77 protein-coding genes and 5 pseudogenes (1 of these 82 running past the window's edge) are annotated in these 93,629 nt (G+C 75.1%); 44 read left to right on the forward strand and 38 right to left on the reverse strand.

From position 1 onward, the window contains the following. Positions 1 to 247, forward strand: the 3' end of a protein-coding gene (locus ACIQKA_RS05690; RefSeq protein ID WP_383429958.1) for a serine/threonine-protein kinase. It extends 875 nt beyond the left edge of the window; only the last 247 of its 1,122 coding nucleotides appear in the window; its start codon lies beyond the left edge, outside the window; the stop codon is at positions 245 to 247. A gap of 94 nt (positions 248 to 341) precedes the next feature. Then, positions 342 to 692: a PRC-barrel domain containing protein gene (locus ACIQKA_RS05695; RefSeq protein ID WP_383153510.1), complete on the forward strand. Its 351-nt coding sequence runs from the start codon at positions 342 to 344 to the stop codon at positions 690 to 692. On the opposite strand, the gene ACIQKA_RS05700 is transcribed toward ACIQKA_RS05695, so the two are convergent. Together ACIQKA_RS05700 and ACIQKA_RS05705 are read right to left on the reverse strand one after the other, a co-directional pair. Beyond that, positions 661 to 1,632: an oxygenase MpaB family protein gene (locus ACIQKA_RS05700; protein WP_391095106.1), complete on the reverse strand. Its 972-nt coding sequence runs from the start codon at positions 1,630 to 1,632 to the stop codon at positions 661 to 663. The two genes, ACIQKA_RS05695 and ACIQKA_RS05700, sit on opposite strands and share 32 nt — an antisense overlap. Before the next feature lie 109 nt (positions 1,633 to 1,741). After that, the gene (locus ACIQKA_RS05705) at positions 1,742 to 2,164 is read right to left on the reverse strand and encodes an SsgA family sporulation/cell division regulator (RefSeq protein ID WP_383448217.1); all 423 of its coding nucleotides are present in this window, start codon (positions 2,162 to 2,164) and stop codon (positions 1,742 to 1,744) included. Positions 2,165 to 2,933: 769 nt separating this feature from the next. Between ACIQKA_RS05705 and ACIQKA_RS05710 the strand changes: the two genes are divergently transcribed. The 3 genes from ACIQKA_RS05710 (at position 2,934) to ACIQKA_RS05720 (ending at position 25,872) form a co-directional block, all read left to right on the forward strand. Beyond that, positions 2,934 to 3,152, forward strand: coding sequence for an MbtH family protein (locus ACIQKA_RS05710; RefSeq protein ID WP_383153517.1), 219 nt, complete (start codon positions 2,934 to 2,936; stop codon positions 3,150 to 3,152). Between the two features lie 401 nt (positions 3,153 to 3,553). Further along, a complete protein-coding gene (locus ACIQKA_RS05715) occupies positions 3,554 to 18,316 on the forward strand; it encodes an amino acid adenylation domain-containing protein (protein WP_402540087.1) in 14,763 nt (4,920 codons plus the stop codon). Continuing rightward, positions 18,313 to 25,872, forward strand: a complete 7,560-nt coding sequence (locus ACIQKA_RS05720) for an amino acid adenylation domain-containing protein (protein ID WP_402540088.1) — start codon at positions 18,313 to 18,315, stop codon at positions 25,870 to 25,872. The genes ACIQKA_RS05715 and ACIQKA_RS05720 overlap by 4 nt, the downstream gene beginning before the upstream one ends. Before the next feature lie 52 nt (positions 25,873 to 25,924). Here the strand turns inward: ACIQKA_RS05720 and ACIQKA_RS05725 are convergent, their stop codons facing one another. After that, positions 25,925 to 26,467: a 2'-5' RNA ligase family protein gene (locus tag ACIQKA_RS05725; RefSeq protein WP_390106410.1), complete on the reverse strand. Its 543-nt coding sequence runs from the start codon at positions 26,465 to 26,467 to the stop codon at positions 25,925 to 25,927. A gap of 137 nt (positions 26,468 to 26,604) precedes the next feature. Between ACIQKA_RS05725 and ACIQKA_RS05730 the strand changes: the two genes are divergently transcribed. The 3 genes from ACIQKA_RS05730 to ACIQKA_RS05740 are packed head-to-tail and all read left to right on the forward strand — an operon-like array spanning position 26,605 to position 28,578. Next, a complete protein-coding gene (locus ACIQKA_RS05730) occupies positions 26,605 to 26,859 on the forward strand; it encodes an HU family DNA-binding protein (protein WP_383429968.1) in 255 nt (84 codons plus the stop codon). A 15-nt stretch (positions 26,860 to 26,874) separates the two neighbouring features. After that, positions 26,875 to 27,288, forward strand: coding sequence for an SRPBCC family protein (locus ACIQKA_RS05735; protein ID WP_391095111.1), 414 nt, complete (start codon positions 26,875 to 26,877; stop codon positions 27,286 to 27,288). 21 nt (positions 27,289 to 27,309) lie between these two features. After that, positions 27,310 to 28,578, forward strand: coding sequence for an ABC transporter permease (locus ACIQKA_RS05740; RefSeq protein ID WP_402540090.1), 1,269 nt, complete (start codon positions 27,310 to 27,312; stop codon positions 28,576 to 28,578). A 45-nt stretch (positions 28,579 to 28,623) separates the two neighbouring features. Here the strand turns inward: ACIQKA_RS05740 and ACIQKA_RS05745 are convergent, their stop codons facing one another. The 3 genes from ACIQKA_RS05745 to ACIQKA_RS05755 form a co-directional block, all read right to left on the reverse strand. Continuing rightward, a complete protein-coding gene (locus tag ACIQKA_RS05745; RefSeq protein ID WP_402540091.1) occupies positions 28,624 to 29,310 on the reverse strand; it encodes a hypothetical protein in 687 nt (228 codons plus the stop codon). Between the two features lie 18 nt (positions 29,311 to 29,328). Further along, positions 29,329 to 29,886 (reverse strand): hypothetical protein, encoded by a 558-nt coding sequence (locus tag ACIQKA_RS05750; protein WP_383153536.1) that lies wholly within the window; start codon positions 29,884 to 29,886, stop codon positions 29,329 to 29,331. Between the two features lie 76 nt (positions 29,887 to 29,962). After that, positions 29,963 to 31,012, reverse strand: coding sequence for a GlxA family transcriptional regulator (locus ACIQKA_RS05755; protein ID WP_383153538.1), 1,050 nt, complete (start codon positions 31,010 to 31,012; stop codon positions 29,963 to 29,965). 124 nt (positions 31,013 to 31,136) lie between these two features. Here ACIQKA_RS05755 and ACIQKA_RS05760 point away from each other — a divergent pair, with 124 nt between their 5' ends. The 3 genes from ACIQKA_RS05760 (at position 31,137) to ACIQKA_RS05770 (ending at position 34,037) form a co-directional block, all read left to right on the forward strand. Further along, positions 31,137 to 32,060, forward strand: coding sequence for an NADP-dependent oxidoreductase (locus tag ACIQKA_RS05760; RefSeq protein WP_383153541.1), 924 nt, complete (start codon positions 31,137 to 31,139; stop codon positions 32,058 to 32,060). A 146-nt stretch (positions 32,061 to 32,206) separates the two neighbouring features. Next, entirely contained in the window at positions 32,207 to 32,974 is a 768-nt protein-coding gene (locus ACIQKA_RS05765; RefSeq protein WP_402540093.1) for an SDR family NAD(P)-dependent oxidoreductase, read from the forward strand. 166 nt (positions 32,975 to 33,140) lie between these two features. Next, positions 33,141 to 34,037 (forward strand): DMT family transporter, encoded by an 897-nt coding sequence (locus ACIQKA_RS05770; RefSeq protein ID WP_383153546.1) that lies wholly within the window; start codon positions 33,141 to 33,143, stop codon positions 34,035 to 34,037. A 15-nt stretch (positions 34,038 to 34,052) separates the two neighbouring features. On the opposite strand, the gene ACIQKA_RS05775 is transcribed toward ACIQKA_RS05770, so the two are convergent. Then, positions 34,053 to 35,447, reverse strand: coding sequence for an STM4012 family radical SAM protein (locus ACIQKA_RS05775; RefSeq protein WP_402540255.1), 1,395 nt, complete (start codon positions 35,445 to 35,447; stop codon positions 34,053 to 34,055). Between the two features lie 264 nt (positions 35,448 to 35,711). Here ACIQKA_RS05775 and ACIQKA_RS05780 point away from each other — a divergent pair, with 264 nt between their 5' ends. From ACIQKA_RS05780 to ACIQKA_RS05790, 3 genes are all read left to right on the forward strand, one after another. Then, positions 35,712 to 36,818 (forward strand): DUF1152 domain-containing protein, encoded by a 1,107-nt coding sequence (locus tag ACIQKA_RS05780; protein WP_402540094.1) that lies wholly within the window; start codon positions 35,712 to 35,714, stop codon positions 36,816 to 36,818. 189 nt (positions 36,819 to 37,007) lie between these two features. Beyond that, positions 37,008 to 37,517, forward strand: coding sequence for a hypothetical protein (locus ACIQKA_RS05785; RefSeq protein ID WP_383153552.1), 510 nt, complete (start codon positions 37,008 to 37,010; stop codon positions 37,515 to 37,517). A 414-nt stretch (positions 37,518 to 37,931) separates the two neighbouring features. Next, a complete protein-coding gene (locus tag ACIQKA_RS05790) occupies positions 37,932 to 38,162 on the forward strand; it encodes a hypothetical protein (protein WP_383153554.1) in 231 nt (76 codons plus the stop codon). 48 nt (positions 38,163 to 38,210) lie between these two features. On the opposite strand, the gene ACIQKA_RS05795 is transcribed toward ACIQKA_RS05790, so the two are convergent. From ACIQKA_RS05795 to ACIQKA_RS05815, 5 genes and pseudogenes are all read right to left on the reverse strand, one after another. Further along, positions 38,211 to 39,017, reverse strand: a complete 807-nt coding sequence (locus tag ACIQKA_RS05795; protein ID WP_402540096.1) for a phosphatase PAP2 family protein — start codon at positions 39,015 to 39,017, stop codon at positions 38,211 to 38,213. A gap of 43 nt (positions 39,018 to 39,060) precedes the next feature. Continuing rightward, positions 39,061 to 40,038 carry a YihY/virulence factor BrkB family protein gene (locus ACIQKA_RS05800; RefSeq protein WP_383429983.1) on the reverse strand — a complete coding sequence of 326 codons (978 nt, stop codon included), beginning with the start codon at positions 40,036 to 40,038 and terminating at the stop codon, positions 39,061 to 39,063. Then, the gene (locus ACIQKA_RS05805) at positions 40,004 to 41,908 is read right to left on the reverse strand and encodes a phosphatase PAP2 family protein (RefSeq protein WP_402540098.1); all 1,905 of its coding nucleotides are present in this window, start codon (positions 41,906 to 41,908) and stop codon (positions 40,004 to 40,006) included. The genes ACIQKA_RS05800 and ACIQKA_RS05805 overlap by 35 nt, the downstream gene beginning before the upstream one ends. 117 nt (positions 41,909 to 42,025) lie before the next feature. Beyond that, the gene (locus ACIQKA_RS05810) at positions 42,026 to 42,778 is read right to left on the reverse strand and encodes a D-Ala-D-Ala carboxypeptidase family metallohydrolase (RefSeq protein WP_383153564.1); all 753 of its coding nucleotides are present in this window, start codon (positions 42,776 to 42,778) and stop codon (positions 42,026 to 42,028) included. A gap of 429 nt (positions 42,779 to 43,207) precedes the next feature. Continuing rightward, positions 43,208 to 44,254: pseudogene (locus tag ACIQKA_RS05815) on the reverse strand (AI-2E family transporter); the annotation flags it as partial. 166 nt (positions 44,255 to 44,420) lie between these two features. Between ACIQKA_RS05815 and ACIQKA_RS05820 the strand changes: the two are divergent. From ACIQKA_RS05820 to ACIQKA_RS05830, 3 genes are all read left to right on the forward strand, one after another. Further along, complete coding sequence (locus tag ACIQKA_RS05820; RefSeq protein WP_383153565.1) at positions 44,421 to 45,275, forward strand: DMT family transporter; 855 nt, start codon at positions 44,421 to 44,423, stop codon at positions 45,273 to 45,275. 164 nt (positions 45,276 to 45,439) lie between these two features. Continuing rightward, the gene (ppk2, locus tag ACIQKA_RS05825; protein WP_383153566.1) at positions 45,440 to 46,435 is read left to right on the forward strand and encodes a polyphosphate kinase 2; all 996 of its coding nucleotides are present in this window, start codon (positions 45,440 to 45,442) and stop codon (positions 46,433 to 46,435) included. 204 nt (positions 46,436 to 46,639) lie between these two features. Continuing rightward, positions 46,640 to 47,197: an ATP-binding protein gene (locus ACIQKA_RS05830; RefSeq protein ID WP_391095123.1), complete on the forward strand. Its 558-nt coding sequence runs from the start codon at positions 46,640 to 46,642 to the stop codon at positions 47,195 to 47,197. Positions 47,198 to 47,311: 114 nt separating this feature from the next. On the opposite strand, the gene ACIQKA_RS05835 is transcribed toward ACIQKA_RS05830, so the two are convergent. From ACIQKA_RS05835 to ACIQKA_RS05845, 3 genes are all read right to left on the reverse strand, one after another. Then, positions 47,312 to 48,499 carry a phosphatidylserine/phosphatidylglycerophosphate/cardiolipin synthase family protein gene (locus ACIQKA_RS05835; protein ID WP_383153571.1) on the reverse strand — a complete coding sequence of 396 codons (1,188 nt, stop codon included), beginning with the start codon at positions 48,497 to 48,499 and terminating at the stop codon, positions 47,312 to 47,314. A 260-nt stretch (positions 48,500 to 48,759) separates the two neighbouring features. Continuing rightward, entirely contained in the window at positions 48,760 to 49,800 is a 1,041-nt protein-coding gene (locus tag ACIQKA_RS05840) for a vWA domain-containing protein (protein WP_402540102.1), read from the reverse strand. A gap of 112 nt (positions 49,801 to 49,912) precedes the next feature. Further along, on the reverse strand, positions 49,913 to 50,224 hold the full coding sequence (locus ACIQKA_RS05845) for a hypothetical protein (protein WP_391095125.1): 312 nt from the start codon (positions 50,222 to 50,224) through the stop codon (positions 49,913 to 49,915). Positions 50,225 to 50,431: 207 nt separating this feature from the next. On the opposite strand from ACIQKA_RS05845, the gene ACIQKA_RS05850 reads away from it, so the two are divergent. Beyond that, positions 50,432 to 50,725 carry a hypothetical protein gene (locus ACIQKA_RS05850; RefSeq protein WP_391095127.1) on the forward strand — a complete coding sequence of 98 codons (294 nt, stop codon included), beginning with the start codon at positions 50,432 to 50,434 and terminating at the stop codon, positions 50,723 to 50,725. Positions 50,726 to 50,849: 124 nt separating this feature from the next. Continuing rightward, on the forward strand, positions 50,850 to 51,158 hold the full coding sequence (locus ACIQKA_RS05855; protein WP_383153580.1) for a hypothetical protein: 309 nt from the start codon (positions 50,850 to 50,852) through the stop codon (positions 51,156 to 51,158). A gap of 73 nt (positions 51,159 to 51,231) precedes the next feature. Here the strand turns inward: ACIQKA_RS05855 and ACIQKA_RS05860 are convergent, their stop codons facing one another. Continuing rightward, a complete protein-coding gene (locus ACIQKA_RS05860) occupies positions 51,232 to 51,456 on the reverse strand; it encodes an EF-hand domain-containing protein (protein WP_383153582.1) in 225 nt (74 codons plus the stop codon). Positions 51,457 to 51,706: 250 nt separating this feature from the next. Between ACIQKA_RS05860 and ACIQKA_RS05865 the strand changes: the two genes are divergently transcribed. Further along, the gene (locus tag ACIQKA_RS05865; RefSeq protein ID WP_402540104.1) at positions 51,707 to 52,531 is read left to right on the forward strand and encodes a class I SAM-dependent methyltransferase; all 825 of its coding nucleotides are present in this window, start codon (positions 51,707 to 51,709) and stop codon (positions 52,529 to 52,531) included. A 38-nt stretch (positions 52,532 to 52,569) separates the two neighbouring features. On the opposite strand, the pseudogene ACIQKA_RS05870 reads toward ACIQKA_RS05865, so the two are convergent. Together ACIQKA_RS05870 and ACIQKA_RS05875 are read right to left on the reverse strand one after the other, a co-directional pair. After that, positions 52,570 to 52,914: pseudogene (locus ACIQKA_RS05870) on the reverse strand (TspO/MBR family protein); the annotation flags it as partial. A 12-nt stretch (positions 52,915 to 52,926) separates the two neighbouring features. Beyond that, a complete protein-coding gene (locus tag ACIQKA_RS05875) occupies positions 52,927 to 53,079 on the reverse strand; it encodes a hypothetical protein (protein ID WP_402540106.1) in 153 nt (50 codons plus the stop codon). 256 nt (positions 53,080 to 53,335) lie between these two features. Here ACIQKA_RS05875 and ACIQKA_RS05880 point away from each other — a divergent pair, with 256 nt between their 5' ends. From ACIQKA_RS05880 to ACIQKA_RS05895, 4 genes are all read left to right on the forward strand, one after another. Then, positions 53,336 to 53,923 (forward strand): lytic transglycosylase domain-containing protein, encoded by a 588-nt coding sequence (locus ACIQKA_RS05880; RefSeq protein WP_383153588.1) that lies wholly within the window; start codon positions 53,336 to 53,338, stop codon positions 53,921 to 53,923. 95 nt (positions 53,924 to 54,018) lie between these two features. After that, a complete protein-coding gene (locus tag ACIQKA_RS05885; RefSeq protein WP_383153591.1) occupies positions 54,019 to 54,471 on the forward strand; it encodes an SRPBCC family protein in 453 nt (150 codons plus the stop codon). A 555-nt stretch (positions 54,472 to 55,026) separates the two neighbouring features. Next, positions 55,027 to 55,860, forward strand: coding sequence for a response regulator transcription factor (locus tag ACIQKA_RS05890; protein ID WP_383444247.1), 834 nt, complete (start codon positions 55,027 to 55,029; stop codon positions 55,858 to 55,860). A 196-nt stretch (positions 55,861 to 56,056) separates the two neighbouring features. After that, positions 56,057 to 57,916, forward strand: coding sequence for a glycosyl hydrolase family 18 protein (locus ACIQKA_RS05895; RefSeq protein WP_383152008.1), 1,860 nt, complete (start codon positions 56,057 to 56,059; stop codon positions 57,914 to 57,916). A 171-nt stretch (positions 57,917 to 58,087) separates the two neighbouring features. Here the strand turns inward: ACIQKA_RS05895 and ACIQKA_RS05900 are convergent, their stop codons facing one another. After that, positions 58,088 to 59,296, reverse strand: coding sequence for a glycosyltransferase (locus ACIQKA_RS05900; protein WP_383152017.1), 1,209 nt, complete (start codon positions 59,294 to 59,296; stop codon positions 58,088 to 58,090). 445 nt (positions 59,297 to 59,741) lie between these two features. Between ACIQKA_RS05900 and ACIQKA_RS05905 the strand changes: the two genes are divergently transcribed. The 7 genes from ACIQKA_RS05905 to ACIQKA_RS05935 all read left to right on the forward strand — a co-directional run bounded on the left by ACIQKA_RS05905 (position 59,742) and on the right by ACIQKA_RS05935 (position 66,761). Beyond that, on the forward strand, positions 59,742 to 60,173 hold the full coding sequence (locus ACIQKA_RS05905) for a subtilase-type protease inhibitor (protein ID WP_383152007.1): 432 nt from the start codon (positions 59,742 to 59,744) through the stop codon (positions 60,171 to 60,173). 197 nt (positions 60,174 to 60,370) lie between these two features. Beyond that, a complete protein-coding gene (locus ACIQKA_RS05910) occupies positions 60,371 to 61,567 on the forward strand; it encodes a serine hydrolase domain-containing protein (protein WP_402540107.1) in 1,197 nt (398 codons plus the stop codon). A gap of 158 nt (positions 61,568 to 61,725) precedes the next feature. Beyond that, entirely contained in the window at positions 61,726 to 63,513 is a 1,788-nt protein-coding gene (abc-f, locus tag ACIQKA_RS05915) for a ribosomal protection-like ABC-F family protein (protein ID WP_402540109.1), read from the forward strand. Beyond that, positions 63,510 to 64,322, forward strand: a complete 813-nt coding sequence (locus tag ACIQKA_RS05920; RefSeq protein WP_402540111.1) for a universal stress protein — start codon at positions 63,510 to 63,512, stop codon at positions 64,320 to 64,322. The genes abc-f and ACIQKA_RS05920 overlap by 4 nt, the downstream gene beginning before the upstream one ends. 644 nt (positions 64,323 to 64,966) lie before the next feature. After that, positions 64,967 to 65,251 (forward strand): hypothetical protein, encoded by a 285-nt coding sequence (locus ACIQKA_RS05925; RefSeq protein WP_391095136.1) that lies wholly within the window; start codon positions 64,967 to 64,969, stop codon positions 65,249 to 65,251. 64 nt (positions 65,252 to 65,315) lie between these two features. Beyond that, positions 65,316 to 66,077 carry a hypothetical protein gene (locus ACIQKA_RS05930; RefSeq protein WP_383152001.1) on the forward strand — a complete coding sequence of 254 codons (762 nt, stop codon included), beginning with the start codon at positions 65,316 to 65,318 and terminating at the stop codon, positions 66,075 to 66,077. A 75-nt stretch (positions 66,078 to 66,152) separates the two neighbouring features. Then, a complete protein-coding gene (locus tag ACIQKA_RS05935; protein WP_383152000.1) occupies positions 66,153 to 66,761 on the forward strand; it encodes a hypothetical protein in 609 nt (202 codons plus the stop codon). 36 nt (positions 66,762 to 66,797) lie between these two features. On the opposite strand, the gene ACIQKA_RS05940 is transcribed toward ACIQKA_RS05935, so the two are convergent. The 4 genes from ACIQKA_RS05940 to ACIQKA_RS05955 all read right to left on the reverse strand — a co-directional run bounded on the left by ACIQKA_RS05940 (position 66,798) and on the right by ACIQKA_RS05955 (position 71,716). Continuing rightward, complete coding sequence (locus ACIQKA_RS05940; protein ID WP_383151999.1) at positions 66,798 to 67,169, reverse strand: ClpX C4-type zinc finger protein; 372 nt, start codon at positions 67,167 to 67,169, stop codon at positions 66,798 to 66,800. Positions 67,170 to 67,288: 119 nt separating this feature from the next. Next, positions 67,289 to 68,491, reverse strand: coding sequence for a DUF2201 family putative metallopeptidase (locus ACIQKA_RS05945; protein WP_391095137.1), 1,203 nt, complete (start codon positions 68,489 to 68,491; stop codon positions 67,289 to 67,291). Positions 68,492 to 68,805: 314 nt separating this feature from the next. Further along, positions 68,806 to 70,080 (reverse strand): AAA family ATPase, encoded by a 1,275-nt coding sequence (locus ACIQKA_RS05950; protein WP_391095139.1) that lies wholly within the window; start codon positions 70,078 to 70,080, stop codon positions 68,806 to 68,808. Positions 70,081 to 70,249: 169 nt separating this feature from the next. Next, positions 70,250 to 71,716 (reverse strand): hypothetical protein, encoded by a 1,467-nt coding sequence (locus tag ACIQKA_RS05955; RefSeq protein WP_391095141.1) that lies wholly within the window; start codon positions 71,714 to 71,716, stop codon positions 70,250 to 70,252. A 311-nt stretch (positions 71,717 to 72,027) separates the two neighbouring features. Here ACIQKA_RS05955 and ACIQKA_RS05960 point away from each other — a divergent pair, with 311 nt between their 5' ends. The 3 genes from ACIQKA_RS05960 (at position 72,028) to ACIQKA_RS05970 (ending at position 73,687) form a co-directional block, all read left to right on the forward strand. Continuing rightward, a complete protein-coding gene (locus tag ACIQKA_RS05960) occupies positions 72,028 to 72,573 on the forward strand; it encodes an EF-hand domain-containing protein (RefSeq protein WP_390106370.1) in 546 nt (181 codons plus the stop codon). A 274-nt stretch (positions 72,574 to 72,847) separates the two neighbouring features. Continuing rightward, a complete protein-coding gene (locus ACIQKA_RS05965; RefSeq protein ID WP_383152016.1) occupies positions 72,848 to 73,183 on the forward strand; it encodes an ArsR/SmtB family transcription factor in 336 nt (111 codons plus the stop codon). A gap of 129 nt (positions 73,184 to 73,312) precedes the next feature. Beyond that, the gene (locus ACIQKA_RS05970; protein ID WP_383151993.1) at positions 73,313 to 73,687 is read left to right on the forward strand and encodes a hypothetical protein; all 375 of its coding nucleotides are present in this window, start codon (positions 73,313 to 73,315) and stop codon (positions 73,685 to 73,687) included. A 249-nt stretch (positions 73,688 to 73,936) separates the two neighbouring features. Here the strand turns inward: ACIQKA_RS05970 and ACIQKA_RS05975 are convergent, their stop codons facing one another. Both ACIQKA_RS05975 and ACIQKA_RS05980 read right to left on the reverse strand, forming a co-directional pair. After that, on the reverse strand, positions 73,937 to 74,161 hold the full coding sequence (locus tag ACIQKA_RS05975) for a ferredoxin (protein WP_383151992.1): 225 nt from the start codon (positions 74,159 to 74,161) through the stop codon (positions 73,937 to 73,939). Beyond that, positions 74,158 to 75,351 carry a cytochrome P450 gene (locus tag ACIQKA_RS05980; RefSeq protein ID WP_402540114.1) on the reverse strand — a complete coding sequence of 398 codons (1,194 nt, stop codon included), beginning with the start codon at positions 75,349 to 75,351 and terminating at the stop codon, positions 74,158 to 74,160. The genes ACIQKA_RS05975 and ACIQKA_RS05980 overlap by 4 nt, the downstream gene beginning before the upstream one ends. A gap of 118 nt (positions 75,352 to 75,469) precedes the next feature. On the opposite strand from ACIQKA_RS05980, the gene ACIQKA_RS05985 reads away from it, so the two are divergent. Further along, the gene (locus tag ACIQKA_RS05985) at positions 75,470 to 76,156 is read left to right on the forward strand and encodes a TetR family transcriptional regulator (protein ID WP_391095143.1); all 687 of its coding nucleotides are present in this window, start codon (positions 75,470 to 75,472) and stop codon (positions 76,154 to 76,156) included. Between the two features lie 26 nt (positions 76,157 to 76,182). Here ACIQKA_RS05985 and ACIQKA_RS05990 read toward each other — a convergent pair whose 3' ends face one another. Beyond that, positions 76,183 to 76,584: an NTP pyrophosphohydrolase gene (locus ACIQKA_RS05990; RefSeq protein ID WP_391095144.1), complete on the reverse strand. Its 402-nt coding sequence runs from the start codon at positions 76,582 to 76,584 to the stop codon at positions 76,183 to 76,185. Positions 76,585 to 76,621: 37 nt separating this feature from the next. Next, the gene (locus tag ACIQKA_RS05995; RefSeq protein ID WP_390106365.1) at positions 76,622 to 77,878 is read right to left on the reverse strand and encodes an extracellular solute-binding protein; all 1,257 of its coding nucleotides are present in this window, start codon (positions 77,876 to 77,878) and stop codon (positions 76,622 to 76,624) included. A 185-nt stretch (positions 77,879 to 78,063) separates the two neighbouring features. Between ACIQKA_RS05995 and ACIQKA_RS06000 the strand changes: the two are divergent. Beyond that, positions 78,064 to 78,423: pseudogene (locus ACIQKA_RS06000) on the forward strand (aldo/keto reductase); the annotation flags it as partial. Positions 78,424 to 78,664: 241 nt separating this feature from the next. Here ACIQKA_RS06000 and ACIQKA_RS06005 read toward each other — a convergent pair. From ACIQKA_RS06005 to ACIQKA_RS06015, 3 genes are all read right to left on the reverse strand, one after another. Then, positions 78,665 to 79,198, reverse strand: coding sequence for a DoxX family membrane protein (locus tag ACIQKA_RS06005; protein ID WP_383430048.1), 534 nt, complete (start codon positions 79,196 to 79,198; stop codon positions 78,665 to 78,667). Positions 79,199 to 79,582: 384 nt separating this feature from the next. Further along, positions 79,583 to 80,152 carry an EF-hand domain-containing protein gene (locus ACIQKA_RS06010; RefSeq protein ID WP_383151986.1) on the reverse strand — a complete coding sequence of 190 codons (570 nt, stop codon included), beginning with the start codon at positions 80,150 to 80,152 and terminating at the stop codon, positions 79,583 to 79,585. 147 nt (positions 80,153 to 80,299) lie between these two features. Continuing rightward, complete coding sequence (locus tag ACIQKA_RS06015; protein WP_383430053.1) at positions 80,300 to 80,989, reverse strand: NAD(P)H oxidoreductase; 690 nt, start codon at positions 80,987 to 80,989, stop codon at positions 80,300 to 80,302. A gap of 103 nt (positions 80,990 to 81,092) precedes the next feature. Between ACIQKA_RS06015 and ACIQKA_RS06020 the strand changes: the two genes are divergently transcribed. Continuing rightward, positions 81,093 to 82,034: an AraC family transcriptional regulator gene (locus tag ACIQKA_RS06020; protein ID WP_402540257.1), complete on the forward strand. Its 942-nt coding sequence runs from the start codon at positions 81,093 to 81,095 to the stop codon at positions 82,032 to 82,034. Between the two features lie 101 nt (positions 82,035 to 82,135). Here the strand turns inward: ACIQKA_RS06020 and ACIQKA_RS06025 are convergent, their stop codons facing one another. Continuing rightward, positions 82,136 to 82,546, reverse strand: coding sequence for a hypothetical protein (locus tag ACIQKA_RS06025; RefSeq protein WP_383151984.1), 411 nt, complete (start codon positions 82,544 to 82,546; stop codon positions 82,136 to 82,138). A 365-nt stretch (positions 82,547 to 82,911) separates the two neighbouring features. After that, positions 82,912 to 83,346 carry a DUF6892 domain-containing protein gene (locus ACIQKA_RS06030; RefSeq protein WP_383430055.1) on the reverse strand — a complete coding sequence of 145 codons (435 nt, stop codon included), beginning with the start codon at positions 83,344 to 83,346 and terminating at the stop codon, positions 82,912 to 82,914. Between the two features lie 169 nt (positions 83,347 to 83,515). Here ACIQKA_RS06030 and ACIQKA_RS06035 point away from each other — a divergent pair, with 169 nt between their 5' ends. Beyond that, positions 83,516 to 84,160, forward strand: coding sequence for a hypothetical protein (locus ACIQKA_RS06035; protein WP_402540117.1), 645 nt, complete (start codon positions 83,516 to 83,518; stop codon positions 84,158 to 84,160). 35 nt (positions 84,161 to 84,195) lie between these two features. Here the strand turns inward: ACIQKA_RS06035 and ACIQKA_RS06040 are convergent, their stop codons facing one another. After that, positions 84,196 to 84,591 (reverse strand): winged helix-turn-helix transcriptional regulator, encoded by a 396-nt coding sequence (locus ACIQKA_RS06040; RefSeq protein WP_383151981.1) that lies wholly within the window; start codon positions 84,589 to 84,591, stop codon positions 84,196 to 84,198. A gap of 96 nt (positions 84,592 to 84,687) precedes the next feature. On the opposite strand from ACIQKA_RS06040, the pseudogene ACIQKA_RS06045 reads away from it, so the two are divergent. Beyond that, positions 84,688 to 85,056, forward strand: a pseudogene (locus ACIQKA_RS06045) (VOC family protein); the annotation flags it as partial. A gap of 162 nt (positions 85,057 to 85,218) precedes the next feature. Here ACIQKA_RS06045 and bla read toward each other — a convergent pair. Then, positions 85,219 to 86,187 carry a class A beta-lactamase gene (gene bla / locus ACIQKA_RS06050; protein WP_402540258.1) on the reverse strand — a complete coding sequence of 323 codons (969 nt, stop codon included), beginning with the start codon at positions 86,185 to 86,187 and terminating at the stop codon, positions 85,219 to 85,221. 197 nt (positions 86,188 to 86,384) lie between these two features. Between bla and ACIQKA_RS06055 the strand changes: the two genes are divergently transcribed. From ACIQKA_RS06055 to ACIQKA_RS06075, 5 genes are all read left to right on the forward strand, one after another. Then, a complete protein-coding gene (locus tag ACIQKA_RS06055) occupies positions 86,385 to 87,404 on the forward strand; it encodes a LysR family transcriptional regulator (RefSeq protein WP_390106354.1) in 1,020 nt (339 codons plus the stop codon). After that, a complete protein-coding gene (locus ACIQKA_RS06060) occupies positions 87,386 to 88,288 on the forward strand; it encodes a serine hydrolase (protein ID WP_383151979.1) in 903 nt (300 codons plus the stop codon). Before ACIQKA_RS06055 ends, ACIQKA_RS06060 begins: the two co-directional genes overlap by 19 nt. A 162-nt stretch (positions 88,289 to 88,450) precedes the next feature. Further along, complete coding sequence (locus ACIQKA_RS06065) at positions 88,451 to 89,023, forward strand: antibiotic biosynthesis monooxygenase (RefSeq protein WP_383151978.1); 573 nt, start codon at positions 88,451 to 88,453, stop codon at positions 89,021 to 89,023. Between the two features lie 244 nt (positions 89,024 to 89,267). Further along, positions 89,268 to 89,900 (forward strand): sigma-70 family RNA polymerase sigma factor, encoded by a 633-nt coding sequence (locus ACIQKA_RS06070; protein ID WP_391095149.1) that lies wholly within the window; start codon positions 89,268 to 89,270, stop codon positions 89,898 to 89,900. Next, positions 89,897 to 90,214: a hypothetical protein gene (locus ACIQKA_RS06075; RefSeq protein WP_390106350.1), complete on the forward strand. Its 318-nt coding sequence runs from the start codon at positions 89,897 to 89,899 to the stop codon at positions 90,212 to 90,214. The genes ACIQKA_RS06070 and ACIQKA_RS06075 overlap by 4 nt, the downstream gene beginning before the upstream one ends. Before the next feature lie 180 nt (positions 90,215 to 90,394). Here ACIQKA_RS06075 and ACIQKA_RS06080 read toward each other — a convergent pair whose 3' ends face one another. The 4 genes and pseudogenes from ACIQKA_RS06080 to ACIQKA_RS06095 form a co-directional block, all read right to left on the reverse strand. Further along, positions 90,395 to 91,129, reverse strand: a complete 735-nt coding sequence (locus tag ACIQKA_RS06080) for a dienelactone hydrolase family protein (protein WP_383430070.1) — start codon at positions 91,127 to 91,129, stop codon at positions 90,395 to 90,397. 195 nt (positions 91,130 to 91,324) lie between these two features. After that, positions 91,325 to 92,221 carry a sucrase ferredoxin gene (locus ACIQKA_RS06085; RefSeq protein WP_383151974.1) on the reverse strand — a complete coding sequence of 299 codons (897 nt, stop codon included), beginning with the start codon at positions 92,219 to 92,221 and terminating at the stop codon, positions 91,325 to 91,327. Positions 92,222 to 92,231: 10 nt separating this feature from the next. Then, entirely contained in the window at positions 92,232 to 93,437 is a 1,206-nt protein-coding gene (locus ACIQKA_RS06090) for a cupin domain-containing protein (protein ID WP_402540119.1), read from the reverse strand. Next, positions 93,434 to 93,629, reverse strand: a pseudogene (locus ACIQKA_RS06095) (BatC protein); the annotation flags it as partial. The gene ACIQKA_RS06090 and the pseudogene ACIQKA_RS06095, both read right to left, overlap by 4 nt.

The raw sequence follows: 93,629 nt of genomic DNA on the forward strand, positions 1-93,629 counted from the left end.
GCCGGAGGGGGTCCGCGTTCCGCGCGAGGACCGGGGGGCGACGGACACTGCGTCGCGCCCGGCCCCCGCTGCCCACCGCTCCGGCCGGGCCCTCGCCGCCTGTGCGGCGCTGGCCGTGCTCGGCGCGACGCTGACCGGGTCGATCGGGGTTCCGTCCGCGGCGGGGGAGGCACCTCCCGGACCGTCGCACCGGACCACGGCCGAGACCCGGACGCCGGAGACCCCGGAGAGTCCGGCGAACCGGTAGCGGGCCCCGTCGACCGGCGCCGACCGCGCGCCCCGTCGACCCCGCACACCCCGCACGACCTCCACCCCGTACATCTCAGAGAGAGGAAGCAGCCGTGCAGCACGACATATGGACCTTTCCCGGTACCGCGCTCCACGCGATCGACACGGATCTGACCGGTTACGCGGTCGAAGCGACGGACGGCGGGATCGGGAAGATCGACAAGCACTCCGCCGAGGCGGGCCGGTACCACCTGGTCGTGGACACCGGCCCCTGGATCCTGGGCCGGCAGGTCGTGATCCCCGCCGGCGTCGTCACCGCCGTGGACCGGGAGACGGAGACCGTCTTCGTCGGGTGCACCAAGGAGCAGATCGAGAACGCGCCGGAGTTCGTCCCGTCGGCCGCCGACGAGGACGGGCGCAACCGCATGACCTTCACGGACTACTACCTGGCGTTCTTCCGGTAGAACCGGGCCGTGCGCACAGGTCCGGGCCCTGCGCGGGACCGGGTCTTCCGGCGGGGCGGGGTCTTCCGGCGGGGCCGGGCGGCGGCGGGGCCATCGCCCAGCGGATCCCGCCGACCGCCAGCCGCCCGCCCGCCCGCGCTGCCGTCCTCGCGGCCCGGGGGAGCCGCGGAAGCCCCAGCTCCTCCAGGGCCCACGGCGGCAGCAGCTCCACCGCCCCCGCCGCGAGCAGCGCGTACGGCGCGCGGGCCTGCCAGGGGATCGGCGGGTCCACCAGCAGGAAACGGGCGGCCTCCCGGGCCTCGCGGGTGCCGTCGAGCTCGTTCCGGTACGACTCCATCCGCCGCACCAGCTCGGTCAGGTTCCGGGGCGGCCCCTCCACGCCCAGCTCCTCGGCGATCCGCGCCGCGTCGGCCACGTAGCCGTCGCAGCCCGAGCGGGTGAGCGGCGCGGCCCCGTAGCGCAGGTGCGCCCGCAGGAAGCTGTGCACCTCCGCCACGTGCACCCAGCCCAGGAGGTGCGGGTCGGAGGCCCGGTACGCCCGGCCCCCGGGCGTCGTGCCCCGCACCCGCTCGTGGACGGCGCGCACGCGTTCCACCGCGTGCCGGGCGTCGTCGGCCGTGCCGAAGGTCGTGACCGCGAGGAAGGTGCTGGTCCGCTGGAGCCTTCCCCACGGATCGCCCCGGAAGCCCGAATGGGCCGCCACGGCGGCCATGGCCGACGGGTGCAGCGACTGGAGCAGCAGCGCCGTCAGGCCCCCGGCGAACATCGCCGCGTCCCCGTGGACCGTCCGGATCGGCCGGTCGGGACCGAACCACCGGGGTCCGGGCGTTCCGTGGATGCGGGCGCGCGTCTCCTCCCCCGAGGGGCCGGCGACGCGCCGGAAGAGCTCGCTCCCGAGCCGTTCCCTCAGGCCGTCCGCGGAAGGGGGCGACCATCGCACAGGACCAGTATGCGCTTGTCGCGGCGAAGGGCTCCGGGCCCCGAACCGGCCGGGCCCGGAGCGGCTGCGGACCGGGCCGCCGTGCGCGGAGGTCCGGCCGGCGGGGACGTCAGTCGGCGAGGACGTCGAGGAGCGGCCGCCAGTCGATGTGGGAGCTCTCGGTCCCGGCCGGCACGACGGTGTACGTCGTGTTCAGCCAGCGCAGCGCGGGCCCGCGCCCGAGGCCGATCAGGGCGGTGTGGGACGGGGCGCCCAGGCGCAGGACGACCTGGTCGTAGGGGGCGGGGCGGATGTGCACCTCGCCGATGCCGACGGGCCCCTCGGTGCCCGCGAGGAACATGTCGCGGTCCAGACGCCACACGGTGTCGCCCGTCGGGGTGTGCAGGGTGAGTTCGACGGTGAAGGGGGAGCTCGACCGGTAGCGGACGGTGGCTTCGAGGGGGACGCGGCAGGAGTCGGAGAGCAGGAAGGCGGTGGTCCTCCACTTGATCTCGCGGCAGACGGGCGGGACGGGGGAACTGGCTCGGGACACGAAGGCTCCAGCGTCGGACGCCGCCCCGGGACGGCGGCGCTTCCCACCTCGGTTACCCCGTGAGCCGTGATCACTCCCCGGAAGTGTGGGATGACGGAGTGGGATGTGTCGAGAAGTCGTGGTGATCGTCAACCGTCGTTGACCGATGCCCCCTTCCGGGTCGGCGCGGGGGAGGCGCGCCCCTCCGGGCGCGGGGCGGAGGAGCGTCGTCAACCGGCCGTCCGGCACGTGCACCGGTGGCCGGTAGACCGCTTTTTCCGGCTGGAGGTTGCCTGTAGGCCGGGGCGCATGCCCGGCGCACGGGAGCGCGGCACGCCCGTGGGGGGCGTAACGGGGAACCGGTGGGTGGTTCGGGCGGTCAGCCGGAATCGGATGGGTGATAGGGGAACAACTGAGCGCAAAACGGGCTTTCGGTGGCCGGATATCCAGTCGGGAGCGGCGATTGGCATATGACCGTCGCCCTTTCCGGGCTTTCGTTCCGATGAATTACCGAGAAGTAACATCAAGGTCCACATCCTTGGCCGAGGTGGATCCTTTAATGTGATTGGAGTGAGTTCCGCTTTAGGGGGAAGTCTTGGCCGGGGGCGCTCGTCGTCCCGATCGGGAGCGGGATGGGCCGCCTGCCTCCGCGGTCGTGGCGGAGTCCCCCTCGGAGGGGGCGGCGCGCGCGCCGCGCGGTGACGGGGAAATCCCGATTCGGTCGCCCGGTGGAACCGGGTGGGCCGCGCGTGGAAAAGACTGGAACGAGATACCGAGAACGGGTGGGAACGTGAGCAATCCCTTCGATGACGAAGCGGGACGCTTCGTCGTGCTGGTGAACCGCGAGGGCCAGTACTCCCTCTGGCCCGCGCATCTCGACGTACCCGGCGGCTGGGACCGCGAGGGCGTCGAGGGGTCGCGCCAGGAGTGTCTGGAGCGGATCGAGAGCGTCTGGACCGACATGCGCCCCGCCGGCCTGGTGGCGGCGATGGAGTCCGAAGCGGGTTGACGGCTCGTCGGGTCCCCGGGGTCGCCGTGCAGGTCAGGGCGTACTTCCGGTGACCCGGCTGTCAGCTTCGTGCGTGTAGTGAGCAGTTTCGCTCAAGAGTGATCCCCGGTCGGTCATTTGTGGTGATCGACTGTTCGTGACGTCTCGGGGCCCCCTTCGCGAACCGTCGACGGGGCATTCCGTGGCCTTCCTCCCCCCTGTGCGGGGCCGCCCGGTCCGCGCGGTTCCGCACGGGGCGGGCACCTCCCCGCACGAGATCCCCGCGACGCCCGCGGTGACGACCGGGCGGCGTTTTCCCGCGCGTGCCGTCGCGCGGAAGAAAGCCCTCGTGATCTCGTCGTGCCGAATGCCCGAACTCCGCTCAACCGTCCCCTGAAAACCTCACCGAAGGTGTCGTCGGCATGCCTGAAGACCACTCCTTTCCGTCGGACGAGTCCACCCCCGAATTCCTCGAACTGACTACGGCCCAGCAGGGCGTGTGGTACGGCCAACTGGTCGACCCGGACAGCCCCAAATACAACATCGGGGAATGCCTGGAGATTCGCGGAGGGCTCGACGAGAGATTATTCTCCGCCGCTCTCAACCGGGCGGCCCACCTCTGCGACAGCCTGAACCTCGTGTTCGTCGCCGAGGACGGCGCCGTCCGCCAGCGCGTCCTCCGCCCGGCGGCCGAAACCGACCGGCTGCACAGGGTGGACCTCACCGGAGCCGACGACCCCGCCGCGGCCGCGGAACGGTACATGGCCGACGACATGGCCACCGTCGACCGCCTCGAAGCGCCGCACCACCACTTCGCCCTGCTCCGCCTCGGCCCACGGCTCCACTACTGGTACGTCCGCTACCACCACATCGCCGTGGACGGCCTCGGCGGCTCGCTCTTCGCCCGGACCGTGGCCGACTTCTACGCGCGTGCGGCGCGCGGCGAGGACCTCGCGGCACTGGAGCCGCCCACCGGCCCCCTGCGCGCCCTGGTGGCCGACGAGGCCGCCCACCGCGCCTCCGGCCGGCTGGAGGCGGACCGCGCCCACTGGACCGGAAGGTTCTCCGGCCGGGCCGCGGACGGAGCGGGCGGCACGGACGGCACCCCCCTCCTCAGGAGACGCACCGACCGGCCGGAGGACGGCGGGCGCCCCGGGAACGACGACCCGTCCGGCCCCGGCGCCGTCGCCCTCCACACGGGCGAGACCCTCCCCCCTCCCGTGTTCGACGGGTTGCGACGGCTCGGCGCCGGCAACCGCACCACCTGGAGCGCCGTCCTCGTCGCGGCGGTCGCCGCCTACGCGGCACGGGTCACCGGACGCCGCGAGGTCTGCGTGGGCCTCGCCTCCCACGGCCGCCACGGCGCGCTCCTGCACGTGGTCGGGATGACCGCCACCGTCCTGCCCCTCGGACTGACCGTCGACCCCGGCACGACGGTCGGAGAACTCGTCCGGAGCGTCGCCGCCGAGATGCGCGCAGCCCTGCGCCACCGCCGCTTCCCGCGCGAACAGCTGGCCCGCGAACTGAACCTGGCCGACGGAGCGGCACGGCTCACGGACCTCGTCGTGAACATCATGGGCTACGGCTACGACCTGGACTTCGCCGGCAGCCCCGCCACCTCCCGCCTGCTCTCCCTCGGCCCCGTCGACGACGTGTCCCTGTTCGTCTCCGAACGGGCCGAGGCGACCGGCCCGCTGATCGGCTTCGACACCAACCCGGCGCTCTACCACCCCGACGACGTCCGGCTCCACCAGCAGGCCGTGGTCGGCTTCCTCACCGCGCTCGCCGGCGCGGACCCCGACACGCCCGTGCGCGACCTCCCGCTGCTCGACGCGGAGGCCGCCGGAGCGCTCCTCGACCACGGGCGCGGCGCGGCGCTCCCGGCCGGGACCACGGCCACGAGCCTGCCGGAGGCGTTCGCCGCGCGCGTCCGTGCCACCCCCGGCGCCCCCGCCGTCGTGGACGGCGCCACCACCCTCCCGTACGGCGAACTGGCGGAGCGGGCCACGGCCCTGGCACGCGCCCTCACCGGCTGGAGCCTCGGCGCCGAGGACGGGGTCGGCGTCCTCGTGGGCCGTTCGGCCGCCGTCGTGACCGCCTCGCTCGGCGCCGTGGAGGCGGGGACCGCCTACGTGCCGATGGACGCCGACTGGCCGGCCGAACGCCTCGACCGCGTCGCCGGGACCGCCCGCGTCCGCGCCCTGGTCGTCGACGAGGACGCCGCCGGACGCGACTGGGTGAAGGAGGCCGCCACCCGGCTGCCCGTCCTCGTGGTCGACCGCACGGGCACCGTCCTCCGGGGCGCCCCCGAACGCCCCGGCCCGCTGCCGGGCCCCCTCCGCGGCGACCGCCTCGCGTACGTCATGTTCACCTCGGGCTCCACCGGCCTGCCCAAGGGCGTCGGGGTCGGCCACGCCGACGTCCTCGCCCTCGCCGCCGACTCCGCCTGGACCGACGGCGCCGGCGACGCGGTCCTCATGCACTCGGCGTACGTCTTCGACGCCTCCACGTTCGAGATCTGGGTGCCGCTCCTCAACGGGGGCCGGGTCGTCGTCGCCCCCGAGGGCCTCCTGGACGCGCGCGGGCTCAAGGACGCGACCGCCCGCGACGGCGTGACCGCCGTCTTCCTCACCACCGCGCTCTGCAACGTCGTCGCCGAGACCGACCCGACGGCCTTCGCGGGACTGCGCCTGGTCGCCGCCGGCGGCGAGGCCGCCGCCCCCGACCTGATGGGACGAATGGCCGCCGCGGCCCCCGGGACCCACGTCCTGCACGTGTACGGACCCACCGAGACCACCACGTTCGCCTCCCGCCACCGGGTCGGACCCGGCGCCCCCGGCGTCCCGCCCATCGGCCGGGCCCTCGACGGAACGCGCCTGTACGTGCTCGACGACTCCCTCCGCCCCGTGCCGCCCGGCGTCGTGGGCGAGCTGTACGTCAGCGGCGCCGGAGTCGCCCGCGGCTACCTGGGCCGGCCCGGCCTCACGGCCGTCCGCTTCGTCCCCGACCCGTACGACGGGAACGGCGGCCGGATGTACCGCACCGGCGACCTGGCGCGCTGGACGGCGCACGGGGACGTCGAGTACGCGGGACGGACCGACGGACAGATCAAGCTCCGCGGATTCCGCATCGAACCCGCCGAGGTCGAGAACGCCCTCCTCGCCCGCCCCGACGTCCGCGACGCCCGCGTCCTGGTCCGCGAGGACGCGCCGGGCGACCGCCGGCTGGTCGCCTACGTCGTGCCGGCCCCCGGCACGCGTCCGGACGGCCCGGGACTCGCCCAGGCCCTCGGCCGCGTCCTGCCCGCGTACACGGTCCCCTCCGCGTTCGTCCTCCTCGACGCGCTGCCCCTGAACGCCAACGGCAAGGTCGACCGGCGGGCCCTGCCCGCGCCCCAGGCCCCCGCCACCCGGGGATCCGCCCCGCGCACCCCGCAGGAGGAGGTGCTCGCGGGCCTGTTCGCCGACGTCCTCGGCGTGCCCGCCGTGGGCGTCGACGACAACTTCTTCTCCCTGGGCGGGCACTCCCTGCTCGCCACCCGGCTCGTCTCGCGGGTGCGGGCCGCGACGGGCGCCGGCACCGAACTGCGCGACCTCTTCGCCCACCCCACGGTGGCCTCCCTCGCCGCCGCCCTCGGAACGGCCGGGGAGGCCCGGCCCGCCGTCGTCCCCAGGGACCGGCCCGATCCGCTCCCGCCGTCCTTCGCCCAGCAGCGGCTGTGGTTCCTCAACCGCGCCGAGGACGCGGGGGACACCTACAACGTGCCGCTCGTCCTCGACCTCGAAGGCCCCCTCGACACCGGGGCGCTGCGCGACGCCCTCGCCGACCTGGTCGCCCGGCACGAGACCCTGCGGACCGTGCTCGCCGAGCACGACGGCGCGGCCCGTCAGGTCGTCGCCGACGCCCGGACCGCCGCGTCGCTCGTCCCCCTCGCCGTCGAGGCGCCCCCGGCGGGCGAACCGGCCGGCGACTGGGCCGAACGGACGGTGTGCCGGCTGACCTCGGAGCCCTTCGACCTCACCACCGACCTCCCCGTGCGCGCCCGGCTGCTCGCCACCGGCCCCGACCGGCACGTCCTGGTCCTCGTGCTCCACCACGTCGCCGCCGACGGCTGGTCGCTGGCCCCGCTCTGCCGCGACCTCGGATCCGCCTACCGCGCCCGGACCACGGGCACCGCGCCCGACTGGCCCGAACTGCGCGTCCAGTACGCCGACTACGCCCTCTGGCAGCGGGAACTGCTCGGCGACGACGCCGATCCGGAGAGCCCGGTGGCCCGCCGGCTCGACTTCTGGCGCGGCGCCCTGCGCGGCGCCCCCGACCTCCTCGAACTGCCCCTGGACCGGCCCCGCCCGGCGGTCCCGGACCACCGCGGCGACGCAGTGCCGTTCGACCTGCCCGCCGACGCGTACGCACGGCTCGTCGCCCTCGCCCGCGACACGGGCTGCACGCCCTTCATGGTCCTCCAGGCCGCGCTCGCGGTGACGCTCCGCGCCCACGGCGCGGGCACCGACATCCCGCTGGGCACCGCGGTGGCGGGCCGGGCCGACGAGGCCCTGGACGAACTCGTGGGCTTCTTCGTCAACACCGTCGTGCTCCGCACGGACCTGTCCGGCAACCCGGCCTTCCGCGAACTGCTGCGCCGGGTCACCGAGTTCGACCTCGCGGCCTTCGACCGGGCCGACCTGCCGTTCGAGCGGCTGGTCGAGGAGCTCAACCCGGACCGGTCCGGCGGCCACCACCCGCTCTTCCAGACCATGCTGGTGCTCCAGAACCAGCGGGCGGCCGTGCTCGACCTGCCCGGCGTCACCGTGCGGGACCGGTCCCGGCACACCGGCATCAGCAAGTTCGACCTGACGTTCTCGCTCGTGGAGGTCCCCGAGACCACGGAGACCACAGAGACCACGGAGGCCGCGGAGGCTTCGGAAGCCCCGGGCACCCCGGGCTCCGGCGGCACGGGAGAACGTCCGGCCGTCCGGCTCGGCGGGCACCTCGAATACGCCACGGAGCTCTTCGACCGGTCCACCGCCCGCGCGCTCGCCGACCGCTTCGCCCGCGTCCTCGCCCTCGCCGTGGCCGAACCCGACCGCGCCGTCGACGACTTCGACCCGCTCACCCCGGACGAGCGCGCTGACCTCCTGGAACGGGGACGCGGCGAACGGCGCCCGCTGCCGTCCCTCACCGTGCCCGAGGCCGTGGAGGAGTGGGCCGCCCGCACCCCGGACGCACCCGCCGTGCGCGACCCCCGCACCACCCTCACGTACGCCGAACTGCACGCGCGGGCCGACGCCCTCGCCCGCGTGCTGCGCGAGCGCGGCGCGGGCCGCGGCGCCCTGGTGGCGCTCGCGGTCCCCGCGTCGGTGGACACCGCGGTCGCCATGCTGGCCGTGCTGCGGGCCGGGGCCGCGTACGTGCCTATCGACCCCGAGTACCCCCACGCCCGCATCCGCCAGATGCTGGACGACGCGCGCCCCGCACTGCTCCTCACCGGGACGGACGTCCCCGCCGGCATACCGACGGGCGGCATACCCCGGCTCTCCCTCGACGACCCGGCCGTACGGGCCGCGGATCCCGGCGCACGCACCACGGACCCGGGCGTGAGCGCCCCCGGCCCGGCCGGGCACGCCTCCGGTGCCGGGGGCCCGATCGCGTCCCACCCGGCCGACGCCGCCTACGTCATCTACACCTCCGGGTCGACCGGCCGCCCCAAGGGCGTCGTCGTCCCCCACGGGGCCCTCGCCAACCACATGGCCTGGATGGCGCGCCACCTGGACCTCACCCGGGACGACCGGGTCCTCGCCCGCACCTCCACCAGCTTCGACGCCTCCGTCTGGGAGCTGTGGCTGCCGCTCACCCAGGGCGCCGAGGTCTGCGTGGCGCCCCCCGGCGCCAACCGCGAACCGCGCGAACTCCTCTCCTGGATGCGCCGGTTCGACGTCACCGTGGCCCAGTTCGTCCCCTCCCACCTCGCGCTCGTCCTCGCCGAGGAGACCGAGGCCGGACCGCCGCCCGCCCTGCGGGCCGTCCTCTGCGGCGGCGAACCCCTGCCGCGCACCCTCGCCGACGCCGTCGCCGCCCGGTGGCACGCCGAGCCGCACAACCTGTACGGGCCGACCGAGGCCACCATCGACGCCACCGCGCACCGGGTGGACCCGGCGGAGGCCGCACCGGCACCCGGCGGGTCCGTGCCCATCGGGCGGCCCGTCGACGCGACGCGCGCCTACGTCCTCGACGAGCGGCTGCGCCCCGTGCCGCCCGGCGTCACCGGAGAGCTGTACCTGTCGGGCCCCCACCTCGCCCGCGGCTACCTCGACCGCCCGGGACTCACCGCCTCCCGCTTCGTCGCCGACCCCTTCGACGCCCCCGGCACCCGCATGTACCGGACCGGCGACCTCGTCCGGTGGGACCGCGACGGGCGGCTCGTCCACGTCGGCCGCGCCGACGACCAGGTCAAGCTCCGCGGCTTCCGGATCGAACCGGGCGAGGTGGCCGCCGCCCTCCTCGGCCTGCCCGGCGTCACGGCCGCCTGCGCGGTGGTCCGCGAGGACGCCCCGGGACGCCCCCGGCTCGTCGCGTACGCCGTCGCGACCGAACCGGCGCCGGGAGCCACCGCCCTGCGGGACGCGCTCGCCGGCACCCTGCCGCACCACCTGGTGCCCGAGGCGGTCGTCGTCCTCGACGCGCTGCCGCTGCTGCCCAACGGAAAGGTGGACCGCGGCGCCCTGCCCGTCCCCGACGAGGACCCGGACCGGACGGGACCCGGCCCCCGGACCCTCCGCGAGGACCTGGTCGCCGGGATCTTCGCCGACGTCCTGGAACGCCCGGCGGTCGGACCGCACGACAGCTTCTTCGACATCGGCGGACACTCCCTCCTCGCGATGCGCGTCGTCAGCCGGATCCGCTCCGTCCTCGGCGCCGACCTGGCCGTGCGCACCCTCTTCGAGCACCCGACGGCCGCCGCCCTCGCCCGGGTCCTGGACCCGGCGGCACCGGCCCGGCCCGCGGTGACGCCCGTCCGGCGGCGCCCCGACCCCCTGCCGCTGTCCTTCGCGCAGAGCAGGCTGTGGTTCCTCGGCCGCCTCGAAGGGCCCGGCTCCACCTACAACGTCCCCCTCGTCCTGGAACTGCGCGGCACGCTGGACGCGGACGCCCTGCGCGCCGCCCTGCTCGACGTCGTGGAGCGCCACGAGTCGCTGCGCACCGTCTTCCCCGAACGGGACGGAGTGCCCCACCAGGTGGTGCTGCCCGCCGCCACCGCCGTACCCCGGCCGCCCGTCGAGAGCACGGCGCCGACGGACCTGGAGGCGGCCGTCCTGGCCGCCGTGCGCGAACCGTTCGACGTGCTCACCGATCCGCCGCTGCGCGCCCGGCTGCTGCGCGCCGCCCCCGAACACCACGTCCTCGTCCTGGTCCTCCACCACATCGCGGGCGACGGCTGGTCCCTGGGACCGCTGACCCGGGACCTGGGCGACGCCTACCGGGCCCGGCTCGACGGCCGGGCGCCCGAACCCGCGGCCGGCACCCCGCTCCAGTACGCCGACTACGCCCTCTGGCAGCACGACCTCCTCCGGGAGGACGGCGACGTCCTCGACCGGCAGCTCGACCACTGGCGCGGCGCGCTCGCGGGCCTGCCCGAACTGCTCGAACTGCCCCTTGACCGGCCCCGCCCCGCCGTCGCGGACCCCCGGGGGGCGGTGGTCGCCTTCGACGTGCCGCCCGCCCTGCACACGGCCCTCCTCGACCTGGCCCGGGCCTCCGGCAGCACCCTCTTCATGGTGCTCCGGGCGGCCGTGGCCGCGCTGCTGCGGCAGCACGGCGCGGGCGACGACGTCCCGCTCGGCTCGCCGGTCGCCGGCCGCACCGACGAGGCCCTGGAGGACCTGGTCGGCTTCTTCGTCAACACGCTCGTGCTGCGCACCGACCTGTCCGGCGATCCGACCTTCCGCGAACTCCTGCACCGCGTGAGGGAGTTCGACCTGACGGCCCACGCCCACCAGGACGTGCCGTTCGAGCGGCTCGTCGAGAGCCTCAATCCCGCCCGCGCCCGGGACCACCACCCGCTCTTCCAGACCATGCTGGTCCTGCAGAACCAGCGGTCCCTCCGCCCCGACCTGCCCGGCCTCGCCGTCGAGCACCGGCTCGTCCACAACGGGCTGAGCAAGTTCGACCTCACCTTCGCGTTCGACGAGAGCGGGGACGGGTCCGGAGGCGGTGGAGGGGGCGGCCTGAGCGCGGGCATCGAGTACGCCACGGCGCTCTTCGACCGCGCCACCGTCGAGGCGCTCGCGGCCCGGCTCGTCCGGCTGCTCGAACAGGTGGCCGCCGACCCGGACCGGCGCCTGTCCGGACACGACCCGCTCACCCCGGACGAGCGCCTCCGCCTCACCCGCTGGGGCACCGGCCGCGCCCTCCCCGCCGGAACCGAAGCCGACACCGGAACCGGGACCGACGCCGGGAGCGCCACCCTGCCCGCCCTCTTCGCCCGGTGGGCGCGCCGCACCCCCGCCGCGGTGGCCGTGGCGGACGGCGCCACCACCCTCTCCTACGCCGAACTCGACCGGATCTCCGCCGACCTCGCCGCCGACCTCGCCGGTCTCGGCGTCGGACCCGAGGACTCCGTCGGCGTGCTCCTGGGCCGGTCGCCCGCCGTGGTCGCCGTCTCCCTCGGCACGGTCCGCGCGGCCGCCGCCTACGTGCCGCTGGACGCGCGCTGGCCCGGCGAACGGCTCGACCGGGTCGCCGCCGTGGCGGAGCCCCGCGTCCTGGTCGTCGACGAGGAGAACGCCGCCTCCCCCTGGGTGGCCGCACGGGCCGACGGCCTGCCGGTCGTCGTCGTGGACCGGCTCGGACGCGTGCTGCGCGGCGCCCCGGACCGGCCCGGCACCCCGGCGCCCGTGCCCGGCCCGGACGCCCTCGCCTACACCATGTTCACCTCCGGCTCCACCGGCCTGCCCAAGGGCGTCGGCGTCGGCCACGCGGACGTCGCCGCCCTCGCGCACGACACGGCCTGGGCGGACGGCGCCGCCGACGCCGTCCTGATGCACTCGGCGTACGTCTTCGACGCCTCCACCTTCGAGATCTGGACCCCGCTCCTCAACGGCGGCCGGGTCGTCGTGGCGCCGGACGGACTCCTGGAGGCCCGGACCCTCGACTACGCCGTCCACGAGCACGGGGCGACGGCCGTCTTCCTGACGACCGCCCTGTTCAACGTCATCGCCGAGACCGACCCCGGGGTCTTCGCCGGGCTCCGGACGGTCTGCGCGGGCGGCGAACTCGCCTCCCCCGACGCGATGCAGAGGGTCGCCTCGCTCGCCCCGGACACCCGCGTCCTGCACGTCTACGGACCCACCGAGACCACCACCTTCGCCACCCGGTACGCCGTCGCGGGCGACCTCCCGGCCGGACCGCCGCCCATCGGCCGCCCCCTGGACGGCATGCGGCTCCACGTCCTGGACGACGCCCTCCGCCCGGTCCCGCCGGGCGTGGTGGGCGAGCTGTACCTCGCCGGGCGCGGCGTGGCGCGCGGCTACACCGGGCGCCCCGGCGCCACCGCCACCCGCTTCGTCGCCGACCCCTTCGCGGCCGACGGCGGCCGCATGTACCGCACCGGCGACCTCGTGCGCTGGACCCCGGACGGACACATCGCCTACGTCGCCCGCGCCGACGGCCAGGTCAAGCTGCGCGGCCACCGCGTCGAACCCGGCGAGATCGAGGCCGTCCTCGCGGGCCGCCCCGAGGTGGCCGACGCGTTCGTCCTGGTCCGCGAGGACGTGCCGGGCGACCGCCGGCTCGTCGCCTACGTCGTCCCCGCCGCCGGCGCCCGGCCCGACCCCGCCGAACTCGCCCGCGAGGTCGGCCGCGCGCTGCCCGCCTACATGGTGCCCGGCGCGATCGTCCCGCTGGACGCGTTCCCGCTCACCCCCAACGGAAAGGTGGACCGGGCCGCCCTCCCGGCGCCCGAGCACGACGCCCCGGCCCGCGGCCGGGCCCCGCGCACCGCCCGCGAGGAGATCGTCTGCGGCCTCTTCGCCGACCTGCTCGGCCTGCGGACGGTGGGCGCCGACGACGACTTCTTCGCCCTCGGCGGCCACTCCCTGCTCGCCACCCGCCTCGCCGCCCGGCTGCGCACCGTGCTCGACGTGGAGACCGAGGTCAGAACGGTCTTCGAGCACCCGACGCCCGCGGCCCTCGCCGCCGCCCTCGACGGCGCGGACGCGGCCAGGGCACGGCTCGGCCGGGTCGCCCGCCGACCCGACCCGATGCCGCTGTCCCACGCCCAGCAGCGCCTGTGGTTCCTCCACCGCTTCGAGGGCCCGAGCCCCACGTACAACGTGCCGCTCGTCCTGCGCCTGGACGGCCCGCTGGACACGGACGCCCTGACCCGCGCCCTCACGGACGTGGTCGAACGGCACGAGAGCCTGCGCACGGTCTTCCCCGACACCGCGGGCGTGCCGGAGCAGCGGGTCCTCGACGCCGCCGGCGCCGACATCGACCTGACGCCCCGCGACGTCGCACCGGACCTGCTCGACGCGGTCCTCGGCGCCGAGACCGCGTACGCCTTCGACGTGGGCGCCGAACGGCCGGTGCGGGCCCGGATGCTCCGCCCCGGGCACGACTCCCACGTCCTGGTGCTCCTCGTCCACCACATCGCGGGCGACGGCTGGTCCCTCGCCCCGCTCGCCCGCGACCTCGGCACCGCCTACCGCGCCCGCCTCGCGGGGGAGGACCCCGCCTGGGCCGCGCTCCCCGTCCAGTACGCGGACTACACCCTGTGGCAGCGCGAGCTCCTCGGCGACGAGGAGGACCCGTCCGGCACGGCCGCCCGGCAGCTGGAGTTCTGGCGGACCGCGCTCGCCGGACTGCCCGACCTCCTCGACCTGCCGCTCGACCGGCCGCGCCCGGCCGTCGCCACGCACCGGGGCGACGCGTTCACCTTCCCGGTCGACGCCGCGACGCACCGCGCCCTCGCCGAGCTCGCCCGGTCCCGGGGATGCAGCCTCTTCATGGTGCTCCAGGCCGCGCTCGCGGTGCTGCTGCGCGCGCACGGCGCCGGCGAGGACGTCCCGCTGGGCACGCCCGTCGCGGGGCGCACCGACGAGGCGCTCGACGACCTGGTCGGCTTCTTCGTCAACACCCTGGTCCTGCGCACCGACCTGAGCGGCGACCCCACGTTCGCCGAGGTCCTCGACCGGGTGCGGGAGTTCGACCTCGCGGCCTACGCCCACCAGGACGTGCCCTTCGAACGCCTGGTGGACGCGCTCGACCCCGAGCGGGCCCAGAACCGCCACCCGCTGTTCCAGACCATGCTGGTGCTCCAGAACCACGGCGGGGCGACCGTGGACCTGCCGGGCCTCACGGTGGCGGAGCAGCCGGTCCGCACCGGCATCAGCAAGTTCGACCTCACGTTCACGTTCACCGAGCGCCGGGACGGGGAGGGCCGTCCGGCCGGCCTCGACGGGAACCTGGAGTTCGCCACCGACCTCTTCGCGCACTCCACCGCGCACGCCCTCGCCGCCCGTCTGACCCGGCTCCTCGGCTCGCTCGCCGCCGCCCCGGACCGGCGGATCCGCACGGCGGACGTCCTGACGGCGGACGAGCGGAGCGCGCTCCTGCGGAGCGGACACGGCCCCGCCCGGCAGGTGCGGGCGCGGACCGTGCCCGAGGCGTTCCGCGCCCAGCGCGACCGCACCCCCGGCGCGGTCGCCGTGCGGGACGGCGAGCGGAACACCACCTTCGCCGAACTCGACGCGCTCTCCGACGCCGTGGCGCGCCTCCTGCGCGGGCGCGGGGTCGGCCGCGGCGACGTGGTGGCGCTCGCTCTGCCCGGCACCACCCACCAGGTGGTGGCCATGCTCGCGGTCGCCAAGACCGGCGCCGCGTGGCTGCCGGTCGACCCGGAGTACCCCGCCGCCCGGATCGGCTTCGTGGTCGAGGACGCCCGGCCCGTCCTCCTGGTGACCTCGACGGCGACCCTGCGGACGCTGCCGGACCTGCCGGTGCCCGTCCTCGCGGTCGACGGCCCGGAGGCGGCGGCGGAGCCCGGTGCGGAGCCCGTGCCGGACGCCGCACCGGACCCCCGGGACGCCGCCTACGTCCTCCACACCTCGGGATCGACCGGCCGCCCCAAGGGCGTCGTCGTCACCCACGCCGCGCTCACCAACCACATGGCGTGGATGGCCGACCACCTGTCCCTCACCGACGCCGACCGCGTCCTCGCCCGGACCTCGCCGAGCTTCGACGCCTCGGTCTGGGAGACCTGGCTGCCGCTGCTGCACGGCGGCGCCACCTGCCCCGTGCCGCCGGCCCTCAACCACGACCCGGTCGGACTCCTCGCCCGGATGCGCCGGGAAGGAGTGACGATCGCCCAGTTCGTGCCCTCGCTCCTCTCCCTCGTCCTCGGCGAGACCGGGCGCGAGGAACCGCCGGCCGCCCTCCGGGCCGTCCTGTGCGGCGGCGAGCCGCTGACCGCGTCCCTGGCCGAACGCGCCGGACGCGCCTGGGGCGCCGAGGTGCACAACCTGTACGGGCCGACCGAGGCGACCATCGACGCCACCGCCCACCTCCACCGGCCCGCCGGCACGGCGGCGTCCGCCACGACGACGTCCGCCACGGCGTCCGCGCCCGACACCGGCACGTCCGCCCCGACCGCGTCCGGCACCCGGGACACGGCCACGGTGCCGCTCGGCCGGCCGGTCGACAACACCCGCGCGTACGTCCTCGACGACGGGCTCGCCCCGGTCCCGCCGGGCGTCGTGGGCGAGCTGTACCTCGCCGGCGAGGGCCTGGCGCGCGGCTACCTCGGACGCCCCGGACTGACCGCCGAACGGTTCGTCGCCGACCCGTTCGGTCCGCCCGGCACCCGGATGTACCGCACGGGCGACCTCGTCCGCCGCGCCGCCGACGGCCTCCTGGTCTACGTGGCCCGCGCCGACGACCAGGTCAAACTGCACGGCCTGCGCATCGAGCCGGGCGAGATCGAGGCCGCCCTCACCGCGCTCGACGGCGTGGGCACCGCCTCCGTGCTCGTCCGGGAGGACCGGCCCGGCGAGCAGCGCCTCGTCGCCTACACCGTCCCCGAACCGGGCGGCCCCGGCGTCCCCGACGCCCCCGCCCTGCGGGAACGCCTCGCCGCGTCCCTCCCGCCGTACATGATCCCCGCCGTCTTCGTCCCGCTGGACGCGCTGCCCCTGCTGCCCAACGGCAAGACGGACCGGCGCGCGCTCCCGGCCCCCGCCCGCCCCTCCGCGGAGGCCGGCCGGGGGGACGGCGGGAAGCCGCGCACCGAGCGGGAGCGGATCCTGTGCGAGGTGTTCGCCACGGTGCTGCGCCTGCCCGGCGTCCGCACCGACGACGACTTCTTCGCCCTGGGCGGCGACAGCATCCTCTCCATCCAACTGGTCAGCCGGGTCCGCGAGAACCGGCTCGGCATCACCCCCCGGGACGTCTTCCTGCACCGCACGCCCGAGGCGATCGCGGCGGCCGCCGAGGAGCTCGACGGACGGACCCCGGCCCCGGCCGACGACGGCGTGGGCACCATGCCGCCCACCCCCATCGTGGCCTGGTTCCTGGACCGGCCGGGCCCCACGGACGGCTACAACCAGTCCGCGGTGCTGCGGACCCCCGAGGACGCCGACGAGGAGCGCCTGGCCGCCGCGCTCCAGATCCTCGTCGACCACCACGACATGCTGCGGGTGCGGGTCACCCGCACCGCCGGGGGAGAACCGGCCCTGGAGACCCTGCCCCGGGGGACCGTGCCGGTCCGCCCCCGCCTCACCCGGATCGATGTCGCGGGACGGGACGCGGACGGGGTCCGCGCCGCCCTCGCCGAGGCCGGCGAGCGGGCCAGGGAACGGCTGCGGCCCGCGCACGGCGAGGTGTTCGAGGCGGTCTGGTGCGACGCCGGCCCCCGGACGCGCGGACGCCTGCTGCTCGTCGTGCACCACCTGGCGGTCGACGCGGTGTCCTGGCGCGTCCTCGTCGAGGACCTGGCCACGGCCTGGCGCGCGGTCTCCACCACCGCCGACCCGGCACAGGCCCCCGCGTCCGCCGCCGTCACCGACCCGGCCCACACCCCCGCGTCCGCGTCCGCTCCCGTCACCGACCCGGCACACGCCTCCGCGCCCGCCGCCACCGGCCCCGCGCCGGAAGCCACCGTCGGGCCGACCGCCCCCGTCCTGCCCCCCGTCACCACCTCCTACCGTTCCTGGGCCCGGCTCCTCGCCGCCCAGGCGCGGGAAGGCACCCGGGCGGCCGAACTCCCGCTGTGGGAGACGGTGGCGCGGGCGTCCGACCCGCCGCTCGCCGACCGGCCCCTCGATCCCGCGCGGGACACGGCGGGCCGGACCCGGACGCTGACCACCCACCCGGCGACCGCCCGCACCGGGGCCCTGCTCACCACCGCCCCGAGCGCCTTCCACGCCGGCGTCGACGACGTCCTGCTCACCGCCCTCGTCCTCGCCGTCCGCTCCTGGCGGGCGGAACGCGCCGACCGGACCGGCGCACCGCGCCCGGAGGGCACCGGCGTGCTGCTCGACCTGGAGAGCCACGGCCGCGAACAGATCGCCGGACACCTCGACCTGTCCCGCACGGTCGGCTGGTTCACCAGCCTCTACCCGGTCCTGCTCGACCCCGGCCCCCTCGACCCGCGCGACCCCGCCCGCTTCGGCGCCGACCTCGTGGACCGGGCCGTCAAACGCGTCAAGGAACAGCTGCGGGCCGTGCCGGACCACGGCATCGGCCACGGCGTGCTGCGCCGCCTCGACCCCGGCGCGCGGGCCCGCCTCGAAGGGGCCGCCGAACCCCAGATCGGCTTCAACTACCTCGGCCGGTACGCGGCGGAGGACCCGTCGGGCGACGGGGAAGCCGACTGGCAGGTGGTGCTCGACGGCGGCGGTCCGGCCGCCCAGGACCGGGACATGCCGGTCCACCACGTCCTCGACATCAACGCCCACACCGAGGACCGGCCCGGCGGGCCGCGCCTCGTGACGCGCTGGACCTGGCCCGCCGACCTCCTCGCCGAGGAGGACGTGGCGGCCCTCGCCGACGCCTTCGACCGGGCCCTGAACGCGATCGCCGAACACGCCGAACGGCCCGACGCGGGCGGCTTGACGCCGTCCGACCTTCCCCTGGTCTCCCTCGACCAGAACCAGCTCGACCGACTGAAGAACAAGTGGGGTGGCCGCAAGTGACCGGGTTCCAGCTCGAAGACGTCCTGCCGCTGACGCCGTTGCAGGCGGGCATGCTCTTCCACGCGCTGTACGACGCCGACGCCGTCGACGTCTACACCGCGCAGTTCGTCTTCACCCTCGAAGGCACCGTCGACACGGCCGCGCTGCACGCCGCCGTCGGCACGCTGCTGCGCCGGCACGCCAACCTGCGCGTGGGCTTCCTCCACGAGGACCTCGACGAACCGGTGCAGGCCGTGGCCGCCGAGGTCCCGGTGCCGCTCACCCACCACGACCTCACGGCCCCGGACGACGGACGGACGGTCGAGGAGCGGGTCCGCGCCTTCCTCGCCGCCGACCGCACCCGGCGCTTCGACCTCGCCACCCCGCCGCTGATGCGGTTCTCCCTGCTGCGCACCGGGCCCGACCGCCACCGCCTGGTGATGACGAGCCACCACATCCTGCTCGACGGCTGGTCGATGCCGATCCTCGTGCGCGAACTGTTCGAGCTGTACGCCCACCGGGGCGACGACCTCACCCTGCCCCGCGTCACCCCGTACCGCACCTACCTCGCCTGGCTGGCCGGGCAGGACGGGCCCGCCGCCCTCGACGCCTGGCGCACCGCCCTCGCGGGCGTCGAGGCGCCGACGCTCCTCGCCGGGCGCGGCGCGGCGGACGCGGCCCGCGCGGACGAACTGCCCGAGACCCTGGTCCTCGACCTCGACACGGCGACCAGCGAGCGGTTACGGGCGGCCGCCCGCACCCACCGGCTCACCCTCAACACCCTCGTCCAGGGCGCCTGGGGCCTGCTGCTCTCCCGGCTCACCGGCCGCCGGGACGTCCTCTTCGGCACGACCGTGTCCGGCCGCCCGCCGGAGCTGCCCGGCGTCGAGTCGATGATCGGCCTCTTCATCAACACCGTGCCGGTGCGCCTGGCCCTCCGCCCCGGCGAGACCCTCGCCGCCCTCCTCACCCGGCTCCAGGACGAACAGGGCCGGCTGCTCGGCAGCCAGCACGTGGGACTGACCGAGATACGCGGGACGACCGGCCTCGACACGCTCTTCGACACCCTGGCCGTCTTCGAGAACTACCCGCTGGACGAGGAGACCCTGCGCACCGCCCGGCAGGGCCTGCCCGGTCTGGCCGTCACCGGGTTCGAGGGCACGGACGCCGCCCACTACCCCCTCACCCTCACCATCGCCCCCGGCGACGCGCTGCGCATCACCTTCGGCTTCCGCCCGAGCGCCTTGGACCGGGAGGAGACGGCCCGCACGGTCGCCCGGATGCGCGTCCTCCTGACGACGCTGGCCGACGGCCTCGACCGCCCGGCCGACTCCGTGTCCGTCCTGCTCGACGGCGAGCGCGAGACGCTGCTCGCCCGGGGCGGGGGCGCCGCCCTCCCGGCCGCCGTGCTCACCACGGGCCTCCCGGACGCCGTCGCCCGGCACGCCGCCGCCCGCCCGGACGCGGTCGCGGTCACCGGGGCCGGCGAACGGCTCACGTACGGGGAGCTGTGCGCCCTCGCCGACGACCTGGCCGGGGCCCTGACCGGCCTCGGCGCGACCGCCGAGGAGGGCGTCGGCCTCCTCCTCGGCCGCTCGGCCGCCCAGGTCACCGCCCCGCTCGGAGTCCTGCGCGCGGGCGCCTCCTACGTGCCCCTCGACCCCCGCTGGCCCGGGGACCGGCTCACCCGGGTGACCGGGGCCGCCGCCCCGCGCCTCCTGGTCGTCGACGAGGCGAACCGCGCGCACCCCTGGGTGCGGACGCTCGGCCCCGAGGCGCGGATCGTGACCGTGGACGCCGCCGGCCGCGTCCGGGACGGCCGCCCCGCCGCCCCCGGCCCGCTGCCCGACGGCGTCGGCGGCGCCCGGCTCGCCTACACCATGTTCACCTCCGGCTCCACCGGCCTGCCCAAGGCCGTCGGCGTCACCCACGCCGACGTCGCCGCGCTCGCGGCCGACCGCACCTGGGACGACGGCGCGACCGGCGCGGTCCTGATGCACTCGGCCTACGTCTTCGACGCCGCCACCTTCGAGATCTGGGTGCCGCTGCTGCGCGGCGGCCGGATCGTGGTGGCGCCGGACGGCGTGCTCCAGCCCGAGCGGCTCAGGGAGCTCGTCGCCCGGGACGGCGTCACCGCGGCGTTCCTCACCACCGCCCTGTTCAACGTCTTCGCCGAGACCGACCCGGGCGCCCTCGGCCTGCTCCGCCTCGCCGCTGCCGGAGGGGAGGCCGCCGCCCCCGGAGTGCTCCAGCGGCTCGCCGCCGCCCACCCCGGCACGCGCGTCCTCAACGCCTACGGACCCACCGAGGCCACCACCTTCGCCCTCCTGCACCGGGTCGCCGCCGACGAGGACCCGGACGGCTCGCCGCCCGTCGGACGGCCGCTCGACGGCGTGCGCGCCCTCGTCCTGGACGCCTCGCTGCACCCCGTGCCGGACGGCGCCGAGGGCGAGCTGTACCTCGCGGGACCGGGGGTCGCGCGCGGCTACCTCGGACAGCCGGGCACGACCGCCACCCGGTTCGTCGCCGACCCCTCGGACCCGGCCGGCGGCCGCATGTACCGCACCGGGGACCTCGTCCGCCGCACCCCCGGCGGAGACGTCGTCTACGTGGGCCGCGCCGACCAGCAGGTCAAGCTGCGCGGCCACCGCATCGAGCCCGGCGAGATCGAGGCCGCCCTGCGCGCCCACCCGTCGGTGCGCGCCGCGTGCGTCGTCGTCCGCGAGGACCTGCCCGGCGACCGCGCCCTGACCGCCTACGTCGTCCCCGCCCCCGGCCGCACGCCCGACCCGGCCGCCCTCACCGCCCACCTGGGCAGCCGCCTGCCCGCGTACATGGTGCCCTCGGTCGTGCAGACCCTGGACGCGCTGCCGCTGACGCCCAACGGCAAGCTCGACCGGGCGGCCCTCCCGGCGCCCGCCACCGCGCCGGACACGACCGGGCGGGCCCCGCGCGGCGCCCGCGAGGAGATCCTCGCGGGACTGTTCGCCGACGTCCTCGGCCTGCCGGGGGTCGCCGCCGACGACAACTTCTTCGCGCTCGGCGGCCACTCGCTGCTCGCCACCCTGCTCGTGGGCCGGATCCGCACGGCGCTCGACGCCGAGACCGGGATCCGCACGCTCTTCGAGCACCCCACCGTCGCCTCGCTCGCCGCCGCCCTGGAGGACGCCGCCCGTCCGACCCGCCCGCCCCTGGTCCGGCGGCAGCGGCCCGACGCGCTCCCCCTGTCGTACGCCCAGCGGCGGCTGTGGTTCCTCCACCGGCTCGACGGCCCCTCGGCCGCGTACAACATCCCCTTCGCCGCGCGCCTGGAGGGCGCGCTCGACGTGGACGCCCTGCGCCGGGCCCTCCACGACGTCGTCGCCCGCCACACCCCCCTGCGCACCGTCTTCCCCGAGCGGGCGGGCGACCCGGTGCAGCACGTCCTCGCGCCCGAGGACGCCCGGCCGGTGCTCCTCCTCGACTCCGTCGACGAGGACAAGCGCGCCGACCGGATCGCCGCGGCCGTGGCCGAACCGATCGACGTCGAACGCGAACTGCCCCTGCGGGCCACCCTGCTGCGGCTCGCCGACGACTCCCACGTCCTCGTCCTCGTCGTCCACCACATCGCCGCGGACGGCTCGTCCCTGGCCCCCCTCCTCCGCGACCTCGGCACCGCCTACCGCGCCCGCCTCGGCGGAACGGCCCCGGAGTGGACCCCGCCGCCCGTCGACTACGCCGACTACACGCTGTGGCAGCGGGAACTCCTCGGCGACGACACGGACCCCGACAGCCCGCTCTCGCGCCAGCTCGCCTTCTGGCGGGACGCCCTGGCCGGACTGCCCGAATGCGTCGAACTGCCCCGGGACCGCCCGCGTCCCCCCGCCCCCCGGCACCGGGGCGCCACCCACCACTTCGTCGTCGACGACGCCACGGCCCGGCGGATCGCCGCGCTCGCCCGCGCGAACGGGTGCAGCGTCTTCATGGTGCTCCGGGCGGCCCTGGCGCTCCTGCTCTCCCGGCACGGCGCCGGCGAGGACGTCCCCCTGGGCACGGCCGTCGCCGGACGCACGGACGAGGCCACCGCCGACCTCGTCGGCTTCTTCGTGAACACGCTCGTGCTGCGCACCGACCTGAGCGGCGACCCGACCTTCCGCGAACTCCTCGACCGCGTCAAGGAGTTCGACCTGTCCGCCCACGCCCACCAGGACGTCCCCTTCGAACGCCTCGTGGAACTCCTCAACCCGGCGCGCGCACCCCACCACCCGCTGTTCCAGACGATGCTGGTGCTCCAGAACCACACCCCCGCCGCCCCCGTCGACCTCCCCGGCCTCACCGTCCACGGCCTGCCGGTCGACCTCGGCGCCAGCAAGTTCGACCTGGCGTTCACCTTCGTGGAGACGCCCGGCGACGGGGACGCGGCCGGCGGCATGCGGGCCTCCGTCGACTACGCCACCGAACTCTTCGACGCGGACACGGTGCGCGGCCTGGCCGACCGGCTCGTCCGCCTGCTCGGCGCCGTCACCGAGGACCCCGGACTGCCCCTGCAGGCCTACGACGTCCTCGGCGACGCCGAACACGCGCGCCTCGTCCGGTGGGGGACCGGTCCGCGCCGGGAGCTGCCGGAGGAGACCTTCCCCGCGCTCCTCGGCCGGTGGGTGCGGCGCACCCCGGACGCCCCGGCCGTCCGCGACGCGCACACCACCCTGACCTACCGCGAACTCGACGCGCGCGCCGACGCCCTCGCCCGGCGGCTCGCCGCGCGGGGCATCGGCCCGGAGGACCGGGTCGCCGTGGCGCTGCCCCGCGGCAACGACCTGGTGGTCGCCCTGCTCGGCGTGCTCAAGGCGGGCGCGGCCTATCTGCCCCTCGACACCGGCTACCCGGCCGCCCGCCTCGCGCACATGCTCGACGACGCGGCTCCCCGCCTGCTGCTCACCACCCCCGAACTCCGTCCCCGCCTCCCGCGCACGACGGTCCCGCACCTCTACCCGGGAGACGCCGAACCGGCCCCCGACCCGTCCGTCCCCCTGCCCGTCCCGCACGCGGCCCACCCGGCGTACGTCATCTACACCTCCGGCTCCACCGGCCGCCCCAAGGGCGTGGTGGTCACCCACCGGGGCGTCGGGGCGATGGCCGCGACCCAGCGGGAACGGCTGCGGCTCACCCCGGACAGCCGCGTCCTGCACCTCGCGTCGGTGAGCTTCGACGCCGCCTTCTGGGAGCTGTGCATGGCCCTGCTCTCCGGGGCCTGCCTGGAGATCGACGAGCGCGACGCCCTGCTGCCCGGACCGGCCCTCGCCGCCCGGGTCCGCGACCACGGCATCACCCATCTGACGCTCCCGCCGGCCGCCCTCGCGGTGATGCCGCCGGACTCGCTCCCCGCCGGGACCACGATCGTCCTCGCGGGCGAGGCCTGCCCGCCCGCCCTCGCCCGGACCTGGGCGCGCGGACGGCACCTCGTCAACGCGTACGGCCCCACGGAGACCACCGTCTGCGCCACCATGAGCGGCTTCCAGCAGGCGGACGGCCCGCTCGCCCCGGACCGCACGGTGCCGATCGGCGCGCCCGTCGACGGCACCCGGGTCCGGGTCCTCGACGACCGCCTCGCCCCCGTGCCGCCCGGCGTGGTGGGGGAGCTGTACGTCTCCGGCGAGGGCCTGGCCCGCGGGTACCACGACCGGCCGGGGCTCACCGCCGCCCGGTTCGTGGCCGACCCGTTCGACCGGGCGGGGGGCCGGATGTACCGCACCGGCGACCTCGCCCGGTGGAACCACCGCGGACAGCTCGAATACGTCGGCCGCGTCGACGACCAGGTCAAGCTGCGGGGCTTCCGCATCGAGCTCGGCGAGGTGGAGGCGGCGCTCACCGCGCTGCCCGGCGTCGCCGCCGCCTGCGCCGTCGTCCGGGAGGACCGCCCCGGCGACCGCCGCCTCGTCGCCTACACCGTGCCCGCCGGGGGGACGGCGGGGCCCGGCGCGGCCGAGGTGCGGGCCCGCCTGGCGGACGTCCTGCCGGACCACATGGTGCCCTCCGCCCACGTGCGCCTCGACGCGCTCCCGCTCACCCCCAACGGCAAGACGGACCGCAAGGCCCTGCCGGCGCCCGAGGAGCCGCGCCCCGGCGGACGCGAGCCGCGCACGGACCGCGAACGGGCCCTGTGCGAGGTGTTCGCGAGCACGCTCGGAGTGCCCCGGATCGGTGTCACGGACGACTTCTTCGCCCACGGCGGGCACTCCCTGCTCGCCGTGACGCTGGCCCGGCGGATCGAGGAGGAGTGCGGCCGGCGCCTGTCGCTGCGCGCCCTGTTCGCCGCCCCGACGGTCGAGGGCGTCGCCCGCCTCCTGGCGGACCCGGAGGACGGCGCCGCCCCGCCGGACGGGCCCCGACCGGTGGACTGGGCGGCGGAGGTCCGCCTCCCCGAGGACGTCACCGGCGCCGGACGGACGCCCGCACCGGCGGACCCGGCGCGGCGGCGCCCCTCCCGCCCCTCGCCCCGGCCCTTCCTGACGGGCGCCTCCGGCTTCCTCGGCGCGTTCCTGCTGCGCGACCTGATCGAGACGACCGGCGAACCGGTCGACTGCCTGGTCCGGGCGTCGGACGAGCGGGACGGCGCGCACCGCCTGCGGGAGAACCTGCGGCGGTACGGCCTGTGGCGCGACCGCTACCAGGACCTGATCCGCGCCGTGCCCGGCGACCTCGCCGCCCCGGGCCTCGGCCTCGCTCCGGAGGCCCGCGCCGCGCTCGTGCGCGGCCTCGGCCCCGTGCTGCACAACGGCGCCCGGGTCAACTTCGCGGCCGGCTACGGCGACCTGCGCGCCCCGAACGTCGCCGGGACCGTGGAACTGCTGCGGTTGCTCGCCGCGTCCGACTCGCCCGGCATGCACTACGTGTCCACGACGAGCGTCCACGCCCCGTCGGCCGAGCTCGTGACCGTCACGGAGGCGACGCCGACCGGCCCGGCCGACGACCTGCCCGACGGCTACGCGCAGAGCAAGTGGGTCGCGGAGGGACTGGTCGGCCTGGCGCGCGAACGCGGCCTCCCGGTCACCGTCCACCGGCCGGGCCGCATCAGCGGCGACACCACCACCGGCGCCTGCCAGGACCGCGACCTGCTGTGGCAGCTCATCAAGGGCTGCCTCCAGGCGAAGGCGGTCCCGGACCTGCCGCACGGGTCGACGGGCTGGGTGCCCGTGGACTACGTCAGCGCGGCGGTGGTGGCGCTCGTGGCCGCCGGACGCGACGGCACGGAGACCTTCCAGTTCACCCACCCGGACGCACCGGACCTGGAGCGGGTGTTCGCCGTCGCCGAGACGCTCGGCCACGAGCTGCGCAGGGTGCCCGCCGAGGAGTGGCGCGCGCTCGTCGCGGCCCGCCCCGACAACGCCGCCCAGCTGTTCCTCGGCGAGGACGGCGGCGGGGGCGGGGGCGCCGGGGGAGCGGTGGACGTGGACGGACGCCGCTTCGACTCCCGCCGCACGGCCGCCGCGGCGGCGGAACTCGGCGTGCTGCCACCGGCCCTGACGGAGGAGGTCCTCGTGCGCTACCTGGCCTACTTCCGGGGGACGGGCTTCCTGCCGGCCCCGGACGCCCCCTAGGGCGTGTGCCGATCGGGCCGGGCTCGCGGTGTCCGGCCCGATCGGGCCCTCCCTAGGGCGCCAGGCCCTCCACCGTGCGCGTGACCGAGTCGTAGCTGCGGGCGGCCGTCCACGCCCCGGTCACGACACCCGCCGGCGTGCCGGCCGACGAGGAGAACACCTCGTCGGCCGGCACGTCCCAGGAGGCGTCCCGTCCCCGGCCGAGGGTGACGTGGGGGACCCAGCGGGCCGGATCGAGGAGGGGGTTCGGCCTGCCGCTCTCCGGCGCCTCGCGCAGGATCCGCCACACCGCTCCGTGCAGCCGGAGCAGCGCGTCGTCGGGCCGTACGGCCCACGCCAGGACCCGGACCCGGCCGGAGAACCGCACGAACCCGTCGAGGCGCAGGGGCACCGGCAGCGCCTCCGCGAGCGCCCCGAGCAGCCGGGCCCGCACCTCGGCGGGCAGCGCGTCGGCCGAGGCGAGGGTGAGGTGGGGCCGGTTCGTCGGGTGGCGGTGCCCGGCCAGGCTCGGCAGACCGGCGTCCGCCAGCCGCCGCCACGCCTCCCGGACGGCCCGCTCGGTCACCGGGTCGGGCAGCAGTTCCACACTGTGCACACGGACAGCCTACGGCGGCGCGCGCCGCGTGCGGGGTCGCCGTGACGGTGTGACGATGAGGATCCCGGGCGGCGGCGACCGGCAGGTGGTGAGGTCGCCGTTCCGCCGGTCTTCCTATCGAGGAGTGGGTGCGTCGCATGGACAGGTCCGGACTGATCGAGGCGGTCACGCGCAGGGCGGCGGACGGGGAGGGTCCGTCGTCCGAGCAGGTCGGCCGGATCGTCGACGCCGTGTTCGGCACGGTCGAGGAGGCGGGCGCGATCGCCGAGGCGCTCAAGGAGGGAGCGACGGTCACCCTCCTCGGGTTCGGCAGCTTCCACGACGAGGACGGCGAGGTGGGCCTGCGGCCGGGCAAGGCCCTCGAGGAGTTCGTCCACGGCCGGGTCGGCTGAGGACCGGACGCACCGGTGGCGGCCGTGACGCTGCGGGCCGAGGGCCCGGCACCCGTCGAGGACGTCTGGGCCCGCTACGCCGTGCCCGCCCTCTGGCCGACGTGGTCGCCGCAGATCAGGACGGTCCGCGCGGACGGCTTCCGGATCGCGCCCGGCATGCGCGGCGAGGTCGTCTCGTTCCTCGGCGTCCCCGTGGGGTTCGTCGTGGAGAGCGTCGACGAGGAGCGGCGGCGGTGGACCTGGCGGGTCGCGCTCGGCCCGGTGCGCCTGCGACTGCGCCACGCCGTCCTCGCCCGGCCGGCCGGATCGGCCACGACCCTGCGGATCGAGGGACCGGCCGTCGCCCTCGCGGCGTACGCGGGACCGGCCCGATGGGCTTTGGGGCGTTTGGTCCATGGAAAGGGCAGAGATCCCTTTCGGTCGCATTAGTGTCGGATTAGTGTGGAGATCATGCCCGACACGCACGACGACGGCCCCCCTCCTTCCCGCGACGACTCCACGGACGGCTCCTCCCGCGGAGGTTCCCCGGAAGGCCCTTCCCGCGACGGCTCCCCGGGCGGTTCTCCCCGTGGCGGCTCCCCGGACGCCCCTCTCCGCGACGGCCTCCCGGACGGCTCTTCCCGCGAGGTCCTTCCGGACGGTGGTACGGAAGGGGAGGACGGGCGAGCCGCGCCGCCGCACGGCGCCCACGGACGGCCGCCGAGCCGGTCCGAGCGCTGGGCGGCGTTCGCCCGTTCGCCCTTCCTCCCGGCGACCGTGCTGGTCCTGATCCTGGCCGCGGCGGCCGCCCTGTTCGCCGGCTCGTACACGTACACGATGGCGAACCCGACCCCCCGTCACATCCCGACGGCCGTCGTCGGGGCGGCGGACTCGCCCACCGGCAGGACGTTCACCGAGGGGATGGAGCGGGCGCTCGACTCCTCGCTCGAACTGCGGCCCTACCGGACGCGTGCCGGGGCGCTGGACGCGGTGAACGAGCAGGAGGTCTTCGCCGTCATGACCCTGCGGGACGGCCGCGTCTCCTTCGACGTCGCCGGCGCCTCGGGGGCCTCGGTGGCCCAGCTCCTCGTGGAGTCGGCCGTGGAGGTGGGCCGGGCGACGGGAGTGCCGGTCGCGGTGGCGGACGTCAAACCGCTCCAGAAGGGCGACCCGCGCGGCCTCGCCCTGTTCTACGTCTCGCTCGCCGCGGTGATCATCGGGTTCGTGGGAGCCATCCAGCTCAGCGTGCACGCGAAGCCGCTGAACCCGGCCGAACGGATCGCCTTCACCGCGCTCTACGCCCTGCTGGGCGGGTTCGCCATCGCCGCGACCGTGGACTGGCTGCTCGGCGCGCTCGACCTGCCGTTCGTCGAGTCGTGGCTGATCCTCGCGCTGACCATGTTCGCCTCCGGCATGGTCTTCTCCATGTTCAACACCCTGATCGGGCGCTGGGCCATGCTGCCGACCTGGGGACTGATGGTGCTCCTCGGCAACCCCTCCTCGGGCGGAGCGGTGTCCTGGCCGCTGCTGCCGTCGCCGCTCGGGCACATCGGCCAGTGGCTGCCGCCGGGCGCCTCGGTGAACGCGCAGCACACGGCGGTGTACTTCGGAGGGCACCAGCACCTCTTCCCCTTCGTGGTGCTCGCGGGGTGGGCGCTGGTGTCCTCCGCGGTGTTCTGGGTGTGGCGGCACCGCCACCCGGGCGGACGGGAGCGGGGCGGGGCGCACGCGGCGCTGTGACGCCCCGTGCCGCCCCGCCCCGCTCCCGTCGGCGCCGGCCCCTCTCTACCGCTGCGGCGTCGAGGTGGTCAGGAGCCGGTTGAAGAAGGACCGGTACTCGCGCAGTGCCACGCGAAGCGCCTCCGTGTCGGCCTCCCGGCCCTCGCTCCACTGCCCTTCGAGGGTCTGCTTGTGCTCCGCGAAGGCGGCGGCCAGCGTCTTCATCACGTCGGCGACGAGTTCGTCGGCCGAGTGGACCGCCTCGCGCGGGTCGTCGACGAACCGGCCCTGGACCTCGCGCCAGCGTTCGCGGTACGCCTCGCCGTCCGCCGCGTTCAGCAGGTCCGGTACGTGCTCGTCGTCCCCGTGCCCGACGGCGCCCGACAGCGGTCCGGGACGGACGCCCGCCTCCTCGGGCTTCGGGGGCTGGACGGGACGGCGGGCGTCCTGCCCGGGAAGGGCGGGCTCCGCCGCCGACGACGCGGTGCCCCGCCCGGCGGGGACGGGCGACCGCCCGGCCGTCACGTCCCGGCCCGGCGCCTCGTGCCGCTCCGCCTTCTCGGACGGGCCGGTCTTCTCGAACGGGCCGGTCTTCTCGGACCGGTCGGCCGACCCGGACCGTTCCGCCGCTTCGGACCGCTCCGTCACACCGGGGCGGTCGGCCGCCTGGTGCCGGTCCTCGCGTCCGTGCCGGTCCGTCGTTCCGTGGGTTTCGGCCGCCGCCTCGCGTTCCGCCGTGTCGTGATCGCGCATGTGTTCCACCTCCGTGGGTCAGGACCGGCGGGAGCCGGCCGGCTCGTCGTCGGTGAGCAGGTCGTCGAAGAGGGCCCGGTAGTGCACCATCGCCTCCCGCAGCTGTTCGGTGGTGGCCGAACGCGAGGAGCTCAGGGCGTGCACCTCCTGGGCGGCCCGGTAGTGCTCCAGCGTGCGGCCGTGCCGCACGGACAGGTCGCGCATCCGCTGTTCGTGCCCCTCGGTGGGGTAGCCGCGCTCGTGCATCAGGGCGGTCACCAGCCGGTCGGCCTCGTGGACCGCGCCCTCGGGCGCGTCGACGAACTCCTCCTGGAGCTCCCTCCACCGCTGTGCGTACTGTTCCCTCGTGCCGCTGGGCAGCGGCTTGATGTCCAGTTCCTGGTAGCGCCGCTCCCGGGCGTCGAGGTCCTGTTCGGCGGCCCGCCTGCTGCCCGTCTCCTCGACGGCCCGGTCGTACTCGGGTCCGAACCGGTCGCGCAGACGCGCCCGTCGCCGGTGGTTCACCGCGGCGACGGTGACGAGCGCGACCACCACGACGGCGGCAACGACGATGGCCAGGACGATTCCGGTCGACATCGACTCGCACCTCTCGCTGTGTCTTGTCCGTAGCACCTCGGCTGCCCTGAGCCCCGTGCCCCAAACGGACGCGACGTCACATCCCGTCCGGGCCGACCGGGACCGTGTCCGCGCCGGCGCCGAAGGCGCGGCGGTAGGCGGCGGGGGAGACGCCGAACGCCGTCCGCATGTGCGCGCGCAGGGAGTTGCCCGAGCCCAGGCCGGCGCGGTGGGCGACGAGGTCGATCGGGAGGTCGGTCGTCTCCAGGAGCTGCTTGGCGAGTTCGAGGCGCTGGGCCGTGAGCCACTGCACGGGGGTCAGGCCGACCTCGTCGCGGAACCGGCGGGTGAAGGTCCGCAGGCTCATCCGGGCGTGCTCGGCGAGCCGGGCGAGGGTGAGCGGTTCCGCGAGGTGCTCCAGGGCCCAGGCGCGGGTGGCGGTCGTGTCGGCCAGGGTGGGCTCCGGGACGGGTCGGGCGATGAACTGGGCCTGTCCGCCGTCCCGCCAGGGAGGCACGACGCAGAAGCGGGCGGTGCGGTTGGCGGTCGCGGCGCCGTGGTCGCGGCGGATCATGTGCAGGCACAGGTCGACGCCCGCCGCCGCCCCCGCGGAGGTCAGGACGTCGCCGTCGTCCACGAAGAGCACGTCCTCGTCGACCCTGACCTTCGGATAGGCCCGGCGGAACTCCGGCGCCAGGTTCCAGTGGGTGGTGGCCGGCCGGCCGTCGAGGAGCCCGGCGGCGGCGAGCACGTACGATCCGGTGCAGATGGACACCAGGCGGGTGCCGGGCCGGATCGCGGCGACGGCCGCGGCGACCCCGGGCGGCAGCGGGCCGCCGAGGACCAGCTCGGGCATGGCGTGCGTGGGCGGGACGATCACGGTGTCGGCGCTCGCGAGGGCCTCCGCGCCGGCCGCGGGCTGCACGGTGAAACCGGCGTCGCTGGGCACCGGGGCGCCGTCGACCGTGCAGACCGTGACCTCGTAGAGGGAGCGGCCCTCGGAGTCCACGGCGCTGCCGAAGACCCGGGAGGGGATGCCGAGCTCGAACGGGGGCACGCCGGGGAGCGCGAGCACGGCGATCCGGTGCGGCGCCGCCCGGGCCCCGTCCCGCTCGTTCCGCACCGGCCGGTCGTGTGTCGTTCCCATGGCCGGATCCTGTCACATAGTGGCCGGACGGCCAACACCACGGGCGGGCGCCGCACCGGATCGTGGACCCGTCGCCGCGGAAGGGTTCCGGGGCGCACGATCGAGACGGAAAGAGGCGGACGGCATGCGCGCGGTGGTCGTGGAGCGGTGGGGCGGTCCCGAGAACCTGGTCGAGCGGGACGTGGAGCGTCCCGGGCCCGGCCTGAACGAGGTCCTGGTGCGGGTCCACGCGGCCGGGGTGAACCCGGTGGACTGGAAGACCCGCGCGAGCGGGGCCCTGATCGGCTGGGGCGCCGTCCCGGCCGTCGGCTGGGACGTGTCGGGCACGGTGGAGGCCGTCGGACCCGGCGTGGGGCACCTCCGCCCCGGGGACGAGGTCTTCGGCATGCCGCTCTTCCCCCGCCAGGCGGGCGCCTACGCCGAGTACGTGGTGGCCCCGGCCCGGCACCTCGCCCCCAAGCCCGCCTCCCTGACCCACGTGGAGGCCGCGGCGCTGCCGCTGGCCGGGCTCACCGCCTGGCAGGCCCTCGTGGACGCGGCCGACGTCCGCCCGGGGGAGCGCGTCCTCGTGCACGCGGCGGCCGGCGGGGTGGGACACCTCGCCGTGCAGATCGCCAAGGCCCGCGGGGCGCACGTCATCGGCACCGCGAGCGCGGCCAAGCACGCCCTGGTGCGGGAGCTGGGCGCGGACGAGGTGGTCGACTACCGCGAGGTCCGCTTCGAGGACGTCCTCCGGGACGTGGACGTCGTCCTCGACGGCATCGGCGGGGAGACGGCCGAGCGCTCCCTGAAGGTGCTCCGCCCCGGGGGAAGGCTGATCACCCTGCCGGGCCCGGACGACGTCCCCGCCGCCCCGGAGGGCGTGCGGGCGGTCTGGGTCCTGGTCGAGCCCGACCACCTCGGCCTGCGCGAGCTCGCGGCCCTGGTGGAGCGCGGGGAGCTGCGGCCGGTGGCCGACACCGTGCTTCCGCTCGCCGAGGCGGCGAAGGCCCATGCGATCGGCGAAGAGGGCCGCACCACGGGGAAGATCGTCCTGACGGTCTCCTGACCGACCGGAGAGCGGGGGCGGGGGCGGCCGGGGCGGGGACGGCCGGAACGAGCGGCGGTCGGGACGCAGGGCGGCCGGTGCGGGAGGCGGTCGGGGGCGGCGTGCAGAATGCCGGACGGCACGTCCCCGACCGGAAGGCATCCCCCATGAACCTGCCCGCAACAGGCCGCCGCGTCCTCGTCAGCGGCGCCTCCCGGGGCCTCGGCAGGGAGGTCGCCCGGGCGTTCGCGGCCAACGGCGACCGGGTCGCCGTCCACTTCGCCTCGCGCGCCGAGGAGGCCCGGGCGACCCTCGACTCCCTCGAAGGGACGGGGCACGTCCCCGTCGGGGGAGACCTCGCGGATCCGGCGACGGCCGCGACCGTGGTCGACGCGGCGGCCGGGGCGCTCGGCGGGATCGACGTGCTGGTCAACAACGCGGCGGTGAACCTCCGCCACCCCCTCGCCGAGACCCCGTACGAGGAGTGGGTGGAGGTCTGGCGGCGGCACGTCTCCGTGAACCTGCTCGCGACCGCGAACCTGAGCCACCTCGCGGCCCGCCGCATGATCGACCAGGGCTCGGGCGGACGGATCGTCAACATCGGCTCCCGGGGCGCCTTCCGCGGCGAACCCGACCACCCGGCCTACGGCGCGACCAAGGCGGCCGTCCACGCCCTCGGCCAGTCCCTCGCGGTCTCCCTCGCCCCGCACGGGATCGCCGTCGCCTCGGTCGCGCCCGGCTTCTTCGCCACCGAGCGGGTCTCACCGCGCCTGGCGGGCCCCGAGGGGGCCGCGATCCGCGCCCAGAGCCCCTTCGACCGGGTGGCGACCCCCGCCGAGATCGCCGGGGCGGTCCTGTGGCTCGCCTCTCCCGCCGCGGAATGGGCGTCCGGCTCGATCCTCGACCTCAACGGAGCGTCCCACCTGCGGAGTTGACCACCCGGTGTGGCCGCCGGAGCACCGCTCCGCCGGGAGGGACGTGGTGCGAAGGCACGGGATCGGCGGCGCACGGGGCGCGGATCTCATGGTTTTCACCAGGGGCCACCGCCGTGCGGGTCCGGATACGTTCGCGCCGTCCGTACGTGCTGGGAGGGGAGTCGGCGTGAAGGCCGTGGCATTCGTACTGGTGGCGGCGGTCCTGTGGGGCACCGTGGGACCGGCGCAGATCTGGGCCGACACCGGGGCGCACCCGGTGTCGCTCGGTGCCGCCCGGATGCTCCTGGGCGGGTTCGTGCTCACGGCCCTCATGGCGCGGCCGGCCGGACTGCGCACCCTGCGGCTGCCCGGGACGCGCCGGTGGCTGGTGGTGAGCGTGCTCGTCACGGCCGCCTTCCAGGTCTGCTTCCTCCAGGCGGTCGAGCGCTCCGGGGCGGCGCTGGCGACGGCGGTCGCCTTCGGGACCGTGCCCGTGGTCGGCGGGGTGTGCGGGCGCCTGCTCTCCGGCGAGCGGCCGTCGCCGCGCTGGGCGGCGGGCACGGTCTGCGCCGTCGCGGGCATCGGCCTGCTGCTCCTCCCGAGCGGCGGAGGCCGCGCGGACGCGCTCGGCGTCGTGTACGGGGCGGCGGCCGGAGCGAGCTTCGGCGTCTACATCGCCGCCACCAAGGAGCTGGGCGCGCGCGGGGCCGACCTGGACGCGGCTGCCCCGGTCAGCGTCCTGTGCGCCGGGCTGCTCGTCTCCCCGTACCTCCTGATCGCCCCCGAGGGCCTGGCCACGGCGCACGGCGCCGCCCTGGTGGGCTGGCTGGGGCTCGGCACCACCGCGCTCGGCTATCTGCTCTTCACCCGGGGGGTCGGCGGGCTCGCCGCCGCCACGGTGGGGACGCTGAGCCTGACGGAGCCCCTGGTCGCCACGGTGCTCGGCGTGGCGCTGCTCGGCGAACGGCCGGGGCCCCTCGCCGCCGCCGGCGCCGCGCTGCTCCTCGGCGGACTGGTCACCGTCTCGGTGCCGGAGCGCCGCCGGACTCCGGAGGAACACCTGCCGGAGTCCGTCGGGCGCTGACCGCGGTGGGCGGCGTCACCGGTCCCGGTAGGCCCTCATGTTCTCCCGTACGGTCGCGGAGAAGAACATCGGTCCGATCCCGTCGGCCCTGGCCATCCCCTCCGGGGTCGGCCGGAGGACGCCGCCGCCGTCCCGCAGCCAGTGGCGTCCCAGGAGGGTGTCGAGCTGCGGGGCGAAGTCGTCCTCGAAGCGGGTGCCGAACCGGCGTTCGTAACCCGCGGTGTCCAGGCCCGACGATTCCAGCAGGTGCTGGAGCACGTACATCCGGCGCCGTTCGTCCTCGTCCATGCGGAACGCCCACTGCGCCCGCCGGAACCGGTCGCTCGGGGTCGCGACGTACGCGTCGATGATCCGGCGCACCTCGGGCACGGCGACGGCGTAGTCGGTCGTGTAGTGCAGGTCGGTGGTGAAGGAGCGGGCGCCGACGCCGAGGCCCACCATCCCGGCCTGCTGGTTGTACTCGCCGATGCTGCTGCCGGCGGTGTCCTCGACGGCGGCGGTGCCGATCCGGCGGAAGACCCGCATCGAGGTCTGCTCGTAGCCGGCCGAGAGGAGGCGGTCGCGGCCGTAGCGGTACAGGCGCAGCCGCTGGTCGTCCCAGGCGGCGGGGGTGGTGGCGTGACGGGTGCTCAGCCCGGTCAGCGGGCGCACGTACAGGGGGTAGAGGTAGATCTCCTCCGGCTCCCAGCCGAGGGCGGCGTCGAGAGAGATCTTGAAGGTGCGTTCGGTCTGGCCGTCGATGCCGTAGATGAGGTCGATGTTGAGCACGGGGAACCGCGCGTCCTTGAGACGGGCGAGTGAGGCCTCGACCTCCTCCCGCTTCTGCGGACGGACGGCCGCGCGCGCCTCCTCGTCGACGAAGCTCTGCACGCCGATGCTCAGCCGGGTGGCGCCCCGCTCCGCCAGCACGGCGAGGCGGTCGGCGGTCGCGGTGGCCGGCGAGGTCTCCACCGACCAGGAGGCCGTTCGCAGATCGACGCCCATGACGTGCTCGGAGATGTCGCAGAGCCGGATGAGTTCGTCGGCCGTCAGATAGGTCGGCGTGCCCCCGCCGAAGGCCGCGAGGGTGAACCGTAAGGGCCTGCCCTGCGCGTCCAGGGCCTCTCTGGTGACCCTCGCCTGTCGCTCCAGGGTGTCGAGGAAGGCCCCGGTCACCTCCTCGGGGGCGCCGGTGCGGGTGAAGAGGTTGCAGAAGCCGCACCGCATCTCGCAGAACGGTATGTGCGCGTAGAAGGAGAGGGCGTCGAGGCGCTCGCCGGCCCACAGGTCGCTCAGGAGCGGACCCTCGTCGAGGAGGCGGTAGGCCTTCTGGTGGGGGTAGGCGTACACGTACTGCTGGTAGGGACCGTCGGTCTCGGTCTCGGTCCCGGTGTCGGGGAGGGAGGGCCGGGTCGACGGCGGCGGAAGCATGACTGGCTTGCCCATGACGGGATGTGACTCGCTCTCGGAAGACGCTGTCACGGTGCGTGACAGATCGGGACCCTAGGGCGACCTGCGTGCCGACATCTGTAGTGCGAAGGCCAGAAAATCGGTTCCGGCGTGTGGAGTTTCGTCTGCACTTTTCGCGAAGAGGGGCCTTTCCTTCCGAATGCCCCTGTTCGTACGGCGGTCGAGGGGGCGGAACCGTCCGGTCCGGGTGGCGGGGGAGACGGGCCGTGGAGTTGGGTGTCCGCCATGAAGCGACTTCTCATCGCCGCGGGCGGTGGCGGCGACGCCATCACGGCGGCCATGGTGCACGCGGCGCTGTACGGTCCCGACGCCCCCGCGCTGGTGCTCACCTACGCCTGGGAGAGGCTGGTCGTCGACCCCGTTCCCGGGCCGCGCGGTGCCGCGGACTTCACCGGCCTCCTCACCCCCGTGCCGGGGCTGCACCTCGTCACCCCGCGGACCGCGCCGAAGGCCCCGGCCGGCTCGCTGCTTCCCCGCCTGGCCGCGCACCTGCGGCCCGCCCTCGGACTGCTCGACCCCTACGGGGGCACGCTCGGCCTCGCCCGCCAGATCGACGCGGCGGCCCGCTGGTGCGGAGCCGACCGGATCGACCTCGTGGACGTGGGCGGGGACATCGTGGCGCGGGGGGACGAGCCGACCCTGCGCAGTCCCCTCGGCGACGCGCTGGCCCTGGCGGCCTGCGCCGCGACGGGCATCCCCACGACCGTGTACGTCGCGGGGCCCGGCCTGGACAACGAAGTGCCCCTGCCCGCTCTGATGCCCCGCCTGGGCGAACCGGCCTTCACCCTCGCGCCCGAGGACACCGACGGCGTGCTGGCCGTCTTCGACTGGCACCCCTCGGAGGCCGGCGCCGTGCTCGTCGCGGCGGCCCGGGGCGTACGCGGCGTCTGCGGCACCCGCGACGCCCCCCGCCCCCTGGTCCTCGACGACTCGGCGCGCCAGGTGCACCGGCTCACCTGCGCGGAGGCGCTCCGGCTCAACCCGCTGGCGGGGGCGCTCGGCCTCTGCTCCGGTCTGGAGGCCGCCGAGGAGGCGTCGTACGAGGTGTGCGGCTTCTCCGAGATCGCACGCGAACGGCGCCGTGCCGCGACCGCGCCGGCCGTGCCGCGCCCGCGCCCGCCCGCGGACCCCGGGACCCTCCTCGTCCGGTTCGGACGGTGGGAACGGTCCCGGCTCGCCGAGGGCCTCGACTACGTCACCACCCGCAGGATCACCGAAGAACTCGCCCTCGCGCCGCTGGAGGCCGACGACCTCTACCGAAACCTGAGGGCGGGGGCGCCACCGCGCCGCGTCCCCCCTCTGTGGCGCCTGGCGGACGTCCGGGGAACGTGAGCCTCCGGCGGCGGCGCCCCTGTGCGCCGGCCACGAGCGCCGGGGCCGCCACGGGGCCGGATCGGTCCTCGGCGGACACACGATCGGCGGAAGCGGAAGAGCGGTAGGAGCGGGACAAGCGGTAGAAGCGGAAGGAACAGCGGAGGAAAGAGCAGCAGGGGGAAGAGCAGCAGAGGCAGGAGAGAACGCGTGACGCCCTCGCACACCCCGCGCCCGTCCGGCCGGTCGCCGTCCACGCGCACGCCCCGCCGGTCCCCGTGGCTGCGCCTCCTGCCCGGCATCTCGTCCGAGCGCCGCGGCTTCGTCCTGGCGTGGTGGGGCTTCGCCCTCACCTTCGGCGGAATGCGCCTGCTCACCTGGCTGATCCACATCGACGTGGCCGGGATCGGTGACGTGCGGGCCGGTGGCGTGCACATCCACCACTACGTGTGGGGGATCCTGCTGCTCGCCGTGGTGGGGGCGGCGGGCCTCGTGGAACGCTCGGCGCGCGCGCGTGCCTGGATGGGGCTCGCCTACGGCGTCGGCATGGCCCTGGTCGTCGACGAGGCGGCGCTGCTGATCAGCCTGGAAGACGTCTACTGGGACACCGACGGCTGGGTGAGCATCGCCCTGGCCCTCGCGGTGATCGCCGTCGTGGGAGGAGTGCTCGCCGTGACGCGGGGGAGGCGGACGCCGAAGCGGGACCGGGGCGACGGCTGAACGGTCCGGCGGCGCGGTGTGCGGCCGGACCGCGGGAGAACGTCCCACGGGGAAACGGCGTACGGCCCGCGCCCTGCCCGGTGCGGGCCGTACTACCTGAGCGGCGGGTCCGCGGAACGGGGGATGCCGCGGGCCCGCCGACGAGAGCGGTCCCATGCGCTCTCCGCCCCGTCTGCCCCCGAACGGCCCGCCCATGCGCACCTCCTGTCGGGTCGTCCGGCAGAACGGCCCGGCGACCGGGCCACGGGCCTGCCGCCCGCCCGTGGAGCGCACACCGCCGGCCGGTCCTGCTCGCCCTCGCGATCCTCCTGCCGGCCCGACCGGCCGGACGGCGGGCTTGAAGCACACGACACCGGGTACCGGAAAGCGTACAAAACGCCCCTGGGGCGACAGGACACGAGGAAGAAGGAACGCATGTCGCAGCAGCACCGCGCCACCGAGGGGAACGCCGGGCACCCGAGGACCGCCGCCGAGGAGGTCCTGGAGGAGTTCGAGGAGGCCGAGACGGACGTACGGGAGGACGCGCACCCCGACGGGGACGGCGAGGCCGCCGACGCCCTCACGCCCAGCCGGAGCGCGCAGGAGGACGCCCGGCGCCGCGCGGGCGGGAACGACCGGGCGGGCGGGCCTCGGGGCGACGGGTGACCCGTCGCCGACGACGCCCCTGACCGGCCGGTCCCTGACCGGCCGGTCTCACCGGGACCCGGGCCGGCCCGCCGGTTCCGGGTCCTCCGTCGTGATCTCGGGCTCCAGGCCCTCGGCCGGCGTGGTGCGGGGGCGGCCTACGTCGCCCCGCCACGCCTCGAAGGCGAGCGTGGTCGCCGTGACCACCGCGACGCCGAGCAGCCAGCCCCCGACCACGTCGCTCACCCAGTGCACGCCGAGCGCGACGCGGGTGTAGCCCACGCCGAGCACCGCCACCGCGGCCAGGACCCACGGCACCGGCCGCCACGCGCGCGGGACCAGCGGCAGCAGGACGAGCAGCAGGACGGCGCAGGAGGTCACGGCCGTCATGGAGTGCCCGGAGGGGAAGGAGAAGCCGGGCGCGTGGGAGACGGGATCCGGCAGGTGCGGCCGGGCGCGCTCGACCACGTTCTTCACCAGCAGGCCCACGAGGCCGCCGCCGATCGCCGTGACGGCCGCCCAGGCGGCCAGCCGGAAGGCCCGCCGCCACAGGAGCCACACCACCACTCCGGCCACCAGGATCCGCATGGTCGCCGGCCCCCACGCGACGTGCGTGAGGAAGTCGAGCACCCGCACCCAGCCGGGATGGTCGAGCGCGGAACGGTGCAGCCGCTCGGCCACGCCCTGGTCGAGCCGGTGCAGCGGACTCCAGTGCGACTCCACCAGGACCAGCGCGAGGGAGAACGGGACGGCCGCCAGGGCGGTGAGGGCCGTGCCCACCACCAGCCGCGTGCCGAACCGCGCGTCGGGCCCGCCGTGTTTCGTCACGAACCGCCCGAGGCGACGCCTCCGGGGCCGGGGGGAACGCTCTGTCATGGTCGGTACGGTTCCTTTCGTGGTACGCGGGCGGGGGAGCCGTTCAGACTCCGGGGTCCTCGCTGACCGGGGCGTCGACCCCCGCCCGTACGGCCTCCAGCTGGGCCGCGAAGGACAGGCCCAGGAAGAGGGACAGCGACGTGAGGTACGACCACAGGAGCAGTGCGACGAACGCGCTCAGCGGGCCGTACACGGTGGTGAAGGAGCCGCCGGAGCCGACGTACAGGCTCAGGCCCCAGGTCGCGCCCAGCCACAGCAGCAGGTGGACGGTGGCGCCGAAGGCCAGCCAGGTGTGGCCCGGCTGGGGGCGCCGGGGCGAGCGGCGGAAGACGACGCTGGTCGCGAGGACGGCCAGCAGGATGCCGATGGGCCAGCGCAGCAGGTCCCACGCCAGGCGCGTCCCCGGCGCCAGGTCGTACACCTGGATCAGGGCGTGGCTCAGGTCGGAGCCCAGGACGGTGACGCAGAAGCTCAGTCCGAGGGGCAGTCCGGCCAGCACCGACATCACGAGGCCGCGGACGTACTTGTGGAGGAACGGCCGGTCGCGCTCGACGCCGTAGATGCGGTTGGCGCCGCGCTCCACCTGGCACATGCCGGTGGTGACGTTGGAGATCGAGAACAGCAGGCCGAACCAGAGGGCCAGCGCGCCGCCGTCCCCGGCGTGCCGCCGGCTCGCCCGCAGGGCGTCGTCCACGACGTCCTGGCTGGGGCCGCTGATCCGGCGTATCAGCAGCTCGGCGATCCGCCCGACGTCCTCGGTGTGCAGCACGCCCGACAGTCCTATGACCGCGATGGCGAAGGGGAGGATCGCCAGGACGGTCTGCAGGGCCAGGGCCCGGGAGTGGCTGAACCCGTCGGCGTAGCGGAACCGCACGAAGGAGTCCCGGACGAGCGCCCAGCCCCCGTAGCGGCGGAGCGTGGCCCAGGCGTCCTCCCCGGACAGGGTCTCGCCCTGCAGGCGCAGCTCGGCCTCCACGGCCCTGACCTCACCGAGCTGCGGTACGCGCGTCGCGGTGCCCATGCTGCTCCGCCTCCTTCCCGTCCTTCGTCTCCCGCTCGCTCTTCCCGCTCGCGGCCGGCGCGCCGATCCGCGCCGGCGCGGGCAGGTACACCCGCAGCGCCCCGGGCTCGACCTCCGCCGTCAGCCGGGTGCCCGCCGGGAGGACGTCGCCGTCGAGCTCGCGCGGCTGGGGACGGGCGAAGCGGAGGTCGACGCGTTCCGCGCCGAAGTACTCCAGCGCGCCGTGCGCGGCGGTCCGCTCCCGCGTGCCGGAGGCCTGCGGGGCCCGTCCGCCCGGCACGCGGGAGGCGAGGTACCCGGCGGCGGCGAGCCAGCCGGTCACTCCGCGCGGGTCGAGCAGGACGACCTCCAGGCGGCCGCTGTCGGGCCGGGCCTCCGGCAGCAGCGGCAGCCCGCCCTGGAGGGCGCCGACGTTGCCGATGACGACCATGCGGGCCCGCCGCTCCAGCGGGGCGCCCCCGTCGAGCCGGATCGACAGCCGCATCCGGGGGTCCCGCAGGTGCCGCGCGGCCGAGAGCACGTACGCGGCCCAGCCCAGGCGTTCCTTGAGCCGCGGCGAGGCGTCCCGGACCATGGCGGCGTCGAACCCGGCGCCCGCCATGACCGCGAACCGGGTCGGGGCGAGTCCGTCGCCCCGTATCCGGCCCACGTCGAGCCCGACGGCCCGCCCGGACAGGGACTCCCGCAGGGCGGCCACCGGTTCGGTCGGCAGGTCCAGGTTGCGGGCGAGGAGGTTCCCGGTGCCGCAGGGCACGATCGCGAGCGGGATCCCGGTCCCGGCCACCACGTCGGCGCAGGCGCGCACCGTCCCGTCCCCGCCGCAGACGACGACGAGGTCGAGCGGCTCGACGGGCCCTGTCGGAACGACGGAATCCGACGGCTCGACCGGACCGGCCGTACCGACCGGGCTGGCCTTACCGACCGGATCGACCGGGCTGGCCGTACTGACCGGACCGACGGGATTCGTAGACCCGGCCGATCCGGCCGATCCGACCGATCCGGCCGGTCCCGTCTCCCTCCCGGTCACATGGGCGGCCAAGGCGCCCGAGGGATCCTCGGGCGTCGTGTCGGTCCAGCGCTGCTCCGTGTACCCGTGGCGGCGCAGTACGGCCCGCACCCGGGCGGCGGTCTCGTCGCCGCACGCGTGCGGGTGGCGCACGACGACGGCCCGCCGCGCGCCGAGGACGGCCGGCTCCGGGGCCGTCTCGTCCTTCCGGGCGTTCGACAGCAGCGCGGACCCCACGAGCAGCAGCGTGCAGGCGCCGTTCAGGATCCCCGCCACCACGTCGGAGGGGTGGTGCATGCCCCGGTACAGCCGGGAGAACGCCACGGCCAGCGGGACCAGGAGCAGGAGCCCCACCACGAGGTTCCGCCACAGGCCCCTCAGGTGCCGGGCCGCGAGCACGGCGAGGCCGCCGTAGAGCGCCACGGAGGCCCCGACGTGGCCGGAGGGGAAGCTGGACGTCGGCGGCGCCCCGTCCAGGTGGGGCACGTCGGGACGGGCGCGTTCCACGACGATGGTGACGAGCAGGAAGACCGCGGACTGCGCGGCCACGGACACGGCCAGGAACCCCGCCTCCCACCACAGGGGGACCCGGGGCACGAGGAGCAGGCCCAGCACGCAGAGCAGCGTCAGGCCGATCACGGTCTGCGTGTCGGCCACCAGGGACAGCCAGTCGGTGAGCCAGGTCGCGGAAGGGGTGCGGTGGACGGCCAGGGCGCGGTTGACGCCGTCCTCCGCGGACAGCGGCGGGTGTGCGGCCAGGGGCCCGGTGACCAGCAGTCCCAGGACGGCGACCAGGGCCGCCTGCACGGGCAGCAGCAGGAGCGCGCGGCCCGGTCTGCCCCCCACGTCGTGTGCGTTCGTCATTGCCGCCGTGTTACCCGCCGGGGGCGGGACATGCGCCGGATCCGTCCGGGCCGCTCCGGCGTGGCGTCCGCGGTCGCCGTGGCCCGCGCTCCGGGGGGAACGCGGGCCGCCGGCGGATCAGATGCCGCAGCTGGAGGCGGACCAGAAGCGGCTGGGCCGGTGGTCGACGTGGGCGTGGTCGCCGTGGCCCGGGTAGCCCGGTCCGAGGATGCCGTTGAAGCCGTGGTTGCGGGCCTGCTGGGCGAGTCGGCACAGCGAGTGGGGCCCGGCGCCGAGGTCGGCCGCGTCACCGTACAGGTGGCGGCTGGAGGAGGCCCCGCCGACGGCGCTGTTGCAGGCCTGGCTCCGGAAGCCGCTGGTGACGCGGATGGACTGGTCGCCGAGGGCGTGTCGCAGGGCCTCCAGCTTCCACATGGTGCGCAGGGCGTTGGACTTGGCCGTGGCCGCGCTCACCGCGCCCCCGGCCCAGGTGCTGTTGCAGTTGTTCAGCTCCGCGTAGGAGAAGTGGACGGGGGTGCAGTCGTCGTCCTGGAGCGCGTAGATCTTGCCGAACGTCGCGGGGCCCGCGACGCCGTCGGCGGCCAGTCCGTAGGCGGCCTGGAAGCGCTTGACGGCGGCGGCGGTCGCCGGCCCGTAGGAGCCGTCGATGCCGAGCACCGCGCCGTAGCCGGGGTAGCCGGCCACGCGGATCTGGAGCGCCGTGACGTCGGCGCCGGACGCCCCCTGGGAGAGGGTGCGCGACCAGGTGTAGCAGCCGTCGGCCTGCGCGGTGCCCGCGGTGGCCACCACCCCGGCCAGCGATGCGGACATGAGCATGACAATAGAGAGAAGAAAGCGCAGGGGCAGGGAGCGTGCGGTGCGGTCGGCCATCGGGCCTCCAATGCCTCACGGAACGGATGCGGACGGGGTCCGGGGGTGCGGGCGCGCCGGGGACGTGATCCACGGCGCGGGCACTCAGAGAGTGGCGGTCCGGTCGACGCGCGTCAACCCGCCGCGACCACCGTCATTTGTCGGACCGGTGACGGCAGCGGAACGACACCTCCGCTTCACGCGGCCATTCCTCCGGCTTCACCCGGCGCCGGTTCCGGTGCCGGCCGCGCCCCCGGCACCCGCTCCGAGCCCGGCCCCGCTCCCGGAAGAGGGTCCTGGCGCCGGCTTTGGACCCGTCCCGCCTCCGGACTCGGGGCCCGGCTCGCGGCCACCCCCGCTTCCGGATCCCGGGCCCGGCTCACGGCCGCCCTCGCTCCCGGACCCGGGGCCCGGCTCGGGACCGCCCCCGCCCGCGAGCCGTTCCGCCGCCCGGGCCTCCCGCAGCGCCGTGATCACCGACCACACCACCGACACCAGCGGCACCGCCACCACCGCGCCCACGATGCCGGCCGCGATCGAACCCGCGATCACCGAGATCGCCACCACCAGCGGATGCAGCCGCACGGCCCAGCTCATCACCAGCGGATGCAGCAGGTGCCCCTCGATCTGGCCGATCACCACGATCAGGGCGATCACGACCGCCGCGACGAACGGGCCCTTGGCCGCCAGGGCGACGACCGCGGCGATCGCGAGGGCGACCGGCGAACCGATCAGCGGGACGAACGCGGCCACGAACTCCAGGAGCGCCAGCGGGACCGCGAGCGGCACCCCGAGCAGCCACAGCGCGATGCCCACGAGCACCGCGTTCGTCGCGGCCACGAGCACGATCCCGTGCGTGTAGCCGGTGAACGTGCGCCACGCCGCCCGCCCGCCGATCTCCGCCCGCCCCCGCAGGGACACCGGCAACTGCTCCCGGAACCACGCCCACTGGCGGTCGCCCGAGTGGAGGAAGAACACCGAGGAGAACAGCGCGAGCGCCAGCGTCGTCAGCACCGCCACCAGATGGTGCGCCCCGCTCACCGCGTCGCTGACCAGCGCCGAACGGTGGCTGGAGAGGAACTGCCCGATCCTCTCCTGCACGTCCGACAGCGCCTCGGGATCCAGCCGGAACGGCGGCCGCTCCAGCCAGCGCTCGATCCGTCCGACGCCGTCCCGGAACTCCCGCACCAGCGTCGTCCGCCGGTCCGCCACCGCCTCGCCGACCAGTGTGAGCACCCCCAGGACCAGCGCGACGCCGCCCAGCAGGGTGAGGGCGACCGCCGCCGACCGGGGCAGCCCCCGGGCGACGACGTCCGCGACCGGCCGCAGCAGCGCGGTGACGACCAGCCCCAGGAACACCGCCACCCCGATCTCGTGGAACCGCCCGAGCAGGGCGAACAGGGCGTAGACGAGGGCGCCGACGACGAGCAGCCGCCACGCGTACGCGGCGGCCGTGCGGAGGAACGGGGCCACCTGGGGCGGCGGGCCTGGCTGCATGACCGACGACGTACCACCGCGGCGGCGCCGGGCACCCCGGAGCGCCCCACATTCGCCCGACCAGGATCCGGCATTGGCCCGACCGGGTCCCCGGCCCGTTCCCCCGTACGGGCGCCCGGCCGGTGTCGCCGCGCCCGTACGGCCGCCGCCCGGTCAGGATCGGTGCATGGGCGTCGTCCTGCCGGTCCTCTTCTCCCTCTTCGCCGCGTTCAGCAACGCGCTGGCCACGGTGCTCCAGCGGCGTGCCGCGCTCACCGTCCCGCGGTCCGACTCCTTCCGGCCCGGACTGATCCTCGACCTGCTGCGCCGCCCGCTCTGGCTGGCGGGCATCCTCGCCGTCATCGCCGCCGGCGTCGGACAGGCGGCGGCCCTCGCGACCGGACCGCTGGCCCTCGTCCAGCCCCTCTTCGTCCTCGAACTGCCCCTCGCCCTCCTCATCGCCTCCCTGGTGGCGCGCGAACGGCTGCCCGCCCGCCTCTGGGCGGCCGTCGCGGCGGTCGTGGCCGGACTCGGGACGGCCCTCGCCGCCGCCTCGCCCACCGGCAACCGCACCCGCGTCCCGCTGGAGCACTGGGTGCCGGTCCTGGTGGCCTGCGCCGTCGCCGTGGTGGCGCTCACCGCCACCGGGCTGCGCCGACCGCCCGGCCGGGCCAGGGCGGGCTGCCTCGGCGCCGCCACCGCGATCTGCTACGCGCTCACCGCCGCCCTCATGAAGACGTCCGTGCACGTCCTCGACGAGGGCGGGCTCGGCGCCTTCCTGACGGCCTGGCAGACCTACGCCTTCTGCGGGGCGGGGATCGCGGCCCTCCTGCTGCTCGAACACGCCATGCAGGGCGGCCCGCTCGTGGCCTCCCAGCCCGCCCTCACCCTCGGCGACGCCACGGTGAGCCTGGCCCTGGGCGTCCTCCTGTACGAGGAGCACATCCGTACGGGCTGGTGGCTGCTGCCCCAGCTGGCCGGCGTCGCGCTGATCGTCGCCGGGGTGTTCGCCCTGGCCCGCAGCGGGGTCAGCACCTCCTGATCCCGGCCGCGGGACGACGACGACCGCCCGCAGGACGACGGCGACCGATCGCGGCGACCGGCCGGGTGACACCGGCGACCGCGGGACCGGTGAGATCGGAACCACCGGGTACACACCGGTTCCGGAAGGACTTGTCAGGATTCACCGAAGGAGCGGAGTACGCGATGACCGGCGTGGACGGTACGGGCGGCGGAGGCGACCGGCAGGACCGGGACGCCGGACCGGACCTGCTCGAAGGACTCAGCGTGGACACCAGCCGGCCCGAGCAGCCGCTCCTGCTCGGCCCCGGGGGCGAGCCCATCCGCACGTGGCGGGAGAACTACCCGTACACCCGCAAGGTGCGCCGCGCCGAGTACGAACGGCAGAAGCGGATCCTCCAGATCGAGATGCTCAAGCTGCAGCGCTGGGCCAAGGAGACCGGCGCCCGGATCACGGTGCTGTGCGAGGGACGGGACGCCGCGGGCAAGGGCGGCACCATCCAGCGGTTCACCGAACGGCTCAACCCGCGCGGCGCCCGGATCGTCGCCCTCGACAAGCCGACCGAGCGCGAGGCCGGACAGTGGTACTTCCAGCGCTACGTGGCCCACCTCCCGGGCCCCGGCGAGATCGTCTTCTTCGACCGCTCCTGGTACAACCGGGCCGGCGTCGAGCGGGTGATGCACTTCTGCACCGACGAGGAGTACGCGCTGTTCCTCCACCAGTGCCCGCTCTTCGAACGCATGCTGGTCGAGGACGGGACCCACCTCGTGAAGTTCTGGTTCTCCGTCTCCCGGGCCGAGCAGCGCACCCGCTTCGCCATCCGCCAGGTCGACCCGGTGCGGCAGTGGAAGCTCTCGCCCACGGACCTCGCCTCCCTCGACCGCTGGGACGACTACACCACCGCGAAGGTCGCCATGTTCCGGGCGACGGACACCGAGCACGCGCCCTGGACCGTGGTCAAGAACAACGACAAGCGGCGGGGCCGCCTCGAAGCCATGCGCAGCCTCCTGTCCCGCATCGACTACGCGAACAAGGACGAGGAGGCGGTCGGCACGCCCGACCCCCTCATCGTCGGAGCGGCGGACACCCTCCTGGAACCGGGGGAGGAGACGACCGTCCTCTCTCCCACCCCCCTGGCTCCCGCCCGGCAGGGCCCGGGGGAGCACCCCCCGGCCCACTGACCACGGGACGTACGCCGGAGGAGGCCGCCGACCGGATCCCACCCGGCCGGCGGCCGTCCGGCAGCGCGCCTGCGCGGTACGGAGGCGACCGCGTACCCTGTTCGGCGGCACCCGGAGCGGACCACGGTGTGTGCGGTCGGCACCGGGGTAGGCGCGGGAGTACGCAAGTACCGAAGAGCGACAGACGCGACGAAAGATCCTCATATGGTCATCCCGCCCGGGAAGCAGAAGGCAGGTGAGCCGGAAACGGACGAGCGCACCGTGCTGCGTCACGAAGCCGCCTGGGAGGACGGGGCGGTCCACGCGGCCGAAGCCCGTCACGCCCTGCGCGCCCTCCTGGCCCGGGCCGCGCGGTCCGGGCGCGCGGCGGTGCCCGCCTCCCTCGCCCTGGACGCGGAACTCGCCGTCAGCGAACTCGTCACCAACGCCGCCCTGCACGCCCCGGGCCCCTGCGGCCTGGTCCTGCGGCTGTCCGGCGACGAACTCACGATCACGGTGTGGGACACCTCCGGGGACGTGCCGACGCCGAAGGAGCCCGATCCGACCCGGATCGGCGGCCACGGGCTGCGCATGGTCCACACGGTCAGCGACAGGGTCGTGGTCGCCCCGCACGGCGAGGGGAAGCGGATCGTCGCCCACTTCCCCTTCGCGCCGGACCGCGACGCCGGCCACCGGGGCGGGACCGTCCTCCCGGCTTCGGCCCGCGCGGAGCACGCCGCGTTCCCCACCCGTTCCACGGGCCTGGACGACGCACGGCGCTGATCCGGGCCCCGCCCCCGCCACGGCGGTTCCGGCGGGCGGCGCTCCGTCCGCGAGGCGCCACGGACCGGCGGGCGGTTCCGTCTTCCCGGCCGGACCGGCCGAGAAGACGACGCGTCAGAGGAACCGGCGGATGGGCAGCACGGCCGCCTCCCGCATCCGCTGGGGGACGGCGCGCCGACGCCAGCGGGTGGGATCGACCGGGGAACTGCGCCGCATGTCGTCCTCGAAGTCCCGGTCGAGACCGGCGGTGAAGTCCTCGTCGAGGACGGCCAGCATCACCTCCTCGTCGTGGCTCATGGAACGCCGGTTGAAATTGGTCGAGCCGATCAGCGCGGCCACCCCGTCGACCGTCATGATCTTGGCGTGCATCATCGTCGGCTGGAACTGGTGGATGGTCACCCCCGCCTCCAGCAGGCGTTCGTAGTGGTACTGCCCCGCCAGCCGGCAGGCCCGCTGATCGGTGTGCGGTCCGGGCAGCAGGATCTCCACGGTGACGCCGCGGCGCGCGGTCGCGCACAGCAGGTCCACGAAGTAGGTGTCCGGGGCGAAGTAGGCGGTGGCCAGCCGGAAGCGCTCCTCGGCGCTCGTGAGCATCACCCTGATCAGGGTCTGCATGTCCTGCCAGCCGATGCTCGCCGAGCCGCGGATCACCTGCACGACGCAGTCCCCGGACTGTTCGTGCCCAGTGAACCGGTCCCGGTCGTCGTACAGCTCGTCGTGGCACTCGGCCCAGTTCTGCGAGAAGGCCGCGGCGATGCCGTCCACCGCCGGACCGCGCACCCGGACGTGCGTGTCGCGCCACTCGCGGGCGTTCCGGGCGTCGCCGCACCACTCCTCGGCGATGCCCACGCCGCCCGTGAACGCCGTGTGCTCGTCGACGATCAGCGCCTTGCGGTGGCAGCGGTGGTTCTGCTTGAGCGGCGACAGCCACAGCGGCTTGCGGAACCAGGCGACCCGCACGCCCGCCTCGCCCATCCGGTCGAGGAGGTCCTGCTCGATCCGCATCGCGCCGAAGCCGTCCAGGAGCAGGCGCACCCGCACGCCGGCGGCGGCGCGCTCGGCGAGCGCGACGGCGAAGTCACGGGCGATCTGCCCGCGCCAGTAGACGAAGGTCATCATGTCGATGGTGTGCTCGGCCGACCTGATGGCGTCGAGCATGGCGGGGAAGATCTGGTCGCCGTTGCGCAGCGCCAGGAGCTCGTTCCCCTCCGTGGCGGCGACGCCGATCAGCCGCTCCAGCCGCCGGCGCAGCCGCTGGACGCGGGCCGCGGCGGGTCTGTGGTGCTGTTCCATGAGAGTCATGCGAGTCCTCTTCGGATGGTTCGGGAAGCCAGGGGTGACCGTGCCGGGCCCGGCGGAGAGTGCGGGCGGGACGTGCCGCCGACAGCGGTGGACGGGCTCCGCGACCGGCCCGCGCCACCCCGCCCTCCGGCCTTTCCGTTCGAACCGACTTTCGTCTCCATGCTGTCCGCATGCCCGGCCGCCGGGACCGTAGACAGCGGTGCGACCGGGATCTCACCGGTCGGTCCGGCGTCGCCGCCGTCCCTCCCGCGCCTACGGCGTCAGACCATCACCAGGAGTCGCGTGTTCGCCACGAGCTTGCGGTTCACGCTGGTGCTCTGCACGAAGATGGTGAAGTCGTTGTTGTGGTCCGGCCTGACCCGCACCTCCACGTCCGGCAGGCCGAGCAGCGCCCGGGCCTCGGGCCCCGTGTACACCCGGTCCGTCTTCTTCTCCAGCACCGCGATCCGCTTCCGCGCCTGCACCTTCTCCGACTTGCTCAGCTGGTAGAAGGCGCAGCCGGTGCGGTAGGCGTGGCCGGACTCGACGACCCGGTCCCGGATGGCCGCGTCGTGCTCCACGGGCACGAGGTGGTACGTCGACGGGTCCGCGGGGGTGAGGCCGGCCGCCTCGACGGTGTCCTTGTTGACCGCCTCCGCGCCCGTGGAGAACACTGCCCGCGATCCCCGGATGCCCTTGGTGCGGCCCACCATGAACTTCTCGGTGGCCTCCTGGATGACCTGCCCGGCCTCCTCCAGGCCCTGGGTGCTGGTGGCGTCCCAGACGGCGACGTTCTCCTTCGGGAAGCCGCACTGCATCGCCTCCCGCCTGCCCATCTGGTCCGGCACGAGGACGGCCAGCGTCCAGTTGTCCGGCTGCGTCCCGATCATCCCGGCCACGGCCCCCACCAGCTCGCGCGGGTCTTTGGACGGGGCGTCCGGGCAGCGGTGGCTGGCGTTCTCCTGACCGTCGGTCAGCACGAACGTCAGGAAGCTGTGGTCGCCGTACAGCTGGGCCGTCTGCGCCAGCTCCCCCTGCGACTTCAGCGCGGCGGCCAGCAGGGACGTCATCCCGCCGACCCGGTACAGCTGCTTCAGGGACGGCATCCGCAGCACGTCCTTGTCGTAGACGACGCACTCCACCTTGTCCGCGAAGACGTACACCGTGACCCGGGTCTCCTGGTCCAGTTCCTTCGACCGGCGGGCCAGGTAGGCGATCTGACGGTCGGCGACCTCGACGACCTTGCGGCTCAGGTGCGACATGGACGAACTGGCGTCCAGGACGAGGGCGACGTGATTGATGTAGTTCTGGTTTCCGGACATGACGGTTCCCCCGCGTTCGTTCCCGACTGGATGCTCCAACCCTCCCACCCGCCACTGACAGTCGATCCCGGCCCGGCACCCGTCCCCCTCCCGCCGCCGGACGGGCCCCGCGTCATCCGCCGGGGGCCGCCAACCCCCTGCTCCAGCGGGCCTTCCGCTCCGCCGGGCCCTGCTCCCACCACGGCTCCCCGCGCTCCCCGAGCGCCACCTTCGCCGTGTGCGCCCGCGCCCGCGCGGCGCGTTCGGCCTCCGCGTCGTCCTTCCGCCGCGCCGCGGCCACGGCGCGGCGGGCCGCCGTCGGACGGGCGCGCAGCCTCGCGGCCGGCTCCGGGGGAACGTCCGGATCGGTGGCGCGCCACCGCCGGCCGCCGACGACGACGTGAAGCCCGCCGGGCGTGTGCTCCGGCCGCGACCCGGACGGCATCGGCCCCGGCTCCCTCCGGCCCCGGCCCTCCGGAAAGCACTCCGGACGGGGCCCGTCGACGGGCCCCGTCCCGCCCCCCGGGCTCCGGGTGCCCTCCCGGCCGTTCCGCGGGAGGCCGGGGGGTTCCGCCCCCTTCCCGGGCCCGGCTCCGGGAATCACCGCGCGGAACCGCCGATGAATCGCACGGCTCGGGGTACACGGCCCGCCATGGCAGCGAAGACAGATCACCTCACCTCCCTGCGGGCCGCGCGCCAGCTGCGCCGGATCCGCGGTTTCTACGCGATGGCCGTCCTGTTGTGGGCCGTCGCGGCGACCTGGACGGCGTGGACGCACCCGGGCACCCGGCAGATGTGGGTCTCCATGGGCCTCCTGGCGCTCTTCGCCGGTCTGCTGTGCACGGCCACCCTGTGGCTGCGCAGCCTCCGGAGCACCACCGCGCGCGGCCCGGCGCACCACGCCGCACCGCGACGGACGGCCTCCCCCCGGCACGCGAGCGCCTGAGACCGGTCCGCGCAACCTGCTCCCGGTACGCCGCCCGGAGCCGGAAATCGTCCGAGACGGATTCATCACGGAGAATGGGGAAGGCGGTACGGCACCCACGGCCGCGTCCCCGCGAGGAGTCACCATGACCACGTTCGTCATCACCGTTCCCGGCACGTTCACCTCGGGCATCACCGACTCCGCGCGCTCGGCCCTCGAAAGAGAGCTGTCCCCGCAGCACACCGACGTGAGCGAGAGCGAAGGCCTGAACCTCCTCACGCTGAACGACGGCGGCATGTTCTCGGTCCGACTCGAAGTCGAGGCCACCGACCGGTACGAGGCCGAACTGGACGCCGCGCGACTCGTCTCGGACGCGCTGAGGAAGGCGGGGATCGCGGAGGACGACGCCCCCCTGGGGACGCCGACGGTCACCGGCATCGACAGCGACCTCTGATCCCGGTCCCCGCCCGTCCGCCGCCGGTCACCGGTTCGCGGGACGGGCGGACCCGTCCCGCGAACCGGCTGACTCACAGCCCCTTCAGGCACCCTTCGAACTCGGGAAGCGAGACCAGGCCGTCGCCGTCGACGTCCGCCCCGCGGAAAAGGCGCCGCAGCGCGTCGGGGTCGAACGTCCGCCCCGTCACCCGTTCCACGGCGCCACCGAACTCGTGGACGTCGAGCAACCAGTCGTCGTCGGTGTCGAACTCGCCGAACACCGCCCTGGTCTCCTCCGGCGCATTCGCCTCGACCATGTGGACACCCCCTCGTCGTCCCCGGACCTCCGCCGTGGACGCCCCTCCGCCTGCCCGCTCTCCGGGGCCGCAAACGGCCCCGTCGACGGACCGCGGGGCCGGACGGGGAACCGTGCCGGGCCGTCCGGCGGACCGGGACCGTCCGGTACGGCGCGCCTCGGCCGGGCGCGGCCCCACCGGTGCAGGATGGCGGGGCGCCGGCCCGTGACGTACCGGCCGACGCCCTTCCGGCACGTGAGGAGCACCCGGCATGGACCGGCCCGAGCGGCCTGACCCCGACGGCGGCCGCTACGGCGAAGCCGTCTTCCGTCCCGACCGGACCGGGGAGGACGCGCGCGTCGACCACGGCGCGCTCGCCTACGACGACATCACCGTGCGCCGGCTGCGGGCGCTGGGAGCGGGGCCGGGGTGGCGCTGCCTCGACGTGGGCGCCGGCACGGGCACGATCGCCCGCCGTCTGCTGGAAGAGGCGGGAGTGGCGAGCGTGCTCGCCGTGGACCGCGACGTGCGCTTCCTCGCCGGACGCCCCACGGCCGGACTCGACGTCCTGGAGGCCGACGCCACCGCCCCGGACTTCGCCCCCGGCCGGTTCCGGCTCGTCCACGCGCGCTTCGTCCTGATGCACCTGCCCGACCACGACCGCCTGCTCACGATGCTGGCCGGGCTCTTGGAACCCGGGGGAGTGCTGGTCCTCGGCGACGCGGTGGACCTGACGAGCGACCGGACGCCCGCCACGCCGTACACCACGGCCATGCGGGCGATGTGGAGGGGCCTGCGGGCCACCATCGGCACCGACGTCTCCTGGGTGCCGTCCTACCCGCACCTGCTGCGGAGGGCGGGGCTGGAGGACGTCGCGGCCGAGATCCACGTGCCGCCGCTGCTGCCCGGCAGCCCCCTCAGCCGCTTCTGGGCCGAGACCTGGGAACGGAGCAGGGCGGCCATGACCGCCACCGGACTGGTCGACGACGAGGGCGTCGACGCGGCGGTCAGGTACCTGGACTCCGACGACTGCGCCGCGCTTTCGGCCGGCATGCTCACCGCCTGGGGGAGGAGGCCCGCGGGGACGCCGCGCTGACACGGCCCCCGGTTTTTCCGGCGCCCCGCCCCGCGGGGCTACCGCCGGGCGGGATTGCGCCGCGCCAGCGACAGGTTCAGGGCGGTGGCGAACAGGCACCAGGCGGCGTACGGGACGAGCACCCCGGCGGCCCGGCGGTCCACGGCGGCCGTCCTCCGCAGGAGCCGGACATTGCAGACGTCCAGCAGCACGGTGCCGGCCACGCCCGCCCACGGGCTGCGCCTGCGGAAGAACAGGTGGTTCCAGGCGGCGTTCAGCACCAGATCGGCCCCCAGGGTGACGGCCAGTGCCGTGCGCCGCGTACCTCGCGCCCTGGTGAGCCCCCGCCCGCCGGCCCAGGCGAGCGACGCGTACAAGGGGGTCCAGACGGCGCCGAACGCCCAGGAGGGCGGCTGTCAGGGCGGCTTGTCGAGCGACCTGTACCACGGGCTGTCCGCGTCCACCGCGCGGGCTCCGGCCACGGCGGTCGCGACCACGGCCGCGGCGGTGGCCGCGTAGGTCCTCCGGACGCCCGTGCCGGGCGCGGTCCCCTCACCGATGATCCTCACACCGGTGCGAGTGCCCGCGAATCCGCTCCCGACCCCTCCTCTCGCCCGCCGATCGCCGGGAAGCCCGGCCGGACGGCGTGAAAGGCCGTTTCCGCAGGAGTTCCGCACCCCTCCGTGGCGCGACGGATTGAGGCCCGACCGCACGGGCACGCGCACCTCGTGACGGCACGCGCCCGGCTTCCCGGGACGGCCGGGAACGACGGAACGGACGAACGGATGACGAGGACGCATGAGCACGGTCGGTAAGCCTGCACCGATGACGGCACGAGGGATCCGGCCGGAGGGCCGCGACGCGGCCCGGACGCCGCCCCTGAGGCCCGGCGGTTACGATCCGGGCGACTACACCCCGTACGTGCTGAGCGGCGCGGAGGAGGCCGGCGTCTCCCCGCTGCTCGTGATGACCGTGCTCCACAACGAGGCGTACAAGCCGCACCACCCCCTGCTGGAGCGGCTGTGGCAGTGGTGGAAGCCCGGGGCGTCCTTCGGGCTGGCCAACATGCACCGCGCGACGTTCGAGCGGGTCCGCCGGGAGCACGGCCTGTCGGAGCGGTGGCAGGACCTGCGCGACGACCCGGCCTTCGCCGTCCGCGCCGCCGCCCTGCACCTGAAGGACCTCGACCGGAGCCTCCCGGAGCGCCACGTGCGCCGCTACACCCGCGACGAACTGCTCGCCCTCGGCTACAACACGGGCGGGCGCAACATGCGGGCCTTCGCCCGGGGCGTCCCGCCCGGCCCCATGGCCCGGTCGTACCTGCGCCGCTTCCGCGCCCACCGGAGCAGGGCCGCTGAGATCCTGGCGGAGCACGGCGTCCGCCCGCACGCGCGGACCGCCCAGGGCGCATGAACCGCCGCGCGGGTGGCAGACGGAAGCGGACACCACGTACCGGACCCGTCGCCGCCCCGGCGGCCACGGCGGGCTCCGCGGAAGAGGAGGACATCTTGTCGAAGGTCGAAGAGTCCATCGAGGTCGGCGTCCCGGTCACCGCCGCGTACAACCAGTGGACGCTGTTCGAGGATTTCCCCGCGTTCATGGAGGGGGTCGAGCGGATCGAGCAGCGCACCGACACCCTCACCCACTGGGTCACCAGGATCGACGGGGTGGAGCGGGAGTTCGACGCGGAGATCACCGAGCAGATCCCCGACGAGCGCGTCGCCTGGACCACCGTCGGCGGTGAGGTCAGGCAGGCGGGGGTCGTGACGTTCCACTACATCGACGCCGACACCACCAAGATCATGCTTCAGCTCGACCACGACCCGGAAGGGGTGGCCGAGACCGTCGGGGACAAGCTGGGCTTCGTCCGGCGCCAGGTGGCCGGAGACCTGAAGCGGTTCAAGGAGTTCATCGAGTCCCGCTCCGGGGCCGGCCTCGGCGGCTGGCGCGGCGAGGTCTGACGGCTCCGGCGGTCTCGCGGCGTGCCCGCCCCCGGGGCCGGGCCCCCCCCCGGGGGGGGGGCCCCCCCCCCGGCCCCGCGGGGGGGGGGGGGGGGGGGCCCCCGGCCGGCGCCCCCCGAACCGCCCGCGGGGCCGGGGGGGGGGGGGGGCGGGGGGGGGGGCGGGGGGGGGGGGGCGGGCGGGGGGGGGGGGGGGGGCGCCGGGCCGGGGGCCGGCCCCCCCGACCGGTGGGAGGCGCCTCCACCGGGCACCGGCGGCGGTCGGTGCGGTGGTGCCCGGCGCGGCCGCCCGCGTACCGTCCGGCGGAGCGGGTACGCGAGCGGGCCGTCGACCTCCGCTCACCGTGCTCCACCCCGTTCAGCACGCTGACGCGGCGCGCCCCGCCCCCGAGCCGCCGCCGGAGGCTTCGAGTCGCTCCGGGACGGTGGCGGCGAGTGCGCCGGTGTCCGATCATGACGTGGACCGGGCGGCCGGACCATGGGCACAACTGCGTATGGACGACGGCCGGTTACCGTGGCACGACACGGTCCACCAGGGGTTTCGGGGGAAGCGGTCATGCGGGAACGGCATGCGCGGATGCTGGATCTGGCGGTCGAGGTGATGGGCGCCGAAGACCCGGAGCACGTCTGGCACCTGCTCGCCGAGGAGCTGCTCACGGCGCTCGACGCGGAGCTGGTCGTGCTCAAGGAGGAGCCCTGGACGCGGGAGCGGGGCGCCGTCGTGCTCCGGTCGCCCCCGGCGCGCCCCGGGCACCACGACGACGAGTCGGTCCGGCGCCGCATCCGGGAGGGCTACCCCTTCGCCGGCCACTACGGGCCCGGCGGGGACATGACCCCGCAGAGCGCCGCGCGCATCACCGGAGCACGGGCCTGGCGGCACAGCGCGACGGCCGACGCCCTGCACCGGGCCTTCGGCACGCGGCACATGCTCGGCATACCGTTCCCCGGAGCCGGCCCGTACGTCAGCGGGTTCGTGGTGCACCGCCCGGGAAGGGACTTCTCCCCGTACGACCTGCGGTACGCCACGCGGGTGCAGCCGCTGCTCAGGGCGGCGACGAACCACCGGTCCCTCCTGAAGGCGCTGCGGGAGAAGGCGTCGGACGGCGACCGGAGGCGCCGGGCCAACCGGGCCCTGGAGGCGCCGCTGACGCCCCGTGAGCTGAACGTCCTGCACCTGCTCGCCACCGGACTCCCGGCCGACGCCATGGCGCGCCGCCTCGGCATCTCGCCGCGCACCGTGCACAAGCACCTGCACGCGCTCTACCGGAAACTGGGGGTCGCGGACCGGCTCGGCGCGGTGCTGCGCGCCCAGGACGCCGGTCTGCTCGCCGCCCCCGACGACGCCGTCGCGCCTCCCGGAAGCGGGGCTCCGCCGACCGCCAAGGAGTGACCCGGAACGGGGACTTGGCGCCGTCCGGTGATCGGGGAATCTGGTCCAGACCTCTTGACGATTGGTCCAGACCTTCTTAGTGTCGCCGGGACGCACTGCGGTGACCGCAGAGCGGGGCACCACGTACTCAGGGCGACGCAGGGCGTGCGGGTCACGGATCGCCGCCTACGTCCCGGATCCCATCCGAGGAGCATCGTTGAGCACCGAAACACCCAGCCGCCGAACCCGGCTGCCGCGGAGCGTCACCCGGAGCGGACGGGCCAGAGCCGTCGCGGGTGTCACCGCACTGTTCCTCCCCCTGGCCGCCATGGTCGGGCTCGCCGCCCCCGCGGAGGCGGCCGCCTCGGCCACCGCGACCTACACCAAGAAGTCCGACTGGGGCTCGGGCTTCGAGGGCCAGTGGACGGTGAAGAACACCGGCACCACCACGCTCTCCTCCTGGACCGTCGAGTGGGACTTCCCCACCGGCACCAAGGCCACCTCCGCCTGGGACGCCACCGTCACCAACTCGGCGAACCACTGGACCGCCAAGAACCTCGGCTGGAACGGCACCCTCGCCCCCGGCGCGTCCATCTCCTTCGGGTTCAACGGCACCGGCACCGGCGCCCCCAGCGGCTGCAAGCTCAACGGCGCCGCCTGCGACGGCTCCACCCAGCCGGGCGACAACGCCCCCTCCGCCCCCGGCAAGCCCACCGCGAGCGACATCACCGACACCTCGGTGAAGCTCAGCTGGGCGGCCGCCACCGACGACAAGGGCGTCAAGAACTACGACGTCAAGCGCGACGGAGCCACCGTCGCCACGGTCACCGGCACCACCTACACCAACACGGGCCTGACCGCCGGCACCGACTACGCCTACACGGTCGTCGCCCGCGACACCGCCGACCAGACCGGCCCGGCCTCCGCCTCCACCGCGGTCCGCACCACCGGCGGCGGTGGCGGCGAGAACCCCGGCGGCGGCAAGATCAACCTGGGCTACTTCACCAACTGGGGCCCCTACACGGTGAAGAACCTGGTCACCTCCGGCTCCGCGGCGAAGATCACCCACATCAACTACGCCTTCGGCAACGTGCAGAACGGCAAGTGCACGGTCGGCGACTCCTACGCCGACTACGAGAAGTCCTTCACCGCCGACCAGTCGGTCGACGGCAAGGCCGACGTGTGGGACCAGCCGCTGCGCGGCCACTTCAACCAGCTCCGCAAGCTCAAGGCCCAGTACCCGCACATCAAGGTCCTGTGGTCCTTCGGCGGCTGGACCTGGTCCGGCGGCTTCGGCCAGGCCGTGCAGAACCCGACCGCCTTCGCCCAGTCCTGCTACGACCTGGTCGAGGACCCGCGCTGGGCCGACGTCTTCGACGGCATCGACCTGGACTGGGAGTACCCCAACGCCTGCGGCCTCACCTGCGACACCAGCGGCCCGGCCTCGATCAAGAACATGATGCAGGCCATGCGCGCCAAGTTCGGCGCCAACAACCTGATCACCGCGGCCATCACCGCCGACGGCTCCAACGGCGGCAAGCTCGACGCGGCCGACTACGGCGGCGCCGCCCAGTACATCGACTGGTACGACGTGATGACGTACGACTACTTCGGCACCTGGGCCGCGCAGGGCCCGACCGCCCCGCACTCCCCGCTCACCTCGTACCCCGGCATCCCCGCGCAGGGCTTCAACTCGGCCGACGCGATCGCCAAGCTGAAGGCCAAGGGCGTCCCCGGCTCCAAGCTGCTGCTCGGCATCGGCTTCTACGGCCGCGGCTGGACCGGCGTCACCCAGTCCGCCCCCGGCGGCACCGCGACCGGCCCCGCGGCCGGCGTCGAGCCGGGCAACCAGTACTACAAGGTCCTGAAGACCACCTGCCCGGCCACCGGCACGATCGCCGGCACCGCGTACGCCCACTGCGGCAGCGACTGGTGGAGCTACGACACCCCGGCCACCGTCACCACCAAGATGGCCTGGGCCAAGTCCCAGGGCCTGGGCGGCGCCTTCTTCTGGGAGTTCAACGGCGACACCGTCGACGGCGAACTGGTGAAGGCGATCAGCAACGGCCTGAAGTAGCAAGGGAAGCGGGAGCCGACGGCCCGCACCCGCACGTCCGTCCCGCCCGTCCCCACCAGGGGGCGGGCGGGACGCTTTCGTCGCACCCCGGATCCCGTCGTTCCCCCGGGTCCGGCCGTCTTCCCGGGCTGCGCCGCGTCCCCCGGGGCGGACGACCGGGAAGCCCCCGCGTCAGCGCGCCGACCGGTCGAGCGCGGCGAGCACCGGTGCGACGCCGTCCTCCCGGGCCAGCCGTTCGGCCAGCGCGCGGGCCCGCGCGCGGTAGGAGCCGTCCCCCGTCGCCCGGCGCAGGGCGACGGTCAGGGAGTCCGCGGTGAGACGACGCAGCGGGACCACCCCCGGGGCGGTGCCCAGCGCCGTCAGCCGGGCGGCCCAGAAGGCGGCGTCGAACTGCACCGGCACCGGCACGGCGGGCACCCCGGCCCGCAGCACGGCGCCGGTCGTGCCGGCTCCCGCGTGGTGGACGACGGCGGCGGTCCGGGGGAACAGCAGCGCGTGCGGCACCTCGTCGACGACCAGGACGTCGTCGCCCCCGGCGTCCAGGCCCGCCCAGCCCCGCTGGACGATGCCGCGCGCCCCCGCCGCGCGCAGCGCGGTGACGACCGCGCGGCTCACCCGCCCGGGATCGGGGACGGTGGCGCTGCCCAGACCGACGAAGACCGGGGGCGGCCCGGCGGCGAGGAAGTCCTCGACCTCCGGGGAGAGCCGCCCGGTCACGTGCGGCCACCAGTACCCGGCCGTCTCCAGCCCCGCCGGCCAGTCCCGGGGGCGGGGGACGACGAGCTCGCTGTAGCCGTGCAGCACGGTCCGCGCCCGACGGTCCCCGGACCGCACCGCCGGCCCGAGTCCGTGCCGCCGCAGCGATCCGACGGAACCGGCGAGCACCAGCTCCAGCGACGTCATGACGACCCGCCCGCTCAGCCTGTTCCCCACCGCGCCCAGCGACCGCGTCCCGAGCACCGGGGCGGGGAACTCCGCCGTGGGGTGCAGCGGTTGGAGGTGCAGTCCCACGGCGGGCACCGACAGGCGCTCGGCGATCGCGTACCCGAGCGGCCCCAGCGCCCCGCCGACCAGCAGGACGTCACCCTCCCGCGCCGCCTCCACCAGCGCGGCCGTCATCTCGTCGGCCGCCCGGCGGGCCAGGGAGACCAGCCGTACGAGCTTCCCCGCGCCGGTCCTCGCGTCGTGCAGCCGCCGCCCCCGCTCGGAGTGCAGCTCGGCCCTGGGGTCCACCGGCAGCGGACGGAACCGCACCCCCGAACCGGCCACCAGAGGCTCGAACACCGCGTGCGCGGCCAGCGTCACCTCGTGCCCCGCCCGTACGAGACCGGCCCCCAGACCCGTGTACGGCGCGACGTCGCCCCGCGACCCCGCCGTCATCATCACGATGCGCACCCCGCCAGTGTGGCCCACCGGGGAGAAGCGCGACAGAAGACCTGCCGACGGCGCCACCGCGCCCGGTGACCGGTGACCGGTCACCGGTTCGAGGCCCGGTCCCGCCCCGGGTCGCCGTCCGGAGCGTCGGTAATCGGCCGTACTGAATGGCCGTTCGGTAAACCGGACGCGTATGCGAGCAGGTCGGCGACCGCCGACGAGGGGGAACCGTCCGGCGCGGAGCGCGTGCGGAGCCGTACCGAGGGCACTCCGCACCGCGCCTGAACTGCCATGACGCCCTCCCGATCACCGATAACCGAGCCCGGATGTCCGAATAACGGTCGTGAAGGTGCGGTAGCTCTGCGTGTCAGACACACTCCGAAGCGCAAGATGAGCGGGAAACGCAGGAGAAACACCGCTCACTTCCTTCGATACGAAAGAGAATCTTCCCGTGCTTCGTCGTTCCGCCGCAATTCTCTCGGCCGCTCTTCTCTGTCTCGTCGGCACCGCCGGCGCCGCGGAAGCCGGATCCACCAGCCTGTACGCCCCCTCCGCCGTCGTCCTCTCGATCGGCAAGGGCGCCGACTCCGGCCCGGTCACCGTCCTCCGCGCCGCCACGCTCAGCTGCATGCCCGGCCCCGGCGGCACGCACCCCGACCCGGAGGCCGCCTGCGCCGAACTCAAGACCCGGTTCGCGGGCGGCGGGTTCGACGGACTGCTGGCCGCCCCGAACCCCGACCGCGCGTGCCCGCAGCACTTCGACCCCGTCACCGTCACCGTGGACGGCGTCTGGGAGGGGACCCGCACGTCCTGGCAGCACACCTTCTCCAACGCCTGCGTCATGGGCGTCACCCTGAACGGCGGGGAGACCTTCGCGTTCTGAGCACGCGTCGGCCGGCGGCGGAGGCGGGCCGCGGCGGCGGACTTCCGCGCGGGGCGGCCCGCGACACGGAGCCGGAGCCGGGACCTCGGCCGGATGGAGCAGCGGGAAGGCGCGGGGCGACGGGGCGTCCGATGCTGGGGCCGGACCCCACGCGCCGGACGCCCGTCCGCCCGGCGCCCCACCGAGAAGGAGCCCCCGTGTCGGCACGCCCCGGAGCCCGTTCCCGCGCACGGCTGCGCCTGTCCGCCGCCGCCCTCGTCTGCGCCCTCTCCGGCGCCCTGGCGCTGGGCGGCGCCGGCCGTCCCGCACAGGCGACCGGCCTGCCCCCGTCCCCGGACAAGGCCCTGCAACGGCAGCTCGACGACCTCGTCCGGACGGCCGGCGGCCCACCCGGCGTGATCGCCCTGATGCAGACGGGCGACCGGGCGACGGTCCACCGGGCCGGCGTGGCCGACACGAGGACCGGCAGACCGCCCCGGGCGGACGAGTACACGCGCCTCGCGAGCGTCTCCAAGGCCTACAGCGGCGCGGTCGCCCTGCGTCTGGTCGACCGGCACCGCCTCGGCCTGGACGACACGATCGGCCACCGCCTCCCCGCCCTTCCGAAGGCCTGGCACGAGGTGACCCTCCGCCAGCTCCTCGGCCACACCAGCGGGCTGCCCGACTTCTCGACCGCCCCGGCGTTCCTGGAGATCCTGACGGCGGACCCGAGGCACCACTTCGACTCGCGCCGGCTGCTCGACTTCGTCGCCGACCGGAGCCTGCTCTTCCCGCCGGGGTCGCGGTACGCGTACTCGAACTCCGACAACATCGCCGTCGCGCTGATGGCGGAGGCGGTGACCGGCCGCCCGTACGGGCAACTGCTCGAACAGCTCGTGTACCGGCCCCTCGACCTGCGGCGGACCGTCCTCCCGCAGGGCTACCGGATGCCGAGGCCGTACCTGCACGGCTACGACGTCACCCCGCCCGCCCCGCCCGAGGACATCAGCGAGGCCCTCGGCGCCTCCGGCGTGTGGGCCTCCGGCGGCATCGTGGCCACCCCCGAGGACCTGAACGCCTTCGTCCGGGCCTGGGCGGGTGGCCGCGGCTACCTCTCCGAGGAGGTGCGGAACCAGCAGCGCCGCTTCCTCCCCGGCGCCGCCTCGGAGCCCGCCGGCCCCGGGGCCAACTCGGGCGGACTGGCGATCTTCCGGTACGAGACCCGGTGCGGCACCGTCTACGGCCACACCGGCAACTTCCCCGGCTACACCCAGTTCGCCGCCGCGACGGCGGACGGCAGGCGCTCCCTGACCTTCTCGATCAACACCCAGACCAGCAAGAGCCTCAAGCCGGAGCTGCTGGCCAAGGTCCGCACCGTCCAGGAGAACTTCGTCTGCGCCCTGCTGCGGCGCTGAGCCCCGCTCCCGTCCGGGGCGCGAAACAAACGGCTGGAGACGAGACGGCACGTCTTGTTACGGTGGGGGCATGGCTTTCCTCTTCTTCGTCTGAGTCCGGGCACGGCCGCCGCCGTCCCCGCCGCCCGCAGACCCTTCGTGCCCCCGAGGAAAGCCACATGCGCCACCGCGCGCCCACCGGCCTGCCCGCCACCGCTCCCGCCGTGGCACAGCTCTCCGTCAAGAACGCCACCAAGTCCTACGGCACCCGTACCGTCCTCGACCAGGTCTCCCTCACCGTCCGGCCGGGCGAGAAGGCCGCCGTCGTCGGCGAGAACGGCTCCGGGAAGTCCACCCTGCTGCGGCTGCTCGCCGGGGCCGAGACGCCGGACGCCGGGGAGGTCACCGTCGCCTTCCCCGGCGGCGTCGGCCACCTCGCCCAGACCCCCGGCCTCGACGCGACCCGCACCGTGCAGGACGCCGTCGACCTCGCCCTGGCCGAACTGCGCGTCATGGAACGGGAGCTCCGCGCGGCGGAGGAGACCCTCGCGGACGCGTCGGACGAACAGCTCGCCGCCTACGGCGAGCTGCTGATCGCCTACGAGGAGCGCGGCGGATACGAGGCGGACGCCCGGGTGGACGCCGCGGCACACGCCCTCGGCCTCGCCCGGATCGCCCGCGACCGCCCGCTCGGCTCCCTGTCCGGCGGCGAGCAGGCGCGGCTCGCGCTCGCCTGCGTCCTGGCCGCGGCCCCCGAACTGCTGCTCCTGGACGAGCCGACCAACCACCTCGACGCGGCCGCCGCGCACTGGCTCGCGGAACAACTGCGCGCCCACCGCGGCACCGTCGTCGCGGTCACCCACGACCGCGGCTTCCTGGAGCGCGTCGCCACCACGATCCTGGAGGTCGACCGGGACGAACGCGCCGTGCGCCGGTACGGCGACGGCTGGGCCGGCTACCGCTCCGCGAAGGCCGCCGCCCGGCGCGGCGCGGAGCAGTGGTACGCGGACTGGGTCGAGGAGGTGGCCCGCACGGAGGAGCTCCTCGACGCCGCGGCGAGACGGCTCTCCGTCACCGGCCGCGACCCGAAACAGGGCTTCGGCAAGCACCGCCGGTCCAGCGAGGCCAAGCTCGGCGGCCAGGTGCGCTCCGTCCGCGAGAACCTGGCCCGGCTGCGGCGCCACCCGATGCCGAAGCCCCCGGCGCCGCTCCGCTTCACGACGACGCTTTCGACGGAGCTCCCGACGGCGCTTCCGACGGCGGACGGCCCGGCCCCGGGCCCCCTCGCCGAGCTCGACGGCGTACGGGTCGGGGAACGGCTGCGCCTGGACGGGCTCCTGACGATCGCGCCCGGGCAGCGGCTGCTGGTCACGGGCGAGAACGGCGCGGGCAAGACGACGCTGCTGCGCGTCCTGGCGGGCGACCTGGAGCCGGACGCGGGCACGGCACGCCGCCCCGCCGGGATCGGCCACCTCGCGCAGGAACTGCCCGCGCGCTCCACGCGGCTCCCGCTGCTCGCCGCGTTCGCCGCCGGACGGCCCGGGGCACCGGACGAGCACGCCGAACGGCTCCTGTCCCTGGGCCTGTTCCGCGAGGAGGACCTGCACGTCCCGGTCGCCGACCTGTCCGTGGGGCAGCGGCGGAGGCTGCAGATCGCGACCCTGGTGACCCGGCCCGCCGACCTCCTCGTCCTCGACGAGCCGACCAACCACCTCGCCCTCGACCTGGTCGAGGACCTTCAGGACGCGCTCGCGGCCTACCCGGGGGCGGTGGTCGCCGTCTCGCACGACGACCGCTTCCGCGCACGCTTCGCGGGGGAGCGGCTGGAGCTGCGCGCGGGCCGCAGGAGCCGACCCGGCCCCCGCTCCGGCGGCTTCCCGCCCTGCGCGGGGGCGCAGGAATTGCAGCGGCATGCCGACGGGGCGAGGCTGGGAACCCGCAGCGTGAAGTGGAGCAGCCAGCTATGAGCAATCTGGTCGTGGTCGGGGTGGACGGCTCGGCGATGAGCCTCACCGCCGTGGAGGCGGCCGCCGAGGAGGCGGCACTGCGCGGCGGGAGACTGCGCGTGGTCCACGTCGAGGTCCCGATCAAGCCCAGGTACGTGGTGCCTGACCCCGCTTCCGCGACCCTGGTCCAGGAAGCGGCGGTCCACGCCCTCGGCACGGCGCCCGACCTCGCGGTGACCAAGGCCGTGGTGACGGGCGACGTGACGCACGTGCTGGAGGCCGAGTCGCAGGCCGCCGACCTGATGGTCGTCGGCTCCAGGGGGCTGGGCGGCATCACGGGCGTGCTCCTCGGCTCCACCCCGGTGTCCCTGGCCGCCCGCAGCCACTGCCCCGTGATGACCGTCCGAGAGGAACACGGGGCGTCCGACGGCACGGGGCCGGTCCTCCTGGGGGTCGACGGCTCTCCGGACAGCGAGGAGGCCGTCGACGTCGCCTTCGCCGAGGCCGCGCGGCGCCGGACCGGGCTCGTGGCGGTGCACGCCTGGCAGCCGGACAAGGCCCCGCCCGGCACGACCTCCGAGTCCGCGGCGCGCTCGCTGGCCCGCGCGCTCGCCGGCCGCGCGGACACCCATCCGGACGTCACCGTCCGACACGACCTGGTGAACGGCAAGCCGCACGAGGTCCTGATCGAGGCGAGCAGGACGGCGCGACTGCTGGTCGTCGGCGCCCGCGGTCGCAGCGGCATCGCCGGCCTGCTCCTGGGCTCGGTCAGCCAGGCCGCGATGACGTACGCGCACTGCCCCGTCGTCACCGTCCGCCGGGCGGCGTGAACCGCGCGCGGCACGACGGCGAGTCACCCTCTCGGGCGACAGGACGAGGACCGAGCACCTGGGTGATTCCTCCGCTCCGGTGAAAGACCGCGTCTTCGGCCCTCTTCGCCGGGCACGGCCCGTGACCTGCCCCGTCCATGATCGTTACCCGCTGTGTCGCCACCTCACGGCGACGCCGCCCCCGCCCCTTCCGGACGGCCGAGGGGCGTGCGGGAACAGGTCGTAGCGGGAGAGGACTGCTGGTGGGCAGCTGGATCAGTGTCGGTCTGGGAGCCGCGGCGGCCCTGTGCCCGCTGCCTCAGCACGGCGGCGCCGCGGTCGTCGTGGAACACACCCCGACCACCGACCACCTGGTGGTGTGCGCCCCTGACGTATGGGTCGACATGGGCCGTGGTGATGCGGCACCGCCCCGGCAGACGGACGCCCTCCCGCCCGCGTGCCGGCCCTCGGCGCCGCAGGCGCCCGTACCTCCGCCCGCGCCGGGGCCCCCGGTACCGCCCGTGCCTCCGCCCGCGCCGATCCCCTCGGCCCCGCCCTCGCCCGCGCCGGCGGCCGGGCCGGTCGTGACGTCCCCGGCCCGGCCGGCCGGCCACCACACGGCCCCCCGAGCCACCGCGCCGGAGCCCGCCGGGCCGGCCGGACCCATGGAGCACGTCGAATCCGCCGAATTCGTCCAGGAGTCGGCGCCCCCGGTCGACCCGGCGCCCGACACCACCACGGCTCCGACTCGGACCTCGGCTCCGGCTCCCGTTCCGGCGAAGGTCCGGCAGGCCTTCCGCTGGGTACCGCGCCTGCACTACACCGGCGGCCCCACCCGTCCGGTCCCGGCCGGAATGTCGACGACCATGACCACGGTCGTCATCACCCTCCCGGGCGTCCTCGCCGCGGCCGCCCTGCGCCCCGGGTCCCGCCGCCGCAACCGCGCCTGACGCCCCACACCCTCCCTTTCCCCCTTCTTCCCTCTTCTTCCTTCGCCCGTCCTGGAGTTGCGCTGTGTCGGAATGGCTCGTCTACACCCTCGCCTCAGTCCTGGTCTGCCTGCTCGTCATCGCGACGACCGTCATGCGGCACCGCCGGGTGGACGTGGACGAGGACACCTCCGAGACCCCGGACGTGCTGGAGTACATGGTCATGATGGTCGGCGTCGTCTACGCCATCGTGCTCGGCCTGGCGATCGCCGGCGTGTGGGAGGCCCGTGGCGCGGCCGAGGACACCGTCCAGCGCGAGGCCCAGGCCCTGTACGAGATCGACCAGCGGCTCGACGTCTACCCGGCGGCCTTCCGCGCCCAGGTCAAGGAGCACATCGACGCGTACGCCCAGCACGCCGTCACCAACGAGTGGCCCGCCATGAAGGACGGCGTGCCCGTCGACGCCACCGGCGCGGGCCTGCTCGGCCGCATCCGCAGCGACATCGCCCACCACACCCCGGCCGACGAACTGCAGGCCCAGGCCTACCAGCCCCTCCTCGACCAGGTCGCCGCCGCGGACGACGCCCGCCACCAGCGCCTGGACAGCGCCGGCACCACCCTGCCCGGCGCGGTCTGGTTCGGTCTCGTCGCCGGTGCCGTGGTCACCCTCGGCCTGCTCTACACCCTGCAGATCCGCCGCTCCGCCCGCGAACTGCTGCTGGCCACCACCTTCAGCTCCCTGGTGGTCTTCCTGCTCTTCCTCGTCTGGAGCTTCGACGCCCCCTTCGGCCACTCCGGCACCGACTCCGCCCAGCCGCTGAGCGACCTCATCACCCCGACCGTCTGACCCCCGCCGGGGTCAACCGCCCCGCGCGACCAGGGGACTTGACCTCAACCGCGGTCGAGGTCGGAGGCTGGTGGCATGACCGACACCGTCACCGGCCTCCGGCCGACCGCACTGCCCGATCCCACCCGCCCGGACGCGGGCCTCGTCCTGGCGTCCCTGTGGCACACCGAGGGGCCCGAACAGCAGCGGAGGGTCATGTCCGGCGTCATGGACGCCTGGGAGGAGACCCGGCTGCCGGCCGCGTACCTGGCGCGACACTGCCTGGCGGGCTCCGACGGCCGGACCGTCCTCAACTTCGCCCAGTGGACGGATTCCGGAGCCCACCGGACCTTCGCCGCCGACCCCCGCAACCAGCAGACCCTCGGCAGCGCCGTCCAGGCGCTCTACTCGGCCGGCCCGCCCGGCCGTTACGCCCCCCACCGCCTCACGGGCCGGAACGACGGGACCGCCCGCTGCTTCACCGCGGCCTGGTACGACACCGGGGACGCCGGGGAGGCCCGCGCGCTCGCCGACGCGCGGACCGGCCGCGATCCCGCCGCCCCGGACGCGGTGACGGAGTGCTTCTACGTCGCCGAGGACGGACGGCAGCTCCTCGTGCTCACCGGGTTCGAGGACGAACCGGCCGACGGCCTCCGGTTCCGGCCGTTCCGCGGGCTGGTGCGGCCGGCGCACCGGGAGGACTGACCGGGGGACGCACGGCGGGCGGACGGCGTTCCCGGATCACTCCTCCCCGGAGAACCGTTCCCAGGCCGACTGGCGGGTGATGCCCAGGGCCCGGCCGATCCTGGCCCAGGTCACGCCGCGCCGCCGGAGTTCCGTCACCCACATGCGCAGATCGGCCTCGACCTGGTCGGCGACGGCCGCGACCCGCGGCAGCCGCTCCAGCATCTCGTCGTCGGTCTGTTCGCCCCACATCGGCATCCGCAGCTCGGTCGGGCCCGGCCGGTACTCGGCCACGATCGAGGCCGCCAGGTCCACGCACTCGGTGCAGATGTTCACCCCGGGCCCGGCGACCAGCTTGGTCACCTCCGCCTCGGGCCTGGCGCAGAACGAGCACGCCCGGCCGTCCCTGTCCGTCGTCTCGGCGAGCACGGCGCAACCTCCTCCACCGGCGGCCCGCTTGTCAGGCCGTCCCTGACGGCCAGCTTAAGGACGTCAGGGACGGCCTGACAAGCAGGGGAGGCGCGTCGCCCGGCCCGAGCGGCCGGGCGTCAGGCGATGGTGACGACGCGCGCCCAGGCGGGCGGAGCGTCGGGGACGTAGTCGGGGTTCTCCTCGTCCACCGTGCGGGCGGGCCGGGGGAAGAGACCCACGACGGTGCGGCAGGGCGGCTGCGCGGAGGGCCAGGGCGTCTGGCCGTCCGTCAGGGCGACGACGACGTCCGGACGGGGCCGGGCGCGCAGCGCCCGGGCGAAACCGGAGCGCAGATCCGTGCCGCCGCCGCCGATCAGCTCGATGTTCTCCGCGCGGCAGAGCGGCACGGCCACACCGGCCGCCGCGTCGCAGGAGATCACCGAGACCAGGTCGCGCCGCCCGCCCACCGCCCGCGAGATCGCCGCCACCTCCAGGAGCGCGCCGCCCAGCTCGGCGTCGCTCACCGACCCCGAGGTGTCGATGACCACGCAGACCCGGGGCGGCACGCGGCGCAGACTCGGCAGCACCACGCCCGGGACCCCGGCCGAACGCCGGGACGGACGCCGGTAGCTGTGGTTCTCGCCCGTCCCGGGCGCCCCGGCCGCCGAACGGATCGCGGCCCCCAGCAGGCGCCGCCACGGCTGCGGCGTGTGGAACGCCTCCTCCGCCCACCGGCGCCATCCCTCCGGCGCGTCGCCCGGCCGGCCCTTGATGCCCTCCGCGACCCGGAAGCGCACCGCGTCCCGCTGCTGCCTGCTCAGCCCGTGGGCCCCGTCGGGCCCCAGCTCCCACGGCCGTCCGTGACCGTCGGCGCCGCTGCCGCAGTCCAGCCAGGCCAGGCCGGCGAGCCCGGACAAAGACGCCGTCCGCAGGTACTCCTCCATCAGCAGGCCCTCGGGCAGCCGCAGCAGCGACGGCAGCACCGCTCCGGCCGGCCGGAGCAGACCGTCGCCGTAGATGTCGTCGTTGATCTCGAAGTCGGCGGCGATGTTGCGCCGCAGCCGCTCTCCCGGTCCGTGCTCGCCGTACTCCTCCGCGTACCGCTCGCCCCGGCCGTGGTGGTCCCGGAGCAGGTGGGAGACCTCGTGCACCCAGACGCCCGCCAGCTCCTCCACCGGAGTGGACGCCACGAAGCGCGGGGAGACGTAGCAGCGCCAGTACGCGTCCACGGCCATCGTCGGCACCGACCGGTCCTCCACCACGTGCAACGCGAAGAGCGCGCCCGCCAGGTAGGGCCGCACCTTGACGGCGTGCAGCCGGGCGGCCAGCAACTTGTCCATGTCCAGGGCGGGTCCGGCCGCACCGGCCGCCCGACCGGACCCGCTCGACCCGCCGGACCCGGCCGGCCCGCCGTCACCGGCCGGCCCGCCGTCACCGGCCGGCCCGCCGTCACCGGCCGGCCCGCCGTCACCGGCCGGCCCGCCGTCACCGGCCGCCCCGCCGTCACCGGCCGCCCCGCCGTCACCATCCTCCCCGCCGTGACCACCCGGCCGCATCGGCACGGTGGCCCGCACGGGGCGCGGCGGCGGGAGAGGGGCCATCGGGCGGGGGAGCGGGACCTTCCGGTGCGGCGCCCGGGGCCGCGTAGCCCCCGTCACCGGCGCGCCCCCGCCGTACGCCCGGTGCCGGCCGCGGCGGTGGCCCGCCCCACCGACCGGTCCGCGCGCCGGGCGAGTCCGACCACTCCGGCAAGGCGTTCCACCGACGCGGGGATCTCCCAGTCGTCGCGACGCAGCGCGGCCAGTGCCGTCGCCGGGGCGACGAGCAGGTCCGGTGCGCCGGTCTCCAGGGCCCGGACCAGTACGGCCCAGCCGGCCTCCCACCGTTCCCGCTCCGGGCGCGCGCCGACGGCGGCCACCACCGCCTCCAGCGCCGCCTGGCGCAGGTCGCCGCGCTCCGGCAGCGCGGCGGAGGCCGGGTCGGCCAGCAGCGACTCGGGGTCCGGCAGGTCCATCCGGTCCAGATGGGCCATGAGTTCGAGCCCCGGACCGTCCCCCACCGCTCCCCGCACCAGCAGCGCCAGCACCTCCCGCGAGACGGAGGCCGCCGTCCCGAAGGCGAGGAGGGTCAGCGCGGCCTCCCAGCTCCGGGGCGAGGGCCAGGCGCCCCCGCGCCGCGTCTCGGTGCTGGGCAGCCGGTGGATCAGCGTCGGCCGGGCCTTCAGGAAGCCGCAGACCGCGCGCCGGGCGAAGGCCGCCGCCTCCGGCAGCCCCTCCGGAGCCAGCCGGGGCAGCTCCGCCCGCGGCCAGACCCCGCCGAGACCGCGCACCACCACCTCCTGGTCGTGCACCCAGTACAGGTGCACGAACCGGTTGGCCAGCGGAGGGCTCAGCTCCCACCCGTCCGCCGCCGAGGCCCGGGGGTTGGCGGCGGCCACGATCCGCACGTCCGGCGGCAGCCGCAGCGTGCCGACCCGCCGTTCCAGGACGACCCGGAGCAGCGCGGCCTGCACGGCGGGGGTGGCGGTGGAGAGCTCGTCGAGGAAGAGCAGGCCCCGCCCGGCGCGCACGAGTTCCACGGCCCACTGCGGCGGCGCCATCGGAACCCCCCGTACCTCCGGGTCGTCGCCCACGATCGGCAGCCCGGAGAAGTCGGACGGCTCGTGGACGCTGGCGATGACGGTCGTCAGCGGCAGGCCGAGGGAGTCGGCGAGCCGGGTCAGGGCCGCGGTCTTGCCGATGCCGGGCTCGCCCCAGAGCAGTACGGGCAGGTCGGCGGCGACGGCCAGGGTGAGCGCTTCGAGCTGCTCGTCGGGACGGGGCTCGGTCGTGGTCGTCCGCAGGAGCCCGAGGAGGTCGTCGGCCAGGGCGAGGCGGGTGCCGACCGCGGGGGAGGGGGCGGAGGAGGGCATGCGGGTGCTGAACGTCATGGGCATCACCTGAGGGGAGGGAGGGGACGGGGCGACCCGTCCGGGAGGGCGTGGCACGTGGAGGCGCTCGAAGCGCGGTACGGGCGGAGGAGCCCGGAAGCCGAAGGATTCCGGAGGGACTGCGAGGGGCCGGGCGAAGCTCAGGGGGTTCGGAGGGCGGGGGAGCCGGTCACCGGAACAGCCCGGTCCGGGGCCGGGACAGGCCGTTCCGTTTGAGGCGCACCGCCCGGGGCGTGCGGCGGTCGAGCCGGGGACGCCGGCCCGTCTCCGAGGCGTTCCCGCCGTCCGCCGAGTCGGCGCGCGCTTCGGGCACGAGGCCCGCGCGGAAGAGGCCGTGGTCGACGCGCCGGGCCGCGGCGGACACCAGCTCCTCCCGGAGCGGACCGTCGCGCAGGACCGCGTCGGGACCGAGGAGCCCCGTCACGACGGCCAGCGCCCCGGAGACGTCCCCGTGTCCCAGCCGTTCCCGGACCGCGGGCAGTGCCTCCGGACTGCGGTGCACCCCGTCGATCGCCCGCAGGCAGGGCAGCGCCGGCCCGCCGAGGGCCACGAGGAGTTCCTCCCGGCGCAGAGTCACCGGGTCGTGGTCGACCGCCGCCAGAACCCCGTTCCTCAGGGCGATCCGGTGGACCTCGCCCCGGCACTCCACCCGGTGCGGATCGTCGGGCTCGTGGAGGAGACCGGACGCCACCGGAGGGACGGCGGGGACGCACGCCGCCAGGGCCCCGGCGACCAGGGGGTGCAGCCGCTCGGGCGTGATCAGCCCCGCGCGCAGCAGCTCCAGGTCGGGAAGGGTCCGGGCCGCCGCTTCCGGCAGTACGGGAAGCGCGGCCGCCACCTGCGGCGGCAACGGCTCCCGCAGGGGTGCGAGGACCGGGACGTGGCCGTCGTCGGGAGCGACGAGCCCGAACACGGCCCGCCGCCCCGCACCGGACCGCACGGTGAAGGCCCCGCGCGGGCCGAGCCCCTCGGCCCGCGACAGCGACTCCGCTTCGGCCGCCCACCGGGCGACCGCCCAGGAGCCGTCCCGCGCGAAGGAGGCGTCGAGCCACGCGGGTGGCGGAGCCGTGGACGGCGGACCGTCCGCGCCGCACCGCCGCGCCAGGTCACCGGACCGCTCCGCGTCCCAGAGGTGCCGGTGCAGGTCGAGCCGGAAGCGCCGGTCGGGATGCGGGTGCGGATGGACGCGCGGGGTGCGGCCGGGAACGTCGTTCCCGGTCCCCTCCCGGACGGCGAGCGACATCCGCTGCCCGGCGTCCGCCCGGGCCGGTGGGGTGCGGACCACCAGGCTCAGCGGCACGGCGTCCGGGTCCCGGTAACGGGCCAGCACCGTGGTGAGACCGGGCCGGAGCCGTCCGTCGGGGGCGATGCGGGGCATGTGCCAGCGGAGCAGGTCCGGTGCCAGGCGCCGCAGATCGGCACGGAGCCGAGCCGCTCGAACAGTGCCGTGGCGGTCGGCCACGGCGCGCAGATCGAAGTCGACGTCGATCCGGGCGGCGGCGCAGGCCCCCGCCCAGTCACCGACCGCACGGCGTGCGGTCGCGGTCTCGATCATGGACGGTGGCACGGCGTACCGGCGTACGCGCTGCCACATCAGGAGACGGGTCGGAATCTCGTTCGCGAGGTGATGTGCCATCAGCACTCACCTTGCGTGAACGAGTCCCCCAATCGGTACGAGGAGAAGTTCGTCATCCCGCGCATCGTAACCCGACGCCGTTCGATCCCCCAGGTGTTTTTCCGGAGGGCCGGAGGCGGTTTCCCGGAGGCCGGACGACACCCGCCGGGCGGCTCTCACCCCCACGGGTGATGCCGGGCGGTCAAACGGGGCGCGCGGGGCGCCGGGCGTACGGGCGATGCCGCGGGCGCGCCCCCTCGCGCCACCGGGCGCCGTTGGGGCGGGGCCTCCCACGGGCAGGATCGCCGGGAACAGCGAGAGAGAGGCCCACCGTGGCAAGTGAGTTCCAGCGCGACAAGCTCGTCGGCATGTTCCGCGCGTTCGACGCCGACGACGACGGCTACCTCGACCAGAGCGACTTCCGGGCCCTCGCGGAACGCTGGAGGGCCCTGCCCCGCGTGCGGCCGGGATCCGAACTGGCCGCGCGCGTGGACGCGCTCATGCTGGGCTGGTGGGACCACCTCGCGACCCATGTGGACACGGACGGGGACGGCAGGATCGACCTGGACGAACTCCTCGCCATGGTGGACCTGCTGCCCACGATGCGCGAGGTCGTCGCCGCGACCGCCGAGACCGTCTTCGACGCCGTCGACGAGAACGGCGACGGCCGGATCTCTCCCGCCGAGCACCGGCGGCTGGTCGAGACCTGGCACGGCGGGAGCGTCGACGTCGCCGACGTCTTCGACCTCCTCGACCAGGACGGGGACGGTTGTCTCGACCGCTCCGAGTTCACCGGGCTGTGGGTCCAGTTCTGGATCAGCGACGATCCGGCCGAACCGGGCAACCAGCTGTGCGGCCCCGTGCCGGCCCGCACCTGACGGGCCCGCCCGGCGCCCGCTCGACGGCCGGGTCGGGCACGGGGAACGCCGAAGGGCACGCGGACGGTTCCGAGGGAAACGGGGGCGGCTCCGGGGGCGGTTCCCGGGGCGCGGGGCGACTCCGATGTGCGAAGACGGGTGTGCCGCGGTGCGGGAGTCTGGGATCGTGGGGACGACAGCATCGGCGGATCGACGACGGCCGCCCGTAGCCAGGGAGGGGCCCACCGTGCCAACACGCGCACCCAGGGCGGCGGGCGGCGAACCGGCCACCGAGGTGAGCACGCCGCTCTACCAGCTGAAGGCCGAGTTCTTCAAGACGCTCGGCCATCCGGTCCGCATCCGGGTCCTGGAGCTGCTCAGCGTCCGTGAGCACGCCGTCTCCGAACTCCTCCTCGAAGTGGGCGTGGAGCCGGCGGCGCTGTCCCAGCAACTGGCCGTGCTGCGCAGGTCGAACCTCGTCCTGACGCGCCGCGAGGGCGTCAGCGTGTACTACCGCCTGGTCAACGGCGAGGTCGCGGAACTCCTCCGGGTCGCGCGCGGCATCCTCACCGGAGTGCTCCAGGGCCAGGCCGCGCTCCTCGCGGACCTGGACGCCTCGGCCCGCCGCTGACCGCCCGCCGGGGGCGCCGTGCGCACGTGTTCGCGCAAAGCGCCCCCGCCGGACGGGCGGGATGGGTAGCGTCGCATCGACCGGGCGCGCACAGGCGTCCGGCATATCCACTACGGAAGGCGGCAGCCCATGGCGAACGTGGAAGTCTCTCTCAAGGAGATCATGACCCGGGTGGAAGGCAGCCTCGCCGCCGCGGTGGGCGACTACACCAGCGGCATGACTCTCGGGTCCCTCGGCGGCGGACGCGACTTCGACGTCCACGTCGCGGTCGCGGGGAACACCGACGTGATCCGGGCCAAGGTCCACACCATGGAACTCCTCGGCCTCCAGGAGCAGATCGACGACATCCTCATCACCCTGGGCAACCAGTACCACCTGATCACCCTCGGGAAGGGGCGGGGCAAGACCAACCTCTTCCTCTACCTCGTCCTCGACAAGCACAAGGCCAACCTCGCCATGGCCCGGCACCAACTGCGCCGCGTCGAAGAGGAGATGGAGGTCTGACCCCCTTCGTCTTTCGCATGCCAAAGACTTGCAGAAATTTGAAATTCTCTACGAAGGGACTTCCTGAAGTCTGAAGGCCCGGCCCGCACGGATCCGCCCGCGACGGCGGGCGGATCGGCTCATGGCGGCGGGCGGATCGACTCGTGGCGGCGGGCGGTCCGGCCGGACGGCGCGCGCGTCCCTCCCGCCGAACCGCCCCGCGGCGGCCGACGGGAAGGACGCGGCCCGTCCCTCGTCCGGCCGGTTCCGTCAGTGGCGGGGGCCCACCGTCCGGGTGCCCGCGCGGACGGTGATGGCGAGCGCCGGACAGGAGTCGGCGGCGTCCAGGGCCCGTTCGTCCTCGGCGATCTCCGGACGCACCGCCTCCGCCGTGTCGCCCTCCAGCCGGTACAGGTCCGGGGCGAGCCCGGCGCACATGCCCGAGCCCATGCACATCTCCCGGTCGACCTCGGTGGTCCAGCCCGTCGCGCTCACCAGCCCACCGGCATCTCGCGCGGCCCGCGCACCAGCATCTGGTTCTTCCAGCGGACGTCCCCCGCCAGGTGCAGTCCGGGGAAGCGGTGCAGGAGCGCCAGGATCGCCTCCTGGAGCTCCAGGCGGGCGAGCGGCGCCCCCAGGCAGTGGTGGACGCCGTGCCCGAAGCCGAGGTGCTGGACGCCGGTGCGGGTGACGTCGAGCCGTCCGGGTCCGGTGAACTTCAGGGCGTCGTGGTTGGCGGCGCCGATCGCCACGAGCACCGGCTCTCCCGCCCGGACCAGGGTGCCGCCCATCTCGACGTCCTCGGTGGCGTAGCGGGGGAAGGCGGCTCCGCTGCCGAGCGGGACGAACCGCAGCAGTTCCTCGACGGCGCCCTTGATCAGGTCGGGCCTCTCGCGCAGCAGGGCGAGCTGGTCCGGGTGGTCGAGCAGGGCGTGGACGAAGTTGGGGATCTGGCTGGCCGTCGTCTCGTGCCCCGCGACGAGGATGCCCACGCACAGGTCGATCAGCTCCAGCTCGGTGAGCCGGTCGCCGGTGTCGCGGGCCTCGATCAGACCGGTCATCAGATCGGGGCGCGGACGGGCCCGGTGGTCCTCGACGAGCGCCGCCATGTAGGCGCGCAGCTCCTCGCGGCTGCGCCAGAACTCCTCGGCGGTCAGCGAACTCGTGGACAGGGCCGCGTCGCTCCACACCCGGAACCTCGGACGGTCCTCCTCCGGTACGCCGAGCATCCGGCAGATGACCGCGACCGGGATGGGCAGCGCGTACGACTCCACGAGGTCGGCCGGCGGTCCCGCGGCCTCCATCTCGTCGAGGAGCCCGTGGGCCAGCTCGCGCACCTGGGGCCGCAGCTTCTCGACCTGGTGGACCGTGAACGCCTTGGCGACCAGCGTGCGCAGCCGGGTGTGGCCGGGCGGGTCCATGCCGAGGATGCCGGTGTCCTGCTGCGCCTCGGACTGGCGGGGCTCGTCGTGCTTGAGGGACTCGGCGCGGCTGAAGCGCCGGTCGCCGAGGACCAGGCGGGCGTCGGCGTAGCGGGTGGCGAGCCAGGCGGGCTCGCCGTACGCCATCCGGATGCGTAACAGCCCGGGGCGCTCCAGCGCTTCGGTGTACGCCTCGGCCAGGCCGAGTCCTTCGGGCTCGTTGAACGGATAGGCCAGGGGAGTGGGGTCGGTCGTCGTGGTCATGGGGCGCCTCCGTTGTGTAAGCGGCTGCTTACAGAACCTAGGGTGGTCGCCAGAGGCGGTCAATGGGGCCGTTCGCGCCGTTCGGGTGGCCGGCGGCGGGGGCGCGGAGGTGGCGGGGATGGCGCGGACGAGATCCGGGGGGACGGAGACGGCCGGAGCGGAGCGGTCCGTACGGGACGCCCGTGAGCCCGGGGACGGTGTGCCCGGAGAGGGGATAGGGGCCGGTGGCGCGCGGGGCGGCGCCACCCGGGAACGGCTGCTCGCCGCGGCGTCGGCCCTCTTCGCCGAGCGCGGGTACGACCGGACGACGGTGCGGGAGATCGCCGCCCGGGCCGGGGCGAACCAGGCCCTGCTCTTCCGGTACTTCGGCTCCAAACAGGCCCTGTTCGGCGAGGTGGTCGCGCAGGGCGGCCACGAGCAGCTGCGGAGCACCCCGCCGGAACGGCTGGCGGAGGCGGTGCTGCGCAGCCTGCTGCACCCGCCGGCGGACCCGGCCGGCGCCCCGGGGGCGAGCCGGTCGCTGAAGACGATGCTGCGCTCGGTGGGCGGCGGCGACGAGGTCTCCACGGCGGTGGCCGCGCTGGGCGACGCGTACGCCAAGGCCCTGGCGGAGCTGAGCACCCGGCACGACGCGGAGCTGCGGGCGGACCTCGCCCTGTCGTGGCTGCTGGGCATCGGCCTGACGCGGGTGGTCGTGGGCAAGCGCCCCTTGGCGGAGGCGGACCCGGACGAGGTCTGCCGGCTGGTCCTCGGGACGCTCGGCCACCTCCTGGACGGCCTTCCCGGGGACGCGGCCGGCGACTGAGGTCCGGGACCCGCTTCCGGGGCGTGTCAGCGGGCGGGCGCCGGAGGCAGACCGCCGGGGCCCGTGCAGCGGGCGCCCTCCTCCTCCACGCGCCGGCGCAGTTCCCGGTCGGCCGTGACGACCAGGCACGGCCGGCCGTTCGCGCCCCGGACCAGCTCGACGATCAGGTCGTCACCGCTGCCGGAAGCCTCCTCGACCCGCACACCGGGCACGGAGGCGACGCCCCGGGCCCGCCCCTCGACGACCAGGACGACGTCGTACGGACCCGGGTGGGGACCGTCGGCCGGGCCGCCGGTGGCGGCGAGCCGGTCGCGCAACCGCTCGGCGGCCCCGCGCCGGTCGCGCCACCAGCCGTCGGGCACCGATCCCACGACATTGGCACCGTCCACCACCAGCAGGGGGCGGGGGAGCGGATCCTCAGGATTCATGCCCCCAGGATGTCAGGACCCGGACCCGGCCCGCGGCTCACTCCGGCCGCGCCGCCTCCTCCGCCTGCAGGGCGATCTGCTCCAGCACGGCCTTCGGATCGGCGGACGGCGCGACCGCCTTGCCGATGTTCCGCTTGATGGTGTTGCTGACCTGCAACCAGGACGGGTCGTTGACCGGGTAGAGCTGCGCGCTGCGCAGCGCGCCCAGGAACTGCTCGGCGCTGGGGTCCGCCGCCGTGCCCCGGGACGCCTGGGTGGCGGACACCGTCGACGGCAGCAGGTGGTAGCGCTCGGCGAACCTGTTGAGGTTCTCGTCCTCGTAGACGAAGTTCAGGAACGAGCCCACCAGTTCGCGGTTGCCGTCGTGCCTGAAGGCCATCATCCAGTCGGCGACGCCCGCCGCGGGCGGCACCTCCCCGTCCTCCAGCGTGTCCGACACGGGCATCCGCAGCGTGCCGACCTTCATGCCCTTCGCCCTCGCCTCGTGGAGGAGCGAGGGGTAGCCGTTGAGCATCCCGACGTCGCCGCGCAGGAAGGCGGTGAAGGCGTCCTGCCGGTTGAGACCGGCCGGCGGGACCCGGCCGGTCAGTCCCGGCCGGACCAGGTTGTCCTTGATCCAGCGGAACGTCTGCGTGTTCCGCTCGGACGCGAGGCTGTACTTCCCGCTCATGTCCGTGTACCCGCCGCCGTTGCTGAGTTCCCAGATCAGGGCCTCGGCATGCGCCTCCTCGGGACCGAGCGGCAGCGCGTACGGACAGGCCACGCCCGCCGCCTTCAGCGCCTCGGCCGCGCGCTTCAGCTCCGACCAGGTCCTCGGCGGCTTCGCACCGGCCCTCTCGAACAGCTCCTCGTTGTAGAAGAGCAGCCGGCTGCTGGCCACGAAGGGCAGCCCGTAGAGGGTGTCGTCGACCGAGCCCGCCTTCACCAGCGGCGGCAGGAAGTTCGCCTCCGCCCTGATCGACAGCACCTCGTCGGCGGAGTAGAGGCGGCCCTGCGCGGCGAAGTCGGAGTACGCGCCCAGCAGGGCCACGTCCGGGGCGTCGCCCTCCTCGACCATGCGGGTGACCTCGCGGTCGACGTCGGCCCACGGGTAGAGCGTCACCTCGACCTTCTTGCCGGGATGGGCGGCGGCGAAGGCGGCGGACAGCCCGTCCCAGTACGCCCGGGAACCGGTCGCCGGTCCGCTGCCGTACTCGGGCGCCACCAGGCGCAGCGTCGTCCCGCCGCTCCCGGGCGCGCCGCAGGCGGCGACGAGGGGGCCCAGCAGTCCGAACGCGGCCACGGAGGCGGTCATGCCGAAGAGTCTTGGTCGCACGAGTCTTTCCTCTGAGTCCTTTGGGTGGTGCGACCGGGATTCTTCCTGTTCGGGCGCCGAATTGCGCCCCCTACCGAACGGTTGTGCCATAACTCCAAGCGGGAGGTTTCCGCGTGGTGCTTTCGAATATGAGGGCACCGGCCGGGCCGTACCGCCCTCGGTATCGTCGGACCGCCGAGATCGCGAGCGTGCAGAACCGCTACAGCCTCTTCGACCGGGAGCACGACCCGGTTCTGGAGGCGTGCGAGACCGCGGGCATCGCCTTCCTGCCCTGGCGCCCCGTCGCCGTGGCGGCCGAATCCGGCCCGTCCTCCGCGCTCACCACCGTCGCCGCCGAACTCGGCACCACCGCTCCGCAGGTCCTGCTCGCCTGGCTGCTCGCCCGTTCCCCGGTCGTCCTGCCGCCCCCCGGAACCGCCTCGCTCGCCCACCTGGAGGAGAACCTCGCCGCGGCGGACCTCCGGCCCACCGCATCCCAGCGGCAGCGTCTCGACCGCGCGGCGGCCACGATCCCGCTGCCCTGAGCAGGCGGGCGCGGTCGTCCGCGCCGATCGGCCCGTCCGGCGGGGTCCCGTCCTCCAGCAACCCGCGCGGAGCGGCGGCGTGCCCCCCGAAGGCGGCCCTGCACGCCTCGCGGTCCTGACCGCGGTTCCCGGCCCGGACACGGCGGTGGTGACGAAACGCGCGATCGCATCGGGCCGACGGGGCGGCCCGCGCACGGTCGGCGGCATCGCGGCGGGCCCGCTCGCCCCCTCCGCCCCCGGCTCAGATGCCCAGCTTGGCCCGGCCGCCGCCGACCGCCGCCGCGGGGCGCGCCGTGGCCCGGACCGAGCGGTGCACCAGGCGCGCGTCGTGCCGCAGGTCGTGGGCGGCGTGGCGGCCGCGCCACAGCAGCGAGGGCGCGCTGCCGGTGTCGTCGGCGGTGATCAGGAGACCGCCCAGCATGGACATGTTCTTGAAGAAGTGGATGCGCTGCTGGGCCCGGTCGGAGGGGTCCTCGACCTCCCAGTAACGGTGCGCGGCCAGCGTGGTGGGCACCAGTGTCGCGGCGAGGGCCAGCGCGGACAGCCGGGGGCAGCGGCCGAGCCCGAGCAGGACGCCGCTCACCACTTGCACGGCACCGTTGAGCCGGACGAGTTTCTCGGTGTCGTCCGGCAGTACGGAAATCCGTTCGGTCACGGGCCGGGCGACGGATTCGGCCACAGGAGCGACCCGCTGGGGATCGCGCAGAGAGTTCACGCCGCCGGCGATGAACATCGAGGCGAGCAGGGGGCGGCCGACGATACGCAGAAGACTCATGACGATGCCTCCGGAACAACAAAAGGGATGCGGTATCTGCTGGAAGTATCGGCTGCCCCGACAGGACGCCGCCATTCGGCACCCGGCGAAAACACGACGTCCACCGGCACCGTCCCGCCCGTCCCCGAACGGGCCGGTCCCGTGGGCGCCGCGCCGGGCCGCACGCTGTGGCCACCGCCCCGCGGAGCGGTCCGGCGTTCGCCGACCGGAGGCCGCGGGCCGTACGCCGTCCCGGTGACGCGAGCCGGTCCGGCGACGGCTCCATGCCGTCCCGTGGAGGTGTTCCGGGCCGAGACGGGACGGGACCGGGCCCGTGGACAGGGCCCGCCCGGGGGCCGGGCGGACCGTCCCTCCGCCGAAGGGCAGGTGCGTGACGCGGTCGGGTCAGGCGTGGGGAGCGACAGGGCGCCCCATCCACCAGTTGCCGGCGGCGTCGGGGTCCGAGCTGGTCCAGAACTCGACGACCGCGCGGGTGAACTCGGTGGGCGACAGCGCGCCGTCGCCATCGGTGTCGAGGCGGTGGAACGCTTCGGCCGCGCTCTCTTCCGTCAGCCCCGGGAAGTGCCCGCGCTGGAAGGCGAGGAACTCGGCGGGGCCGATCCGGCCGTCCTGGTCGATGTCGGCGATCTGGAGGTAGGTTTCGGCGATCCGGCCGAGGGCGTCCCGCGCGGCCTCCGGGTCCTCGGCGAGCGCACGGGTGGAGGCGACGAACTGCTCCTTGGGGATGCCCCGGCTGCCGGCCGGGAGGAACGGCAGGTGCACCTCCCGCCAGATCGTCGTGTAGGCGTCGACGATCCGACCGGTCTCCGGGGAGCCGTCGGCGTGGCCGAGGGAGGTCGCCACCCGGCGGCCCATCTCCACGTGGTCGTCCTCGGTGAGGACACCGGTGCCGTTCACGTCGAGCTGGTCGAACCCTCGCTCGATCTTCGCCGTCAGAAAGTCCTGGCTGGTCATCATCGCTCCTCGCGGGTAGGCACGCGCCGGGGACGAGGTGCGGGAACGCACCCCGCCGTTCGAGCAACGACGGGCGGACCGAAAGGGAAACGCCCCGGACGCGGACGGACCCGACCCGTACGGCCGGGCCGCCCGCGCGGGTGACGGTCAGGCCGCCACGTGCTCCTCGGCGATGAACCCCTCCACGAACTCCTGGACGCGCCGGTCGAAGTCGGCGTACTGCGCCTCCCGCTCGGCGCCCGAGACCGCTTCGCCGACCAGGAGCATGCCTCCGGCGTCGACGCGCTGCGGGCGCTCTTCCGCGTCGGTGAGGAGGGCGACGGCGGAGTGGGAGAAGCCGCAGTAGTAGGCGATGCCCTCGCTCAGATTGGTTTCGAGGACGGTCTGCATGTCCTTGACGAAGGGGTCGTCGCCGGTGGCGCCGGCCAGGGCCAGCCACAGCATGCGCTTGCCGGCGAGGCGGGGCTTGCTGCGGCCGTAGGCGAAGCCGTAGTTCCACACGCGGTCGATCCAGCCCTTGAGGAGGGCGGGCACGCTCTGCCAGTACACCGGGAAGACGGCGACGACGGCGTCGGCGTCGAGGATGCGCCGCATGTGGGCGTGGGCCTCGTCGGAGTAGGGCTTCTCCCTGTCGCCCCAGTCCGGCTGGTCGGAGGTGTTCATCCGGGGGTCGAACCCCTCGGCGTGCAGGTCGAGCGTGTCGACGCGGTAGCCGGCGGCCTCGAGGCGGGCGGCGGCACGGCGGGCCGTGTGCGCGGTCAGGGAATCGGTGCGGTGGTGCGCGACGACCACGAGGGCGGTCCTGGTACGGCTGTCGTGCTGCGCGTGCTGCGTCACGGTGTCTCCCGGCTGTGTCGGTCGGTGCGATGAGTCCAGTACAGCCATGGCGGCGTGGATGATCCATGGGAGAAACGCTCCGGAGCATAGGAGATCGTCTACGCTGCTCTCCATGGATCCTTTGAGTTCGCTCCTGAGCGGCATCCGCGCCGAGGGGTCGGTCGTCAGCCACGCCGTCCTGACGGCGCCCTGGACCATCCGCTTCACCGACGACGCGCCGCTCACCATGATCAGCGTCCTGCGCGGCGGGGGCACCCTGATGCTGCCCGACGGCACCGAGCGGGAGATCGGCGCGGGCGACACGGCCGTCGTGAGCGGGTCCGCGCCGTTCCACCTCGCGGACCGCCCCGCCACCGTCCAGGGCCCCCACTGCGCCTACGAGATCGCCTGCTTCACCGGGGACCCCGAGTGCGACGCCCCCCGGGAACTCGGCGGGATCCACTGGGGCGCCGACTCGGAGGGGGCGACCGCGCTGATCGTGGGCGCCTACCGCGCCTCGGGCCACCGCCACGAACGGCTCCTGCGCGCCCTGCCGCCCGTCCTGGTGATCGAGGAGGACGCCGAGGTCTGCGCCTGGCTGGAAACGGCCGCCGCCGACGCCGCCCGGTTCTCGGCCGGCTCGCAGGCGTTGATGGACCGGCTCCTCGACTGGGCCCTGGTGTGCACGCTGCGCAGCTGGTTCGACCGGGCCGGGGCCGACGCCCCCAGCTGGTACCGGGGCCTCGCCGACCCGGTCCTCGCCCCCGCCCTGCAAGCCTTCCACGACCGGCCCTCCGAGGCGTGGACGGTGGCGTCGCTGGCCACCCGGGCCGGCGTCTCCAGGGCGCTCTTCGCCAAGCGCTTCACCCAGCTGATGGGCTGCCCGCCCCTCGCCTACCTCACCCAGTGCCGCATGGACGAGGCCGAGACGCTCCTGACCGACACCGACCTCAGCATCGCCCAGATCGGAACGTCGGTCGGTTACGCCGACGCCTTCGGCTTCAGCGCCGCGTTCAAACGCCACAAGGGCCTGAGCCCCAGCACCTTTCGCACCGCGGCCGCCTGAGTTCCCGGCCCGGCGGCGGCGCGCACACCCGGCGGCGGCGCGCACGCCGGGGGACCGTCCGCCCGGCGCGGACCGGACGGCCCGCCTCGGCCCCGTACCGGTCAGACCGGGTCGGGCATGGGCTGCCAGCCGCTCCAAGCGCCGTCGTGGCTGCGGATGTTGACGTAGCGCCAGCCGTCGGGGGTCGGGACGCTCAGGGCGAACCGCCAGGGATCGCCCTCGCTGAAGCGGTCGATGACGACGATCTGACCGGAGACGATCCCGCCCATGGACTGCCAGCCGGTCCACTTCCCGCGCTTGTCGTTCCAGCGGGTCCACACCGCCGAGTCGGTGCCGACCAGGAACTCCTGCTTCGTGCCGTCGGGAAGCGGGTGAACGGTGACCCCGTACTCGCAGATGTAGACCGCGCCGCCGCTCCGGCTGCAGTGGCTCAGTGCCTGGGCGGGCGCGGCCGTCGCCGCAAGACCCGCCAGAACGACCGCCGCGACGACGGCGGTCCCGAACTTCTTCATTTCCCTGCTCCTCGCTCCGACGTGCGGGCGGACCCGCTGACGTGTCGAGCCTCCCGTCCGTCGCTTACGTCCCGCTAATGATCCACTGCCGGCGGACGCCTCCCGGGCACGGTGGCCGGTCCGCCCGCGACCGGGCCGGCCGCAGGCCGTCGGTCTCAGAATCATGTGCGTGTCCTCGGCCGGCGGAACGCCGATCGTGGTCGGTTCCTCCCCCCCGGGGGCGTACCGGCTGCCGGACGAGGGCATCCGTCCCGCCACCGCGGAGGCCGCTCACGGGTCCGTCCCCGCGGCCGCCCCGACGCGGACGGTGCCGGGCCCGGCGGCGGAACAGCCGGACGGGCCCGGGCCGCCGGGGACTCCGGGACTCAGTCGGTGTCGATGCCGCGCGCGGCGAAGACCTCCGCCGCGTCCGGCACGGCCAGGACGCCGTCCTCCACGAAGGTGACCTCCCGCAGGTTGGGCAGCAGGGCGAGGTCGTCGAGCGAGCGGACGTCGAACAGGTCGTCCTCGCCGTCCCACGCGGGGGCGCAGTGCTGGAAGACGTCCGCACCGGCGTCGAAGCACAGCTCCTCGACGCGGCCGAGCAGCTCGGCCGGGATCTCCAGGGCCTCGAAATGGGCCCGGGACTCCGGCAGCACCTCCGCGTGGAGTCCGTTCTCCAGGGCGTAGGACGCGGGGTCGCCGATGCCCCGCTCGGCCAGCCGCGCGGGCAGGTCGTAGACCGGGAGGAGCGGCTCGGGGCCGTACATGAGCTCCTCGATGACGAGCAGCTTGAGGTTGAAGTCGTGGAACTGGCTCATGCGACATGACTACCACGGAGGTACGGCAGGGGACCGGCGACCGGTGTCCCCGGCCCCCGGGCCACGGCGGACCGCACCACAACGGGCCGTTCGGGGTTGAGTGCCTGTTCCGGCCCGGGTGAGTACGCGTACTCACGCGCGGGCGGCGGCTCGGCCGGAGACTGTGCACATGAGACGAATCCCTTCCTCCACCGGCCTGTTCGCCCGTTCCTCGCGCCGGTCGTGGTTGATCCCGGCCGCTACGGCCCTGACCGTGCTGGCGCTCGGCGCGTGCGGCACCGCGAAGACGACCGCCGGCGGGGAGCGGGCCGTCCGCGCGGACGCGGTGGGGAGCCGGCAGCCCGGCCCCGCCCTCGCGGAGATCCAGAAGCACATCGAGCGGACGTGCCCGCCTCCGGGCGCCCCGCCCGTGGCTCCGCCGAGCGGTCCGTCGGTGGCGACGGCACCGCCCGGCGCGGAGCCGCCGGCCGACGCGGTCGTGCCGATCGCCCCCACGGCGGGACCGGAGGTGGAACTGAACGGGCGTGACTGGTGCGCGAGCCACCTCCACGGGGAGCGCGTCGCCGGGGCCCTCCTGGCCGTGGAGGAGCCCACTCCCGCGAAGGTCAGGACGGTCCTGAACGACCTCGGCTACACCGACGACCGGATCCACGGCCTGAAGCGGTCCGGTGCGACCACGCGGTTCCTCCTCGACCTGCGCGAGAAGGGCGGGCGGCTCTGTCTGGAGGGATCGGCGGCCGGCGAGGAGACCGTCGTCGACACGTGCGTGGCCCCCGCGACCGGCCCGTTCACGCCCGGAGACCGGGAGCGGTGACCACCGGCTCCGCGTGATCGGCCCCGGGCCACGGCTCACCGCCCGGTGCCGTCTCCCCGTTCGGCGAAGCGGAGCCGCGCGGCCTCGACCTCGCCCAGGTGGCGGCGGGTCCAGGCGCACACGCCGTTGACCGTGTCGCGCAGGTCCTCGCCCGCCCCGGTGAGCCGGTAGTCCACGCGGGGCGGGACCGTCGCGTACACGGTCCTGTGCACCACCCCGTTCCGCTCCAGCCCGCGGAGGGTCTGCGTGAGCATCTTGTGGCTGACACCCTCCACCTCGGCCCTCAGCTCGGTGAACCGCAGCGTCCGGGACCCCAGGGCATTGATGACCAGCAGGGACCATTTGTCGGCCACCCCCGAGAAGACCTCGCGGGCCAGGGAATGGACACGTGCCGCGTCCGCCTCCTCGGGCTCGACCTGTTCGGTTTCCATCAGGTGCCCCTCTCACTGGAAAGTGCGTCCTCCCGCGTCGGAACATACTCACCTACGGTTGCCGGGGAACGGGAAGAGATCCGGGGGAGCGAGACCATGACCATCCTGAAGACCTACGCACGCCTGTGGGCCGACGACCTCGACCGCGCTCTGCCGCTCCTGGAACGGCTCACGGGTGAACGGCCCCACCTGCGGCTGACGTTCCAGTCGGTCGCCCTCGGGGCCATCGGCGACTTCCTGGTCATCGCGGGGCCGGCCGAGGAACGCGCGAAGTACGGCCACGCCTCCGCCACCGTCGTCGTCCGGGACCTCGACGTCCTCCAGGAGATCTTGAAGGCCGCCGGCGCCACCCTCACCACCCCCGCGACCGAGGGCCCGACCGGGCGGTTCCTCTACGCCCGCCACGCGGACGGAGCGGGCGTCGAGTACGTCGAATGGAACGCGGAGCTGCTCGACAGGCTGCTCGCCCACCCGCCGGAGCCCCCGTCCGAACTCCCCTCCGAACCCTCGTCCGAACTCCCCTCGGAACCCTCGTCCGAACCCCCTTCGGAGCCCTCGACCGAACGACCTGCGGGGCGCCCCGCCCCCACCGGCGCGCGCGTCCGTCCCGGCACCTGAAACCCTCGCTCAGCGCAGCGCCCCGGCGACCACGGAGGCGGCCCGGGCGATCAGCCGGTTGTCGGGCTCCGCCTCGCGGTCGGAGCGGGTCGACAGGATCGCCATCACGATCGGCGCCCCGTCCGGGGGCCAGACCACGGCCATGTCGTTGCGCCCGCCGTACGTCGTCGCCGTCCCCGTCTTGTCCCCGACCACCCAGGTGTCCGGCACTCCGGCGCGGATGGTCTCGTCACCCGTCAGATTGGTCTTCAGCCAGGTGGTGAGCCGCTCCCGCTCGGGGGCCCGCAGCACGTCGCCGAGGACGAAGGCGCGCAGGTCACCGGCGAGCGCCCGCGGCGAACTGGTGTCCCGGACCTCGCCCGGCCGCCAGTCCCCGAGCTCCGGCTCGATCCGGTCCATCCGGGTCACGTCGTCGCCGAGCGACCGCAGCACGGCCTGGAGGCCCTTCGGACCGCTCAGTTCCTCGAAGAGCAGGTTGCCCGCCGTGTTGTCGCTGTGGCGGACGGCGGCGTCGGCGAGGGCGTCCAGCGTCATGCCCGTGTCGACGTGCTTCTCGGTGACCGGCGACGGCTCGACCAGCTCGTCCTTCGTGTACCGCACGACGCGCCGCATGCCGCTCAGCTTCTCCTCGCGCAGCACGGCACCGGCGGCCAGGGCCTTGAAGGTGGACGCGTAGGGGAACCGTTCGCGGTCCCGGTAGGCGATCTCGCGGCCGGTGCCGGTGTCGATCGCGTAGACCCCGAGCCGGGCGTCGAAGGCCTGCTCCAGGGCGCGGAATTCGCGTCGGTGGGACGCGCCGGCCGCGTCCGGGACGGACGCCGTTCCGACGGTGGACGAGGTGGAGGAGGGAGGGGCGGAGAACGAGGCGGGGGAGGGCGGGGCGGCCTGTGCCCTCTGCTCGACGCAGGCGGTCAGCGGGGCGAGGACGAGCGCGGCGGCGCATCCCGTGAGGACGCGCCCGGCGCGGGTGAGCTGCATGATCATGGTACGGACCTCCGGTGCGCCCCGGGCAGGGGCGCGTAGGGGCCGGTGCCGCACGGCACCGGCCCGGTGCGTGTCATGAGTACCGGACCACCCTCACCCGCCGCCTCCATGCGGTCCAATGTCCGCACGCGCCGTTCCATGCGGAATCGGCATGGAACGCGGCGGCGCATAGGGTGCGGGGTGTGGATCTGGTGGCAGCGAGTCGAGCCTTCGTCAGCGTCAGCGAGCACGGCGGTTTCACCGTCGGGGCGGCCGCGGCCGGCATGTCCCAGCCGGTGGCCAGCCGTCGCGTCGCCGCGCTGGAGGAGTACGTGGGGGAGCAGCTCTTCGAACGGACGTCGCGCCGTGCGGTGCTCACCCCGTTCGGCCGGGACCTGCTGCCCTCGGCACGGGCCCTGGTGCGCGCCGCCGACGTCCTGCTCCACGAGGCCGAGACGGCACGGCGCAGACCGTGGCGGATCGCGGTGCCCGCCGTCTGCGGCACGGTGGCGCTGGCGCGCCTCGTCGCCGACGCCCGGGCCCTCGGGATCGCCCTCGACCTCCGGGTCGCGCCGCCCACCGAACGCCAGGACCTGGTGCGGGCCCGGCAGGTGCGGGCCGCGGTGCTGGCGGTGCCGCCCGACGAAGCGGTCTGGTCGGTGCCCCTGGGCGTCGCCACGGCCGAGGGCCCCGGCGCGCGCCGCTTCTGGCTGGAGACGCTCCGGATCGGCCGGACCGACCGGGGTCCGGCACGGAGGCTGTGGATCCAGCCCGAGGACGACGTGCCGCACGTCCGCGACCCGCTGGCACGACTGCGGGACGCGGTCGGGCTGCGGCCCGCGCAGTTCGCCGCGGCGACCGACCTGACGGAGGCGGTGGCCGAAGTGCTGTACGGGGACGGTCTGCTGCTCTGCTCGGCCGGGGAGGCCGCCGGGCTCGGCCTGCACTGGCGCCCGATGGGCGAACTGTCCCCGGTCCGGGGGTTCGCGCTCCGCGCGGCGGACGGCGGGGACCCGGCCAGAACGGTCAGCCGCCTGGGCCGCGCCCTCGCCCGCTGCCTGGGCGCGGACCCGGACGGGGGCCCGACAGCGGCCACGGCCACAGGCACGCCCACAAGCACGCCCACGGACACGGGCCCGGCCACGAGAAAGGGCTCGGCCACGACCACGGTCACGAGCGGGGACGGAACGGACGAGGAGCGGAAGGCGGGCACATGCGCACCGGCACACTGATCGACGAGGTGGAGCGGCGGCTGACCGACGGCGGACTGCGGGGCTGCCTCCTGGTGCGGGACCTGCGCACCGGCCGGGAGATCGGCGTCGACCCGGACACCGCCCTCCCCTCGGCCTCGCTGGTCAAGGTCCCCCTGGCGGTGGCGACCTTCGAACGCGTCCGGCGCGGCGAACTCGACGGCTCCACCCCGCTCGACGTCGCCCCGGGACGCAGCACCGTTCCCGGGCCCACCGGCCTGAGCCGCTTTCGCCATCCCGCGCGGATCGCCGTCGACGACCTGCTCTACCTGAGCACGTGCCTGAGCGACGAACGGGCCGCCGACGCCCTCTTCGGCCTCACCCCGCCGGCCCGGGTCACCGCCCTCCTGCGGGAGTTCGGCATCCACGGCATCACCGTGCGCCACACCGTCGACGAACTGAGCGACACCCCCGTCGAGCGCTTCGACACCGGCCAGGCGCACCTCGCGCACGCGCTCGCCATCGACGCCGGCACCAGTGGACGCGGCCACCGGGTGCCGCAGCTCGACACGACGCGTGCCAACACCGGCAGCGCCAGGGCATGGGTCGACCTGCTCCAGGAGCTCTGGGCGCCCAAGGCCCTTCACCCGCGGGTCGCGGAGGAGGTGCGCGGACTGATGCTGCACAACATGCTCCGTCAGCGCCTCACCCCCGACTTCGCCTCGGACGCGACCACCTGGTGGTCCAAGACCGGCACCCTGCTCAACCTCCGGCACGAGATCGGCGTGGTGGAACACACCGACGGCGGCGCCTACGCCGTCGCGGTCCTCACCGAATCCCTGGTACCGGCAGCCGTCCAGCCCGGCGCGGACGCCCTGATGGGCCAGGCGGCCCGTGCGCTGCGCGACCACCTGCGCCACGTCTGACCGACCGGGTGCGCATCGGCTTCCTCCTCCACCCGGAGCGCGGACGGACCGCACCACCGCCGAAGCCGGCCCCGAGGACCCCCACTCCGCCCGGACGCCGGTGCCCGCCCCGTACGGCGCGTACAGTACCGGGGGGCGCGGCGAGATCACGAGGAGTCCGTCTTGACCGCGACAAGCCTGGAGCACACCACCGTCCCCGCCGACACCGGCGAGGTCACCCTCCTGATAGCCCGCAGGGTCGACCCCGGCCACGAAGCCGCCTTCGAACGGTGGGCGAAGGGCATCCTCGACACCGCGGCCACCTTTCCCGGCCACCTCGGATACGGATTCTTCCGCTCCTCCGGCGGCGACGCCCCGTGGTTCCTCGTCCACCGTTTCCGGGACGCCGGGGCGTGCCGGACCTGGCAGGAGTCGCCCGAGCGCGCGGCCTGGTTCGCGGACTGCGCCGGACACCACCACACCGAGGTCGCCCGGCGGGAACTGACCGGCATGGAGACCTGGTTCGCCGAACCGGGCTCCGTACGGCCCGCGCCGCCCCGGTGGAAGATGGCGGTCGGCGCGACCCTCGCCGTCTATCCGATCTCCGTCCTCGGGGGCCTCTTCCTCCTGCCCCACCTGGCCGCGCTCCCCCTCCTCCTCAGCAGCGCCGTCACGGCCTGCGTCTTCAACGTGCTCATGACGTACGTGGCGATGCCGGCCGTCAGCAGGGCCCTGCGCGGCTGGCTCACCCCGTAGGCGCCGCCCGCGCGAGGGACGAAGCCACACGGGCGAGAGGGGGGGGCTCCCTCCGGACGCGGACCTTTCTCGGCGAGGGGTGAATCCTTTCGTGTCCGTCTCGCCTCTGATGCATGTGCGGACGACCTCGTCCGCTCCACCGCCCACCGGGAGGAACCCATGACCACCGTCGTCATCGCCGCGGCCGCCGCGCTGCTGTTGTGCGTGTGCGCCGTCACCGTGCTGCGCCGTCGGAGGCGTCGGCGTGGCTGACCGCACCTGGCCCGGCGAGACCCTGATCGCCGCGGCGCAGCGCGGTGACACGGAGGCGCTCACCGCCCTGGTGCACGGCTCGTACCCGCACGTGCACCGGTTCGCGCGCACCCTGTGCGCCACACCCCAGGACGCGGAGGACGCCGCACAGGAGGCGGTGATCATCCTCTACCGCAAGATCGGCATGCTGCGGGCCTCCGGGGCGCTGGCCTCGTGGATGTTCCGGATCGTCCGCAACGAGTGCCTGCGGCGCACCCGGACCCTGCTCTCCCACGGCCCGGCCGCGCCGGGGCGCGGGGGCGGGGACGCTCCGGGCCGCTACGAACCGTCGGACGGGAACCACGCGTCCGGCGACACGGCGCGGTCCGCCGAGGAAGACGCCCTGCTGCGCCTGGAGGCCGAACGGGTCGGGGCCGCGATCGCCGCCCTGCCCGCCGACCAGCGGCGGGTGCTGGTCATGCGGGACATCCAGGGCCTGCCCGGCCGCGCCGTCGCGGACCGGCTCGGGCTGAGTTCCGCCGCGATGAAGTCCCGCCTGCACCGGGCCCGCTCGACGGTACGCGAGGCACTGCGGGAGGAACGGGTGGGCGAGGAACCGACACGCACGAAAGGACGGGGACGATGACGACCGACCTCACCGCGACGAGCACCGCCCCGCCCGGCACCCCCGCCGATGACGGCACGCGCGAACGCGGCGGTTTCGCCGGCGCCACCGTCCCGCGCCACCTGGCCCGCGGCGCGATCGGATTCGGCGCGCTCATCGGGTCGCTGGCCCTGCTCCCGGCCGTCGGCCCCGCGAGTCTGCTGCTCGCCCCGGTCGGCCTGGTCGCCCTGCGCGGCTGCCCGATGTGCTGGGCCGTCGGCCTCGCGGAGGCCGTTTCGGCCGGACGGCTGCGCCGCTCCTGCACGGAGGGGAGCTGCACGCTGCGCCGCACCTGACGATCGCGTACGACCCGGCCGGGCCGGAGAGGCGCCTTCCCGGTCCGCCGAAGCCGACGGCCGCGCACGGCGCGCACCGCCCGCGCGGGCACCGCCGCTTCCGGGCGCGGTGCCTGCCGGCGGACCGGCGGCCCGCTCGACACGGGTCGCCGGTCCGCCGGGGACCCTGACGGCCCGGCCCTACCTCAGGTGCCGGGTGAAGAACCGAGCGGCGGCGTCTCCCGCGAACCGGGGGACGCCGGTGTGCCCGCCCATGTTCGCGTGCAGCGTCTTCTCCTCGGAGCCGAAGGCGTCGAACAGGTCCAGGGCCGCCTGCCGGTCGTTGCCCTCGTCGTCCCACTGCAGCAGGACGTGCAGCGGAATGGTGACCCGGCGGGCCTCCTCGAACACGGCGGCGGGCACCAGGCTCCCGGCGAACAGAACGGCGGCCGAGACGCGCGGCTCGACCACCGCGAGCCGGACGCCGACGGAGATCACCCCTCCCGAGTACCCGACCGGGCCGCCGATCCCGGGCAGCGACAGGAGGGCGTCCAGGGCGGTCCGCCATTCGGGTACCGCCCTCTCGACGAGCGGGAGGACGAGCGCGTCCACGATCCCGGCGTCGACCGGCCCGCCGGCCTCCAGGGCCCGACGCAGGTCGGCACGGGCCTGTTCGAGGCCGGCCCAGCGGGGCCGGTCGCCGCTCCCGGGGAGCTCGATGGTGGCCGAGGCGAAGCCGTCCGCCGCCGCTTGCCGGGCCCGTTCCACCAGCCGGGGATACATCCTGCGCAGCCCCAGGGGCGGGTGGCCGAGCAGGATCAGCGGTGCCGGTGCGGAGGGTGACGCGGGCGTCCACAGGACGCCGGGGATCTCGCCGAGTGTGAATTCGCGTTCGAGGACGCCGTCGTCGAGGCGTTGTTCGGAAGTGAAGTGCACGGTCGTGCCTTTCGGGAGTGCGCGGGAACGGCGCTCCCGGACGACCTATCGCCCGGCCGTGACCCCGGAGGGGAGCACCCGTGTCGATACTGCGTTCACGGGTACCACCTCCTCGTTCTCTCGCACGGCCGCCGGAAACGTAACAGCGCGCGTGCCGCTCCGCCAAACGGTTTTCGGGCGGGCTCCGCGGCCGGATCAGCCGACGCGCAGCGACACGACCTCGTACGACACCGCCGAGGCGGGGGACAGGCCGCGGCAGGTGAGCCGGAGGGGCGGGGACCGGTGGGCGCGGACCTCGACCTCGAAGGCCGAGAGACCGGCGAGGCGGCCGGTGACGCGGATCCGCCACCGGTCGCCCTCGCGGACCGTCTCCTCGATCGCGTAGTCGTGCCGCCCCGAGGGGCCCGCGTGCCGGAGCACGGCGGACAGGGCGGCCTGCTGGGACGGTACGAGGTCGGTGTACCCGCGCAGGTGGTCCGCGCCGATGCGGTCCGCCAGGTGCCCTTCGACCACCGCCACCGCCGAGGCGGCGTCGAGGTCGCCGTAGTACACGCCGTCGGGTGCGACGACGACGTTGGCGGCGAACCGGTCGCCCCCCACGTGGGTGCACTCCCACACCAGGTCCGGCCAGCGGTCGTTCAGCGCGCGCCCCACCGGACGGCCCCGGACGGCGCAGCAGGTGTCGTGCGTGCCGTGGGCGCAGACGAGGACGACGGGCGGGTGGTCCCGGTCCCCGGGCGAGTCCAGGGCGTCGACGATCTCCGCCAGGTCCTTGTCGTTCCGCCAGACGCCCCACTTCTGCCGGTGGGCGCCGTCCCCGTCGTACCGCAGGACGGCCCAGCGCGGCGGTTCGTCCGGCCTGCGGCGTCCGTGGCGCCTGATCAACAGCATGCGGGCGCGCAGCGCCTGGGCTGCGGCGAACACCCGCGCCTTGACCTCGGGTTCGAGGTCGAGGCCGTCGAAGCCGTTGACCGGCCAGCCGGCCCGGTACTCGATGAGGATCCAGACCGAGCCGTACGGCGCCGTGCCCGCGAGCGCGTCGCCGCGCAGCCGGGCGGCCTCGGAGCAGAAGAACCGCGCGGGAACCGTCATGCCGCCCGCTTCACGGCCCGGCAGGCACCAGGACGCCCGCCCGCAGAAGTCGTTCGACGAAGGGAAGGCCCAGGTCACCGGCGTGGTGGGCCTCCCCGTCGAGGATCCGGCGCACCCGCGGCAGCTCCGCCTCCGGGAAGTCGAGCCAGCCGACGCGGGTGGACAGCCGCCCGCCGTCGAGCCGTGCCTCCAGAGCCTCGCGCAGGCGCACCGGCGTCCCGGCGGAGAGGCCGTCGACGGCCGCGAGCTGCGCCAGCGGCCCCAGGGGGCCGGGGCGCGCCTGGCCGCGGCGGTCGCGGTGGAACAGCGGCGCGGGATCGGCCTCGGCGAGGGCCTCGGCGAGACGCCGGCGTACGAGGGCGAGTTCGCCGTCCGGCCCGTCCGCACCCAGGGGGAGGGAGCCGCGCATCTCGGGGTCGTCGCGCAGCAGCGCGAGGGCGGCCCGCGCGAGCTGTTCGGCCAGCGCGTGCCGCGTCCAGGTGTGGACGCCGAGCGTCAGGTGGATCGACACCTCGCCCTGCGCCTCGGCGGCGTGCAGCCAGCCGCGCGGCAGGTAGAGGACGTCGCCGGGTCCGAGCACGGTGTCCAGGTGCGCCTCGCCCCGGGCCGCGTCGGCGACGGCGGCGCGGTGGTCGGTCCAGGGCTGGTCGCGCAGCGGGTCCGGGTGCACGGGCTCGTGGACGATCCAGCGCTTGGTGCCGGCGACCTGCAGGACGAAGACGTCGTGGACGTCGTAGTGGGCGTCGAACCCGCGGTTCTGCGGCGGGGTGACGTAGGCGTTGGCCTGCACCGGGTGGCCCAGCTCCGTGCCGAGCCGCGACGCGAGGTCCGCGACCGGCTCCCAGGTGCGCTGCAGCGCCTGCAGGACCAGGGTGGCGCCGTCGGCGAAGCTCCGCCACAGCGCGGTGTCGTCGAGCTGGTCCGCGACCGTCGCGCCGACTCCTCCGGAGGAGGTGAACGCGGACTCGGGGAGGGTGGAACCGTTCTTGGCGACGCGGAGGAACGGGGTGCGCAGCCCGCGCCGGGAGACCAGCTCGTCCACGGCGGACGCCGAGAACAGGTCGGAGAAGTCACCGGCCCCGCGTGTGAGCAGCGGCACCCGCCCCCAGACGTCCCGGGCGAACTCCTCGCGGCCGAGGTGCGTCAGACGCGCTTCGAGGACACCGCGGCCGGTGTCGGCGGCGGTGTCCCGAAGCGTCGTGGGGGCCGTGCTCAAACGCCGCGGCCGGTCTCGTCGGCAGCGCCGTCGGCGCCTCCGTCGTGGACGCCGGGGGTGCCGGCCGCGCCGCCGTCCGCGGGGCCTTCGGCTCCGCCGTCGGCGCCTCCGTCGTGGACGCCGGGGGTGCCGGCCGCGCCGCCGTCCGCGGGGCCTTCGGCTCCGCCGTCGGCGCCTCCGTCGTGGACGCCG

Origin of the sequence: Streptomyces sp. NPDC092045, from assembly GCF_044756005.1 — a bacterium.
In the GTDB taxonomy this organism is placed as follows: Bacteria; Actinomycetota; Actinomycetes; order Streptomycetales; family Streptomycetaceae; genus Streptomyces.

Coding starts and splice junctions, on each gene's coding strand:
- ACIQKA_RS05715 (WP_402540087.1), top strand. CDS start 3,554: ATGCCTGAAGACCACTCCTTTCCGTCGGACGAGTCCACCCCCGAATTC.
- ACIQKA_RS05730 (WP_383429968.1), top strand. CDS start 26,605: ATGGACAGGTCCGGACTGATCGAGGCGGTCACGCGCAGGGCGGCGGAC.
- ACIQKA_RS05740 (WP_402540090.1), top strand. CDS start 27,310: ATGCCCGACACGCACGACGACGGCCCCCCTCCTTCCCGCGACGACTCC.
- ACIQKA_RS05745 (WP_402540091.1), bottom strand. CDS start 29,310: ATGCGCGATCACGACACGGCGGAACGCGAGGCGGCGGCCGAAACCCAC.
- ACIQKA_RS05750 (WP_383153536.1), bottom strand. CDS start 29,886: ATGTCGACCGGAATCGTCCTGGCCATCGTCGTTGCCGCCGTCGTGGTG.
- ACIQKA_RS05755 (WP_383153538.1), bottom strand. CDS start 31,012: ATGGGAACGACACACGACCGGCCGGTGCGGAACGAGCGGGACGGGGCC.
- ACIQKA_RS05760 (WP_383153541.1), top strand. CDS start 31,137: ATGCGCGCGGTGGTCGTGGAGCGGTGGGGCGGTCCCGAGAACCTGGTC.
- ACIQKA_RS05765 (WP_402540093.1), top strand. CDS start 32,207: ATGAACCTGCCCGCAACAGGCCGCCGCGTCCTCGTCAGCGGCGCCTCC.
- ACIQKA_RS05775 (WP_402540255.1), bottom strand. CDS start 35,447: ATGCTTCCGCCGCCGTCGACCCGGCCCTCCCTCCCCGACACCGGGACC.
- ACIQKA_RS05780 (WP_402540094.1), top strand. CDS start 35,712: ATGAAGCGACTTCTCATCGCCGCGGGCGGTGGCGGCGACGCCATCACG.
- ACIQKA_RS05790 (WP_383153554.1), top strand. CDS start 37,932: ATGTCGCAGCAGCACCGCGCCACCGAGGGGAACGCCGGGCACCCGAGG.
- ACIQKA_RS05795 (WP_402540096.1), bottom strand. CDS start 39,017: ATGACAGAGCGTTCCCCCCGGCCCCGGAGGCGTCGCCTCGGGCGGTTC.
- ACIQKA_RS05800 (WP_383429983.1), bottom strand. CDS start 40,038: ATGGGCACCGCGACGCGCGTACCGCAGCTCGGTGAGGTCAGGGCCGTG.
- ACIQKA_RS05805 (WP_402540098.1), bottom strand. CDS start 41,908: ATGACGAACGCACACGACGTGGGGGGCAGACCGGGCCGCGCGCTCCTG.
- ACIQKA_RS05810 (WP_383153564.1), bottom strand. CDS start 42,778: ATGGCCGACCGCACCGCACGCTCCCTGCCCCTGCGCTTTCTTCTCTCT.
- ACIQKA_RS05820 (WP_383153565.1), top strand. CDS start 44,421: ATGGGCGTCGTCCTGCCGGTCCTCTTCTCCCTCTTCGCCGCGTTCAGC.
- ppk2 (WP_383153566.1), top strand. CDS start 45,440: ATGACCGGCGTGGACGGTACGGGCGGCGGAGGCGACCGGCAGGACCGG.
- ACIQKA_RS05830 (WP_391095123.1), top strand. CDS start 46,640: ATGGTCATCCCGCCCGGGAAGCAGAAGGCAGGTGAGCCGGAAACGGAC.
- ACIQKA_RS05835 (WP_383153571.1), bottom strand. CDS start 48,499: ATGACTCTCATGGAACAGCACCACAGACCCGCCGCGGCCCGCGTCCAG.
- ACIQKA_RS05840 (WP_402540102.1), bottom strand. CDS start 49,800: ATGTCCGGAAACCAGAACTACATCAATCACGTCGCCCTCGTCCTGGAC.
- ACIQKA_RS05845 (WP_391095125.1), bottom strand. CDS start 50,224: ATGCCGTCCGGGTCGCGGCCGGAGCACACGCCCGGCGGGCTTCACGTC.
- ACIQKA_RS05850 (WP_391095127.1), top strand. CDS start 50,432: ATGGCAGCGAAGACAGATCACCTCACCTCCCTGCGGGCCGCGCGCCAG.
- ACIQKA_RS05855 (WP_383153580.1), top strand. CDS start 50,850: ATGACCACGTTCGTCATCACCGTTCCCGGCACGTTCACCTCGGGCATC.
- ACIQKA_RS05860 (WP_383153582.1), bottom strand. CDS start 51,456: ATGGTCGAGGCGAATGCGCCGGAGGAGACCAGGGCGGTGTTCGGCGAG.
- ACIQKA_RS05865 (WP_402540104.1), top strand. CDS start 51,707: ATGGACCGGCCCGAGCGGCCTGACCCCGACGGCGGCCGCTACGGCGAA.
- ACIQKA_RS05880 (WP_383153588.1), top strand. CDS start 53,336: ATGACGGCACGAGGGATCCGGCCGGAGGGCCGCGACGCGGCCCGGACG.
- ACIQKA_RS05890 (WP_383444247.1), top strand. CDS start 55,027: ATGCGGGAACGGCATGCGCGGATGCTGGATCTGGCGGTCGAGGTGATG.
- ACIQKA_RS05900 (WP_383152017.1), bottom strand. CDS start 59,296: ATGACGGCGGGGTCGCGGGGCGACGTCGCGCCGTACACGGGTCTGGGG.
- abc-f (WP_402540109.1), top strand. CDS start 61,726: ATGCGCCACCGCGCGCCCACCGGCCTGCCCGCCACCGCTCCCGCCGTG.
- ACIQKA_RS05920 (WP_402540111.1), top strand. CDS start 63,510: ATGAGCAATCTGGTCGTGGTCGGGGTGGACGGCTCGGCGATGAGCCTC.
- ACIQKA_RS05925 (WP_391095136.1), top strand. CDS start 64,967: ATGGAGCACGTCGAATCCGCCGAATTCGTCCAGGAGTCGGCGCCCCCG.
- ACIQKA_RS05935 (WP_383152000.1), top strand. CDS start 66,153: ATGACCGACACCGTCACCGGCCTCCGGCCGACCGCACTGCCCGATCCC.
- ACIQKA_RS05945 (WP_391095137.1), bottom strand. CDS start 68,491: ATGGACAAGTTGCTGGCCGCCCGGCTGCACGCCGTCAAGGTGCGGCCC.
- ACIQKA_RS05950 (WP_391095139.1), bottom strand. CDS start 70,080: ATGACGTTCAGCACCCGCATGCCCTCCTCCGCCCCCTCCCCCGCGGTC.
- ACIQKA_RS05955 (WP_391095141.1), bottom strand. CDS start 71,716: ATGGCACATCACCTCGCGAACGAGATTCCGACCCGTCTCCTGATGTGG.
- ACIQKA_RS05970 (WP_383151993.1), top strand. CDS start 73,313: ATGGCGAACGTGGAAGTCTCTCTCAAGGAGATCATGACCCGGGTGGAA.
- ACIQKA_RS05980 (WP_402540114.1), bottom strand. CDS start 75,351: ATGACCACGACGACCGACCCCACTCCCCTGGCCTATCCGTTCAACGAG.
- ACIQKA_RS05985 (WP_391095143.1), top strand. CDS start 75,470: ATGGCGCGGACGAGATCCGGGGGGACGGAGACGGCCGGAGCGGAGCGG.
- ACIQKA_RS05990 (WP_391095144.1), bottom strand. CDS start 76,584: ATGAATCCTGAGGATCCGCTCCCCCGCCCCCTGCTGGTGGTGGACGGT.
- ACIQKA_RS05995 (WP_390106365.1), bottom strand. CDS start 77,878: ATGACCGCCTCCGTGGCCGCGTTCGGACTGCTGGGCCCCCTCGTCGCC.
- ACIQKA_RS06005 (WP_383430048.1), bottom strand. CDS start 79,198: ATGAGTCTTCTGCGTATCGTCGGCCGCCCCCTGCTCGCCTCGATGTTC.
- ACIQKA_RS06010 (WP_383151986.1), bottom strand. CDS start 80,152: ATGACCAGCCAGGACTTTCTGACGGCGAAGATCGAGCGAGGGTTCGAC.
- ACIQKA_RS06025 (WP_383151984.1), bottom strand. CDS start 82,546: ATGAAGAAGTTCGGGACCGCCGTCGTCGCGGCGGTCGTTCTGGCGGGT.
- ACIQKA_RS06030 (WP_383430055.1), bottom strand. CDS start 83,346: ATGAGCCAGTTCCACGACTTCAACCTCAAGCTGCTCGTCATCGAGGAG.
- ACIQKA_RS06035 (WP_402540117.1), top strand. CDS start 83,516: ATGAGACGAATCCCTTCCTCCACCGGCCTGTTCGCCCGTTCCTCGCGC.
- ACIQKA_RS06040 (WP_383151981.1), bottom strand. CDS start 84,591: ATGGAAACCGAACAGGTCGAGCCCGAGGAGGCGGACGCGGCACGTGTC.
- bla (WP_402540258.1), bottom strand. CDS start 86,187: ATGCAGCTCACCCGCGCCGGGCGCGTCCTCACGGGATGCGCCGCCGCG.
- ACIQKA_RS06060 (WP_383151979.1), top strand. CDS start 87,386: ATGCGCACCGGCACACTGATCGACGAGGTGGAGCGGCGGCTGACCGAC.
- ACIQKA_RS06075 (WP_390106350.1), top strand. CDS start 89,897: ATGACGACCGACCTCACCGCGACGAGCACCGCCCCGCCCGGCACCCCC.
- ACIQKA_RS06085 (WP_383151974.1), bottom strand. CDS start 92,221: ATGACGGTTCCCGCGCGGTTCTTCTGCTCCGAGGCCGCCCGGCTGCGC.